Consider the following 115,343-nt stretch of genomic DNA (forward strand, 5'->3'; position numbering starts at 1 on the left):
CACCGGAGACCGCCACCTGCGGCACCGCCGGATGCTGCAGCCCGCCTTCCACCACGACCGGATCGCCGGTTACGCCCGCGTCATGTCCGAACGGTCCCTGGCCCGCTCCGCCGCCTGGGCACCCGGCGCCACCCTCGACCTGGTGCCGGAGATCCACCGCCTGACCCTCGACATCCTGCTGCGTACGCTTTTCGCGGAACCCCAGGACCCCGAGCTGCGTACGGCCGTCCAGGACTGGCTGGCCGTCAAGTACCACTCGATGCGCCTCGCCCTCTCCCCGCTGCACGCCTGGGCGCAGCGCCTCCCGCTGCTGCCGGGGTGGCGCCCGCCGGACGCCGGGCCGCTGCGCAGACTGGTGGCCGTCCAGCAGCGGATCATCGACACGTACCGGGCCGACGGCCGGGACCGCGGCGACCTGCTCTCGATGCTCCTGCTCGCGGGCGGCCCGGGAGGCGGAGGGGGAAACGGCCCGGGAGACGGTGGGGGAGACGGCCGGGGAGGCGCCCTGACCGACACCGAGGTGACCGACGAGCTGATCACCCTCTTCCTGGCCGGCACCGGTACCGTCAGCGCGTCCCTGGCCTGGGCGCTGTACGAGATCTCCCGCCGCCCCGACGTCCAGCGGCGCCTGCACGACGAGCTGGACACCGTTCTCGCGGGCCGGCCGCCCGGCTTCGAGGACGTGCCCGCGCTGGTCTTCACCCGGCAGGTGCTGACCGAGACGCTGCGGCTGCACCCGCCGTCGTGGCTGCTGATGCGCCGCGCCGTACGCCCGGTCACGCTCGGCGGCGTACGGCTCCCGCCGGGCGCCGAGGTGTTCTTCAGCCCGTACGCCCTGCACCACGACCCGCAGTTGTACGAGGACCCGGAACGCTTCGCCCCCGACCGCTGGCCGCCGGACACCGCGGCGAAACCGCCGCGCCACACCTACCTGCCGTTCGGCGCCGGCAGCAGGCTGTGCGTCGGCGAGGACTTCGCCTGGACGGAACTGACCCTGGCGGTCGCCGCGTTCACCGCGCCCCGGCGCCTGGTTCCGGCCCCCTCCGCCCCCGTACGCACCCTGGTCGGCACCGTGCTGCGCCCGGACCGGCTGCCGCTCACGGCACACGCCCGCCCGTCCTGACCCCCAGCTGCCCGGCACTCCGTCCCGCCTCACCCCACCGCCCGGTCGTCGGACCCACCACGAGGAGCCGCACATGTCAGCGCACACCCAGCCGCCCGGCAACGGCATCAGGCACGGCCGGCTGCGGGACCGTACCGCCCTGGTGACCGGCGCCGCCTCCGGAATCGGCGCGGTGTGCGCGGAACGGCTGGCCGCGGAGGGCGCCGTGGTGGTGGCCGCCGATCTCGACGAGGACGGCGCCGCGCGGGTGGCCGGGCGGATCACCGCGGCCGGCGGCACCGCCCTGGCCCGGCGGGTCGACGTCACCGACCTGGAGAGCGTCACCGGCGTCGTCAAGGAGGCCGCCAGCCTGGGCGACGGGCTGCGGATCGCGGTCAACAGCGCCGGGATCAGCGGCCCCCTCACCCCGCTGGCCGAGCTGTCGCCCGCCGACTTCGACAGCGTGCTGAAGGTGAACCTCTACGGCGTCTACCACGCGCTGCGCTGCCAGCTCCCCGCGATGGCCGCGACGGGCGGCGTAATCGTCAACCTCTCCTCGATCGCCGCTCATTCGGCCTTCCGGGGCCACGCCGCCTACGCCGCGGCGAAGCAGGGCGTGCTGGCTCTGACCCGGACCGCGGCCCGCGAGTACGCGCACCACGGCGTCCGGGTCCTGTCGGTGTCACCGGGCGTCATCGACACCCCGATGGTCACCGCACTGCCGCCCGGGGCCGCCGACCACCTCATCGCCTCCGTCCCGTTGCGCCGCACCGCGCAGCCGGAGGAGGTCGCCACCCTCATCGCGTTCCTGGTCTCCGACGACGCGTCGTACGTGACGGGAAGTGATCATGTCGTGGACGGAGGATACCTGGCCAAGTAGCCTCACCTCCGCCGACCGAAAGGACCACCTCGCACCCATGGACCCCGCCGACTTCTACACCGGTCTCGTCGCGGAGCTCTACACCCCGCTGAGATCCTCCGCGCCACCGGACCCCGAGGTCTATGCGGCCTTCATACGGGAGGCGGGCGGCCCGGCGCTGGAACTGGGCTGCGGGGACGGTGATCCGCTGCTCGCCCTGCGCCGCGCCGGCCTGGACGTGGAAGGCGTCGACTCCTCCGCGGACATGCTGGAGCGCTGCCGCCGCCGGGCCGACGAGGCGGGCATCGCCGTCACCGTGCACCACCAGCGGATGGAAGCGCTCTGCCTGCCACGCCGGTTCCGGGCGGTCTTCCTGGCCGGGCCGACCTTCAACCTCCTGCCGGACGACAGCGTCGCCGACGCCGCCCTCCGCGGCATCCGCCGCCACGTGGACGACGGGGGTTCCGCGCTGATTCCGCTGCACGTCCCGGCGCCGACCCCCGCCGACCGGATCGGCCAGGTCAGCACCGCGCGCGCCGACGACGGCGCCGAGCTGCGGTGCACGTTGGTGTCCGAAGAGCGCGACGAGACCGCGCGGACCCGGACCACCGTGCTGCGCTACGAGCGCCACGGCGCCGGCGGACCCACGGTCGTGGAGCGCCCGTGGCTGCTGCACTGGTACACCCGCGCCGGCTTCGAGAAGCTCGCCGCGGCGGCCGGGCTGCGCACGGTGTCGGTGACGGACGCGGACGGCAACGCCGCCGAGGACGACGCCCCGTATCTGGTCTTCCGCCTCCAGGCAGGCTGACGCCCGCGCGCCGGCGCGCCCGCCGTGCCAGGTTCAGCCGAGGCCGGTCATGATGCGGCCGACGAGTTCACGGTTGCCCGGGGGGATCGCGCCGAACCCGGTGTCGGCGGTGTGGACCTTGGCGTCGGTCTTCGCGGGGCGGGCCGGGCCGTCGTCGGCCACGGCGGTGGACGCCGCGGGAACGACGGCGGCCGCGGCGAGAACCGTACCGGCGAGGGCGAGACGTACGCGCATGCGGATCACTCCTGTGGGTCCTGTGTCCCCTGGGAAAGGGGATGTCCGGACCTCCAGCACAACTGTTCTTCCCGGCGCGCGCATTCTCTCGGGGGCACCCGGGTGGCTCGGCGGCGGCGCCCGGGCGGTACCGGGGATTCAGCCGCTCCTGTCACGGCGTGCTGTTGTCGAGACGGATGCGGTGGGCGATGACGTCGCGGGCGACGTCGAGCAGGGCGCGGTCGTGGGAGTACGCGTGGGCACGCAGCCGCAGCAGGGCCTCGTCGAGGGCGATGCGGAGCTGGACGGCCAGGACGCCGGTGGCCTGATGGACCTCGGCGCGGTGCAGGGCGAGTCCGGCGCCGTGCTCGCCGGTGAGCAGCCGGGCGGGGGCGGTGTTCAGCAACAGGGACAGCGCGGCCCGCGCGAAACGGTCGGTCGCCTCCGTCTGCTGCCCGCTCGGAGCCCCCGGGCGGATGCGGTACGCGGTCAGGACGCCGAGGGACACGACGCCCAGGCGCAGCGGTACGGCCATGACGGCGCGGACGGGTGTGCGGGCGGCAGCGGGCAGGAACAGGGGCCAGACGCCGGCCGGGGTGGTCGCCAGGTCCGGTTCGGTGACGGTGCGGCCCGTGCGGATCGCGTCGAGGCTGGGGCCCTCGCCGAGGGTGTACTGCAGGTCGTCCAGGACGGGCCCGAGCCGGTCGGCGGCATCGTCGCACCACAGGAGTTCCAGCTGGCCGCGCGGGGTGGCCAGGCACAGGGTCAGGGCGTCGTGGCCGAGCAGGCGCGCGGCGGTTCCCGGGCTTATCACGCTCAGGCCCTGGCCGGTGCGCGCGGCGTGGCGCAGCCGGCCGAAGAGCGTCTCCAGCTCGGCGCGGGGCATGGTCTACCTTCTGCCGCGGCCGCGGCCGGCGCGGGCGGTGTGCGGTCCGTCCCGCCGGAACTTCATGGCTGGGACAGTTCGGTGGGCACCGAACCCTTGGCGACGTCGGCGGCCAGGTCGGTGAGCTTGCGCTGCCGGGCACGGGCGTGCGCGCGCAGCCGTTCGAAGGCGTCGTCCAGGCTCACGCGGAGGCGCTCGGACAGGACGCCCTTGGCCTGTTCGATCACCAGACGGCTCTCCAGCGCGGTGGACAGCTGCTGGATCAGCACGGCCTGGTCGTGCAGGTCGTGCTGGTGGCCGAAACAGGCGGCGGTGGCGTCGGCCAGGGCCTGGGCGATGCGCAGGTCGTTGGCGGTGGGGATCTCGGACGCCTGGCCGCACATCAGGTTGAGGGCGCCGGCGGTGAAGCCGGGGGTACGCAGCGGGACCGCGGCGACCGCGATGACACCGGCGCGCCGGGCGTGCCGGGCGAACCGGGGCCAGCGCATCGCCGCCGGACCGGTCAGCGAGGCCGGCGGCATGGCGGCGCCGTCGCGGGTGGCCTCCAGGCAGGGCCCTTCGTCCAGCTCGACCTGGACCTCTTCCAGCCGGCGGTAGCGTTCGTCGGAGGCAGTGGCGTACTCCACCCGCCCCAGGTCGTCGAGGACGGTGACGCCGGCTCCGGCCACCGGCAGCAGGGACGTGGTGTGTCCGGTCAGATCGTGCAGCAGTTCCAGCGGATCGAAGTCCGCCGTACGGTGCACCAGGTCACGCACCGCCTCGGCGATGCGCGCCTCACGTTCGGTCGCAGGCATGTAAGGCCGCCGATCGGCATGCTCCCGCCTCCACGACGTGGGCGCGGGGTCCGGGCGCGCGCCCCGGCGGTGGGAAAAGGAAGTCCGGTCTCAGGAACCGCTGCTGCCCGCTGACAGGACTGTCCGCCTCGTTTCTCACCTCGGCCCATCGGGGCCGCCTCGCCGGCCGGTTCCACCCGGCCCTGGACGGCCGCTACGGTGCACCGTCCACCGTAGCGCTCCGGCGAAGGCGCGGACAGGAGAAGCCGGTGTCCGTGCTGTCGGTTTGCGGCACCACGATGCTCATCCGACGTCGGCACCACGCGTGGCTCCCGCTCCGTCAGAACCGCCTCGTGCCCCGGTCAGGGCGGAAGAGCACCCACAGCAGGAAGGGGCCGCCGAGCACGCTGGTGACCACGCCGACCGGGATCTCCACGGGGGCGATCACCCGGCCCAGCGTGTCGGCCCCGGCGATCAGCGCGCCGCCCACCAGGCCGGAGGCCAGCACCGGTACGCGTGACCGGCCGCCGAGCCGGTCGGCGAGCACGGGGGCCGCCAGTGCGACGAAGGCGATCGGGCCGCCGATGCCGGCCGCCACGCCGGAGAGGACCACCGCGAGCGCCAGGGTGAGGGCGCGGACCCGCCGTACGGGTACGCCGAGCCCGGAGGCGGTGTCGTCGTCGAAGCGCAGCAGCTGGAGCCGGTTCCCCGCGGCGAGGGCGAACGGCAGCAGCACGAGCAGGACCAGCAGCAGTGGTGTGCCCACCGACCAGTCGCGTCCGCTGAGGCTGCCGACCGTCCACAGGAAGACGCCGCCGGCGGTGTTGTCGTTCTGACGGGACATCACGAGATCGGTGACGGCCCCGACGACGGTCGAGACGCCGATGCCGACGACCAGGACGCGGTGTCCACGGTGGCCCGCGCCGCCCGCGCACAGCACCACGAGCGCGGCGGCCAGGAACGCGCCGACCGGCCCGAGCCACCACTCGCCGATCATGCCGGTGGACGAGCCGACGACGGAGGCGACGACGGCCGCGGTGGCGCCCTCGTTCACGCCGATGATGTCGGGGGTGGCGAGCCGGTTGCCGGCCAGCGTCTGGGTGAGGCAGCCGGCAACGCCCAGGGCCGCGCCGACCAGCACGCCGACGGCGATCCGCGGCAGCCGGAAGTCCTGGACCAGCATCACCGTCGCGGGATCACCCGTACCGAACAGACCGGCCAGCGTCTCGGAGAAGCTCATGCCGGTGGAGCCGGCGAACGTGCCCAGCGCCACGAGGGCCACGATGAGCACGCCGAGCGCGACGGCCACCAGCGAGCCCCGGCGGGGGAAGAGCCAGGAGAAGGCGCCGGTCCGTAGGACGAGGCTGTCGGGTGGGGAGACGTCGGGTGCGGGGGAGCCGGCCGTGGCGGGGGCCGAGGGGGAGGGGGCCGGGAGAGTCCGGCCGGGCGTCGGTTCCGCGGCCCCGTGCGTCGGTTCCGCCGTCCCGCGTGCCGGCTCCGTCACGCCGCACCCCCCGCCGTCGACATCCGCCGTGAGCGGGCGATCCAGATCAGCAACGGCCCGCCGACGAAGGCGAGGAGCACGCTCACGGGGGTCTCCCAGGGGCGGATGGCGACACGGGCGAAGATGTCGGCCGCGATCATCACATCGGCGGCGATCAGTGCCGACAGGGCGAGCTGCGCGGCGATGCGCGGGCCGGTGACGGCGCGGGCGGCGTGCGGGGCCAGCAGGCCGAGGAAGGCGATGGGGCCGGCGAGCGCCACCGCGGACCCGGCGAGCAGGGTCACCGCGCCGGCGACCACGACCCGGACCAGCCCGGGCCGGTGTCCCAGCGACCGTGCGCTGTCGTCGCCGAGCGCCAGGGCGGCGAGCGGACGGGCGGCCCCGAAGGCGACCAGCAGGCCGGCCACGACGAGGGGGATCAGCGGGTAGGTGTCCGACGTCTTGATGCCCGCGAGGGAGCCGATGGTCCAGTAGCGGAAGGTGTCGAACGTGGACTGGGTGCTGAGCAGTACGTAGGAGGTCATGCCGTGGAAGGTGGCGCCGAGCGCGGAGCCGGCCAGCACCAGCCGCAGCGGCGAGGCCGCGGCCCGGCCCGAGGCGGCCAGCAGCAGGACCACCGCGCTGGCGGACATGCCGCCGGCGAGGGCCCAGCCCAGCAGGGCGTACGAGGAGTCCACTCCGAAGTAGGTGAGGCCGATGACGACGCCGAGCGCGGCGCCCGAATTCACGCCGAGCAGCCCGGTTTCGGCCAGCGGGTTGCGGGTGACGGCCTGGAGGAGGCAGCCGGCGGCGCCGAGGGAGACGCCGACGAGCACGGCGGCGAGCGTCCGCGGCAGCCGTACGTCGAGTACGGCGAGCCGGAGTTGGGCGTCGGCGCGGGCCGCCGGGTCACCCATGAGGAAGTCCCACGCGCGCGCGACGGGGCTGGATCCGGTGCCGATGAGCAGGGACAGCAGCACCAGGGCGGCCAGCAGCACGGTCAGCGCGACCGCGGCGGTCAGGATGCGCGGGCGGTGACCGGGCTTCCGTGACGGAGGGGGCCGGGTGTCGCCCGCGGGGGCCCCGGCCTCTTGCGCAACCAACATAAGGTTAGCCTAACCTAAGCCTCGACCGGGGCTTTCGTGGCCCGGCAGGCCCGGACACCCGGGCTTTCCCGGCGTGCCCCGTACCAGCTGTTCCGTCAAACGCCGCTCCGGCGCCGGACTTCACCCCTCGGAGACTACCGACATGTCCACGCACCCCCTGCCGCGCGTCCGCCTGACCGCGGCGGCCGCCGTCACCACCGCCCTGGCGCTGGCCCTCACCGCCTGCGGAGGGGACGAGTCCGGCTCCGCGAAGGCGAAGACCGGCGGCGCCGGCAAGGTCACCGTCACCGACGCCACCGGTACCGAGGTCGAAGTCCCCGCCAAGCCCGCCAAGGTGGTCGCGCTCAGCGAGCTGGACCTCGACTCCGCGCTGGCCCTCGGGGTCGAGCCGATCGGCCTGACCGCCGGCCGTGGCCAGCAGGGCGCCCCCGGCTACCTCGCCGGACGCGCCCAGGACATACCGGTCGTCGGTGCCGTCACCGGCCCCGACATCGAGAAGGTGCTGCGCGCCAAGCCTGATGTCATCCTCGCCGGGCAGCTCGCCGACCGGAAGGTGCTCCAGCAGCTGAAGGCCGTCGCGCCGACCGTCGTCACCTTCGGCAAGGACAAGGACTGGAAGAAGGCGCTCGACCTCACCGGCCGGGTCCTCGGCAAGCAGAACGAGGCCAAGAGCTTCCTCACCGGTTACGAGTCCAGGGTCGCCGGCCTGAAGAAGAAGCTCGGCCCGAACGCCGGCGCCACCGTCTCGGTCGCCCGCTACTCCGCCAAGGGCACCGCCGTGATGCAGCAGGGCGTGTTCATCAGCGACGTGCTGAAGGACCTCGGCTTCAAGCGGCCCGGCATCCAGAACGACCGCGGCCAGGGCCACTCCACCCCGATCAGCGACGAGGACATCCGGCAGATCGACGCCGACTGGCTGTTCATCGGCACCCTCGCCGCCAAGGGCAAGGACGCCGACCTCTTCACCGAGCTGAAGACCAAGCCCGCCTACCGGCAGCTCGGCGCGGTCCGCGACGGCCACGCCACCGAGATCGACGGTTCCAAGTGGACCAGCCTCGGCGGCGGCCTGGCGGCCCTGTCCGTGCTGGACGACATCGAGAAGGCCATGGCCAAGTGACCGACGGCGCCGGCCCGGACGCAGCCGCCCGGCCCGGCGCCCCCCTACCCGCGAACCCCGGCCGCGGGCCGGCGCCCCGGCCGCCCGGCCCCGGCCACCACCGGCCAGAACCCCAAGGAGAACCCCCTGTCATGGCACTGACCATCGACCACCTGCGCGCGGACGTCGCCGACGTCCTGGGCGAGGACCCGGCCGACATCCCCGTCGACGAGAACCTCGTCGACTACGGCATGGACTCGGTCCGCATCATGGCGCTCCTGGAACGATGGCGACGCGACCACGGCACCCGGGCCGGCTTCGTGGACCTCGCCGAGCAGCCCGCCATCGAGGCATGGGCCCGCATCCTGGGCGCGGCCTCATGACGGCGCTCCTCGACACCGCCGCCGACGGCCTGAGCACCGCCGAGGGGCTGCCGCTGACCGCCGCCCAGACCGGCCTGTGGTACGCCCAGGCCCTCGACCCGGCGAGCCCCGCGCAGAACACCGCGGAGTACCTGGAGATCCACGGGCCGGTGGACCCGGCGCTGTTCTCCGACGCGCTGCACCAAGTGGTCTCCGAGGCCGACGCGCTGCGGGTCCGGATCGTCGAGACCGCCGAAGGGCCCCGCCAGCTCCCCCTGGCCACCGGCCCGGCACCGCTGCCGCTGCACCTGGCCGATCTGCGCGCCGAGGCCGACCCGGACGGCGCGGCGCGCGCCTGGATGCGCGCCGACCTGGCCGAGCCGTTCGACCTGGCCGCCGGGCCGCTGTTCGCGCACGCGCTGTTCCGGGTCGGTGACGCCCGCTGGCTGTGGTACCAGCGCGTCCACCACGTCGTCATGGACGGCTTCGGCTACTCGCTGCTGGCCCGCCGTACCGCCGAGGTCTACACGGCGCTCGCAACCGGCGAACCCGTGGGCCCCGCCACCTTCGGGCGGCTGACCGACCTGGTCGACGACGACGCCGCGTACCGCGCCTCGGACACGTACGAGACCGACCGCCGGCACTGGAACGAGGCGTTCGCGGACCGGCCCGAAGCCGTCAACCTGGCCGGACGTACCGCCCTGCCCGCCCGCACCCACCTGCGCCGCACCGCGTACCTGGGCCCGGAGACCACCGAGCGGCTCAAGGAACTGGCGGCCTCGGTCCGCGCCACCTGGCCCGACGTGCTGATCGCCGCCCAGGCGCTGTACCTGTCCCGCGCCACCGGTGCCGGGGACGTCGTCCTCGGGCTGCCGATGATGGGCCGCATGGGCTCGGCGGCGCTGCGCGTCCCCGGCATGGTCATGAACGTACTGCCGCTGCGGCTGACCGTGGCCCCGACCGCCACCTTCGCCGAACTGACCCGCCAGGTCGTCCTCGGCATCCGCGCGGCCCGCCGCCACCAGCGCTATCGATACGAGGACATCCGGCGCGACCTGGGACTGCTCGGCGCCGACCGGGCGCTGGTCGGGCCACTGGTCAACGTGATGCCGTTCGATTACGGCCTGGACTTCGCGGGCGCCCCGGCCACCGCGCACAACCTCTCCACCGGACCCGTCGACGAGCTGACCGTCAACGTCTACGACCGCGCCGACGGCCGCGGCCTGCGCATCGACTACGACGCCAACCCCGACCTGTACGAGGAGGACGGCCTCGGACACCACCAGGAGCGCTTCCTGGCCCTGCTGTCCCGTCTGGTGCGCGCCGACCCGCACGCCCCCCAGGGTGAGCACGGCATCGCCACGGCGGCCGAACAGGCGCTGGTGCTGGAGAAGTTCAACGCCACCTCCCGTGCCCTGCCGCCCACCACCCTCGTCGGCCCCATCGAGGCACAGGCCGCCCGCACGCCCGGCGCCACCGCGCTGATCTCCGGGGACACCACGTGGACGTACGCCGCACTCGACGCCCGCGCCAACCGGCTGGCCCGCCACCTGGCGACCCTGGGCGTGCGCCCCGGCACACTGGCCGCCGTCGCCGTACCGCGCTCCGCCGATCTGGTCCTCACCCTGCTGGCCGTCCTCAAGGCGGGCGGCGCCTACCTGCCGCTGGACCCGGACTACCCCGCCGACCGCCTCGCGTACATGCTCGACGACGCCCGGCCGGTGTGCGTGATCACTGACCGGGACGGCCGGGTGCCCGGCGACGGGCCGGTGCCGGTCGTCGTCCTGGACGGCCTCGGTCTGGACGCGTACTCCGCCACCGTCCCGCCCCGCCCGCTCACTCCGGACCACCCCGCGTACGTCATCTACACCTCCGGCTCCACCGGCCGCCCCAAGGGCGTCGTGGTCAGTCACCGTGCCATCGACAACCGGCTGCGCTGGATGCAGGGGCAGTACGGTCTGGAGCCGGGTGACCGGGTGCTCCAGAAGACGCCCTCCGGCTTCGACGTGTCCGTGTGGGAGTTCTTCTGGCCGCTGCGCCAGGGCGCCACGCTGGTGGTGGCCGAGGCCGGCGGACACCGGGATCCCGCCTACCTGGCCCGCGTCATCCGTGAACAGGCCGTCACCACCTGCCACTTCGTACCGTCCATGCTCCAGGTCTTCCTCGCCGAGCCCGACGCGGCGAACTGCACTGGTCTGCGCCGGGTGTTCTGCAGCGGCGAGGCGCTGCCGCGCGAGACGGCCCGGGAGTTCACGCGCGCGCTGCCCGGCGTGGAACTGCACAACCTGTACGGCCCCACCGAGGCGGCCGTCGACGTCACGTACCACGCGTGCGCGCCCGGCGACGAAGGTCCGGTGCCCATCGGGGCGCCCGTCTGGAACACCCGCCTGTACGTCCTGGACGCGGCCCTGCGGCCCTGCCCGCCCGGCGTCCCCGGCGAGCTGTACCTCGCCGGAACCCAGCTCGCCGACGGCTACCTGGGGCGGCCCGGCCTGACGGCGACGCGCTTCGTCGCCGATCCGTACGGGCCCGCCGGCAGCCGGATGTACCGCACCGGCGACCTCGCCCGCTGGACCGACCGCGGCGAACTCCACTACCTCGGCCGCACCGACCACCAGGTCAAACTGCGCGGCCAGCGCATCGAACTCGGCGAGATCGAGGAGGCACTGGCCGCCCTGCCCGCCGTCGCCGCCGCCTGCGCGGTGGTCCGCGAGGACCGGCCCGGCGACCAGCGGCTGATCGCTTACGTCACGTACGAGCAGCGCGACCGGACCGCCGCGCCCGACCCGGAGGAGCTGCGCGCGGCACTCGCCCGTACGCTGCCCGAGCACATGGTGCCCAGCACCGTGCTCGCCCTGGACGCGTTCCCGCTCAGCCCCAACGGCAAGCTGGACCGCGGACAGCTCCCCGCTCCCTCCTTCGAGGCCGGACCCGGCCGCGCCCCGCGCACCCACCAGGAGGAGACCCTCACCCGGCTGTTCGCCGAAGTGCTGGGCCTGCCCCGGGTCGGTGTGGAGGACGCGTTCTTCGACCTGGGCGGCACCTCGCTGCTGGCCGCCCGCCTGATGGCACGCGTCCGCGACACGCTCGGCACCCGCCTGGCCATCGGCGCGCTCTTCCAGGACCGCACCCCGGCCGCGCTCGCCGCCCGCCTGGACGGCGACGGGACCGGCGGCGACGCGCTGGACGTCCTGCTGCCGCTGCGCCCGGCCGGCGACCGCGTACCGCTGTTCGTCCTGCATCCGGCGGGCGGCATCAGCTGGTGCTACTCGGGCCTGCTCTCCCGGCTCGACCCCGCACAGCCGGTGTACGGCCTCCAGGCGCGCGGCCTGGCCCACGACGCACCCCTCCCGGCGACGATGGATGAGATGGCCGCCGATTACGTACGGCAGCTGCGCACCGTCCAGCCGCACGGCCCCTACCGGCTGCTCGGCTGGTCCGTGGGCGGTGTCCTCGCGCACACCGTGGCGGTACAGCTCCAAGAGGCGGGGGAGCGGGTCGACTTCCTCGCCCTGCTGGACGCCTACCCTTCCGACCAGTGGCGCGACCAGGCCGTCCCCAAGGAGACCGACGCGCTGACCGCCCTGCTGCGGATGGCGGGTTTCGAGCGCACCGGTGAACTGACCCGCGAGGACGTCCTGGAGACGCTGCGTCGTGAGGGCAGCGCGCTGGCCGGACTGTCCGACCGGACGCTGTCCGCCGTCGTCGACATCGTCGTCAACAACGCCCGGCTCATGCGCGAGCACCAGCACCGGGTGTTCGCCGGCGACGTGCTGTTCTTCACCGCCGCCGCCCCGCGCGCCGAGGACTGGCTCACCCGGGACGCCTGGGCGCCGTACGTGCGGGGCGCGCTGGCCAACCACGACGTGGACTGCCTGCACCCGCAGATGACGCAGCCGCGCTGGATGGACGGGATCGCGGCAGTGGTCGCGGAGCGCCTGGCCGCCCTGGACCGGTCAACGGGCCAGGTGGGGCAGGGGCGTTGAAGGGGAGTCCGGTCGCTTTTCGCCGACCGGCCCCGAGCTGAGTGCAACTTAGGTAAGGCTAAGCTAACCTTTGATCCCGTCGGGTGGAGCTCCCCCGGCCCGCCCCTCTCGCCTGCCCTCCAGGAGGAGTGAAGACCATGCACGCCACCCAGCCCCCGCGGCCCCGTGCCACCGCCCGCCGCCTCGCCCGCACCACCACGGCCCTGACCGCCGCCGCGGCCGGCGTCCTGGCGCTGAGCGGCACCGCCGTCGCGCACGACCGCCCCGCGCCCCAGGCCTCGTACCGCGTGGACACCGCCCAACTGGCCACCGGCCTCTACCAGTCGGCCTACTCCGAGCGCCACCACGTCCTGTGGGCCACCACAGCCGTGGGCCGGCCGCCGGTCACCCAGTCCAGACTGCTGAAGGTCGACCCGAAGACGCTCAAGGTCGAGGCCGCCTACACGCCGCCGGTCACCGACCAGGCGACCGGCGCCGTCGAGGCGGTCTACGGCGTCGCCGTGGACGACGAGCACGACACCGTGTGGACCACCAACACCCGCAACAACTCGGTGGCCGTCTACAACCAGCGCACCGGCAAGCACCTCGCCACCCTGCCCGGCGTCGCCCACGCCCGCGAGATCGTCGTCGACAAGCGCCACGACCTCGCCTGGGCCGGCGGCTTCGGTGACGGCTCGGTCGTCGCCTTCGACACCCGCACCTTCAAGGAGAAGAAGCGGGTCAAGGTCGAGGGCGCGGGCACCGCCGGACTCGCCGTCGACAGCCGTACCGGCACCGCCTACGCCACCGACCTCACCAACGACCGGATCATCGCGGTCAGCCCGTACAAGGCCGAGCCGCGCTTCATCCCCACCGGCGACGCCCCCATCGGCATCGCACTCTCCGCCGACGGCCGCACCGCCTACACCGCCGACCAGGCCGCGGGCACCCTCTCCGTCGTCGACCTGCGCAAGGGTGCCGTCACCCGGACCGTCGCCACCGGCGCCGGCGCCCTCTCCGTCGCCGCCGACCACCGCTCCGGCCGGGTCTTCGTCGCCAACCGCGGCAGCGGCACCACCACGGTCGTGGACCCGAAGCAGGGCACCGTCCTGGCCGACCTGGCCACCGGCCCCAACCCGAACCACGTCACGGTCCGCCGCGGCACCGCCTACGTGGTCGACAAGTCCGCGGCCGGCACCGACCGGATCGACTCGGTGCACCGCATCAGCCTCACGCGCGCTCACTGAGGCGGAGCCGTTCACGACGGCGTCCCTCGGACCCGGGGCCCGGCCGCACTCCAGCGGCCGGGCCCCGGTGCGTCAGCCGGCCCGTCCGAGCAGGTCGCACAGCCCGTCCACCAGCTCCGAACGCCAGCACAGGTAATCGTGGCCGCCGTTGTACTCGCGGTAGACCGCGTCGTCGTACCCCTTGGCCGCCAGGGTGTCGCGCAGCCGGCGGTTCGCGGGCAGCGCGACCCACTCCTGCTCGCCCGCCGACAGACGGAACCGCACCGGGAGCCGCGGCGACGCCGCGATCCGTTCGGTCAGCCACTGCGCGCCCGGACCGTTCGGCCACCAGAAGGAGCCGGACTGCGCCAGGACGGCGCCGAACCGGCCGGGCGCGGACACCGCGGCGTACGCGGCGGTCAGACCGCCCAGACTCTGGCCCGCCACGACGGTACGGGCGGGATCGGCGGTCAGCGGCAGGTCGGCAGCCGCCCAGGGCAGCAGCTCGTCCGCGAGGAAACCGGTGAACCGCGGATCACAGGTCATCTCGGCCCAGCGGACGTCCGCCCCCAGCGACTCCGGCAACAACGCGACCAGTGGCGGGATCCGGCCGTCCGCGACGAGATGGTCCAGCGCGGTCGCCACGCCCAGCCCCGGCTGCCACATCTCCCCGTCCAGCAGGACGAGTACGGGCAGCTCCGCGCCCGGTTCCGCACCGCCGGCCGGCACGTACCGCCAGACCCGGCGCTCGTTGCCGAGCAGCGCGCTGCGGACGGTGTGCTCGGAGACCGTGCCGCGCGGCACACCAGGGCGCTGCTGCCACTCCGCGCCCTCCGGTGCTCCGGACAGCGTGACGCAGGAAGCCGGAGCGCCGCCCCAGCGGCTCGCCAGGGAGCGCGGGTTGAACGGATCGGTACGGCGCTGTGTGCGCAACCACGGCCAGTACGCGGCGTCGTCGGCGGGGCCGTCGCCCTCGTCCACGCACAGGGTGTACGTGGCGTGCCAGTCCCGGCGCATCCGTACCGACCAGTGCCACACATCCGTGCCGGGGACGTGCGCCATGAGGTTGCCCGCCGGATCGCGCGGATCGGCGAGCTTGTTGGGCGACACCAGGACCGCGCGGGTGGCCGGGGAGCCGCGCCACAGGAACGTCACCAGGGCGTGGTCCGCCGCGCCCTGGGGATCCGGTCCGGTCAGCGGCGTACCCTCACGCTCCACCGCCCGCCAGAACTCCGCCCCGGACATCTCGGCCGCCCGCCGGACGACCCGCTCGTCGGTCACCCGCGGCACAGGAGAAGGCCGCGGCACCCGGGGCGGATGCCGGGGGGTGCCGGAGGGCGGGGCGGTGGTGGCGATCGGGGAGGGCATCGGGGCGGACTCCGGGGGGGTGCGGGGGAGGGGAGGAGACGGGTTGGTAAGGTCACCCTTACCTTAGTCGCTCTCCGGTCGGCCCGCCGGGCCTGGTCAGTCCGCGGGGCTCGGCCCGTCCACGGGGCTCGGTCCGTCCGCGGTGCCCGGCCGATGCGCGGATACCGGGTCGGCCGAGGGCGAGTCTTCCGCGTCCCTGCCGCCTGCCCCGCCCGCCCCCGCCGAGACGTCGGCTCGTTTCCCGGCGATTTCCCTGGCCAGCTTTTCCGAGAAGAGGCGCATCTCCGCCTCAGCCCTGAGGTCGAACACGATCTCTCCGTCCTGCCGCTTCCCGTCGGCCGGCAAAGCCCGCTTCACCTGCCGCTATACCTGGTCTTTACCTTCGGGTCGCACGCCACAAACGACGTAGGTACGAACACGGCAGCACCACTCGGCGCACAGCACTCGCAGAGCGCCCCCGGCGTACGCCTCAGACATGGGGCAAGGGAACGCGCTTCAGTTCAGGAGGACGGCGAGGCCGAGCCGCCGTCCGCTTCCTGCGGGCCCGGGCACACGATGAACGCGGTGCCCTTGCTCAGGTCGACGCTGGAACGGGGCGGCGCGCCGTCGCTCTCGTCGTCCCGCCGCAGCAGTTCCACCCGCCGCTGCTCCAGCTCCGCCGTCTTGTTCCCGTTCACGACCGCTGTGAACTCGTCGAAGGCGATGCTCGACAACGACGGTCCGGTACGCCTGCGCAACCACGGGAACAAGCCCAGCCCCGTACACCACCGCCACGCGCTCTCCACCAGGGCGAGCAGGGCCAGCAGGCACGCGAAAGCCGGGAAGGACATGAGCCAGACCGCCACAGTGACCCCTCGTCGCTCGTCTCGCCGATCGCTACAAGATCACTGTCGCGGACCCGCGGCGCGCGGGGATCAGACCAGGGGACGATTCTCCTCCCCCGCGCGGGGGAGGCTTCGGCACGCAGACGCCGCCGGCGGAAACGGTCTCCTCGGGGGTCGTGGTGTCGCAGCGCGGTTCACCGTTCCCGTCCCTCGCCCGCCGCGCGGCGAATGCGCACCGTACCGGCGTCCAGGTCCACCTTGAGGGGCGGGTCTCCTGCCGTACGGACGTTCTTGCGTACGCGTTCCTGTTCCATGGCCCGCTTCACGGCCTGGGCTCCAGGGGAGCCCTCCTGGACGAGATCGGCACCGATGGAGGACAGGCGCTTGGTCCTGCGCCAGTAGATCCAGCCTCGGGACTCCATCATCAGCAGGACCCGGTCCGCCAGAAACGCCGCGAGCCCCAGGGCGACCACCGCTCCTGCGACCCAGAATGCCGTAACCATCGGTCACCGACCGGGTGAACACAACTGGGCGGATGAACCGCCGGAACGTAAGCAATGATTCATGGCACCGATCATGCCACGACCGGAATTGACACAAGGCGTCACTGACCCTGGGCCGTGGCACGGCTCGTCAGCTCTCCCGCGCCCACGGCCGCAGCTTCTCCGGGTTGCGGACCACCCAGATCCGGATGACGCGCCCGTCGCGGATGTCGAACGCCGCCACGGTCAGGACGACGCCCGCACGCCGGGCCACCAGGCCCGGCACACCGTTGACCGACCGCACCAGGAGTTCGAGCCCCGGAGCCTTGCCGGCGACGGCGGCCATGTACTGGGCGATGCGCGCACCGCCCTCGACCGGGTGCAGGACGGCGCCGGCCAGGCCGCCGCCGTCGGCGGTCAGCACGGCGGCCGGGTCGAGGAGGCCGACGAGAGCCGCGATGTCCTTCACCTCCCAGGCTTCCTTGACCCGCCTGACCACATCGGCCTGCCCGGTCGCCGTCGCCGGAGCGCGTGCCGCGCCCGCCCGACGCCGGGCGGAGGCCGCCAGTTGCTTGCAGGCCGCGGGGGTCCGCCCGAGGACACCGGCGATCTCGGCGAACGGGTACCGGAAGACGTCGTGCAGGACGAACGCCACCCGCTCGGCAGGCGTCATCGACTCCAGGACGACGAGGAAGGCCATGGTCACCGACTCGTCCAGCACGATCTGGTCGGCAGGGTCCGCGGCGCCGGCGGGGCCGGTGCCGCGTGCCTGGTCCCACTCGGCGCGGTCGGGCAGCGGCTCGGGCAGCCACGCGCCGACATAGCGTTCACGGCGGGCCCGTGCCGAGCCGAGCAGGTCCAGGCAGATGCGGCTGGTCACCGTCGTCAGCCAGGCGCCGGGGGACAGAATCTCCGCCCGCCGGCTGCGCGGCAGTCCGTACCAGCGTGCGTAGGCATCCTGTACGGCGTCCTCGGCCTCGGTGACCGAACCGAGCAACCGGTAAGCGATGTTGACAAGCCGGCGCCGCTCGCCCGCTGTCCCGTCTGTGCCGGTCTCCGCAGTCTCCATGTCTCCGGCCGCCCCCGCCTTACCTTTCGCAGGCCCGCGTCGTCGGGCTGGTGAGACCTTATCGACCTGCTGCCCGGCGGCGGAAAGAGGTACCTGACATGGCCACTGAGACGACGGCGACGACGACAGGCGCGAGCGCGACGGCGAACGCACACCGCAGGTTCACCTTGCTCCGGATCACGATCGCCCTCCAGACCCTGACCATCTTCCTCCAGGCGGTCTCCGCAGGCCTGTTGCTGACCTCGTCCTACGGAGCGACGCTGCACAGCGTCGGAGCCCGTGTGATGTACGGGGCGTCGATGCTGTACCTGCTCGCGGCCGTACTGGCATGGAAGCCGGGCGGCGGCTCGCCCCGGCCTGTCCGGCACGCGTCAGGCTTCCTCGCACTTGCCTCGGCCCAGGTCGTGCTCGGCATCGCGCACGTCCCGTCGGTCCATCTCCCCCTGGGGGTCCTGATGTTCGGCCTGAGCGTGCTGGCGCTGGCCCGGCGCTGAGGACGGCGCCCCGTCCCGCGTCGCATGGGGCGTGAATCTTTCTTACGGCGTGCCGCAGGGCCACCGATGCTGGTGGGGCAGCGGAGGGCGTCGGGAGGCAGGGTGAGTGGTTCCGGGGGCGGAAACGGGGACGGCGGCGGGGAACAGGGCGAAGGGCAGGAGGAAGGCGCGGAGCGCCGGGCGCGGGGGCGCCGTGCGTGGCGCTGGCTGCGTGACCACAGTACGCACGCGCTCCTGGTGGCGGTCGCGGCGGCCGTGGTGGGCGGAGTGGTGCCGGTCCTGGTGACGGGGGCGTTGCAGGACTGGCTCTCGCCACCGCCGCCCGCTCCGGCCACCTGCCCGGGGGCCGGGTGCGACGGGAAGGACTCGCAGGAGGAAGGGTGTTCCGCCGACGCGGTCACCTGGCTCCCGCCGCAGCACAACCCGGTGTCCCTGCACGTGCGGTACAGCAAGCGCTGCGGGGCCGTGTGGGGGCGGATCACTGCTGCGGAGGTGGGGGACGTGGTGACCGTACGGGTGGAGGACGGCTCGGCCCGGAGTGCCGTCGTCGAGTACGGAACGGACCAGTACACGTCGATGGCGTCGGTCGGCAGCACGTTCCGGGCCACGGCCTGCGCGGAGCCGACCACTTCGGCGTCGCGTACCCGGCGCTGGCACAAGTACTGCATCGTGGTGACGGACACCACGGCCTGGAAGTAGGCACGGCCGGCCCGCGCACTGCCGCGCCCGAAGGCCGGACACACGGCGGACCACGAAGGGAATCGCCTGGCCCGATCCGGCTCCCGCCAGGGTGGTGAAGAGTAGCCTTCAGGTGTGGAGAGCGGCCGTGTTCCGGCTGCGGTCCGCCCTCCGACGCGGAAGGCTCAACGATGGAGCGTCGGGTGTCAGTGCGGCAACTGCTCGCCGGTCTGGCGCGGGCCGTCGACGCGGAGGAGCACCGCGTGTGGGCGTTGCAGTGCGCACACGCGCTGGGGCTGGAAGGCGTCGCGGTCTCCTTGCGGTGGGGCGCTGAACTGGTGTGGTTCAGCGACGACACCAGCGCACGGCTGGAGGACGCGCAGTTCACCCTCGGGCAGGGCCCCTTCAGTGCGCCGCCCTACCAGGTGGTGGATCTGAGCGCGGGCGAGACCGAACGGTGGCCGCAGTTCGCCGCGGAGGCCCAGGCCCTCGGCGTGCGGGCGATGTTCGTCTGGCCGGTACGCGCCGGAGGGGTACGCTTCGGTTCGCTGACCGGGTACCGCCTGACCCCAGGGCCGCTGACCGCACCGCAGGCGGCGGACGGACTGCGGGTCGCCGACGCGCTGGCCGGACGGCTGCTGACCTGGCGGCCGGACACCGGGGAGTCCGCCGCCCACGACGGGCCGGGCGCCGCGGGCGCGGTCGACCTGCACTGGGTCGAGGTGCACCAGGCCACCGGCGTACTCAGCTGCCGGCTCGGCGTGCCGCTGGAGGAAGCGCTGGTCCGGCTCCGGGCCCGGGCGTTCGCCTCCGGCCGGCACCTCACCGAGACCGCCCGCGCCATTCTCGAAGAACTGCCGCCGTGAAGCCGCCGCCGCGCAACTGCCGCCGTGAGGCCCGCATCCGTGGCCCCGCCGCCGCGCAACCGTCGTCGCGAAGCCCCCCTCGCGGCGCTGTCTCCGTTCCACCACCGCAGCCGAGCCGCAACCGTGGCACCGCCGCCCGGCACGGGCCTGCCACGGTCCGGGGCCGGGCCCGGACCCGCGTACCGAGGAGCAGGGACATGAGCAGGGAAGACAAGATCGCCCAGACCTTCGTCGAACTCGCCGACACCCTCGTCGCCGACTTCGACGTCATCGACTTCCTGCAGCAGCTGACCGTCCGCTGCTGCGACATCTTCGCCGTCACCGACGCCGCGGTCGTGCTGGCCTACCCGGGCCCGCAGATGTACAGCCCCGCGCCCTGCGACCCCAGCCCGGCGCTGTCCCAAGTGCTGGACCTGGCCCTGCGGGAAGGCCCCGCCCTGGACGCCTACCGCACCGCCGAACCCGTGGCCCCCGGTGACCTCTCCCAGGCCCCTGCCGCCTGGCGCGACTTCACGGTCCAGGCCCGGGCCGCCGGTTACACGTACGCCTGCGCCGTCCCGCTGCGGCTGCGCCGTGAAACCCTCGGCAGTCTGCTGCTCCTGCGCGCCACCGACAGTCCGGTGCCGCTGGACGATCTCGCCATGGCCCAGGCCTTCGCCGACGCGGCCACCATCGGCCTGGTGCACGCCCGCGCCCTCCGGCACACCGACACCGACGTCGTCGACGAACAGGTGCACGTCGCGCTGCACAGCCGCATCCTCATCGAACAGGCGAAGGGCTACCTCGCCGCCTGCCGCGACATCTCCCTCCGGGACGCCTTCGACCTGATGCGCGACCACGCCCGCCGCCACCACGTCCTGCTGTCCACCGTCGCCCAGAGCACCATCGACGCCGGAGGCCTGCCCGCGGCCGGCGGACGGTGAGGTCCGGAGCGTCAGGGCCGGTCATGGCGTCCGCCCGCGGTAGCGGTGCGATGTTCGGTGACCGCGAAATCGGTGCAGGTCATGACCATGTCGCACATATGATCCTCTCACTCTGTATTTCTGTTCGTGGGGGGACTCCGCCCTGTGGGCGCGTCTCTGCGCGCCCTGGGAGCCGTCCTGGGCCGCCGGCAGAACACTTCCGATCGGACCACTGGAACCCATGCACGGAATCCTTCCCTTGATCGTCCTCACCGTCACCGTCTGCACCTGGCTGTGGAAGCGGAGACGGACGACGAAGCTCGCCGCGGCGGCCGGTGCGGACCTGCTGCCGCCGGCACGCCAGGACACCGGCCGGCACTGCCCGGATCCCGAGGCGGACGCCGTGACCGCCGCCCTCGCCCGGGGCGAGTGGCAGACCGCCGCCAAGGCGATCGGCGCCGCGGGTACGGACTGGGAACGCCGCTCCCGTCTCGTCGGCGTCGCCGCCGACCGGGCGGCCGAGGACGACACCTGGCTGCGGGCCTGGGAGGCGGAGCGTCCCGACGACCCGGACGCGGCCGTGGTCCGCGCGGCCGCGCAGGTGGCGCTGGCCTGGGAGATCCGGGGCGCGTATCGCGCCGAGCACACCACCGCCGAGCAGTTCGCCGGGTTCCACCGGGTCCTGGGGGGCGCCAGGGAGGCGTTCGCGCGGGCGGAGGCTCTGGCGCTGCCCGGTGACCCCACCCCGTACGTCAAAAAGATCCCGCTGTACATGGGCCTGGGCGCCCCGCACGAGGCGATGCTCGACCTGTGGGAGGACGTCGTCTCCCGCGCCCCGTACCACTTCGAAGCGCACAAGAGCGCCCTGCAGTACTGGTGCGCGAAGTGGCGTGGCTCCGCCGAGACCGCCCGTGACTTCGCCGGGCAGGCAGCGGCCGGTGCCCCGCGTGGCAGCCTGCTGACGGTCCTGCGGCTCATCGCCTGGTACGAGCACCACGACGACGAGGCGCCGGCCGAGGCGTACGGCTGGCCCGAGGTGATGGGAATGACCGATGACGTGCTGCGGGACGTCGGCGCGGCACGGCCGGACGACCCGAGAGTGGCGACGGTCCGGCACCTGCTGGCCTACTTCCTGACGCGGCAAGGCCGGTACGAGGCGGCCCTGGAACAGTTCCGCGAGGTGGACGGCTACGTGGACGCGCTGCCGTGGCACTACCACCCCGAACCGGCCAAGACCTACTGCCACTTCCGCACCAAGGCGCTGCGGGGCGCCGTGAGGGAGAAGTGAGCGGAGCCGTTGGCGAGGAGTGAGATGAGCCGTTGACGATGTGACTGATAATGTCAGCAGCTTGTCTGTTTCGACCCCATTCGAGGACCATACGTGACCGTACCCACCCCGCCTGACGGTGAGCAGCCCGCCGCCCCGACACCGGACGAGCGCGACCCGTGGCGCCCGCCGGCCGCCGAATCCGAGCCGACAGCCGGGGCCGGGCCGGCCTCCGCGACCGGACCGGCCCCTGGATCTGGGCCGGCCTCCGCACACTGGGGTCCGCATCCGATGGGCCCGTACCCGGCGGGTCCGTATCCGACGGGCCCGTTCCCGGTGCCGCAGCCCAGCAACGCCATGGCCGTCACGGCGCTGGTCCTCGGCGTCCTCGGTGTCGTCCTCGGCCTGGTCGTCTTCCTGTTCTGGATGTCCTGGCTCCCGGCGCTGCTGGCCGTCGTGTTCGGCTTCGTCGGGTTGAGCCAGGTGCGCAAGGGCCGGGCGCGGGGCAGGGGCATGGCGCTGGCCGGTGTGATCCTGGGCGGGATCGGGCTGCTGATCGCGACCGTGGCCGGCGTGCTCGTCTTCACCGCGGCCCAGAAGACGGCCGACGACAGGGCGCGCGCCCGCGCCGACAGGGAGAAGGCCAAGTCCTCCGCCGAGGCGGAGGAAAAGGCGCGGCATCTGTCGTTCGGCGGTACCTATACGTTCGGGAACGGCCTGAAGGTGACGGTCGAGAAGCCGAAGCCCTTCGTCCCGGACGATTACGTCCTGGGGCACGCGAAGGGCAACAAGGCCGTCCAGGTGACGATCAAGGTGGTCAACACCGGTACCGAGCGGGTCGAGATCGAGACCGGGCTGCCCTCCGTCAACGACGCCGACGGCGCCTCGACGGAGCTGGTGATCGACGGCAGCGGGCGGCAGAAGGTCCTCACGGGCTACGCCTTGCCCGGAAGGGAACTCGTCGGCAAGTACGCCTTCTCGCTGCCGCCGGACGCCGCCGACCGCATGGAGGTCGAGTTCACTCCGGACGCGAAGCGCTGGGAGCGGTCCTACTGGAGCGGCCCGACCAACCTGACGGAGAAGTGACGCGGCGAACTGCGCTGAACCCACAGGTGCCTGACTCGTGATGAACGGTCAGGCACCTGTTTCGTACCGGGCGCGCGGGCCTGAGGCGCCACCTGATGCGTACCGGGCGGGCGGGGACCTGAGCCGCCGCCTTCCCGCCGCGCGTTCCCGTCACGCGCCGCGCCAGATGTTGTCGAAGGCCGCCTGCTCGACGGTACGCCGCTGCCGTACGGCCTCCAGTTCCACCACCGCCTCGTTGACGGCGGCGAGTACGGTCATGACCGCGTCGTCGGTCCCGCTCAGGGCATCGTCGGCCGGCGCGTCGCGGATGCCGGCGGCGGCTGCGAGGGCGGCGAGGACGGGCTCACCCGAAGCCCAGCGGCCGGCCGCGTGACCGCGGGCGGCGGATGAGCCGGCCGGCGCTGTCCGGCCGGCGCGGAGCCGAAGCCGGAGACGGCGTTTTCGGAGGCTGAGGCCTTCTTCCTTCAGGGCGGCCCGGTAGACCGCGGACAGGCCGCGACCCCGGCGCCACAGCCAGTCCTCGACCGACTCGTACGGTGCCTGCCGCACGAGCGAGGCCGCTGCCGCGTCCAGGAGGCGATCGGCCGGCGTCGTGCGGTCCTGGCCCTGGCTCGGGTCCTGGCCCTGGCCCCGTTCCCGGCCCCGCTCGCCGGGAACGATGCGGTCACCGTCCAGCGTGACGGCCTCGGCGTGCAGGAGGTCGATCAGCTCGGCTCCCGCCAGGGCAAGGGAAAGGTCACCCGCATCCACGGGACGGGGGGACTCCCCGCCCGCGGCGACGATCATGGCGACGATCTGGAGATCCCGCGGTGTGGTCATGGAGCGGCTCCCTGTCGGAGGGGCTGGGGCAGAGGCCGGGGCGTGGCGTGGCGTAGGTGGTGGTGGTGCGGCGGTGATGCGGCCCGCCGGTAACCGCCCTCACTCCGTGCCGAGTTGACTGTAGCCCGGCTCGCGCCGGAGGAGGCGTCGACCGGCCTGCGGCTGCGCCGTGTGCTCCACGTACACCCGGTGCGCCCGGGACGCGGGCCTTCCGGGCCGGATGCCTGGATGACCGGATATCCAGATACCCCTCCGGGTACCCGTCGCAGGGGGAGCGCTTCCGGACGGAGGCGTTCCAGGCCTCACGGGACGCCTGGATGATCAGGCGCCTCGGAAGCCCCGGAATACCCCCCGGGGTATCGCTGTTATCGTGGACAACAGATACCCCCTGGGGTACACACCGTTCTCATGAAGGAGGCGCAGTCGTGTTCTTCGTCGACACCCTGGCGTTCGAGGGCCTGGGCAACCGCAGCTACCTGGCCGGTGGCGGCGGTGCCGCGGTCGTGATCGACCCGCCGCGCGACATCGACCAGGTGATCGCCGCGGCGGCGCGGCGCGGGGTGCGGATCGCGTACGTGGCGGAGACGCACATCCACAACGATTACGTCACCGGCGGCCTGGAGCTGGCCCGCGTCACCGGCGCCGCCTACCTGGTCCCGGCCGCGGCGAAGGTGTCGTTCGCCCGCACGCCCGTCGCCGACGGCGACACGGTCACGGTCGACGACGGCCTGGTCCTGCGCGCCATCGCCACCCCGGGCCACACGCCGCACCACACCTCGTACGCGCTGGAGGACGACGGCCGGGCGGTGGCCGCCTTCACCGGCGGATCGCTGCTGATCGGTACGGTCGGCCGTCCCGACCTGGTCGAGCCGCGGCTGACCGAGCAGCTCGCCCGCGCCCAGCACGCCTCCGCCCACCGCCTCGCCGACGAACTCGACGACGAGGTGCCTGTACTGCCCACCCACGGCTTCGGCAGCTTCTGTTCCTCCACCCAGGCCGAGGGGGACGCCACCACGATCGGCAAGGAGCGTACGGCCAACGACGCGCTCACCCTCGACGTGGACACCTTCGTCGCCCGCACCCTGGCCGGCCTGGAGGACGTACCCGCCTATTACGCGCACATGGGCCCCGCCAACGCCGCGGGCCCGGCACCCGTCGACCTCACCCCGCCCGAGCCCGCCGACGCACGGCAGATCGCCGAGCGGCTGGCCGCGGGGGAGTGGGTGGTGGACCTGCGCAACCGGGTCGCCTTCGCCGCGGGGCACGTGGCCGGATCGTTCAACTTCGAAGGCGACGGCAAGCTCGCGACGTACCTGGCCTGGCTGATCCCCTGGGGCAAGCCGGTCACCCTGCTCGCCGCCACGCCGCGGCAGCTCGCCGACGCCCAGCGGGAACTGACCCGGGTCGGCATCGACCGCCCGGCCGCTGCCGCCACCGGCGACCCGGCCGGCTGGATCCGCGAGGGCGAGGAACTCGCCTCGTTCCCGCGCGCCACCTTCGCCGACCTCGCCGCGGCCCGCGAACGCGGCGAGGAGGCCGTGGTGCTCGACGTGCGCCGTGCCTCGGAACGCGCCGACGGTCACGTCGAGGGTTCGGTGCACATCCCGGTCCACGAGCTGCACGGCCGTACCGACGAAGTGCCGCAGGGCGTCGTGTGGGTGCACTGCGCCGGCGGGATGCGCGCGGCGATCGCCGCCTCCCTCCTGGACGCGGTGGGGCGGCAGGTCGTCGCCGTCGACGACGGCTTCGAGGCCGCGGCCGACGCGGGCCTGACCGTCACCGCCTCGCCCTCGTGAGGTCTGCCGTGCGTACCTGCGCCTGTACCCGTCCTCGTGCCTGTACCTGTATACGGACCTGTACCTGTATACGTATCTGCGCCTGTATACGTACCTGCGTTCGCGCCGGTGACCGGGGTGGCTCGGCAGCGTGAGTGCACTGATCCTGGCCCTGGTCGCGGGCGGTGCGGTCGGTCTGGCGCTCGGCGCGCTCGGCGGGGGCGGCAGCGTCCTGGCCGTACCGGCGCTGATCTACCTGCTCGGCTTCACGCCCGCCGCGGCCACCACCGCGAGCCTGCTCATCGTCACCGCCACCTCCCTGACCGTGCTGTACGCACACGCGCGGGCCGGGCATGTGCGGTGGAAGGCGGGAGCGGCGTTCGCCGCCGCCGGGGTCCTGCCCGCGGCTCTCGCCGGGGCCGCGGCCGCCCGTCTGCCCCAGGCCGCCCTCACCCTCGCCTTCGCGGGCGTCGCCGCGCTCGCCGCGGTCATGATGCTGCGCCCGGCCGCGGCGAGGGCCGGGGACCGAGGGGTACGGCCGGGGCGGGCCGCGGGTGCCGGAGCGGGGCTCGGTGCCCTGACCGGGCTGCTCGGTGTGGGCGGCGGCTTCCTCGCCGTACCGGCCCTGGTCACCGTACTGGCCTTCGAGATGCAGGCCGCCGTCGGCACCAGCCTGCTGGTCATCAGCGTCAACTCGCTGGCCTCACTGGCCACCCGTTCCGGGGCGGCCGGCTCCCTGGACTGGACGGTCGTCGGCCCGTTCACGGCGGCTGCCGTACTGGGGGCCTGGGACGGTAAACGCCTCGCCGCGAAAGTCTCCGGGCCCCGGCTCCAGCGCCTGTTCGCCTTCGCCCTGCTGGCCGTGGCGGCCTTCATGATCGTCGAGGCCGCGACGTGACGCGGGGTGCGGGAAGGCGTGGCGCGGGGGCGCGTGCCGCCGGCGCGTGTGCGGCGGAGCGGCGAAGGGGCCGGGCTGCCGGTAACCGCCGTCAGGCCAGCGAAAGGAACAGCTTCTCCAGCCTCGCCCGCATCTGCTCCCGGTCCCCGCCGGTCTGCTCCCGGTCGGCCATGCAGTGCTGCAGGCCCGTCGCGATGATCGCGAACCCGGCCCGGTCCAGCGCGCGGGAGACCGCCGCGAGCTGTGTGATGACGTCCTCGCAGTCCCGGCCGTCCTCGATCATCTTGATGATGCCGGCGATCTGGCCCTGGGCCCGCCGCAGCCGGTTGAGCACGCTCTTCAGCTCATCGGCCGCCATCTCCAGCTCCACACTTCCTCCTCCGTGGCCGGCCCGCGTCCTGGGAACGGCCCGGCACACCTCAGCCCGTCCGGGCGTGGCTTCGGGGACATCGGATACCCCGCCGGGTACCCTAGTCCGTTCAGGATCCATCCCCGGGTGACGAAACGAACAGGAACCCCACGCACATGATCACCCACGCTGCCGTCCACCCCGGCCAGGCCGTCGACCGCCTGAGCGCCTACACCGTCGTCGACGTACGCACCCCCGGCGAATACGCCGCGGGCCACCTGCCCGGCGCCCACAACATCCCCCTCGACCACCTCGCGACCGCCCTGCCCGCCCTGAAGGCGGCAGCCGCCCGCGGTGAACTGCTGATGGTCTGCGCCTCCGGCAACCGCTCCGCCACCGCCTGCGAACAGCTCGCCGCCGCGGACGTCCCCGCCACCACCCTCACCGGCGGCACCGCCGCCTGGACCGCGCAGGGGTACCCGGTCGAACGCGCGGCGAACAGCGGTGCTCGGACCGTCTGGCCCATGGAACGCCAGGTCCGCCTCGCCGCCGGCTCCCTCGTGGTGGCCGGTCTCGCGCTCGGCGCCCGATACCGGCAGGCCCGCTGGCTGTCCGCCGCGATCGGCGGCGGCCTGGTCTTCTCCGCCGTCACCGACACCTGCGGCATGGCGTCCGTGCTCGCCAGGTTCCCCCACAACCGGCCCCGCGCCGCCGACTTCGACGCCACGCTCGCATCCCTCGGCGGCCGGCGGTAGCCAACGGCCCCCGTACGCGCGCGCCTTGCCGAGCTGGGCGGTACGCACACGCCGCCCAGCTCGTGTCACCGCCGAGGCGCCTGCCGGAAAACAACAGCAGACCCACCACCCCCACAAGCCCCACCAGCGCACCACATACACTCGCCGTGGCGCCGGACCGTCGTGGCGCGGGTACGACCGTAAGGAGCAGGGGTGTTGGAGCAGGGCTACCCGGTGGGCCGGATCGATACCGGTACGGCTCACTCGGCGCGCGTGTACGACTACATCCTCGGCGGGAAGGACCATTACGCCGTGGACCGCGAGGCCGGTGACGTGATGTGCCAGGAGTGGCCGGCGCTGCCCGTCCACATGCGGGCCAACCGGAAGTTCATGCACCGCGCGGCCCGCTACCTGGCCCGCGAGGAAGGCATCGGACAGTTCCTCGACATCGGCACCGGCCTGCCCACCTCCCCGAACCTGCACGAAGTGGTCCAGCAGGTACGGCCCGACGCCCGGGCGGTGTACGTCGACAACGACCCGATCGTGCTGACCCACGCGCGGGCGCTGCTGACCGGCTCCGCCGAGGGCCGGACCGCGTACATCGACGCCGACATGCGCGACCCGGAGGCCATCATCGGATCCGAGAAGTTCCAGGAGCTGCTGGACCTGCGGCAGCCGGTCGGCCTGATGATCATCGGCATCCTCCACTTCATCCTGCCGCCCGACGACCACAGCCTGGTACGCCGCCTCCTGGAGCCGCTGCCCGCGGGCAGCTTCCTGGCCATGACCATCGGTACCGCGGACTTCGCGCCGCGCGAGGTCAACCGGGTCGCGGACGAGTACGCGCGCCGGGGCATGCCCATGCGGCTGCGCACCAGGGCCGAGGCCGAGGCGCTCTTCGAGGGGCTGGACCTGGTCGCCCCCGGGCTGACCCAGGTCCACCACTGGCGCCCCGACGCGGACCAGGAACAGGTCGACGACCGCGACATCGCGATGTACGGGGCGGTCGCCCGTAAGAACGCCTGACACGACCCGGCCAGTTCCGCTCCACTCCGACGTCGGCTCCGAACCATATGTGACGAGCCGACGGACCGAGTGCAAGGGGGAGCCGCATGCTGCTGACGCTGACCGGAGGATCGGGTGCGGGCAAGACCACGCTGGCACACGCGCTGACTGCCACCGCACCCCAACTCTCCACCCAACTCCTGCACGGCGACGCGTACTACTTCGAGACCCCGGAGCGCGGCGGCGTCTGGATGCGCGACGACGCCGGCGTACCGCACCTGGACTACGGGATGCCCCAGTCGGTGGACCTGCGCCGGCTCACCCACGACACCGAGGTGGCGCTGGCCAAGGCCGCCGTCGTCATCGTCGAGGGCCTGTTCGCCCACCACGTCGCGCCCGCACCCCACTGGCCGCGCCTCGGCATCTTCCTCGACCTGCCGGCCGACCTCCGGCTGGTACGCAAGATCCAACGCAAATGCCTGCACCACGGTTTCCCCCTGGAAACCCTCCTGTGCAACTACCTCCACCACCGGCGTGCCGCCCACGAACGCCACGTAGAACCGGCCCGTGCACACAGCGACCTGATCCTCGACGGAACCCTGCCCACCGACACTCTGGCTCGCCAGGTCTGGTCGAGGGCAGGCTTGCTGCGCGTGGACGACGCCTGGAAGTCGGCGTGAAGTCATCACTTTGCTGATTGTTGACTGTGTCTTGGCCGTTCTTTGCCGGTAGCGTCCAGTCTTGATCGGCGAGCCCCGGACATCTTTCCGTGAGCCGCCCGTAGCCGCCGTAGTTGCTGGATGTCACGTCACCGGAGGATGTATGACCTCTCGTATCGCCGCCGTCATGACCACGTGCGCGCTCGGTCTCGGGGCGCTCGCCTCGGGAGCGGGTGTTGCCGCAGCGGCCCCGTCGGCCGCCTCCGCCGCCGTCGACGCGCGCGCCGCGGCCGTCGACCGGTGCAGCTATCAGGTGGTCCGCTCCGACGATTCCCGTTACGTCTACTCCGTGAGCGGAGTCGTCGGCGGCAGCACTCGCGAACTTCCGACACAGAAGGAGGACTTCGTGAGGATCGCCGGCGAGTGGCTGAAGGTCGCCCAGGTCGACGCGTGCGCGGACGGGCAGACTCAGGCCCCTGCCACGCTCCGCGTCACGGGCAAGCTGGAGCACCCGGAGCACTACGAACCGTCCGTACCGAGGACCATCCGCAGCGACGCCCTCAAGCCCGCCTCCTCCTCGGTGATCCCGAAGGCTCCGCGCCTGACGTCCGTCGACCGCATCGACGCGGCCACCGTCCGCGTCAACTGGGAGCCCGTACAAGGGAACCCGGATCAGGTGATCGTGCTGGAGCGCAAGCCCTTCTACAGCAGCGAGATCGGCGTGTGGCACCCCTACACGTTCCAGTGGGACGCGCCGAGCGGCGCTGCTTCGATGGAACGGAAGCTGCAACGTGACCCCGACGTCCCGTCCGAGGTGCGGTCGCACTCCTACTGGATGCGCGTGACGAAGAACGGATTCGTCAGTGATCTGCGCGCGGAGCGGCCGACGACCGTCGAGCCGTGACGGGCGGGTGACGCGGGGGCGCGGCCACCGCCTGCGAAGGCGCACGGCAGTTGAGCGCGCCGAGCCGCCCATGCGGCGGCCGTGCTCCGGCGTCACCGCGGCCGGGCCCGCGCCCGTAACCTGGCCCCCATGACCAACTCACTTACGGACCTTGACGATGCCGGGGTAGCGGCAGTGGCGGCGCGCGCCGGTGCGGACGTGGTACGCGACATGTACGGCCAGGAGCTCGCCCGCATCGACAAGGGGGCCGGGGACTTCGCCACCGCGGCCGATGTGGCGGCCGAGAAGACGATTCTCGACGTCATCCGGGTCGCCCGGCCGGACGACGCCGTGCTCGGCGAGGAGGGCGGGCAGCAAGGCGCCGCGGACACCACCCGGCAGTGGCTGGTGGACCCTTTGTGCGGCACGCTGAACTACGCCGTCGGGACCATGCTGGTCGCCGTCAACGTGGCGCTGCGCGGCGGTGCGGCAGCGGTGGCCGACCCGTTCGGTGACGAGCTCTTCTGCACGGACGGTGAGACCGCGTGGACGGGGAACGAAAGCTCCGGCAGCCGGCTGGCCCCCACGTCCGCCTCCCGGCTCGTGGACGTCAACCTCGACCCGCCGTTCCCCGGCGCGCCCGGCTTCCGGGCGGTCGAGCTGCTGGCCCACGCTTCCTTCGCGGAGCACTTCCGGCCGCGCGTGGCGTCCACGTCGCTCGCGTTGGCCTGGGTCGCGGCCGGCAAGCGCGCCGCGTACGTCACGGACGGCGCCGGCCTGTCCGGCAGCGTGCACTTCGCCGCCGGCATCGCTCTGTGCCGGGCCGCCGGCTGCGTCGTCACCGGGATCGACGGCGCGCCGGTCGGCCCGGGCGGGAACGGACTGGTCGCGGCCGCCGACCGGGAGACCCACGGGCTGCTGATGTCGATGATCCACAGCCGGCGGTAGCGCTGCCGCATACGGACGGACGGCCGCCCCCGGAGCGGCCGTCCGTCGCGTCCGGGGCGCTCGTTCGCCGCCCCGGACGGGAGGGCAGGGGTCACAGCCGGGACTGGGCCCCGAGGGTCGGAGTGGCGCCGTTCTTGTAGAGGGCGATGAGCTTGCTGAAGTCGAACGGCCGCTGGTCCACGCAGGTGCAGCGGTAGGTGTCGCACTGGTCGCAGCCGACGGTGCACGGCGGCTGGACGTCGGGGTTGCCCTGGTTGTGGTCGCGGGTGGCGTCCCAGCCGGACAGGGCGCCGAGCTGGTGCTCGTGGGCGAACTCGACCAGGCTGCGCTGGTTGTCGAGGGTGAAGACCCGCTTGTTGATGTTGCAGCCGAACATCGGGGTGGCGCCCGTACGGTTCCAGACCTTCGTCGCGTTCCACGTGGGCCACAGCGAACCGATCTGGCCGTGCATGGCCTTCAGGCCGATGACGCAGCACTCGTACATGTCGGGCGGCGCGCTCTGGCCGAACTCCATCAGCATGCCGTTGACCAGGCCGGGTTCGATGCCGGCGGCGGCGACCTTGGCCAGGAACTTCACGCCGACCGGGCTGAAGCCCGCCGACCCCTCACCGGGCTGCGCGTCGGCGGGGAGGGTGTAGGACACCTTGAGGCCGGGGTGCTTGGCGAGGACCTGGGAGACGGCCGCCGTGTGCCGCAGGTGGGCCGCCTCGTCGGACAGGAAGTCGCCCTCGAAGTCGAAGTCCAGGCGCGCCACCGTGTAGTTGCGCAGGAACGCCTCGTACTGCTCGACGATCTTCGGGACGCTCGTCTCGACGGCTTCGAGAGGCCGCCCGGAGGCACCGCCGCAGGAGAAGGCGACCTTGCCGCCGGTGACGGCCAGCTGCTCGATGTCCTTCTTGCCGTACGAGCTCTGGTCGACCTCCCAGTCGGCGCCGTCCTGCCCCGCCCACGCCAGCTTCTTGCTGCTGTTGGCGACGATGAAGCCCAGCATGAAGCCGTCGACACCGGATTCCTGCGCGTACTGGGGGAGGCTGGGGTTCGGCCAGGCCATGTAGTCCACGTACGGCGCGCGCGGCATGTCCCAGGGGCCGCCGTCGGGGAGCTTGTCGGACGTGGTGAACTCCAGCGGCTGCGACTGGTCGGAACGGTTGCCGGCCAGGTCCAGGGCGGTGACGCGGACGGTGTACTTGGTCGTCGGGGAGAGCCCCGAGAGCACCGCCGTCTCGTCCTTCACGCGCAGCGGCTGGGGACCGCCGTAGACCACTTCGTACCCCAGCACGCCGATGTTGTCGGTGGAGGGGTTCCACGAGAGCGTGGCCTGCGTCGGGCCGAGGGTGTCCACCCGTACGTTGCCGGGCACGCTCGGCGGAGTCGTGTCGTCCGGTACGTCCGCGGGCCGGCCATTGATCTTGAATTCGGTCGGCAGCGGGCCGGGGCCCGGCATGGACCGGGCGAAGCCGAGCCTGAACTCCTGGTTGCCGCGCTGCGGCTGGACGGTCTGGCGCTCGGGCACCAGGCGCCCGGTGATCACATTGCCCGACCGCTGCCAGACGAGCCCGTAGACGTCGGTGACGTTCTGGTCCGACTGCACGCGGAAAGAGATCTCCGGGTTGACGAGTGGTTCGCTTTCGAAATTCCAGACCGTGGCCTTCATGGTGCCGTACCACTCACCAGGAGATTCCCATTCCGGCGTGACGTACTGCTTTGCCATGTCCATACCCCTTGCTTCCGGCGTCCGTTCCCGGACGGCCCTGCCTCCGTTGCGACAGGGAACCTAGGTACGGCGAATACCCTCGTCAATCACGGAATTCGGCCAGCGGCGGACCGGCCGGAAGAACGCGTGCCGGGCGGTGGGAACGCGCCGCCGACGGAACGGCGCGGAATCGAGGGAGTGAGGGCGGGGGCCGGTGCGAAGGGATTGAGCGTATGTGATGCGGAGTGGTGAGAGGTGCGCGTCGGATGAGAAAAGGGATCTGCGCGGTGCGGCGTCCGCACGGAGACGGACGCGCTGTTCGCGACGGCTCGACTACGCTGTCCCGCATGACGGAGCCGCCGTTGCACCCCAACGTCGAAATGGCCATTCATTATCACGAGGCGGTTGCCCGTGGTGCGGTCGGCGAGGAACTGGCCTGCTTTTTCGCCGAGGAGGTGGAGCAGCAGGAGTTTCCCAACGCCCTGTTTCCCGAGGGCGTCCGGCGGGACCTGGCCGACGTGCTGCGGAGTGCGGAGCGGGGCCGTGGAATCATCAACCGTCAACGGTTCGAGACGCACAACGCGATCGCGGTCGGCGACCAGGTGGCCATGGAAGTGACATGGACCGGGACGCTCGCCGCACCGGCGGGGGGCCTGCCCGAAGGACACGTGCTGCGCGCCCATATCGCGGTCTTCCTCGAATTCCGTGCCGGCAAGATCGTCGCCCAGCGCAACTACGACTGCTACGAACGCCTGGAGCAGGACCAGAGCCCGGCACGTCAGGGGCGCGCGGACAGCTGACGCCGGCGGGCCGGGTTGTCCGTACGGCCAACGCGTGCCCCGCCGGTTCGTCGTATCGGACCAAGAAGGCGGCGGCTCACCGTACGTACGCTGCGGCTGAGTTCATCCGGGCCGCCCGGAGGCGCGCCTGAAGTCCGGTACGGAACCACAGGGCAAGCCTCCCCGCGGCGCCGGCTGCCCCCGTTCCCCGCCCGCGAAAGGCACCGCCGTGACCCTGGACCTGCACCACCGCGCCGTCGTCGCCGATGCCCACAACGACCTCCTCATGGCCGTGGCCGCCCGCACCCCGGAACGCTGGGGCAGCTTCTTCCGCGACCGGTGGCTGCCGCAGCTGCGCGAGGGCGGCATCGACATCCAGGTCCTGCCGGTGTTCATCGACACGCAGTACCGCCCCGAGGGGGCGCTCCGGCAGACCCTCCGCATGATCGAGTGCGCCCATGTCCTCGCCGAGGCCAACGCGGAACAGGTCGCGCTGTGCCGCAACGGTGCGGAGATCGACGCGGCCCTGGCCGAGCACCGGATCGCCCTCGTTCTCGCGCTGGAGAGCGCGCCGGGCGTCGATGCCTCCGTCGAACTGTTCGCCACCCTGTTCCGGCTGGGCGTACGGATGGCCTCGATCGCCCACTGGGGACGTACGCCGCTCGCGGACGGCAGCCGGGAGGACGCCACCGGCAGCCGGCTCACCGCCGACGGCGTGCGGGCGCTGCACGAGATGGAGCGCCTGGGCATCCTGTTCGACATCTCCCACCTGGGCGCGAGCGGCGTCAGCCACGTCCTGGAGCTCGCCACCCGCCCGCTGATCGCCACGCACTCCTGCGCCCGCGCCCTGCGGGACCACCACCGCAACCTCACCGACGACCAGCTCCGCGGCGTGGCCGGCACCGGCGGCGTGGTGTGCGTGAACTTCGTCCCGGACTTCCTCACCGACGACGAGTCGAAGGTGAGCGTCGACCGGGTCGTCGACCACATCGAGCACGTCGTCTCGGTGGCCGGCATCGACCACGTCGGCCTCGGGTCGGACTTCGTCCGCGAGATCATCGCGGACCTCACACCGCCCTGCTGCGAGAACGCCGACGGCGACGACCCCGTGTTCGCCTTTCCCGACCTCGAAGGCCCGGCCGGTATGCCCCTGGTCACCGAGGCGATGGTCCGCCGGGGCCTGCCGGAGGAAGCCGTCCTGAAGATCCTCGGCGGAAACCTGCGGCGGCTCATGAGCACGTCCATGGGCTGACACGTCCATGGGCTGAACCGGCGGCCGCTAGGCCGCGAGCCGGAAGCCGAAAGCCACAAGGCCGAGAGCCGAGTACCGAAAGCCGAGCGCCGCCCAAGCCAAGCCGCATCGGCTACCTCAGCCACCTCACTCCCCGGGCCCGGCCGCCCGACACCTCACGAAGGACTCACCCGTGCCGCACGACTCCCCGCACCTGCCCGCGCCGGCGGACCACGCACCGCCCCTGGACGCCATGCTCGCCGACCTCGAAGAACTCGTGACCTGCGAGTCCTACTCGGCCGATCACGCAGCCGTGGCCCGCAGCGGCCGGGTGGTGGCCGCGCAGGGCACCCGCCTGCTCGGCGCCCCGCCCCGGACGCTCACCGTCGAAGGCATCACCCACGTGCAGTGGACCTTCGGAACGCCGCGCGTCCTGCTCCTGGGCCATCACGACACCGTCTGGCCGACCGGCTCCCTCAAAACCCACCCCTGGTCGGTCGAGCAGGGCATCGTCCGCGGCCCCGGGGTCTTCGACATGAAGGCCGGCCTGGTCCAGATGTTCCACGCGCTCGCCTCGCTGCCCTCCCTCGACGGTCTCTGCGTCCTCGTCACCGGTGACGAGGAGACCGGTTCGGACACCTCCCGCCGGATCATCGAGGACGTCGCGCGCCGGTGTTCGGCCACCCTCGTCCTGGAGCCGTCGGCGCCCGGCGGAGCCCTGAAGACCAGCCGCAAGGGCGTGTCCCTCTACGACATCACCGTCCGCGGCCGCGCCGCACACTCCGGCCTGGAACCGGAGAAGGGCATCAACGCGGCCACCGAACTCGCCCACCAGATCCTCGCGCTGGCCGGCATCGCCGACACCGTCACCGCCGCCACCGGGCCCGGTACGAGCGTCACTCCCACCGTGCTGGCAGCCGGCACGGCGAGCAACACCGTGCCCGCGCAGGCTGAACTGAGCGTGGACGTCCGGGTGCCGCACGCCGCGGCGCAGGAAGCGGTCGACCGGCTCATCAGGGGGCTGGAGCCGCAGGTCCCCGGCGCCCGCGTACGGATCAGCGGCGGTCCCGACCGGCCGCCCCTGGACCCCGCAGCCTCCCAGGACCTGTTCGCCCTGGCCACCGAGCAGGCCGCGCGGCTCGGCCTCGGCCCGCTGCGCCAGGCGGCCGTCGGCGGGGCCTCCGACGGCAACTACACCGCCGGGGTCGGCTGCCCCACCCTCGACGGCCTCGGCGCGGTGGGCGACGGCGCGCACGCCGACCACGAACACGTCGTCGCCGCCGCCCTGCCGGCCCGCGCCCGGCTCCTGGCCCACCTGGTCGGAGCACTGCGATGACGGCACCCACCATCCGGGAGCTCAGCCGCTTGGCGGACCTCGACGCCGTCAGTCTGCTCTACGCCGGCATCTGGGGCACCGAGCCCGGCAGTTCCCCTCTCTCCGCCGAGGTGATGCGGGCCCTCTCGCACGCCGGCAACTATGTGGCGGGAGCGTACGAGGGCGGCCGGCTGGTGGGGGCGTCCGTCGCCTTCTTCGGCGAACCCGTGGGCGCCAGCCTGCACTCGCACATCACCGGTGCCGTCATGGGACGCGGCGTGGGCCTGGCGCTCAAGCTGCACCAGCGGCGCTGGGCGATGGCCCGTCAGCTGCGGCGCATCACCTGGACCTACGATCCGCTGATCCGCCGTAACGCCTACTTCAACCTGGTCAAACTCGGCGCCCGGCCGCAGGAGTACCTCACCTCCTTCTACGGCGCGATGGACGACGTGATCAACGGCGGCGACGAGTCCGACCGGGTGCTGGCCGCCTGGGACCTGGCCGCGCCCTGCCCGCCCGGGACGACCGAGCTGCCCGCCGGTGCCGTCCACGGCCTCCGGGACCACGGCGGCCGCCCCGAGCCCGGCACCACCGACGCCGAGACCGTACTGATCGACCTGCCCGACGACATCGAGGCCCTGCGCCGCACGGACCCCGGCGCCGCCCGCGCCTGGCGGTTCGCCGTACGGGAGACCCTGGGCGGCCTGCTCGCCGAAGGCGCCCACGTCGTCGGCTTCCACGACCGCCGCCGCTACGTGGTCCAGCGCCCCACCGCGCCCGCCGCAGCCTGACACGCGCGTGGGGCACCCATGCCTGACACCCGCGCGCGACATCCGTGCGTGACACCCCTGTCCGAACACCCACGCCTGCTTCCCGCCCCCACCACTGCCCCCGCCCCCGCACTGCCCTCCCCGCAAAGGAGCCACCCCCCGTGAAGACCAAGATCTCCGGCGTCGAGCTGCGCCGGATCGCGATGCCGCTCGTCGCCCCGTTCCGTACCTCCTTCGGTGTGGAGACCAGCCGCGACGTGCTGCTGGTCCGCGTCGTCACCTCGGAGGGCGAGGGGTGGGCCGAGTGCGCGGTGATGTCCGAGCCCCGCTACTGCTCCGAGTACGTCGACGGGGCCCAGGACGTCCTGCGCAGGTTCCTCGTGCCCGCCCTGCCGAAGGACGGCGTGGACGCGCACACGGTGGCACGGGTCCTGGAGCCGTTCACCGGCCACCGGATGGCGAAGGCCGCGCTGGAGACGGCGGTGCTGGACGCCCAGCTCCGCAGCGCCGGCGAGTCCTTCGGCTCCTACCTGGGGGCGGCCCGGGACCGGGTGCCCTGCGGCGTCTCGGTCGGGATCATGGACTCCGTACCCGAACTCCTGGACGCCGTGGACGGATATCTCGCCGAGGGTTACGTACGGATCAAGCTGAAGATCGAGCCGGGCTGGGACGTCGAGCCGGTACGCGCCGTACGCGAGCGCTTCGGCGACGCTCTGCTGTTGCAGGTCGACGCCAACGCCGCCTACACGCCGGCGGACGCCCGGCAGCTGGCCGAACTGGACGCCTTCGACCTCCTGCTGATCGAACAGCCGCTGGCCAACGACGACCTGGTGCGCCACGCCGAACTGGCCAAGCTGCTGCGCACCCCGGTCTGCCTGGACGAATCCATCGAGTCCGCCGCCCACGCCGCGGCGGCCGTCTCCCTCGGCGCCTGCTCCGTCATCAACATCAAGCCGGCCCGCGTCGGTGGTTACCTCGAAGCCCGCCGCATCCACGACGTCGCGCGCGCCCACGGCGTCCCGGTCTGGTGCGGCGGCATGCTGGAGACCGGCATCGGCCGCGCCGCCAACGTCGCCCTGGCCGCCTTGCCCGGCTTCACCCTGCCCGGCGACACCTCCGGCTCCAGCCGCTACTTCGCCACCGACATCACCGAGCCGTTCGTCCTGTCCGACGGCCACCTCGACGTTCCCGGCGGTCCCGGTCTCGGCGTCGAGCCGCTGCCCGACGTTCTCGAAGAAGTCACCACCGCCAGCGAGTGGATAGCGCTGTGAGCGCGCCGGCGGCCGGGCCGCTCCCTGCCGAGGGTTCGTACGGTGAGGGCAGTGAAGGCGGACGGCCTTAGGTTGTACGGACGGACAGCGAGACCGATGAGGAGCACCCTATGGACGCCCGTACCGTCGGCGACCTGGTCGATGTCGTCGGCAGCCCGCCCCTGCGGCTGCACACGGCACCCGCCGGCCCGGCCGTCCCGGTCACCGAGGTGCTGCTGTACGACGCGCACGCCCCGCTGCCCGACGCGCCCGGTGCCCTGCTGCTCGCGGTCGGCGTGCGGGCGGCCGCGGCCGGGCCGCTGGTGCGGGCCGCGGCCGGGGCCGGGATGGCCGGGATCGTGGTGCGCGGTACGGACGGGCCGGCCGGCGAGGCGGAGGCGTACGGCACGGCGCTGCTCACCATCGACGAGGACGCGGCCTGGCACCACGTCCACCTGATGCTGGCCTCGGCGATCGGCACCCGGTCCGCCCACGGCACCGGGCTGGGGGACCTGTTCGCGCTGGCCGACGCGATCGCGGCGGCGACCGGCGGGGCGACGGCCGTGGAGGACCCGCGCCAGCGGATCCTGGCCTACTCCACCGTGCCCGGCCAGCCGGTCGACGAGGACCGCCGGCAAGGCATCCTGGGGCTTCAGGTTCCGGGCAGCGTGGACAACTCGGCCCAGGTCCGGTCGGTGTTCGCCGCGGACGGCCCGGTGCGGCTGCCCGCGCTCACCGCGGGCGACCTGCCGCGACTCGCCGTCGCGGTGCGGGCCGGCGGCGAGACGCTCGGCTCGGTCTGGGTGATCGACAGCGGTACGCTCGCCCCGGACGCCGAGCAGACCCTGGCCCGGGGCGCGTCCACGGCGGCGCTGCTCCTGCTGCGTGCCCGCGCTGCCCAGGAACTGGCCCGCCACCAGAACACCGACCTGGTGCGCCGCCTGCTGAACGGCTCGGCGGACGCCTCGGCCGCGGCACACCGGCTGGGCTGGGACGCGGTCCGCGTGGCCGCGTTCGTGCCGGCCTCCGCGGCGAGCGTGCCGGACGCCGAACGGACCTCGCTGCGGCTGCTGGACGTCGTACGCCTGCAGTGCGAGGTGCGGTACGGGCGGCACGCGTGCGCGCTCCTGGACGGAGTGGTGTACGCGCTGCTGCCCGCACCCGGCGAGCACGGCGGGCCGCCCGCGCCGCAGCACCGCAGGACGGCCCATCAGCGGCACCGGCAGCTCGCCGAGGACATCGTGCGCCGGGCCGAACGGTCGCTGCGCGTACCGGTACGGGCGGCGCTCGGCGAGACCGCGGACCTCGGCGGCGTGGCGGACTCGCGTGCGGACGCGGACATGGTCCTGCGCCTGCTGCACGACGCCCTGCCGGTGGCCGCCGTCGACGAGGTACGCCCGCAGGTGACCCTGCTGCGGCTCGCCGAGGTGATGAGCGAGCGGCGGGAGCTGCGTACGGGCGCCTGGCACCGGGTCCTGGCGGCGGACGCCGAGCACGGCACCGACCACGCCCGCACCCTGGTGTCCTGGTTCGACGCCGGCTGCGACGTGGCCGGCGCGGCTCGGCTGCTCTCCGTCCACCCCAACACCTGCCGCTACCGCCTGAAGCAGGTCGGCCGGCAGCTCGGCATCGACCTCGGTGACCCCGACGAACGGCTGGTCCTCTGGCTCCAGTTGCGGACCCTGGCGGGGCTCGGCGGTAACGCGGGAGCCGCGGAAGCCGGCCCCGCCCAGGGTCCAGGCACCCCCGTCAGCGGAGTTCGCGGATGAGATCGCCGATGATGGCGTCCACCTTGTCCGAGTCGAACGATTCCGAGCCGATCAGCAGCGTCACGGCCCGCTGTCCGTCATCGGTGACCGCGTTCCGGAATGTGTGGCCGCTCTCCATATGGCCGCTGTGCCCCCAGGTGACGAATCCCGGAACGCGCTCGTAGCGCTCGACTCCGAGGCCGTAGTGCTCGCCCGGGAAGCTGTCCGGCACGGTCTTCTTCATCTCGGCGAGCTGCGCCGGAGCCAGCAGTTTCCCGGACATCAGCGCGGTCCAGAACGCGGTCGCGTCGGCGCCGGTGGAAATCAGCGCACCCGACGCGTCGGCACCGGAGGTGTTCCATTCCGTCCGGTCCAGCAGCGTTCCGTCCCGGTCCACATAGCCGCGCAGGTCCGGCTCGGGCAGTGTGGTCCGGTCGCCGGGCCAGTAGGTCTCGCGCAGTCCGAGGGGCTTGATGATGCGCCGCTCGATCTCGGTGCCGATGCTACGGCCGGTGACTTTCGTGACGATCAAGCCGGCCAGGTTGTAATTGGTGTTGGAATAGGCGAATCCGGAAGGGGTCCGGTCATCGGGCGGGGGCAGTCGCAGCGCCTGTTCGACCGTTTCCCGAGGCTCCATGTGCTCCCAGCGGTGCGCCTCCAGGTCGTCCCACGCGTCCAGGTAGTCGGGCAGGCCGCTGGTGTGCTGCAACAGCTGCCGGACCGTGATCCGGCGCCCGTCGTAGTGCCGGGTACGGACGAGACCGGGCAGGTACGCGTCCACGGTGTCGGAGAGAGCGATCCTGCCTTCGCCGACCAGCTGGAGCACGACGGTCGCCGTCCAGGCCTTGGTGTTGCTGGCAATGCGGCTGTGCTCGTTGCCGGCGGCCTTTCGGCCCGTCCTGAGGTCGGCACGGCCGACACCGCTGTTCCGGACACCGCAGCGCGGACTCTGCACCGTCACGCTGATTCCGGAAGCGCCGACTTCCTCCAGGGCCCGCAGGGCTTTCCGTACGGGTGCGGTGTCACACCGCGGTGTCGCGGCCGACGCGGAAGGCGCGGTGAGCAGAGAAGAGGTGATGGCCAAGGCCACGACGGCACTCGTCCGGTATCGCATGGATGTCTCCTTCTCCGAAGGACTGATGGGGATGGCGTGCGGTCGGTTCCGTCTCGGGCCGCGGAATGCGGGCGCAGCCACCGCGGCGGGGCCCCAAGGCAGGCGCGGCCGCCGGAATGCGTATGCGGACAGCGTTGCCTTCGGCCCGGCCGCGCGCATGCGGCGCCTGTCCAGAGATTCGATGCCTCATTTGTGCGTCCGGCCAAAGAGGCGGCGCGTTATCGGGGCAGGGCGGGCCCGGACGCGGTGAGCCAGGGAAGTGACTCCGGAGCCTGCCGGTCATCGCCCGCGCAGGACCGGGTACAGGTCTGGCGTCCGTACGATCTGTCCGTCCGCACGAAAGCGCACCTCGATGGAAGACCTCCTCTCCGCGGCCGTACCGCCGCCCGCGGTCCTGCGGGACTACGCGTTCCTGGGTGACGGCGAGCGCGGCGCGGTGGTCGGGCCGCAGGGAGAGGTGGTGTGGCTGTGCGCGCCCCGCTGGCACGACGACGCGGTCTTCGCCGCACTGGTCGGCGGGCCGGGACACTACACCGTGCGGCCGCAGAACGCCTGGCGGGTGCGCGGGGGACACTACGAGGACGGCACGCTGATCCACGTCAGCCGCTGGGTCACCGACGAAGCCGTCATCGAGTGCCGGGAGGCGCTGGCGCTGCCCGGGGCGCGGGACGCGCTGGTACTGCTGCGCCGGGTGCGGGCGGTACGGGGAGACGCGCGGGTCCACCTCGTACTGGACCCGCGGCCCGGATTCGGCGCTGAGGTCATGACGGAGGAGCGCGGGACGGCGGACAGCCGTACCGCCGAGGGCGGCGGCCTGCACCTGTGGTTCGGCGGGGCGGCCGTCCGGCGGGGCCCGGGAGGCGGCTGGCAGGGCGCCTTCACCGTTCCGGAGGGGGAGGAGCGCGACCTCGTCCTGCGCATCGGCAGGCGGCCGCCGGACACCGCGCCGGAGCCGCGGCGGCTGTGGCGGCAGACGGCGGAGGCGTGGCGCGCGGCCGTACCCGGCTGCCTCGACACCGCCGCGCCCCGCGACGCCCGCCACGCCTTCGCCGTACTGCACGGGCTGACCAGCAGCTCCGGCGGCATGGTCGCGGCCGCCACCACCTCCCTGCCCGAGCGCGCCGAGGCCGGGCGCAACTACGACTACCGCTACACCTGGATCCGCGACCAGTGCTACGCCGGGCTCGCGGTGGCCGCCCACGGCCCGCACCCGCTGCTGGACCGGGCCGTGCGGTTCGTGAGCGCGCGGCTGCTGGAGGACGGCGACCGGCTCCGGCCCGCTTACACGGTGGACGGCGCACCGGTCGCCGACGAGCGCCCGCTGCCGCTGGTCGGGTACCCGGGCGGCAGCGACTTCGTCGGCAACCGCGCGGGCCGGCAGTACCAGCTCGACACGTACGGGGAGGCCCTGCAACTGCTCGCCGCGGCGGCCCGGCACGGCGGGCTGGACCGGGACGGCCGGCGGGCGGTGGAGGTCGCGGTGCGGAGCGTCGAACGGCGCTGGCAGCGGCCCGACGCCGGGGTCTGGGAGCTGGAGGACCGCTGGTGGACGCATTCACGGCTGAGCGTCGTGGCCGGGCTGCGGGCCGTGGCACGCGACGTTCCGGGACCGGCGGCGCACAGCCGGAACGAGCTGGCCGACGCCGTGGAGGCGGAGACGCGGCGGCGCTGTCTGCGGTCCGACGGCGTGTGGCTGCGCGCGCAGGACGACGCGGGGGCCGAAGGCGCCTTGCTGCTGCCGATGGCCCGCGGCTGCCTGCGTCCGGGAGACCCCAGTACGTACCGCACCCGGCGCTTCATCGAGGAGCAGCTGGTGCAGGACGGGTACCTCTACCGGTTCCGCCATGGTGACCGGCCGTTGGGTGAAGCCGAGGGAGCGTTCCTGCTCTGCGGCTTCATGATGGCGCTCGCCGCACACGCCGGAGGCGACCGGATCACGGCCTTCCGCTGGTTCGAACGGACCCGCAGCGCCTGCGGTACGCCCGGGCTGTTCGCCGAGGAGTACGACGTGGAACAGCGCCAGCTGCGGGGCAACCTCCCGCAGGCGTTCGTGCACGCCCTGCTCCTCGAAGCGGGCGCCCGGCTGACCGGGCCTGACCCCGCCTGACCGGACGCCGGACCCCGGCCGGCCGGACGGTCACCGCCATCTCGCGGAGCGCCCGCGGACGTTGATGCTTCCGCCGATTGTCGTTCCCGATCAAGAACCTGTCGGCCGTGCCCACCGTCTCCTGGACGAGAGATCAGTCAGGAAGGCACCGGTTGACGCACCGCACCGCACCGCACCGCACCGCGCCGACGCACCGCGCCGTGCGCGGCGGTCGCCCGCCGGTCCCTTCCCCTCCCCGCCCGGCGCCCGCCGCGGAGGAGGGCACAGGCCCGACCCCCTATGAACGAGAACGTGAGAAAGCCGCTGGCCATGGTGACTCGGAGGACGGTTCCGGTGCAGCTCGTGGCCCGAAACGCAGAGCGGTGTGAGTTCGACCGGTCAGTGACCTCGACGGCCGCCGGGCGCGGCGGGGCGGTCGTGGTGACAGGGGAGGCGGGGATCGGCAAGTCGGCGCTCATCGACGCCGTGGTGGGGGACCTGGACGAGTTCGAGGTGCTGCGGGCCGCCGGTACGGAGTTCGAACGCGACCTTCTCTACGCGACGCCGCACCAGCTGTGCGCTCCCCTCCTCGAACGCCGGCGCAGACTCCCCGTGGTCCAACAGCGAGCCCTGGAGGCGGCGTTAGGCCTCGGCGCGCAGATCTCGCCCGACCCGTCTGCTGCGTGGTGGACGACGCCCAGTGGATCGACGACGCTTCGCGGCGCGTGTTGGTGTTCGTGGCCCGGCGGGTGGCCGCCGAGCGCATCGCGACGGTGTTCGCCGCCCGCGACGCAGGCCTGCCGTCCGGCCTCGCCGAGCTGCCGCGCATCCCCCTCACGGGACTGGCCGACGAGGACGCCAGGGCCCTGCTGTGCGCGTCGACGCTCGCCGGGCCGGATGCCGAGGTCATCGACCGCATCCTCGCCGAGGCGCACGGGAACCCGCTGGCGCTGCTGGAGTTCGCCCACCACGCGGAACCGTTCGGCGTCCCCGGCCCCCGCCGGTTCCGGGCCGGCGTGGTCGACGCACTGGAGGAACAGTTCGTCCAGCGCTTCGAACGGCTGCCGGAGGCCGTACGGTCGCTGGTGGTGCTCGCCGCCACGGAACCGGTCGGCGACCTCGGCCTGCTGCGCCGCGCGGCCCGACTGCTCGGGCTGGACGCCGCGGAGCTCACGCTCGCGGAGAACGCCGGACTGCTGACCCTCGGGCCGCTGCTGCGCTTCCGCCACCCGCTGGTGCGCTCCGCCGTGTACGCGTCGGCCACCCCGGAGAAGCGCCGCGCCATGCACGGCGCCCTCGCGGCGGCGACCGACCCGGAGACCGACCTCGACCGCCGGGCGTGGCACCGGGCCCACGCGGTCATCCACCCCGACGAGGACATCGCGGCAGAGCTGGAACGGTCCGCCGACCGGGCCCGCCTGCGCGGCGGGTTCGCCGCGGCCGCCGCGTTCATGGAGCGGGCGGGGCAGCTGACCCCCGCTCCCGGCCGCCAGGCCGGACGGCTGCTCGGCGCGGCCCGACTGCGGTTGCAGGCCGGGGCGCCCGACGCGGCCCGCGCCCTGGTCACCCGGGCGGAGCGGCGCCCGATGGACGCCGAGGGCCGCGCCAGGGCGCGCCTGCTGCGGGCCCGGATCGACTATCAGCGGTCCCACAGCCCGGAAGCCACCGCCCGGCTCGTCGACGTCGTCACGGAACTGGCCCCCGAACAGGCCAGGGAGACCTATCTGGAAGCGTTCGCGTCGTTGATGTACAACGACAACCACCCGGGCCGGCTCAAGGAACTCGGCACCCGGATCCGCAGCCGGGCGCCGCAGCGGGAGACCGCCCGGCCGGCCGACCTGCTGCTGGACGCGCTGCTCGACCAGACCATGCGGCCCCCGGAGGAGGCGGTGCCCGCGATGCGTGACGCGGTCGCGGCGTACCGTAAGGCTGCCCGCTCGTCCGGCCCGTGGCGGATGAACCTGCTCTGCCAGGCCGTCATCGACCTGCGGGACGACGAGGCGATGGAGGAGACCGCGGACTGCCAGGCGGAAGTGGCGCGCCGTCAGGGCTCCCTCGCCTCGTTGCCGCAGGTCCTGCGCTACCAGGCGGTCGCCCGGGTGTCGGTCGGCCGGTTCGACGAGGCGCGCGCGCCGGCCGGGGTGCGGACGCCGCCGCGGCGATGACACACCTGGGGGCGCTGGCCCGTGCCTACCCCGCCCCCTGGGCCGTCGCCGAGTGGCTGCAAACCCGGGCCCTCCTCGAACGGGGCGAGGACTGCGAGGCGCTGTACCGGCAGGCCATCGGCCAGTTCGCCCGGACCCGGGTACGGGTGCTCCACGCGCGCGCCCGGCTCACATACGGGGAGTGGCTGCGCCGCGAGAACCGGCGGGCCGAGGCCCGTGACGAGCTGCGCGCGGCGCACGACATGCTGTCGCGCATCGGTGCCCGCGCCTTCGCCGAGCGCGCGGCCCGGGAACTGCGCGCCACCGGTGAACAGCCGCGCCGGCCCGGTGAGGACCCGCTGGGCCGGCTCACCGCGCAGGAACGGCTCATCGCCGGGAAGGCCGCCGCCGGGGCGACGTCCAAGGAAGTGGGCGTGATGCTGTTCCTCAGCCCCCGCACCATCGACACGCACTTGCGCAACGTGTACCGCAAACTGGGCATCTCCTCGCGCCGCCAGCTCCGCGAGATGTCGCTGTGAGGGCGCGGCCGGGCGGCAGGCCGGCCCGCCGGACCGCCGCCGTTCAGGACCGGTCCGCACCGGACCGGCCGAACAGCTCGATCTCCGCGATGGCGGCCGGCATGCGACTCCGGTCGTTCGTACATGCGTCTTCCCGCCTCTGCGTACGCGTCTCCCTGCCCGCGCTGCGGCGGACGCCACCCCCTGTCTAGAGCCCGCGCCCGCGCGTGAGAAGAGCCGGGAGGGCAATCCGGGCGGCCTCCCGGGCAGCGAAGCGGCGCCGCCGTGTTTCCCGTGCGGAACGTTTCCCCGGCTCCGGCCGGGTGATCCCGTGGCGTATTGCGGCAGCCGCTCGTTGCTTGCCTGCCGTTGCACCGGAAAAGCGGAAAGGCGCCTGACGGGAGCCGCGGCCCGTGTCAGGCGCCTTCCCTCACACGCCGTACGAAGAAGGCCGTACGAAGAAAGCCGACGTCACTACTTGAACAGGCGATCCCCGCTGTTGGCCATGCGGTGGGTACCGCTGTGGCGGTTCACCCAGTCGCGGATGGCGTTGATGGCGTTGGCGCACTGCCAGCTGTCGTTGTACTCGTGCTCTCCGGTGAAGTTGGCGTAGCCCGCGATGATGCCGTCCACCCGCGCCTCGCCCAGCAGTTTGTCGACGTACCACGGGTCGTTGTAGGTGGTCGTCCAGGAGAGGGTGGCGGCGAGCTGGCCGGCGGCGCGGTCCGCGGCGCCCTTCTTCAGCTCCGCGCACGTGTTGTAGGTGGCTTCCGTGCAGTTGCCGAAGCCCTTGGAGATGTTGTTGTCGCCGTAGTCCATCACCCGGCGGCCGTTCGGGAAGCCGGCACCGGACCGGTTGAAGGCGTTGCGGACCTGGTCGCGGGTGCCGGTCGTGGTGATGCCCTCCAGCTTGCCGAGCTTGCCCTCAAGGCTCTTCCAGCCCCTGCCCCCGACGTCCGGGGTGTTGCCGCCGTGGTACTCGAAGAACCCGTAGAGCACCTGGATCCCGGCCGCCGTCAGCCGCTGTGCCTTGTCGCGCAGCCCGGCGACGCTGCACGCACGGTTCGGCTCTTCACCGCAGTAGTTCGGGTCCTTGATGTCCAGCCAGACCAGCGACAGCCGGCGCCCCGCGGCGGCGTTGGAGAGGATGCGGTCGATCATGCTGTCGAAGCTGGGGCCGTACCGGTTGTCACCGGCCGAGGAGCAGTCGTGCCAAGCGCGCCATTCGTTCGGGTTCCACCAGGCACAGACGTCGATCTCGATGGCGTTGGCGCCGTGCTTGAGCGCGGCGTCCACGCCGTCCAGGGTGTCGACCCGGTGCGCGATGGCATAGATCGCGTGCCGCTGGTCGGCCGCTGCCGCCGGAGTCGTACCGAGCGCGGTGGTGCCGATGATCGCGCACAGCGCCGCCAGCAGCGCCAGTAAGGCCCGAGGGCCGGTGCCACGTCGGAGGTGAGTGGTCAAGAGAGGTACTCCTCGAAGTCGGTGTCCTGGAGCGCTGCGGAGCGGACAGCTGCGTGAAGTACGGCGGCGAGGGGGCGGTCGGGCGTGCCGACGCTGCCGTCGCGGGCGGGCGCGGCGCCGTCTCCGTGCGCTCGCCGAGCGGCGCGCCGCACGCCGGTGCCGTCGCCGCCGGCCCCGCGGCGCTCCGTTTCGTAAAAGGTGACGGCAACATTCCGTCTACCGGCGCGAAGTTATCGCGCCGGGCGCGGTGTCCGTGACCTGTTCTCGGTCTGTTTGCAGCACCAAATGGCCATTTTGCGGCCCGAGTCGGGCCCGGCCGTGTCCAGGGCGGGCCTTGCCGGACGACTCCGCCCTAGCCGCTGACCAACGCGGATACCAGGCTCGCCACGGTGACGGTGTTGAAGACGAAGCGGTGGCCGTGTTCGCCGCCACCGTTCGCCGCATGTCCCGTGAGGTCACCCTGACGTCGGTGGTGCCGAACCTCGTCATCGCCGCCAGGGCGAAGCAGACGTAATCGGCCCAGGCCGGGGGTTCCTCGCCGGGGGGTCAGGGCAGCGGCGCCCCGCGCGCGGCGACCCACAGCTCGTACCACTCCTCGTGTGTCAGGTCCGGCTCGCGGCGCACCGCGTCCGCGCAGGCGCCGATGCGTTCGGGCCGGGTGGTGCCGACGACGGGGGTGATACCCGCCGGGTGACGTCGGAGCCACCACAGGAGGATGGTTTCGGGGGTGGTGTCCTTGCGGTGGGCGAGGTCCGTGACGAGGCGGCCCACCGGCGTGTCCGCCTGGCTCAGGCGGCCCTGGGCGAGCGCGCCCCAGGCCTGCAGCCGGATGCCGTTGGCCGTGCAGTGTTCCAGCGTGCCGGGGGTGAAGCCGTTCCGCGTGGCGGCCGGGGTGTTGACCAGCACGCCTGCCTCCACCCAGTCGCGCCGGGCCAGGCTCATCTCCAGCTGGTCGACGACCAGGGGGACGTCCAGGTGGGCTTGGAGAGCGGCGATCTGCGGGCCGTTCATGTTGGACACGCCGAACTGCCGGACCAGGCCCTGGGCGTGGAGGGAGGTCAGTGCCCCGGCGATGTCCCGCGGGTCGGCGAGGGGGTCGGGACGGTGCAGGAGGAGGACGTCGAGGACGTCCGTGCGCAGCCGGCCGAGACTTTCCTCGACCCGGCGCAGGATGCTCGCTCCCCGCAGGTCGTAGTGCCCGGGCCGGTCGCCGTCGGGCAGCCGGATGCCGCACTTGGTCTGCAGGACGATGCGCTCCCGCAGCCCGGGCGTCCGGGCGAGCACCTCGCCGAAGACGGCCTCCGCCTTGCCGTGCCGGTAGATGTCGGCGTGGTCGAACGAAGTGATGCCGGCCGTCAGGGCTGCCTCGATCGCGGCCTCGGCGTGCTGGATGTCCTGTGGAGTGTACGGGCGGGTGTCCCAGTCGCCGCCGAGCCCCATGCACCCGTGTACGAGTTTGTGGGTGCGGATGTCGGTAGGTGTGGTTGAGGTATCAGCGGCCAAGTCGGTCTCCGTGGTGTGTGCGGGGAGTGGTGCGTGGAGAAAATACAGAAAGTGGTTGTGCGGAGAGCCGTCCGTGCGGTCGGCGGTGTCGTCGGTGTGCGTGCGACGCATGATGCGGCCGCTCTGTCCACTTCCCACTTCCCCGTACCCCGGGCCCGCACCATCAGGAGGGCCGACGCGTCCCGGCGATTCAGGCGACCGGAGGCGCGGCCGCGGCGAACTCCGGAGCCAGCAGGTGCGCTCCCGCGTGCACCCCTCGTACGGTGATCCCGCCCAGGCCGGGCAGCGTCGGCAGCAGTCCGCTGGTGAGGCAGGCGTTGACCGGGCGGGAGGCGTAGCGTGTGCGGGCCCGCGGTACCGGCGTCACCAGACCGGCGGGGGCGCCCAGCGCCCCGGCGATGACGGTGGCCCACTCGGCACGCGTGACGCGGTCGGGCCCGCCCAGATGCAGCACCGGCGGCAGCGGATGCCGGGCGTGCAGCAGCGCGGCGGTCACCTCCGCCACGTCGTCCAGGAGCACCGGTGTCGTCCAGTGGTCGTCGGGGGCTTCGACCGGCTCGCCCCGCCGGAGCCGGTGGGCGCAGGCCGCGAAGAAGTTCAGCCACTTGCCCGCGTCGGCGGGCTCGTGGCCGTAGACGAGGCTGACCCGCAGGATCACGGACCGGGGCGCCTTGTCCAGCAGCACCCGTTCGGCTTCCAGCTTGGCCCGGCCGTAGGCGTTCGCCGGTGACACGGGGGTGCTTTCGGTGTGGTGTGCCGAGGTGCCGTCGAAGACGTTGTCCGTGGAGATCATGACGATCCGTGCGTCCGGCGCCAGGCCGGCGAAGGTGTCCGCCACGGCGACGTGCGCGGCCAGCGCCTCGTCCGGGTGGGCCTCGCACCAGGTGACGTCGGACGGACCGTGCACCAGGACGACGCGTCCAGGGCGCAGCCGGTCGAGCAGCCGGCGGGAGGCGCGGGTGTCGGTGGCGTCCAGGGCGGCCCAGCGGGCCCCGTACCGGTGGGGCGGCAGCGCGGGCGGGCGGCGCGAGACGAGTGTCACGGCTTCGCCCGCCCACGCCAGACGCAGGGCGATTCCGGTGCCCACGAGGCCGCTGCCCACGACGAGGGTGCTCTCACCGGTCATGACGCCCCCTGGGAGGAGGGCACCGGCGTCCGCCCGGCCAGCAGGCGGCCCACACCGATCAGCCCGTGGTCGTCGTCGGCGACCCCGAGCGACACCATGGCGTCGATCTGCTCCGGACCGAGGCCGAAGCAGCCCAGCCGCCGCAACTCGGCCACCAGCATGCGCCGGTACGGTTCGCCCACCGCCAGGGCGAAGCCGCCCATCAGGATGTAGCGGCACACCCCGATCGACGCGAACACCCCGGTGATCGCCTGGGCCAGCGGCGCCAGGGTGCCGCGCAGCACCTCTGTGGTGAAGGGGTCACCTGCACGCACCGCCCGGGCGACGGCCCGGTTGTCGATGTGCTCCACCCGGCCGTCGCACAGCGCGGCGAGCCGGGAGCTGCGGAAGGCGGACCCGTCCTCGCGCGCGGCCCGGCGCGTCGCCGCCAGCACGCCGCGGCCGGAGGCGACGGCGCCCAGGTGGCCGCGGCCCCCGCAGTCGCACAGCGGCGCGTCGGGGGAGCGGTCGCAGACCCAGTGGCCCAGTTCACCGCCGTGGCCGTCGGCGTCGACCAGGACCTCACCGCCGCGGAACACCTTGTTGCCGATGCCGGAGCTGACGGTCAGCAGGCAGAAGTCCCCGGGTTCGGTGGCGGCGTACCGCCAGGCCGCCGCCGTCAGGTCGTTGACCACGACGGCCGGCGCGCCGGTCCGCGCGGTCAGCAGTTCGCCGAGCGGCAGCGGGTCACCGCGCCGCCCCCAGACGGTGGGAGCGGCGAGGATGAGCCCCGCGGCCGAGATGGGTCCGGCGAACGCCACGCCCAGGGCGCGCGGCGGCCGCCCGCCCGTGTGCGCGGCGACCTCGCGCACGATCTGCTCCATCAGCCGCTGTTGCAGCACCGGCACCGGTGCCCCCGGGGTGCGGTGCATGCCGTCGACCGGCATCCGGCGCACCCCCGACAGGGTGCCCGTACGCGGGTCGTAGCCGCCGACCCGCAAGGTCGTGCCGCCCACGTCGAGCACGGTGAACGTCTCGTCAGCCGGCACGGTGCTCACCCGCCCCCTCCACCCATGCCTCCTCGAAGACGAGCAGCCGCAGGTCCTGCTCGGAGTCGTTGCGCAGGCCGTGTTCCCCATAGGGGGCGTTGACGACGATGTCGCCGGGGCCCACGCGGAACTCCGTACCGTCCCGGTACATCAGCCCGCTGCCGTCGAGCACGATGTAGGTCTCGCGGTCGGCGCCGTGCCGGTGCCGGCCGATCGAGGTCCCCGGCGGCAGGACGGCCAGGTCGATGAATTCCGTGCCCGGGGTGCCGGGCCGGCGGGTGAAGGCGCGGTGCGCGAAGATCGTGCCGGAACCGCCGTGGTCGCGTTCCTTGCCCCGCATCAGGTCCCGCAGGTTGGTCACGGGTTCAGGCATCGTGCCGCGCCCCGTCCGCCGCCAGTGCCCGCAGCGCGTCCTCCAGGACGTACCCCGGTATGTCCGCCAGTTCCTCCACGAAGGCCGCTTTGCCGACGGCCGTCGGTACGACGAGGTGCAGCTTGCGGCCCCGGCGCTGCCAGGAGGCGCGCAGCGCCTGTGTCATCAGCTCCGGCGTGCAGGTACTGGGGTCGAACACCGGCAGCCCGATCCGCCGCAGCAGCCGGACGACGCGGTCACAGGTCTCCTCGTCCGCCAGGCCGAGCAGGCGCGCCAGATGCGCGGACAGTGCCATGTCGACGGCGACCGCCTCGCCGTGCTCCAGCCGGTGTCCGCCGGCCGTCTCGATGAGCGGGCTGAAGGTGTGGCCGAAGTCGACGAGCCGGGCCAGGTCGTGCTCGTGGAGGTTGGGGCAGAGTTCCTCCATCATCAGGCGCATCGACGTCCGCAGGATGTAGGTCTCCAGCTCTCCGTACGAGCGGTCCGTGGGGCCGGCGGTGGGCCGGCGGAACGCGTCCGGGTGGCGCTCCAGCGTCCGGAAGAGGTCCTCGTCCAGGATCACGGCCATCTTCACGATCTCGGCGAGCCCGCAGCGGATCTCCCGGTCCGGCAGTGTCGTCAGGAAGGCCGGGTCGTTGAGGGAGGCGTGCGCCGGGTGGTACGCGCCGAACATGTTCTTCGTCTGCAGGGCGTTGACGCCCGTCTTGACGCCCACGCCGACGTCCACCTGGCCGACGAGCGTGGTGTTGACCTTGATGTACCGGATGCCCCGCGCGTAGATGGACGCGGCGAAGCCGACCACGTCGGCGACGATGCCGCCGCCGAAGGCGAGCAGCAGGCCGTGCCGGTCCAGCCCGTCCGCCTTGGCCAGGGCGCAGACCCGCTCCGCCGCCGCGAGCGTCTTGTGGCGCTCGCCGGTGGCCATGACGTGCAGCGTCCACTGGCCCGGCCGGGTGTGGGCGTCCAGATAGGCGCGGAGCCGGTCGCCGTACAGCCGGTTCACGGTCGGGCTGACGAAGGCCACGACGCGTCGGCCTTCCAGGTGGCCGGCGAGCAGGGTGCTGCCCGGATCGAGCACCCCGGAGGCGAGGTCGACCCGGTACCGGATGCCGTCCGGTGCTTCCAGGGTGAAACCGCCGGGGTCCTCACGGACCCCCGCCGGCGCGCTCCGTACGGCATCGGCGGGGCCCTCGCAGCCCCGCGCCGGCGGGTGGCCGGCGCGGTCAAGAATCTGGCCTGACATCTTTCTCCTTACGGGTTCTCGCGTGGGGGCGGAGGTCCGCGAACACCCTGGCGAGGGTGGCCACGAGGGGCTGTCCGGGAAGGTCCTCCAGCGGTACGGGACGGCCCCGGGCATCGCTGACGGGCAGCCGCCAGTTGGGGTGCACCGTGGACGTACCGGGAAGGTTCTGGGGCCTGCGGTCGCCGGTCGCGTCCGGCAGCCAGACGCCGAGCAGGCGGGCCGGGGTGCGGCACAGGAAGCGGTGCAGCGCCACCAGGTCGCCGTCCGGGTCGGGCAGCAGCCCGAGCCGTTCCAGCTCGGCCAGCCATCCGTCGCGTTCGGCTGCGGCCTCGGCCTTCTCCTCCGTTTCCGGGCGGGTGAGCAGGCCGAGCCGGGCCCGCAGGTCGACGTGTTCGCCGCTGAGCCAGGCGGCGGTCGACGGCAGGTCGTGCGTGGTGAGCGTGGCCAGGCAGTCGCGCCGCCACCGGTCGGGCGGCAGCGGGCCGTGCCGCCCTTCCGAACCGCCGAGGTACTCGAACCGCTGGACGGAGGTGCCGAGGATGCCGCGTTCGCCGAGCGCCGTACGGACGCCGGCCTCGACGGTGCCGAGATCCTCACCGATCACACCGGCGCCGGCGCGGTGCGCCTCCAGCACGAGCACGCCCAGCATCGCCTCGGCGTCGTAGCGGACGTACGTCCCCTCGGACGGCGGCCGCCCCTCGGGCACCCACCACAGCCGGAACAGGCCCATCACATGGTCGATGCGCAGGGCGCCCGCGTGCCGCAGCCCAGCCCGCAGCAGTCCGGCCAGCGGCCGGTACCCGGCCGCCGCGAGCCCGTCGGGCCGCCACGGCGGCTGGCCCCAGTCCTGGCCGTGCGGGGTGAAGTCGTCCGGCGGCGCGCCGACGCTCATGCCCGCGGCCAGGCAGTCCTGGAAGGCCCAGCTGTCGGCACCCTCCGGGGCGACACCGACCGCCAGGTCGTGGATCAGGCCGATCTCCATCCCGGCGTCCACGGCTGCCGCCTGAGCGGCGGCCAGTTGCCCGTCGGTGACCCAGGCCAGCCAGCGGTGGTAATCGACCTCGGCGGCCAGCTCCCGGCGGGCCCGGGCCACGGCGGGGGAGCGCGGGTCGCGCAGCGGGGCCGGCCAGGACCGCCAGGCCCTGCCGTGCACACCGGCCAGCGCGCACCAGGTGGCGAAGTCCGTCAGGTCCTGGCCCTCGCGGGCGGCGAAGTGGGCGAAGGCGGCGGCGCGCCCCGGGGACAGCGGCACCTGGTGGACCGCCCGCAGCGCCTCGTGCTTGAGCGAGCGGACCGTCTCCCGGTCGATGAGCAGGTCGCCGCGGAGCATGCCCTCGTTCAGCACCCCGGCCTGGGCGACGCACCGGTCGGCGGTGCGCCGCCCTTCGCCCCTGAGGTACGCGTACTCCGGGACGGCCTCCACGCGCACATGGAGGGGATCGAGGTAGCGGCGGGAGCTGGGCCGGTACGGTGACGGATCCGGCAGCGGCCCGGGTTCGAGGGCGTGCAGCGGACCGAGCTGGACGAAGTCCGCCCCGAGCGCGCGTCCCGACCAGGACGCCAGCTCCGCCAGGTCACCGAGGTCGCCCATGCCCCAGGACCGGCGCGAGAGGACGGAGTACAGCTGGACGAGGAACCCCCAGTGCCGCCCGGCCGGCACGGGCAGCCGTGCGGGCACGGCGAGCAGCGGTGCGGAATCGCTTCTTCCGGGCGCGTCGGCGTGCAGGGTGTGCCGGCCGGCCGGGAGAGAGCCGGACAGCGCGGCCGTACCGCCTTCCTCCAGCTCCACCTCCACCGTCGCATCACCGGGCAGGCCGAGCCGCGGCACGGCGCCTCCCCGTACGACGACACACTCGGGCAGCAGCCGGGCCGCCGTGCGCTCGCGGTGGGCGCGCAGCGCGGCCCGGGCCGACGCGTCGGTGGCGGCGTCCACTCCGCATGCGGCGAGAACGGCCACGAGGGTGTCCGGGGACACCGTCATCCGCCGCCCCCGGTCGGTGGTGTAGGTGGTGGACACGCCGTGGGCGCGGGCCAGTTCACTCAGCGCCCCGGTCATGACACTCGCCCCGGGCTGCCGAAGAGGCGTTCCAGTACGGTGGCCACGCCGTCGTCGTCGTTGGCGGGCGCGATCTCGTCGGCCATCGCCCGCAGCGCCGGGTGGGCGTTGCCCACGGCCACCCCGTGCCCGGCCCAGGCCAGGAGCGGGATGTCGTTCGGCATGTCACCGAACGCGACGGTCCGGGCCGCGTCGTACCCGAGGAGCCGCGCCGCCCGCTCCACCCCGGCCGCCTTGGTGGTCCCGGCCGGCAGCACCTCCACCATCCCCCGCACCGAATGCACCACGGTGACCTCGGCACCGCACAAGCGCTGCGCGACCGCCGCGACGTCGTCCTCCGGCAGGCTCGTGTGGTGCAGGACCAGCTTGTCGATGGGGTGCGACCACAGCAGCCCGCGGTCGGCCGTGACGTCCCAGCCGTGCCGGACGCGTTCGCCGAAGCGGGGCGTGACCTTGAAGCGGCTCTCCGGCGGCGCCGTCACGACCCCCAGCTCCAGAGGCCCCAGCACGGCTTCGACGCGTTCGACCACGCTGCGGGCGAGACCGAGGTCGAGCGAGGCCGAGCTGAGCAGCCGGTCGGCGCCGGCGTCGTAGAGCTGGGCGCCCTGTCCGCACACGGCGAGCCCGCGGTAGCCCAGGGCGGCCAGGTACTGCCGGCAGGCCGCGGCGGGCCGCCCGGTGACCACGAGGTGGGCGGCGCCGGCCTCGGCCGCCCTGGCGAGGGCGCGCAGGGTGCGCCCGGAAACGGTCTGGTCGCTGCGCAGGAGCGTGCCGTCGAGGTCGGTCGCCACGAGCCGGAACGGCGGCGGGCCGCCCGCGGACCGGTACGGGACGGCCGGCGGCTCGCGGCGAGCCGCCGACGGCTCGAAGGGAACGGTGTCCCAGGTGACGCGCCCCGAGGCCAGGGTCAGCATGACGAGCAGCTGGCCGCCGACGGGCGGACCGGTCAGCACGCCCTCGAAGACGCCCTCCTGCACCGGCTCCAAGGGCAGCAGAACGACACCGCTGCCCGCGGGCACCGCTTCGTCCGAGGCAAGGGCCTCGGCGGGGGACTCCAGGCCCGAGGAGGACCGGCCGGTACCGGGCACGGCCACTTCCACGTGCCGCGCCTCCGGGTGCCGGTACGTCACGTGCCGACGGCCCGCGGAACCTAGACGTATCCCGTACCGCCCGCGCACCCGCGCCGCCCAGTCCTCCCGGCCGGCCGCCCGCGCGGTACGGGCGCAGGCGGCGAAGTCGGCGCGGGCGTACGCGGCCTCGAAGAGACGCTCGTACGCCGCCTCGTCGAGCGGCGCGCAGCGCCCGTACGCCGCCGCGTCACCCAGGGCCGCGGCGGACCGTGCGATGAGCTGCCGGTGCTGGTCCCAGGCAGCGGCGGGCAGGGCGTCGAACCAGCCGTACCGGACCGCGTCCTCGGCCGGGAAGGGCCGGGGCCGGCCGCGCAGCAGGTCCTCGAAGGCCGCCAGACGCCGGTCGGCGCTGCGGGCCCAGGTGAACCGGCGGGCCGTGGCCCGCGCGGTGGCCGACAGCCGGGCGTATCCGCCGGGGTCCGTCCGCCGCAGCTCCGCGGCCTGCTGGAGGCGCTCGACGAGCGCGCGGGTGAGCGCCGGGTCGTCGTCACGGAACGAGCCGGGCAGCGACAATCCGGTGGCCCGGGGATCGTCCGCGGGCAGGGCGTGCCCGAAGTGCGCCGTGACACTCTGCGCGGTGGCGATCGGCACCGCGCCGCACGCCATCGCCTCGGCCTGGGCGATCAGGAACCCGTCCAGCTCGAACTTCGAGGGGAAGACACAGAAGTCGGCACAGGCCGCCTGCTCGAACAGGGTGTCCTCGTCGGCCAGCCGCCAGTCCAGGTGGATCCGGCCGGGGTAGCGGTCGGCGACGCTCTGGAAGTACACATTGCCGACGGGGGCCGGCTGCCCGCCGCCCCCGCTGGTCGCGAAGCGCAGCACGAAGGCCGCGTCGGTGCCGCTCGCCAGCACCTCCTCCACAGCGCGGACCAGCTCCAGCTGGCCCTTGTGATGCACCGCGTACCGGGCGGCGTGGTAGAAGACCGGCAGGGAGGCATCGATGCCCAGGGAGCGCAGGACCGCCTCGCGGTCGACGGCCCCGGGATCCCGCGCCAGCCAGCTGTCGGATATCCCGCAGCCGCCCGTGAACAGTTTGTGGGCCTGCGCGCGCACCATCCGGGAGACCGGCAAGGTGTGGAACAGGCTCTCGAACGGGGTGTCGCGGAAGGTGCTGCAGTAATCCCGCTGGCCGGGCGAGACGAAGTCCAGAAGATCGGCGTGGGCCAGCACCAGCGGCAGGACGGCGACATGGTCCGGCCCGTACTCCACGTGCATACGGGTGCCTGCCAGCACCCGCGCCATCGCCGCGCCCGGGCTGTCCTCGGCGGGCAGCTCCTCCTCCAGCGCGTCGAGGCCGGCGCCTACGCCGAACATGCCGAGCAGCCGTTCCACCTGCGGGCGGTACACCTTCTGCGTGACGGGCGCGTTGGCCGCGACCGTGCTCACGGTCCGCAGGGACGGATCGCCGGCGAACAGGGCCGGCAGGAGGTAGTGGTAGTACGGCTCGAAGCCGTGGACCACCGCCTCCTGCCCGCCCAGGTACCGCTGGATGAAGTGGGCGCCCGCGACCTGGAAGACCAGGGGCTTGAAGTACGCCAGGTCGGTGCCCTCGGTGCCGGGCGGCGGGTACAGCCGGTCGGGCAGCAGGTCGAGGCAGGAGTCGGAGAGGAAGTACACGTCCACGCCGTCGGTCCGCAGCCGGTACGCCCGGGTGGTCAGCTCCAGGGTGACCTCGGACGGGTGGTCCGGCCACGTCTTCGGGTCCAGTACCAGCGGGACCTGGTGCTCATGGACGTACGGCAGTTCCTCGACGGGGTGCGTGCGCCGCAGCGTGCCGATGAGCCCGTGCGCCGGGGTGACCAGGGACACCCGGTGGCCGCGCGCGGCGTACTCCCGCGAGAGGTTCCACACCAGCGGGGACAGCCCGCCGCGCATCAGACGGTTGTCGAACCCGCCGCACTCGAAGGCGAAGTGGATCAGATGCATGCGTCGGCACCCGACCAGCTCGCCGCCGCGCGGTCACGGGCCGCGCGCAGCCCCGGCAGGTCGATGAACTCGGTGTGGGTGCCGGCGCTGCCGCACACGAACGCCCCGGCCACCGACCCGGCCAGCACACACTCCGCCAAGGGACGCTCCGCGAAGTACGCGTGCAGGAAGGCGGTCACGAACGCGTCACCGGCACCGTTGCTGTCCACCACCGGCCGCTCCGGGCGGACGGCGGGGAAGTGCCGGACGTGCTCGGCACCGCGCTCCAGCAGGTAGCAGCCATCGGCCCCGTCGGTCGCCACCACGAACCGGGCCCGGCCCTCGTCGAGGATCCCCCGCAGCACGGCCTCCAGCCGGTCGTGGATCGACGCCGCGCTCAGGAAGACGTAGTCGGAGCGCAGGGCGTAGTGGCGGTGGTGGGGGTTGCGCCCGTCCCAGTCGTGCAGATCGGTCGAACTGGTCACGCCCAGACGGTGGATGTCCTCGTACATGTCCTGGTTGTGGCCGATGATCGACAGGTGGACGTGGTCCGACCGCTCCAGGTAGGGCAGGTAGAAGTCGCGGGGGAGCCGGAGAGCGGCGGGGTGCCGGCCGTCGTAGAAGGAGAACCGGCGGCCCTGCCGGTCCACCAGGTTCACCGCCCGCGGCGTGCCGTGCGGCGAGACGAGGTGGGCGAAGTCCAGGCCCTGGCGGGCGTAGTGCTCCAGCACCATGCGGCCCTGCGGATCGTCGCCGAGGAAGTCGATGAACTTCGTCCGCAGGCCGAGTGCGTGCCAGCCGAGCGCCACCCCGTTGCCGGTGTGACCGACGTAGTCCCGCAGCGGCTCGACGAACACCGAATCGCCCGGCGGCACCCGCAGTTCGTCCACGCGCACGATGGTGTCCACACCGCTCCCGCCGGCCACCAGGACGTCGTAGCCGCCCGGCCGCCGTGCGCTGCTGTGGTCTTCGTACGAGGTCATGCGCTCACTCCTTCGGCAATGTGCTGAATGCGTCCGTCCTCCAGGACGACCGCCCCGTCGATGTCGGCGTCCGCCGGTATCACCGCGCCGGGCAGCACCACGCTGCGCCGCACCCGGGCTCCCGCGCCGATCCGGACCCCGGGGAAGAGCACGCTGTCCGTCACGAGCCCGGCGTTGACGAGGTCCGCGGGGACCACCGAGGCGCGTACTCCGGGCGCGTCGGCGATCCAGCGCCGGCCGACCCGCGGCCGTACCGTCCGCGGCATCCGCCCGACGGGCAGCGGTGCCCGCGGGCCGGCCGCGAGGGCCAGGTGCGCCCGGTGGTAGCGCTCGACGGTGCCGATGTCCTCCCAGTGGCCGCGCACCTCGTGCCCGCGGATGTGCTCCCCGGCCGCGAGCATCGCGGGAATCACGTCGCGGCTGATGTCGTGCTGCCAGTCACCGCCGTCCAGCGCGGTCAGGTACCGGCGCAGTACGGCGGCGTCGAAGACGCAGAAGGCCGCGAACACCAGGTCGGACGTGGGGTGTTCGGGCTTCTCCGTGAACTCGGTGAGCCGGCCGCCGCCGTCGAACCTGACCATGCCGAACAGGTGCACCCAGCGCCTGTCGATCCGCTGGTAGGAGAGGGTCAGCGCGGCCCCCGAAGCCCGGTGCGCCGCGACGAGGGGACCGTAGTCGTACCGGTAGACATGGTCGGCGTGCAGGACCAGGACGTCCTCGACGCCCTCGGTGAAGACGTACTCGGCCTTGCGGATCAGGGCGTCGGCGGTGCCGCGCTCCAGCGGCCAGGTGCGCCGCGGCAGCTCGGCGGGCAGCCCCCGGCCGCGGTAGGCGGCGTCGTACGGGCCGAAGCGCACCCGGAATCCCGGCTCCGTGTTCCACACGCGGTGCAGGTCGTCCATCAGCAGCCGCTCCTCGTACTGGGACAGCAGCAGCACCTCCGGGAGACCCGAGCCCCGGGCGTTGGCGAGGCTGAAGTCGATGAGCCGGCAGGTGCCGCCGTAGGGGACCAGCGGCTTGAGGCGTCCCGCTCCGAGCGGGCCCATCCGCTGTCCCTCGCCGCCCGCGAGCAGCACCGCGCGTACGGCACGCAGGTCAGTCATGGCGCACCTCGTCCCAGGCCACCCGGCCGGAGGACAGGGTGAGCAGCAGTCGGCCGTCGGCGTCCGGCGCCTCGCCCACGAAGATTCCCGGGCCGGTGCGTTCCAGCATGCGTACCGTCGGAAGTGCGCGGGCCGGGCCTCGCTGTGGTGTGACGACTTGCACCCGTTCGGCGTGCGGGAGGCGGTACTCCAGACGCCCGTCGGCCAGGATGCGGGCGCGGGTGCGCAGCTGGTCGGCCTCCTCCGCGGGCACCGCCCGGGGGAACCGGCCGAGGGTCCGTGCACAGGCGGCGAAGTCGGCCCGCAGCCACGCGGCGCGGAAGAGGCGCGCGGCCGCGTCCGCGTCGAACGGCGCGCAGCGCTCGTACGCCTCGATGTCACCGTGCTCGACCGCGGCCTCCGTCGTGATCTGGTCGTCGGCGAGCAGGCCGAACCACCCGTGCCGCAGGGCCAGTTCGGTGGACAGTTCGGCGGGCCGGCCCTCCCACAGCCGGGTGAACGCCGCCAGGTGCAGGTCGGCGCAGTGGTCCCAGGTGAAGGCGCGGGCGACGGCCGAGGCCCGCCCGGACAGTTCCCGGTAGCGGCCGGGGTCGTCCGACCACAGGGCCGCCGCCTGCCGGATGCGGGCCGCGAGCGCGTCGATGAGCAGGGCGTCGTCCTCCGCGAAGGAGCGGTTGACCGCGAACCCGGTGGCCGTGTCGGGGCCGTCGGCGTGCCGGAAGTGCGCCATGCCGCGCTGGTCGGTGGCGATGGGCACCGCGCCCACGGCCATCGCCTCGCCCTGGGCGATGAGAAAGGTGTCCATCTCGAACTTCGAGGGGAACAGGGCGAAGTCCGACGCGGCCGCGCAGGCGAAGACGCGGGCCTCCTCGACACGCTCCCACTCGAAGTGCAGCCGGCCGGGGTGGCGGGCGGCGACCTCGTGGAAGAGCGGGTCGTCGATGCCGTTGCCGGAGATGCAGCGGATCACGAAGTTGGCCTTCAGGCCCTCGCCCAGCACGCGGTCCACGGCCCGTATCAGCTCCACCTGGCCCTTGTGGTGGACGGCGTAGCGGGCGTTGTGGAAGAACGTGGGCAGCGCGGGGTCGAGGCCGAGGCCGCCGAGCACCCGGTCCCGGTCCACCTCGGCGGGATCCCACGTCAGCCACCGGTCGGAGATGGCGCAGCCGCCGACGAACATCTTGTGGGCGTTGCGGCGCACCACGTCGGCGATGGGCAGCTGCCGGAAGAGCGGCTCGAACGGCGTGTCCCGGAAGCCCGCGCAGAAGTCCAGCTGGCCGGGCGACAGGAAGTCGATCAGGTCGGCGTGCTCGGCGGTCAGCTCGTAGACCGCCACATGGTCCGGCGGGTAGGTGTAGTGCAGGTGGGTGAGCTGCTGGTACTGGACGAGCGCCGCGGGTGCCTCGGGCTCGGGCTCGGGGCCGGGCAGCTCGACGTCCACGCCGAGCAGGTCGAAGAGGCGCGCCACCTCGGGCCGGTACACCTTCTTCGCGATCGGCATGTTGCTCTGTACGTTGCTGACGACCAGCTTCGCCGGGTCCGCGCGCAGGGCGGCCGGCAGCAGGTAGTGGTAGTACGGCTCGTGCGCGTGGACGACGGCCTTCTCGTCGCCGAACCAGCCGCGCAGGAAGCGCACACAGTCCACCTGGAAGACCAGCGGCTTGAAGAACACCAGGTCCCGGCCCTTCGCGGAGTACGGGGGGTAGAAGGTGTCCGGCAGCTGGTTCAGGTGGTCGTTGGCGAGGAAGTACAGGTCCACGCCCTCCAGGCGGATGCGGTGCGCGGTGGTGCGCAGCGCCAGGCCGACCTGTGCGGGAAAGCCCTGCCAGACGCGGGTGTCGAGGACCACGGGGAGTTCGTAGGTGTCCTCGTAGGCCAGGTCCTCCACCTCGTAGCGCTGCCGCAGGTCGTCGAGCCTGCCGTGGGCGGGGGTGACGATGGAGACCCGGTGGCCGCGGGCGGCGAAGGTCTTCGACAGGTTCCACAGGTATACGGACGTGCCGCCCTGCAGGAAGGTGTGGTCGAAGCCGCAGCACTCGAAGTACGTCTCGATGATGTGCATCCGGGGCGCGTTCACGGCGGTCACGTCCTTGCGTGGGTCGACGGGGTGGGGGAGGCCGGCGCGAGCGCGTGGCGCAGGTCGATCGCGGCGTGGTAGGGGCGGGCGTGGGCGTGGTTGTAGCTCAGCTCGTGCAGGAGGCGGCGCAGGTACAGCAGCCGCCGCAGGGGGCTGTCGGGCGTGGGCCCGAGCAGCAGGTGCAGCACCCGCTCGCGCCAGGTGTCCGCGGTGCGGAAGACGGTGTTCAGCACGTCCCGCCGGGCGTCCGGCAGTCCGGGTGCGCCGTCCAGGGAGCCGAACATGGTGGCGGTCGCGTCCATGTCGAGCCGGCGGGCGCTCTCGAAGGCTGCCTCGTCGGCCGCGAAGTACTCCAGCGCGCGCTGGACGGCCACGAGGTCCTGGAGGGGTGACTGCGCGGCGTACCCGGGACCGTCCTCGGGAAGGGCGGGCGTGGACAGGTCGATGACGCTCATCCGCCAGGTGCTGCCGGGCCCTTCGGCACACAGCAGATGCGACAGGTGCAGGTCACCGTGGCAGGGACCGGCCCCGGGAGCCGTCGCCCGGCCGCCCAGCTCGGCGTACAGCCGGTCCAGCCCGGCCCGTAACGCGGCGAAGGCCGCGCTCCGGGCGGCAGGCGGCACGGGAAGGTCCACCACGGCCAGCCGGTGCAGCTGCGCCGCGGTCCGGGGCAGGGCGTCGGCCACGGGGTACCCGGAGGCCGGCCCGCCCAGGCGTGCCGACAGGTCGTGGTGGAAGGCGCTCAGGAAGCGTCCGGCCGCCCGCAGCCTCGGTTCGAGCGGTCGCAGATGGTCGCGTACGAGCTGCTCCGGGGGGATGCCGTCGGTGAGCCGCGGCCACAGGGAACGCAGGTTCGCCCGCAGCGGCGCGTCGATGCCCTGCCCGGGCGCGTGGCGGTACAGCACACCCACCGGATGCCGGGTTCCCCGGACGGGATCGGTGTACGTGTAGTCCCCGGCCCACTCGGGCGTACGCCCGGTGCCGCTCATCAGCCGCAGGACGTCGGGCTCGTGGATCACCTCGTCCAGGCGCCGGTAGGTCTTGTGGACACAGGGCACGCCGCCGATCTCCACCAGCGAGAGCGCGTTGGAGGACCAGCCCTGGTCGAACGGCAGCCACCGCGCCTCGCCGGCCGGCGCCGAGGGCGCGCGGCGGAATTCCACGTGACCGCCGCGCGCGGTGCGCAGCCGCGCGCCCGTCAGCACCCGGCGTACGGCCGCGAGCCCCGACGGCCCGTCGGCGCGCGCCTCGGCCCAGGCGCCCGACGGCTCCCGGTGTACGGGCACGAAGATCCGCTCACCGGAGGCGGGGCCCCCGGCCGCCCGCACGATCAGCAGCAGCTCGTCCGGCGCCGGCTCGGCGTGGTCGGTGACGTCGTAGCGGTGGGCGGCGCGCAGGTCGCGCGGCATCCAGGGCGCGGCGCGCAGCAGGGGGACGAGGTGTTCGTCGCGGATCATGGGTGGGATCAGCTCCCGGTCATTTCATAGGCGTTGACGCCGCGCCGCCAGACGGTCAGCGCCACGGCCAGGGCACCGGCCGTCACCACGGGCAGCCACACCACCAGCCCCACGGAGCCCGTCAGCAGGTAGACGCACGGCACGTACGAGGTGAAGGCGAACGGCAGCACCCAGGTCAGCAGGGCGCGCAGCGAGGAGTGGTAGATGTCCAGCGGGTAGACGGCGAACTCGGACACCTGGTTCGCCGCGTACATCGACGGCAGGCTGGTCACGGTCCAGAAGGACAGCGAGGCGAACAGCAGCTTCACCGAGGCGTGGATCAGCGCGCCGCACAGCACCAGCAAGGGGGCGACGGCCCATTGCAGCGGGGTGAGGTCCAGGCCGACGGCGCTGCCGGACCAGCACACCAGGAAGGCCCCCATGGCCAGTTCGCCGAGCGCGTCGGGATGGAAGAACCGTTCCGAGAGCAGGGCGAACAGCGGATCGACGGGACGGATCAGATAGCGGTAGAACTCACCGCGCTGGACCAGCTTGCGCCCCAGCTCCCACAGCTGGTCGGTGAAGAGGTGGTCCAGGCCGCGCGGTAACAGCGAGAAGCCCATCAGGAACAGCACCTCGTGGTAGCTCCAGCCGCCCAGGGCGGGAATCTGCCGGAAGACCAGGCCCACCACCGCCGTCTGCAGGCCCACGCGGATCAGGAAGGCCCCCGCCCCGAGCACGAAGTCCATGCGGTACGCGCTCAGCCGGTGCAGCCCGACCCCGCCGAGGAAGAAGGCCAGCCGCACGTGGCGCCACACCGTACGGGTCATCCGCCGAGCACCTCCAGACGGCTCAGCGCGGCGCGCCAGAGGACGGCGCCGAGCAGCGCCAGACCGGCCACCCAGCCGCCTTGCAGAGCGAGTACGCCGACGGCGCCGGCCGCCCCGTCGTAGCGGCCGAGCAGCAGGGTGAGCGGCGAGTCGACCATGCCCTGGAAGGGCAGTACGGACGCCAGCGCTCCGAGCGGCCCCGGCATCAGCGCGAGGGGTACCAACTGCCCGGCGAAGAAGGCGACCACGCTCTGCTTCACCATCCGCACGCCCCAGGTGTTGGTGGTGAGGAACCCCGTCATGCCGGTCAGCAGGTTGACGAGGAAGGCCAGCAGGACGGACAGCACGGTGGAGACGAGGAACAGCAGGGCGTCGACGGGCCGGGGCACCGTGAGCGGGACGAGCAGCGCGAACAGGCCCAGTACGGGCACACCGACCAGGACGGCGTTGGCCACCACGACCGGCAGGCACGCGAAGAACCGGACGACCGGGTAGCTGACGGGCCGGACCAGCATGACGGCCACGTCACCGCGGTACACCTCGGCCGCCACCTCGTCGTCCACCCGGTTGGCGTGCAGGACCTGGAGCACCTGGGCCATCAGCAGGTAGGTGGTGACGGTCCCGGTGGTGAAGCCGCCCGGGCCGCCGCCGGGTGGCGAGCCCGCGTACACGGCCCGCCACAGGAAGACGGAGACCGCCGCGCCGGCTGCCGCGGTGATGCCGGTGGTCACGAAAGACGACCGGTACTGCAACAGGGACTGGAGCCCGCCGGTGGCGAAGGGCAGGTAGTGCCCGGCGCGCGCGGCCAGGCGGACGGGCGCGCCGCTCGCCGCCTTCCGTACGGGGGAGCCGCTCATGCCCCACCTGCCGCGGGCCCGCACGGGACCTCGGCCGGGACCGGTCCGGGGTGCCCGCCGCCGTAGATCCGCCGCAGTACGTCCTCCAGGTCCGGTTCCGGCGCGTAGCAGTCCACCAGGTCGAAGCGTTCGAGCAGGAAGGCCAGCACCTGCCGCGAGGTGAACCGGTCCACCGGATACTCGACCTTGATCCGGCCGTCCTCGGCCGCTGAGGCGCTCACCCCGGGCAGCCCCCGCTCGATGTCCGCGCAGGCGCGCCCGGGAGCCGTCGCGTCCCGGTGGTCGAAGAGGACGGACCGCCGGTCGGCGGTCCGCAGCAGGTCCCGGATGCTGCCCTGGTGCACCACCCGCCCCCGGTCCACGACCAGGGCACTGTCGCAGATCGCGGCGATGTCGGTGATGTCGTGGCTGGTCAGGACGACGGTCGTGCCCAGTTCCCGGTGCACGCGGTTGACCAGCTGCCGTACCGCGTCCTTGAGCACCATGTCGAGGCCGATGGTCGGCTCGTCCCAGAAGACGACGGGCGGGTCGTGCAGCAGACTGGCCGCGATCTCGGCCCGCATCCGCTGGCCCAGACTCAGATGGCGCACGGGTGTGGTGCCCAGCGCGTCGATGTCCAGCAGCTCCCGGTACAGCGCGAGGTTGCGGCGGTAGACCGGGCCGGGGATCTCGTAGATGCGGCGCAGGATGCGGAAGGAGTCCGGCACGGACAGGTCCCACCACAGCTGACTGCGCTGGCCGAAGACGACCCCGATGCCGCGGGCGTTGGCCTTCCGGTGCCGGTACGGCTCGATGCCGCGGACCAGGCAGCGCCCGCTGGTGGGCGTCATGATGCCGGTGAGCATCTTGATCGTGGTGGACTTGCCCGCTCCGTTGGCGCCGATGTACGCCGTCTTGGCGCCGGCCGGGATCGTGAAGGACACGTCGTCCACCGCGCGGACGGTCCGGTGCTGCCGGGTGAAGAGGGTGGCCAGACTGCCGGCCAGGCCCGGCTTGCGCTCGGCGAGCCGGAACTCCTTGACGAGATGCTCCGCGACGATCACGACAGCACCTGCTCAAGGGCCTGTTCGAGGAGGCTGACGCCCTCGTCGAGGAGCGGTTCGTCGAGGGTGAACGGGGGCGCCAGGCGCAGGATGTGGCCGCCGAGGGCCACTCGGAGGCCCAGGTCGAGGGCGCGGGCGTACACGGCCCTGGCGAGGTGCGGCGCGGGGGTGCGGCTCTGCCGGTCCGTGACGAACTCCAGCCCGTACAGCAGGCCCAGGCCGCGGACGTCGCCGAGGTTCTCGAAGCGGGCCGGGAGCGGGGCGAGCCGTTCGTGCAGCAGTTCGCCCAGGACGCGGACGCGCTCGACCAGGCGGTCGCGTTCGACGACCTCCAGGGTCGCCCGCGCCGCGGCGATCCCGAGCGGATTGCCGCCGTACGTCGCCGAGTGGGCGCCGGTCACCGAGGCCACCGGGTGGCGCAGCAGGCCGGCGCGCCCGGCCAGCACCGCGAACGGGAATCCGCTGGCCATGCCCTTCGACAGGGTGACCAGGTCCGGCTCGATGCCGAACTGCTCGCTCGCCAGGAACGTGCCGGTCCGGCCGCCGCCGGTCAGCACCTCGTCGGCGACGAGCAGCACCCCGTTGGCCCGGCACGCCTCGGTGATCTGCTCCCAGTACCCCGGGGGTGGTACGACGACGCCGGCGGCGCCGAGGACGGGCTCGAAGACCAGCGCCGAGACGTTCGGCTTGTCGGCGATGTGCTTGCGTACGAGGGAGGCACAGCGCAGCCCGCACGAGGGGCGGCTCAGTTCCAGCGGGCAGCGGTAGCAGTAGGGCGAGTATCCGAGGACGGAGTTGCCGGCGAACGCCTGGTGGCCGACGTCCCAGTGCACGAGCATCCGCGCACCCATGGTCTTGCCGTGGAACCCGCCGCGCAGCGCGCCGATCCGGTTGCGGCCGGGCTCGGCGGTCGCCTGCACCACCCGTAACGCGGCCTCGACCACTTCCGCCCCGGTGGAGAACAGGGCGTAGGTGTTCAGGTGTTCGGGCAGCAGTCTGGCCAGCAGTTCCAGGAGTGCGGCGCGGCCGGGCGTCGCCGAGTCGTGCACGTTCCACAGCAGCCGGGCCTGCGCGGTCAGCGCTTCCACGACGTCGGGGTGTCCGTGCCCCAGGGACTGGGTCAGCGTGCCCGCCGCGAAGTCCAGGTACTGGTTGCCGTCGAGGTCCGTGAGGACGGGGCCGTGCCCTTCGGCGAACACCCGGCGCCCGACGGCCGCCTCGTCCGAGGCGCCCGGGGCCAGATGTCCGGCCTCCCGTTCCAGCGTTTCGCGCTGGTGCCGACCTGTCACTGCTGCTCCCACCCTTCTGGGCGAACCGCTGTGCCGTGCAACGCCGTTGGGCGGTGCCGGGAGTGAGTCAAACATCAATCACCGGAGCCTGCAAGAAATTTCTGCAACTTTCCGAGCAGTCTTGCGGTTCCCGGGCGGCTTCTGCTTGAGTCAGGAGCCGCCCGCACCGGTGACACCGCGACCTTCGTTCGAGGAGAGATCCGTGAGACGACAGACCCCGCCCCTTCCACGACACCGGTGGCAGACGTGAAAGCCCTGGTCCTGGCCGGGGGCACCGGCAGCCGGTTACGTCCGTTCACGTACACCCGCGCCAAACAGCTCCTCCCCCTCGCCAACCGGCCGGTACTGCACTACGCCTTGCAAGCGATAGCCGAGGCCGGCATCGCACACGTGGGAGTGGTGATCGGCGACCACGGCGACGCCGTCCGCCACGCGGTGGGGGACGGAACCGCCTTCGGGCTGCACGTCACCTACCTCCGCCAGCCCGCCTCCCTCGGCCTGGCCCACGCCGTGGCGATCGCGCGGGACTTCCTGGCGGACGACGACTTCCTGCTGTACCTCGGGGACAACTACCTGGAGGACGGCGTGGCGGGCTTCGTCCGGCGCGCCGCCGCCGGCCGGGACGCCGCCCGGCTGCTGCTCACTCCGGTGCCCGACCCCACCGCCTTCGGCGTCGCCGAGACCGACGGTGCGGGGCGCGTGCACCGCCTGGAGGAGAAACCGGAGCACCCCCGCAGCGACCTCGCCATGGTCGGTGTCTACGCCTTCACCCCCGCGGTGCACGACGCGGTACGGGCCATCCGGCCGTCCGGACGCGGCGAGCTGGAGATCACCCACGCGGTGCAGTGGATGATCGACCAGGGCCTCACCGTACGGGCGGAGACGACCACCCGGCCGTGGCGCGACACCGGCAGCGTGGACGATCTGCTGGAGGCCAACCGGCACGTCCTGGACCGGATGACGGGCGGCGTCGACGGCAAGGTCGACGCGGACAGCGTCCTGGTGGGCCGGGTCCGGATCGCCGAAGGGGCCGTGGTCACCGGGTCGCGGATCGTCGGGCCCGTGGTGATCGGCGCGGGCGCGGTGATCAGCAACTCCACCGTCGGCCCGTACACCTCGGTCGCCGAGGACTGCCGGATCGAGGACAGCGCGGTCGACTTCTCCGTCCTGCTGCGCGGCGCCTGTCTGGAAGGCGCCCCCCGTATCGAGCGGTCGCTGATCGGCAGTGCGGCGGTCGTGGCCGCGGCACGGCGCCCGCACCGGGCCCACCGGCTCGTCGTCGGCGATCACAGTAAGGTGCGGCTGGCCTCATGACGTCACGCATTCTCGTCACCGGCGGTGCCGGTTTCATCGGATCCGCCTACGTCCGCGCGCTTCTGGGCCCGTCGGGGCCGCCCGGCGCCGCGGTCACCGTGCTGGACAAACTCACCTACGCGGGCAGCCTCGCCCGGCTCGCACCGGTACGCGGCCACCCGGGGCTGACCTTCGTACAGGGGGACGTCTGCGACGCCGCGACCGTGCGGCGCCTGACGGCCGGGCAGGACGAGATCGTCCACTTCGCCGCGGAGTCGCACGTGGACCGCTCCATCGAGGACGGTACGGACTTCACCCGCACCAATGTGCTGGGCACCCAGACCCTGCTGGACGCGGCACTGCGCAACGGCGTGCGCACCTTCGTGCACATCTCCACCGACGAGGTCTACGGCTCCGTGCCGGAAGGCGCCGCGCGCGAGGAGGACCAGCTCAGGCCCAGCTCGCCCTACGCGGCGTCCAAGGCCGCCGCGGACCTCGTCGCACTGGCCCAGCACCGTACGTACGGCCTGGACGTCCGGGTGACCCGCTGCTCCAACAACTTCGGCCCGTACCAGCACCCGGAAAAGGCCGTCCCGCGCTTCGTGGCCACCCTGCTGACCGGCGGCAGCCTGCCGGTGTACGGGGACGGGCGGCAGGTCCGCGACTGGCTGCACGTGGACGACCACGTCCGGGCGGTCGAGCTGGTGCGCACGGGCGGACGGCCCGGAGAGACGTACAACGTCGGCGGTGGCACCTCCTTGAGCAACCTCGAACTCGCCGGCCGCCTGCTGCGGCAGTGCGGCGCGGATCCCGGCCGCATCACCCACGTCACGGACCGCAAGGGACACGACCGCCGGTACGCCGTGGACCACAGCAAGATCACCGCGGAACTCGGCTACCGGCCGCGCGCCGGCTTCGAGCGGACGCTGGCCGCCACGGTGGACTGGTACCGCACCCACCGGTCGTGGTGGGAGCCCCTGTTCGCGGCCGTCTGAGGGGGCGGCACGGCAGGGGAGGGGAGCGTCGGGCACTCCGGCCCGGACGGCCGGGCGCGTTGGGGACACCGCTGCTGCGGACCCCACGGCCGCGGGCCGGAGTTCGTTGAAGGTAACACCGCTGAAACACTTGCGAAAGAGTTTGCACAAGCGGAGTTCGCCTCCAGCCTCGATGAACTGGCCTTACGCCATGAGGGGTTGACCTGCGGTGAACGGCGCCGTACGGTCTCGACCGCAAAATCTTGCTGCAAAAACCAGATCCGCCTTGTCCGGCATGGCGCGTTGCCCACCGAGGCTCCCCCACATCCCCTCAGACTGGAGCACACCATGGCCAGAAAGACCGTGGCCGCTGCACTTGCCCTCGTGGCAGGAGCCGCTGTGGCCGTCACGGCACCGACGCCGGCGCAAGCCGGTGCGCCCGGTGGCAAGGACGTCACGGCGGTGATGTTCGAGAGAAGCTTCTCCTCCGTGGCGAAGGCCTGCACGGAGGAGCTGGGCCCCGCCGGGTACGGGTACGTCCAGATCTCCCCGCCCAACGAGCACCTCGCGGGAAACCCCTGGTACACGGCGTACCAGCCCGTCAGCTACAAGATCGGCACCAAGCTGGGCGACCGCTCGGACCTCAAGAGCATGATCGACACCTGTCACGCGGCAGGCGTCAAGGTCGTCGCCGACACGGTGATCAACCACATGGCGAACGCCTCCGGCACGGGCTCCGCGGGCTCGCCCTTCAGCAAGTACGACTACCCCGGCACCTACTCCGGCGCCGACCTGGACACCTGCCGGAAGAAGATCGTCAATTACCGGGACCGCTGGGAATCCCAGAACTGCGAGATGGGCGACCTGCCCGACCTGGACACCGGCGAGGAACACGTCCGCAAGACGATCGCGGACTACCTGAACGACCTGCTCTCCCTCGGCGTCGACGGCTTCCGCGTCGACGCCGCCAAGCACATCCCGGAGGGCGACCTCGTCAACATCAAGTCCCGGCTCACCGACCCCGGTGTCTACTGGAAGCAGGAGACCATCGGGGCGCCGGGTGAGGACGTCCAGCCGGCCGAGTACTACGGCACCGGAGACGTCCAGGAGTTCCACTACGCCTACGACCTGAAGCGGGTCTTCACCAAGGAAAAGCTCGCGGCGCTGAAGAACTTCGGGGAGGGCTGGAACTACCTCCGCAGCGACAAGGCGTCCGTGTTCGTCACCAACCACGACACCGAACGCAACGGCGGCTCCCTCAGCTACAAGGACGGTGCCGCTTACACCCTCGCCCACGTCTTCATGCTGGCCTGGCCGTACGGTTCCCCCGACGTGCACTCCGGCTACGAGTTCACCGACCACGACGCCGGCGGCCCGAACAACGGCAAGGCCGACACGTGTGACAAGGGCGGCTGGAAGTGCCAGCACGCCTGGCGTGAGATCGCGAGCATGGTCAAGCTCCGCAACACGGCCGCCGGCACACCGGTGACCCACTGGTGGGACAACGGCGGCAACCAGATCGCCTTCGGGCGCGGCGACAAGGCGTACGTCGCCGTCAACCACGAGGGCTCCCCGCTCACCCGCACCTTCCAGACCTCCCTGCCCGCCGGCCGGTACTGCGACGTGCAGACCGGCAAGGCCGTCACGGTCGACTCCTCCGGGCAGTTCACCGCGACCCTGGGCGCCGACACCGCCCTCGCCCTGCACGTGGGGGCGAAGAAGTGCGGCAGCACCACCCCGACCGAGCCCCCGGAAACCGCCGGAGCCTCCTTCCACGTCAAGGCCACCACGCAGTGGGGGCAGAACATCTACGTCGTCGGCGACCACCCCGCCCTCGGCGGCTGGAACACCTCCAAGGCCCGCAAGCTGGACCCGGCGAGCTACCCCACCTGGAAGCTCGACGTGGACCTGCCCGCGGGCACGTCGATCGCGTACAAGTACCTCCGCAAGGACGCGGCGGGCCACGTCACCTGGGAGAGCGGGGCCGACCGCAGGGCCACCGTCCCCACCGGCGCCGGGATCAGGCTGAACGACACCTGGCGTAACTGACCACCGCCCCGCGCGAAGCGCACCGACCGCCGACCACCGCCGGCGGTCACCGAGAACGGCCGCCCGGCCCACCTCCCCGGTGCCGGGCGGCCCCGCGCCTCGCGGCAGGGCGACGGCCCGTCCGCGTCCGTCACCATGACACCGAGAAGAGGCGTCACATGACCGGACCCGGACACCACCTGACCGCCCTGGCGCTCGCGCTGTTCGCCACCGCCCTGCCGCCGACAGCATCCCCGGCGGCGGCAGGCGGGCCGCCCCCACCGCCGTCGGACGCCCGCCTCGCCCGGGAACCGGACCGGCCCGCCGTCAGCAGGGAACAGTTCTACCTGCTCCTGCCCGACCGGTTCGCCGACGGCACCCCGTCCAACAACAGGGGAGGCCTGACCGGCGACCGTACGGCCACCGGGTACGACCCCACCGACAAGGACTTCTTCCAGGGCGGCGACCTGCGGGGCGTCATCGACCGCCTCGACTACGTCAAGGGGCTGGGCACCACCGCCCTCTGGCTCGCCCCCGTGTTCAAGAACAAGCCCGTCACGGTCCGCGACGGCCGGGCGAGCGCCAATTACCACGGCTACGCCGTCACCGACTTCACCCGGGTCGACCCCCACTTCGGCACCGAGGCCGACCTGTCGGAACTCATCCACACGGCCCACGCCAAGGGCATGAAGGTCTTCTTCGACGTCATCACCAACCACACCGCGGACACCATCGACTACGCCGAGAAGCGCTACGGGTACCGCAGCAAGGGCGCCTACCCCTACCTGGACCCGCACGGCCGCCCCTACGACGACAGCACCGGTGTCCACGGCACGGACGCGGCCGGCTCGCCCTACACCCCGCGGCCCGCCACCGGCCCGCAGGACCGCAAGGTGCCCGCGTGGCTCAACGACCCGGCCATGTACCACAACCGCGGCAACTCCACCTTCGCCGGGGAGAGCGCCCTGTACGGCGACTTCAAGGGCATGGACGACCTGTGGACCGAGCGCCCCGAGGTCGTACGCGGCATGGCGGAGATCTACCAGAAGTGGATCCACGACTTCGGCGTGGACGGCTTCCGGGTCGACACGGCCAAGAACGTCGACATGGCCTTCTGGACGCAGTGGGCCACCGCACTCGACCGCTACGCCGCGCGGCACGGACGCCGGGACTTCTTCCTCTTCGCCGAAGCGTTCTCGGCGGACGCCTCGGTCACCGCCCCGTACGTCACCCAGGGCCGCCTCCACGCGACGCTCGACTTCCCCTTCCAGGCCGCCGCCCGCAACTTCGCCTCCCGGGGCGGCCCCGCCGCCGACCTCGCCCGCGTCTTCGCGCAGGACTACCGGTACAGCACCGACCGGACCAACGCCTACAGCCAGGTCACCTTCCTCGGCAGCCACGACATGGGCCGCATCGGCTCCTTCGTCGCCCAGGACCACCCCGGCGCCGACGACGCCGAACTGCTGCGGCGGGACCGCCTGGCCCACGAGCTGATGTTCCTCTCGCGGGGCAACCCGGTCGTCTACTCCGGCGACGAACAGGGCTTCACCGGCTCCGGCGGCGACGTGGACGCCCGCCAGCCGCTGTTCGCCTCGAAGGTGCCCGACTACCTGGACGACGACCAGATCGGCACCGGCCGTACGGCCGCCTCCGACGCGTACGACACCACCCACCCCCTCTACCGGGCCGTCGCCGCCCTCTCCCGGCTGACCCGGCAGCACCCCGCCCTGCGCGACGGCGTACAGACCGAGCGCCTGTCCCAGGACTCCGTGTACGCCTTCTCCCGTACCGACGTACGCCGGGGCCGCGACTACCTGGTCGCGGTCAACAACGCGACCGGACCCCGGACCGTCACCCTGCCGACCGGCTCGCCGCACACGCCTTACCAGGCGCTCTACGGCACCACCGGCTCGGTACGCAGCGACGCCGACGGGAAGACCACCGTGACCGTCCCGGCCCTGTCGTCGGTCGTCTACAAGGCGGCGCGGCCGCCGGCCCGGCCCGCGGCCGGCCCCTCCCTCAGGCTCCACGCCCCGGCCGCCGGTGCCACCGGGACGGCGGAGATCTCCGCCGACGTCAGTGGCGGCGGCCACCCCCGGGTCGTCTTCGCCGCCCAGATCGGCAACGGCCCCTGGAAGACGCTCGGCACCGCCGACCACGCCCTCTACCGGATCACCCAGAACCTCACCGCGGACCTCCCGGCCGGAACCCCGCTCCGCTACAAGGCGGTCGCCGTCGACAGCGCCGGCCGGACCGCGGGCGACCGCGCCACGACGACCGCGGGCCGGCCACCGGTGCCGGAGAAACCGACGGCGGCGCGCCACTGGGCCGTCATCCACTACCGGCGGGCCGACGGGAACCACGCAGGGCTGCGGCTGCGGACCGCCGACGGCCGGACCGCCGACTTCACCGGCCGGGACGCGTACGGAGCCTTCGCCTGGCTCACCCCCGCCGAAGGCGCCCACGCGATCTCCTTCACCGTGGAGAAGGACGGCATCCCCGACGGCCCCGCCCGCACCCTGGACTTCACCGCCGCGCCCGAAGCGTGGACCGAACAGGGGAGCACCGTGGTGACCTCGGCCCGGCCCCCCGGCGCGTACCCGGAGCAGGATCCGACGAAGGCGGTCATCCACTACCACCGGGCCGACGGCGCCTACGACGGCTGGGGCCTGCACCCCTGGACGGGAGCGGCGCACCCGCCGGAGTGGAACGACCCCGTACAGCCGGTGCGCCGGGACTCCTTCGGCCTGGTCTTCGAGGTCCCGCTGACCGGCCACGCGGACTCGCTCAGCTACCTCCTGCACCAGAAGGAGGAGAAGGACGTCCCGGTCGACGAGACGCTCGACTTCTCCCTGTACGGACACGAGGTCTGGCGTGTGGCCGGGGATCCCGCGTACCTCACGCCGACCCTCGGCGGAGCGTTCGGCCTGGACCTCGGCACGTCGGCCGCGACGTGGCTGGACGACACCACCGTCGTATGGCGGGGAACCGGCGCCGGAGTCGCCAGCCGGCAGCTCGTCTACGCACCGCACGGCGGCATCACCCTCGACCACGGAACCCTGTCGGACGAGGGCCGCTGGCTGCGCCTGGCCCCCACCCGGCTGACCGACGCCCAACGGACGGCCCACCCCGAATACGCCGACCACCAGGCCTTCACGATCGACCCACGGGACCAAGCCCGTATCCCCGAGGCCCGATCGAGCCGCCAGATACTCGCCACCCAACGCGGCCAGGACGGCGCGCTGCTCGGCGCGACCACGGTGCGCCTGTTGCCAATGGCGACGGGTGGCTGACCGGTGAGGGCCCGTACACCTCTTACCGGAACGCCCCGACGTCAGACGGGCAGGACGCAGCCGAGCGAGGACGTGGGGAAGGGCGGTCCGGAGGGGGACAGTGCGCCGGTGTTCCGGTTCACGGTGAAGATGCCGACCGTTCTGCCGTACTGGTTGGCCGCGAACAGCAGCGCACCTCCAGGCGCCAGGCTGATGTGCCGGGGCCATGAGCCGCCGCTCGGCACCGTGTCCACCAGGCGCAGGCCGGATCCGCCGCCGGTGACGGCGAACCGGGCGATGCTCTCGTGTCCCCGGTTGGAGAGGTAGAGGAACCGGCCGTCGTCCGAGATCGCCACCTCCGCGGGGTAGTTGCGGACGGCCTTCCCGGAACCGCCGGGGACGGTGGGCCGGCTCTCGCCGCGGGTCAGCGCGCCGGTCGCCGGATCGTGGCCGTAGACCGTGACCGTGCTGTTCAGTTCGTTGGCGACGTAGGCGTACGGGGCCGTCGGATGGAAGACCATGTGGCGGGGGCCGGCGCCCGGCACCGAGCGCACCTCGGAAACCGGCCGCAGTGCGCCGCTCGCGGTGTCGAGCCGGTACGTGTACACCTTGTCGGTGCCCAGGTCGACGGCGAAGACGTAGCGGCCCTGGGGGTCGGTGACGACCTGGTGCGCGTGCGGGCCCTCCTGGCGTTCGGGGTCGGGTCCGGAGCCGGTGTGCTGGACGAGTGCGGTACGCGCGCCCACGCTGCCGTCGGCGTCGATCCGGTGCGCCGCGACGCTGCCCGCGCCGTAATTGGCGCTGAGCAGGTAGCGGCCGGCGGGGTGCACCGACAGGTGCGTGACGTTGGCGCCGCCCGTGGACCGCGCCGGGCCCAGGGGGGTGAGCGCGCCGCCGGTGCCGATGGCGAAGGCCCGTACCGCGCCCTGCCGACCGCCGTTGTCGAGGCAGTGGAGCACCCTGCCGTCGGGGGAGACCGCGAGGAAGGACGGGTCGGTGACCGCCGGGAAGCCGCCCCGCCGGGTCAGGGCGCCGGTCGTGGTGTCGTACGTGCAGGAGACGATGCCGTTGCCGTACGTACCCAGGAACGCCGGGCGCACGGCGGCCGCGTGATCCGGCCGGGCGGGCGACGGCAAGGCCCGCGCGGCGGGCGCGGAGAGCCCGGACGCGGCACCGAGCGCACCGGCCCCCAGGACCCCGAGGAGCGAACGACGGGCGGGTCCGGAGGGTGCGGTGGCTCGGCTCGGGGGCGCCGCGGGATGCGGGGGCCGAGGCGGCTGTGGGGGCATGGCGGGGCCTTTCCTTACGGAGTTGGTTGGCGTGTGCTTGTCAACAGCATGGCGACTTGACGGACTTCAGGTCCAGACCAATGCGGTCATGAGTGGCGCCCCGCCCGCGCGCGTGCAAGGCGCCGCCCGACGGCGGACAGCACCGGCTCCGCCGACCCGTCACGGGGCGCGGAGCAGCCTTTCCGGTGCCGGCGGCAACCGCTGTGCCACAGGTTTCCTGACCTCCGGGCCGGCAGAGCGGACACATGACTTCAGACAACGGCAGAACACCTCGGCCACCGCACCGGCGGCGCGCGGCGACCCTGCGCGTGGGCGTGCCGGACATGGCCGACGGACTGATCGACAGCCGCAAGGACACCACGTATCTGACGGTGTCCTGGAACCGGCTGGAGCACCACGACAAGGCGTTCGGGACCGGCTGGACCAGGAACGTCAAGGCCGATGTCACCGTGCACCACAGCTGGTTCCGGGAGACCGCGTCGACGGACGACACGGCGTACGCTCGACGCCGCCGCGGACGTACCGTCCCTCGTCCGCTCCGGCGCCGGGCCGCGTGCGTCGCTGCCCGTCAGGACGGCGGCGGCTGCCACCACACTCACCGTCGCCAAGGACGGCCGGGGCCGGTTCCGCACGGTGCAGGCGGCCGCGGACGCGGTGCCGCCCGGCAACCGGTCCAGGATCGTCATCGCCGTCGCGCCGGGTACGTACCGCGAGGCGGTGCGCATTCCGGCGGACGAGCCGCACATCACCCTCCAGGGCACCGGCAAGCACGCGGCGGACGCGCGGATCGTCGAGGGCCGCTCGGCGGGCACCGTCAAGCCGGGCGGCGGCACGTACGGCACCCCCGGTAGCGCCACGCTCGCCGTGGAGGCGGACGACGTGCGGGTCCGGGGCTGCCGACGCCGGCCCAGGAGTGGGCGCGGCCACCCCGGGGCGGCCGCACCTGACACCGCAGCAGGCGTCGGGCTGCGAGGCCGCCGGGTGGCTCGGGGACTGGAGGCCTTCGGTGTCGTAGACGTTGCGGCGCGGCGGGGCGGGGATGTTCTCCGTGCGGTGGGCCGTGTTCCGGGCGGGGAAGCGGAAAAGGGCGCCGGCTCCTCATGACCGTTCACCCGGAGCGCCAGAAGTGGCCTCTCGTTACGGAAGTGGTGGGACAGGCCGACTGGTGCCCCATTGGCCGGGTGTCCCCCCTTCCGTATTCCTGCTGGGCGGGAACAATGGTCCGAAGTATCCGAGCGGGACGAAAGCTGCACTCGGGCGCGTGAGCCGTCACCGGCCTGAGAACCGGCGCCCGGACCGGCATGTGCGTGCCGGTCCGCGGGCCGTGCGCGCCGACCGACAGACCTTCCCAGGGTTTCCTGAAGGAGTGGTACATGGTCGCCCACCGTGACTACCCCGTCATCGACGCGGACAGCCACATCGTGCTCCCCGACTCCGACGACTGGTGGCGGGGGAGACTGCCCGAGAAGTACGCCGCCTGGATGCCCTCCTACCAGGACGACCGGCTGACGGCCGAGGGCCGGGTCATCGAACGGCCCTCGTCCACCTTCCACGGCCGGCCCACACAGGCCGCCTGGTTCGGCACCGCCCAGGGCGCCACCTACACCCCGGGGAGCTGGAAGTCGGACGATCCGGCCGCCGTGGACGTGCTCGGCGCCCTCCAGCGCGGCGGCCTCGACCCCAAGGACCGGCTCACCGCCATGGAACGGGAGGGCATCGACCGCGCCTACATCTTCCCGTCCAAGGTGCTCGGGCTGCTCCCGGCCCTGCGCAGCTCCGCCTTCGCGCACGAGGTCGCCAAGGCGTACAACGACTGGGCCCTGGCCTACTGCGCCGCGGACCGGGAGCGGCTCTTCCCGGTCGCGGCACTGCCGCAGCACGACCTCGTGCTGGCCGTGGACGAGGCGCGCCGGGCCCTGGAGCAGGGCGTACGCACCGTCATCCTGCGGCCCAACACGGTGGCCGGCACCAACATCGACGACCCGGTCTACGACCTCCTGTGGGAGTTCTGCCAGGAACACGACATAGCCGTCTGCTTCCACGAGGGGTTCGGGGTCGCACGCATCCCCCGCATCGGGACCGAACGCACCCACGACACCATGCAGGGGCACCTCGTCAGCCACCCCTTCGAGCACATGACGGCGGTCATGCTGCTCATCACCGGCGGAGTCCTGGAGCGCTTTCCTGGAGTGCGGTTCGCCTTCATGGAGAGCGGCGCGGGCTGGGCCCCGTTCTGGCTGAACCGGATGGACGACCACGCCGAGCAGTTCGCCAAGGACCGGCCGCCGCTCCCCGAGCGGCCCAGCACCTACTTCAAGCGCCAGTGCTACCTGGGCGTGGAGCCGGAGGACCCGCTGCTGCCCATGCTGATCGAGCAGGGGCTGGCGGAGAATCTGCTGTTCGCCAGTGACTTCCCGCACTTCGACGCCAAGTTCCCCGGCGCGGTCACCGCCCTGACCGACCGGAAGGACATCGACGAGACGGCCAAGCGGCGCCTGCTGTACGACAACGCCCGCCGCTTCTTCGGGATCGCCTGATGGGGCGGGCCCTGCCGGAACCGGACAGCCGGTTCACCACCGTCCTGGCCAGGCTGGAGGAACGCTCCCTCAAGGAGCAGCGGGAGCTGGAGGCACTGCGCGCGCAAGGCGGTACCGCTCTGCGCGAGCGCGCCGGCTCCTTCATGCTCGACGTCGGCCCGGACGTCGGCCAGTTGCTGAACTCGCTGGTCCGGGCGATGGCCGCGCGGACGGTCGTGGAGGTCGGTGGATCGGTCGGCTATTCGACGCTCTGGCTCGCCGAGGCGGTACGCGCCACCGGCGGACGCTTGTACTCCATCGAGGTCGACCCCGGAAAGCAGGCCGAGCAGCGGGACAACGTGACGGAGGCGGGACTCGCCGACGTCGTCGAACTGACCGCGCTGGAAGCGCCCGCCCTGGTCCCCACCCTGACCGGCCCGGTCGACCTCGTCCTCCTGGACCACTGGAAGGAGCTGTACGTCCGGGACTTCGACGCCTGCTGGCCGGCGCTGCGGCCGGGCGGCCTCGTGGTGGCCGACAACATCCTGGTCCCGAAGAAGAACGCCGAGGTCATCGCCGCGTACCGGCAGCATCTCGGCGGCGTGCCGGACGCGCAGAGCCAGATACTGGAGATCGGGGACGGGGTGGGGTTCACCGTAAAGCGTGAAGCGCGGCCAGGCGTTCGTCGGGGACCTGGTTCCGGGCCCTAGCGTGGCCACGCCACCGACGCCCCTTTTCGACGGAAAGCTTGGAACATGAAGATCGGCATCGAGTCAGAACTGCCCGTCGTCGACCGCCGGGGGGCCGCGGCCGGCCGCTCGGCGGTGCAAGCCGTCTTCGAACGGCTCGCGCTCCGACCCGAGTTCACCCCCTACCGCGACGCCACCACCGGCGCGCTGGTGGGCGCCCGGTCGGTGCGCGACCACGGAACCCTCGACGTGGGCAATGACTACGGCTTCTGCACGGTCGAGGCCGCCCTGCCGCCGGAAGAGGGGTTCGCCGCCGCCAAGGCCGCCTGGCACCGCACGCTCGACGACGTGGTGTTCCCGGCCTTGGCGGCCGAGGGCCTGTCCGCCCTCGCGCACGGCTGCCAGCCGCTCACCGAGACCCTCGGCGGCCCGTACCTGGCCGACAAGGCGCACTACGGCCTGTGGCTGGCGCAGGCCGAGCGGTGTCCGGGGCACTACGCCAGCGACGCCTGGCCCGGCTTCGCCGCCGTCCAGTTCAACGTCGACGTCCCGCTGCCGCGGGTGATCGACGCCTGCAACACGCTCATCAAGATGACGCCGCTGATCTTCGCGTGGGGCGCCAACTCCGCGGTGTTCGGCGGCCGGGTGCAGCCCTGGTACTCCCTGCGGCTGCGTGGCTACACGGAACTGTCCGACAGCAACCCGTTCTTCGCCCACCGCCTGCACTACCCCCGCCGCCTGTACGGCAGCCTGGCGGACTACATGCGGGAGGCGTGGGCGCTGCCGATCTTCGAGGTCACGCGGAACGGCATCCTCCACACCCCGCTGCTGCCCGAGCTGACGACCTGGCAGTTCGCCGAGGCGGGCCACGCCGAGTTCGTCGACCCGGACGGCACCAAGCGCACCCTGCACTGCACCACCGCCGACCTGGCGTCCGGCCTGGTCTTCTGCTGGCCGGCGGTACGGGTCCGGATGCGGCTGGACGAGGCGTGCAGCGTCGCCGAGGCGCTGGAGGCGGTGACGGCCGGCCGGGGCGAGGCGGTGCTCCGGGAAAGTGGCCGCGGCACCTTCGTCGAGATCCGGCACCTGCCCACGATGAACCGGGCGGAGACCTTCGCGTGGCTGGCCATGCTGCTGGGCTGGCTGGGCGACACCGAAGGCTGCCGCGACCTGTTCGGCGGCTGGTCGCTCCAGGACGCCCGTACGGCCGCCGCCGAGGTCCAGACCCGCGGCTGGGCGGCCGAGGTCACCGGGGTGCCGCTGACGGAGTGGGGCCGGCGCGCCCTGGACCTGGCGACGGCGTCGCTGCGCCGGGATCCGGTGGCGCCCGTCGAGGAGCTGGAACCGCTGGCCAGGCGGCTGCGGGACCGGACGAGCCCGGCGACCGACGCGGTCGCGCGGGTCCGCGCCGAGGGAGTGGAGGCGTTCGTGGAGGAGCTGCGGATGTGCTGAGGCGGCGGGCGCCGATGGCCGTACGGCTGCGGGCGAGGGCGTTCGGCACGGGAGCGGGGCTCCGTACGGACGCCGCGCCGTGCACCGGGCGGGTGGGTCGACGTACGGGCGATCGGGAGGAGACGCCGGAATGACCGGGCGGCAAGGGGCGGAACAGGGCATACCCGGCGCGCCGGAGTCCCGGAGCGCGTACAACTTCTCCGCGGGGCCCGCGACGCTGCCCCGGCCGGTGGCCCGGCGGGTGCGCGAGGAGTTCGCGGCCCATGCGGACGACGGCGCGTCGATCATCGAGATCAGTCACAAGAACCCCCGGTTCACCGGCGTGCTCGACTCCGCCGTGGCGCTGTACCGGGAGGTGACCGGGCTTCCGGAGGATCATCACGTGCTGTTCGTGCACGGCGGCGCCCGGATGCAGTGCGCCGCCGTGCCGCTCAACCTCATGGGCCGGTCACCGACCCGTACCGCCGGATACGTGGTGACCGGCCTGTTCGCCCAGCAGGCGCAGCGCGAAGGCGCCCGCTACGGCACCGCCGTGACGGTCGCCGGGAGCGAGGCCACCGGCTTCGACCGCATACCGGAGGTGACCGCGCGGCACTGCCCGCCGGACGCCGCCTTCCTCCACCTCACCAGCAACAACACCGTCTACGGCACCCGCTGGAGCGACTTCCCGCGCGACTGTCCCGCCCCGCTGGTGGCCGACGCCACCAGCGACATCCTCTCGCGGCGGCTGGACCACGGCCGGTTCGGCATCATCTACGCCGGCTTCCAGAAGAACCTGGGCCCCTCCAGCGTCGCCCTGGTGACCGTCCGCGACGACCTGCTCGGCCACGCGCTGCCCGAGACGCCCCGGCTGCTGGACTACTCCGTCCACGCGGCCTCCAAGTCGCTGGACAACACCCCGAACACCTTCGCCGTCTTCGTCCTCTCCCTGACCCTGGAATGGATACGCGACCAGGGCGGCCTGGCGGTGGCCGAACGGACGAACAAGGCCAAGGCGGCACTGCTGTACGAGGAACTGGACCGCACGGCGTTCTACCGACCCACCGCCCACCCGGACCACCGCTCCGTCACCAACATCGTCTTCCGGCTCGCCGACGAGTCGCTGACCGGGGAATTCCTCGCCCGCGCGCAGGAGGAAGGATTCCTCGGCCTGGCCGGGCACCGCCTGGTGGGCGGCGTACGGGCGTCCGTCTACAACGGGATGCCCCTGGAGGGCGTACGGGCGCTGGCGGACTTCCTCCGGGAGTTCGCGCGCGTACGAGGGTGAGGCGGAGGCCGTGCCCCTACGTCGACCGGCCGCCCGCGAAGGCAGCGGGCCGGGGCCCCTGGTGCGCCCCGGCCCGCTCCCTCCGGACCGGCTCCCGACTCAGTCGCCGGGCTTGACCACGGTGAACGCGTACCGGCCGAGGCTGAAGAAGTACCGCCCCGCCGCGTCCAGCTCGCGCAGCTCCCGGCTCCAGGCCCCGGTCACCTCCGGATCCCCGCCGGGATGGCCGGCGAGGAACGCCTCGATGAAGCCGACCTGCCAGTAACTGTAGGTGTCGCGATCACACCGCCGGTTGAGGAACGTCAGCGTGGTCAGGCTCTCCTCGGCGAACCCGGCCTCCCGGAGCAGCGGACCGAGCCGCCGGGGCAGCCGGGGGTCGGCGACGTGGTCCTCCCACAGGTCGAGGATCCGCCGCATACGGAGCCGGTCGGCGGAGTGCCACACCAGCGAGTCCCAGTCGGTGTCGAGCACCACCGCGCGGCCTCCTGGACGCAGCACCCGGTACAGCTCGGCCAGCGCGCGTTCGATGTCGCCGACGTACTCGTAGACCTGTGAGGAGACGGCGGCGTCGAACGACGCGTCCGGGAAGGGGATCTCTTCACAGCGTCCCGTCACCAGGTTCACCCGCGCGCCGGCCGGCGCGCACCGCGCCCGCGCCAGCTCCAGCATCGACGCGCTGATGTCGATGCCGCACACCTCGCCGTCCGGGCCGACCGGATCCACCAGTTCCGAGATCAGGTAGCCGGGGCCGCAGCCGATGTCCAGGATCCGGTCGCCGCGCTGCACGGCGAGCTGCCGGATCAGGTGCTGCCGCTGCCCGCGCATCTCGGGGGTGTGCGCCTCGATGTCGGCTTCGCCGGCCCGCTCACCGTCGAAACGCAGCAGAGCGGTCATGAGGGCACCCCCTCCTCCGCGCGGGCCGGCGGTGGCGGGACCGGCGCGCCGGGCTGGGCCGGCCGGAGCCGGGCGTGCGCCACCGCCCGGTCGGTCAGGGCGCCGGCCTCGCCCACGTAGCGGGCCGGGTCGAGCAGGTCGTCCAGCGCGGTGGAGGAGAGCCGGGAGGTGATCTCCGCGCACTCGCGTACGCAGGTACGCAGCGGACGGCCGTCGCTCTGCGCCCGCTGGCTCACCTCGTAGACCAGGGTGTGCGCGCTCTGCTTGCCGATGCGTTCGCCGAGGGCCAGCATCAGTGCCTCGGTACACAGGAACTCCGCCACCGACGCCGCGTTCTCCGCCATCCGCTCATCGTGCACCTGGAGCCCGGCGAGGACCTCGTTGAGGATGGCCAGCGCCGCCAGCGTGTAGTGCGACACGTCGGCGACCGTCACCCATTCCATCCGCAGGCCCCGTGCGTCGCGCTCGTGCTCCTGCACCATGCCCTCGACGCCGAGCGCGGCGGCGGACCGGGCGAGCCGGGCGAGCAGGACGACTTGTTCGGAACGTTCGGGATTGCGCTTGTGCGGCATGGTGCTGCTGCCGACCCGCCCGTACTCCCAGCCCTCGGACAGCTCGCCGACCTCGGCGCGCGAGAGCACCCGTACCTCCTCGGCGATCCGGCCGAGCGTCGCCGTGAGCATGGCCAGCGTGGTACCGAACTCGGCCACCCGGTCCCGCGCGACGTGCCAGCCGACGACCGGGACGCCGAGCCCCAGGCGGGCGGCGAAGTCGGCGAGCAGTTCCTGCCCGCGCCCCTGGAAGCCGGCCATGGTGCCGACGCCGCCGTGCAGCTGGGCCACCAGGGCCCGCTCGCGGAGCTGGGCCAGCCGCTCACCGTGCCGCACCAGTTCGTCGAGCCAGCTCGCCACCTTGAGGCCGAAGGTGATCGGCAGCGCGGGCTGTCCGTGGGTGCGGCCCACCATCAGGGTGTCGCGGTGTGTTCCCGCCAGCGTGATCAGGCGTGTCGTCATGGCGGCCAGTTCCCGGTCCGCCTCGTCCAGCACGTCCCGCATCTCCAGGGACTGCGCGGTGTCCTGGATGTCCTGGGTGGTGGCTCCCAGGTGCACCATTTCCCCCGAGCCCGCCTCGCACGCCGCCGCCAGGCCGCGCAGCAGCGGCACGAGGGAGTGGCCCGTACGGCGGAACTCCGAAGCCAGGGAGGCGAGGTCGATCCGGCCCGGCTCGCAGGCCCGCGCCACCCGTGCCGCCGTCCCGGGCGGGACCATGCCGAGCTGTTCCTGACTGCCCGCCAGCACGGCCTCCACGTCGAGCCATCGGCGCAGCCGACATCGGTCACAGAAGATCCGGTGGCTGGCGGCTGTGGCGTACCCCTGCCCGTGAAAGAGCGAATCCAGTACGTGCCCCCGCTCGTGGCCGCACTCCGCCGTCGTCCGCCCGTCGTCATCCCCTGACGTCCCCGACGCCGACGCCGACGGGTACGCGGATCCGCTGGGGCTGTGGGGGTGGTCGTGCCCGTTCGGGGCGGGTGTCTGCTGGTGCCTGCGAGAAGTGTCCATGAATCCTCGCGTTCCATGGGTTGCTTCTAAGGTCACTTCGGTCAACTCGGCAGAACTCGCCTCATAGCAGCACACGGGGGAGCCGAGGCCAACCCTGCGCGCGGGAGTTGCTCCGGAACGGTCGAGGGGACGTGCCGGGAGCGGTACGGAAAGGGGAGCGCCCTCCAGCACTCCCCCCGGCGGCAACAGCTAGCAGGAGAAATAGCAGCGCACCGTGGTGCCCTGCTCACTGGTGTGCATCCGTACGAGGTCGGAGACCAGGTGGACGAGCAGCAGCCCACGCCCGCCGAGCTGCCCCGCAGGCACCGGGCTCCGTCCGGCCAGCGGGTCGGTCAGCCGCCCGCGGTCACACACCTCCCACACCACCTGACGTCCCTCGCTCCAGACCCGCAAGGTGCCCGTGCCCCCACCGTGCAGCACGCTGTTGGTGGTCAGTTCGGCCACCGCCAGCTCCATGTCCTGCAACCGGGCGCCGGTCAGCCCCAGCTCGCGCGCCTGACCGGTGGCCCATTGCCGTACCGCGGCCAGTTCCGGTGCGCCGAAGTCGGCCGTCTTCGCGGTGGGCGGGGGAGTCAGCGGCTGGTTGTAGCGGGCGACGACGGCCTCGGGGTCGTAGGCGGGGCTGGTACGCCGGCCGCCCGGATCGATGATCAACGGGTGCGTGGCGTGCGCGTCGGCAAGCACCGTGGCGTCCAGGCCGGCCGCGTCGTAGGGGCAGAGGATCGATACGGCACGGCCGCGGAACGCCGCGTTGATCAGCGCCTCGTGCTGGGCACAGGCCGGGTACTCGACATCGGTGCGCTGCGGCCAGATCGGCTCGCCGATGATCCAGACACGTCCGGACGGCTGGGCGTCGGCAAAGGCCCGCAGCACCCCCGGGATGATCCGGCCCGGGTTGCGCCCGGCCTGCGTCATGTCGATGAAGCGCACCGCATCGGCGAACCGGCCCAACTGCTGCTTCAGCAATGCGTGCCGGTCGGCGGGAACGGCGACGGCCACCGGTTCCCCCGCCTCCACACCGTCGAGGATGAACGGAACCGTTCCCTCCACATATTGCTGATCGTCCCAGTAGAACAGCGCCGGGTGATCGAAGAGCTCGTCGGCCGGGGGAGCGTGCATCACAGCGTCACCTCCATCGCCGCCAGATCTGGCCAGAAAAGCTCCAGCAGACGCCGCAGCGTACCCGGCGGCCGGCTGACCACGACGCGCCGCCCCTCGCCCAGGCCGTGTGCGGTGCGGGCCAACGCGGACGCGCCGGCCACATCGATGAAGGTCACACCCGACATCTCCATATGAAAGACGTCATCCTCACACCGAGCAAGACGCTCCAGCGCCCCCTCCCAGATCGGGCGTGTGCTCAAGCTGATCTCCCCTGCCGCCTCCAGCCCCGGCCTGTCCGGCAACGGGCACACCGTCAACACAGCCTCGCCGGGCAACCGCCCGCCAGACCCCTGCGAGAGCTCCACCCAGCCGTCCTCCATCGCTTTCCCGCCAGTATCCCGCCACCGGCCGTCACCCGGATACTCGCAACCGAAAGCTGCGCGGTGCGGTGGCCACCCCGTGAACAGTACTTCGTCCCCTCGGCTCCCGTCCGAGAGGCACGGTGTCAGGAATCGCCCGGCACCGGAGGCCGCTGGTCACGGGGAGGGGGCGGGGCGGTGTGATCGAGCAGCAGGTCGGTGTACTGGCGCAGGCGGGACAGGTGCTCGGCCAGGGCCGCGGCGGTGGCGAGTGCGCCGGCCGGGAGGGCGTGGGCGGGCAGTTGAGCGTACAGGTCCTGGGCGGCGTCCTCGGCATCGCGCAGCCGGGAGTCGATCTCGACGAGCAGCGGGCTCACGGCCGGCGTGGTGGCCGGCCGGCCGGCGCGGTGCTGGTGCTCGGCTTTCAGCAAGGCGGTCTGCTCGTGCAGGCGGCGGTTGATGTCGTACAGCGCGACGAAGACCGTGACCTTGGCGCGCAGGACCCAGGGATCGAAGGGTTTGACCAGGTAATCGACGGCGCCGACCGCATAACCGCGGAAGGTGTGGTGGGCGCTGTGGCCGGCCGCGGTCAGGAAGATGATCGGTACGTGGCGGGTGCGGGCGCGGCGTTTGATGTGCACCGCGGTCTCGAAGCCGTCCATGCCCGGCATCTGCACATCGAGCAGTATCAGCGCGAACTCCTCGGACAGCAGCGCCTTGAGGGCGGCCTCGCCGGAGGTGGCGCGCACCAGCCGGTGGTGCAGCGGGGCCAGGACGGCCTCCAGGGCCAGGAGGTTCTCGGTCCGGTCGTCGACGAGCAGGATCTTTATCGCCTGCGTACCGGGAGGTGCGGCAGCCTCGGCGCCGGCGGTGGGTCGCGCGGCGGGCGCGGGAATGCCTGGCCCGCCGCCGGACGGCGGGTGGGGTGCTGCGGAGGGCCTGTCGCCGGGGGAGGGGGCGCCGGGTTGCAGCGCCCGCGTGCCGTTGGGCATGGCCATCTACGCCTTTCGCCGAGCCAGCGGACAGCGCGCTGGTTGACGCGCGGCTCCCGCGCGTCAGCCGCGCCGCCGTCCGGCCGGCCATCCGCGCCTGCCCCCATCGTTCCCCCGCCCACCCCGGCCCGACACCCCCGCGCCACAGTTTCCGCCCCGGGCCCGGTGTACGCCCCGGGCGCGTCGGGGGAAACCACTCCGGTGGACGGACACGCATACTCTGGCGCCGACATGGCAGCGCCGTTTCGGGGCACTCCGGCTGCATGGTGGCAGAGGCACGGTGGAGCATCATCCGGACACGTGCATACGGTGTGTGCGAGCTGGCCGATGAGCTGCAACGCACAGCGCGTGAATTGATCGCGGCCCATCAACGGCTGCTCGCCGAAGCCCAGCGGCTCAACCGGCACCGGCGCCACACGACCGCTGGCCGAAAGCGGTGTGGCGAAGTGAGACGAGAAGAAGGCGCCTGACGGGCAAAAGCCCAGGGCAGGCACCTCCTCCTGTGCTTCCGGAAGAGCCCAGCTTCTTCGGTGGGTACGACACCGGCAAGTTCTTCGTCTGTTGGTCCGTGCATGGTCCCTTGGTCTCTGTCGCTGAGAGCTGCGCGTGGGAGGTGGGTGCGGTTCGGGAGGGCGACCGTCGCGCCCGATGAGTGCGTATGTGGGACGAACGGCGGGTGCCCGCGGAACCGAACGCGCGGGTACGGTCGGTGGGTTTCGCCGACAGCCGGTCGAGCGTTCGCTGCCGCCGGCAGGCCGATGACCTGGCAGCCGGGTTTCTGATACAGGGTCTCTTCGCCTCGCAGCGCGGCACACTTTCGCACCACCGCCTGGACAGCCCCGGCCCGCCCCGCTGCAACGGTGCGACCAGGTCCGTGACCGTCAGGCCTCTCCCGCCGCAGCACGCCGAACGGCGCGTCGGCGCCCGCCGTTGCCTGCAATGCACCGCCGCTCCTGGCATGCGACGCTCCCGGCGCGTCGACACCGGATGCGCGGTCCGGAGCACCCGACACCGCCGGGGCGATGTCACCCGCCGACGACCTGGCGACCGTGCCGGAGTCGCGAAAGGGGAGCGGTTGAACGTACCGGTCGCGGACGATCGATCACCACACGGCCCGCTTCACGCTCCTCCGTCCTCCACCCCCGGCAGCCGCAGGCGGAAGCACGCGCCGTTCGGCTGCGGCTCGTACCACGCGTCGCCTCCGTTGGTGCGGGCCAGGTTGCGGACGATCCACAGCCCCAGGCCGGCCCCGTCGGTGCCCTGCTCGTGGGTGGGGTCGCGGCTGAACCGTTCGAACAGGCGAGGGACGAAGTCGGAGGCCACCCCCGGTCCGTGATCGCGCACCGTGATGTCCACCCAGCGACCGCCGCTCTCCTCGGTCTTCCCTTCGGCCCGCACCTCGACCGGCGGGCGGCCGTAGGACAGGGCGTTCTCCAGGTAGTTCGTGAGCATTTCCGAGAAGGCGATCCGGTCGACGTACGCGTGCAGTCCGCGCCCGCTGGACAGGCGGACGGATTGCGCCCGTTCACCGAGGTCGGCCAGCCGCTCGATGAGGAAGCCCGGTACGGGGATGCGCTCGGGGGTGCCGCTCGCCTCGTGGGCGTCGATCCGCGAGGCGGTGAGGAGTTTGCGGACGAGCCCTTGGAGGTGGGTGACGCGCTCGGCGATCCGGGCGAGGATCTCGGTGCGCCGCTGCGGGTCGGCCGCCGCGTAGCGGTCGCGCAGCACGTCGATGAGGAGGCCGATGGCGGCCAGCGGGTTGTGCAGTTGGTGGGCCGCGACGGCGACGACGACGTTCCGGCGCTCCAGTGCTTCCTCCAGTTCGCGTTCCGCCTGTCGCCGCCGGGTGATGTCCCGCAGCGCGATGACGTGCAGCCGCTCGCCTTCGAAGACCGTGGTGGTGACCCGCATGTCCACGACGCGGCTGCCGCCTGCGGGCAGCACCAGGTCGATGGTGGTCTCGCCGACGGCGAGCGGGGAGCCGAGGTCGCTGCCGGTCAGGTCGTCGGCCGGGCGGCCGAACAGTTCGGTCGCGGCCGGGTTGCAGTAGCGGATGACGCCCTGCTCATCGATCGCCACGATGCCGTCCGCCGACGCCGCCAGGACCGCCCGCACGATGTCCTCGTGGTCCGGCCCGCCGGGCTCCCGCTCCCCGGGTGACGGGGAGCGGGAGCCCGGGCTGACGGCGTCATTCATGCGGCTCCGGCTGCGATGTGCCCTCGGCCGGCCCGGCGGGCCACGGCCTGGCGTCCAGCAGCGGGCTCCCATACCCGGCCAGGATGTTGGACACACCCCTCAAGGGAGCACCCACGTGCAGACCGCTGTGGTCGATCGTGACCGCGCGGACGCGGTGGTCGTGGGCCGAGCCGCGGGTCTGGAGCACGGTGATGGCGCGCCCGACGTGACCCGGCGACTCGATGTAGCGCAGCAGGATGGCGACGTCCGTCAGGCTCGCGATCTGTCCGGCGATCGACGGACCGCCCGGTCCCGCGTACGACTGGCCGGGCAGCGCGGTCAGGAGGGTGGTGACGCCCCGGGGTCGCAGCACCGCGCCCAGGGCGATGACGAAGTCGAGCAGCGCCCGTGGGGTGGCGATGCGCTCCAGCGCGGACAGCGTGTCGATGACCAGCCGCTGCGGCCGCAGTTCCTGGACCGACCGGCGGATGCGGATGAAGTGGTCCTCCAGGGATGAGGTCTCCGGATACTCGGACACCAGGGTCAACAGACCCGTGGCGTCCAGTTGGGCCAGGTCCACGCCCCAGCCGGCGATGGTGCGCCGCAGTTGCTCCTCGGTCTCGTCGAAGGTGTAGAGCAGGCAGCGTTCGCCCGCGTCGACGCCCGCGACCATGAAGCTGAGCGCGGTCAGCGTCTTGCCGACGCCGGTGGGTCCGGAGAGCAGGATCACCGCGTCCCGGAAGAACCCCCCGTCGCACATGTCGTCCAGGGCCGGTATGCCGGAGGAGACCCGGTCGCGCCGGACCGTCCCTTTGTCGAGGGGCAGGAAGGCGAGGGGGATGACGACGATGCCGTCCTGCGGGTCGATGGTGAACAGCCACTCCCCGGTGCGGTGCGGCGCCCCCCGGAGCTTGACGATCTCCACGGTCCGGCGGCGGCGTTCCCGGTACAGCCCATTGCGCAGGACGATGACGTTGTTCAGCACGAACTCCTCGACGTCGTAGCGCGAGATGCTGCCGTACTCGTCCGTCCGCTCGGCGGTCAGGACGGAGGTGACACCAAGGTCCTCCAACGTGGTGGCGATCCGGAACAGTTCGTGCCGCACGATGGCCTTGTCCGGGAACCGGGTGAAGATCGCGCCCAGGGAGTCCAGGGACACCCGGGTGGCCCCGGTCCTGCGCACCGCGTGGCGGATCCGCGCCACCAGCGCGCCGAAGTCGTACGTGCCGACCGTCGGCCCCTCCTCGGCGATGTCGGCGGACGCGTCCACGAACGCCCAGGCGCCCTCGGCTTCCCAGGCCGCGATGTCGAAGCCCAGCGAGGCGGCGTTGCGCCGGATGTCGGCAGGCGACTCCTCGAAGGTGACGAACACTCCCGGATCACCGGACCGCTGCCGGCCCAGGGCCAGGAACTCCACGGCGAACAGCGTCTTCCCGCTGCCCGCCGTACCCGTCACCAAGGTGCAGCGGCCCTTGGGCAGGCCGCCCAGCGCCACCCGGTCGAAGCCGTTGATGCTGGTGGGCACTCGCGGGAGCGTGTCGTCACCGGCGGCCATGGTCACGCGCCTCCAAACTCGTCCAGATGGGGCAGGCCCAGAGCGAGGGCGGCGCGGTGTTGGTCCGACAGGTCTCCGACCACCCTCCGCTGGGGCACGGGACGCAACCGGACCACGGTGGGCGTGGCGAGAATGCGCCACCGCTCCGCCAGCTCGGGCCGCTCGACGGCATCGACGACGGACAGTTCGTAGTACCCCCGCAGACGGGCCTCGCACAGCGACCGCAGGTTCTCCAGCGCCTCGTGGGAACGCTGGGTCTGCCCCGCGACGTAGAGAACGAAGGAGTACGTGGTCACTTGAGGGCACACCTCCCCGCGCGATCCCCGTACGTCGCCCGCCCTGCTCTCCACTGTCCTCCGCCCGGCAACCGGTCGCCAGAGCGGTGGCCGGGTTCGTCCGGACAGGAGCGCCAAAGCGGTGGCCGGGCCTAGGCTCGGAGACGTCCGTTCCCGATACGGCGCGGAACAGCGCAGACACGGCAGGGGTCGACGATGACCAGGGTGCTCGTGGTCGAGGACCAGCGGACGCTGGCCGACGCGCTGGAGCTGGCCATCGGCGCCCAGCCCGATCTGGAGTGCGTGGGCACCGTGGACACGGTCGAGCAGGCACTACCCCTGGCCCGGACGGGCACCGACGTCGTCCTGATGGACGTCCACCTGCCCGGCACCGACGGCATCTCGGGCACCTCACTGCTCAAGACGGCCGCCCCCGCCCTGCGCGTGCTGATCCTGACCGGAGACCCCCGCCCCCGGCTGCTCGCCGCCGCGGCCGCGGCCGGCGCTGCGGGGTTCCTGACCAAGGACAGCGCGCTCCCGGACATCCTCGCCGCGATCCGTGCCCCGGCCACCGGACCCTTGCTGGTCGCGGGCGCCACGCTCGCGGCACTGGCCGCGGTGCCCGGCGACGAACCGCTCCCGTCCGGTACCGAGCGGCCGGCGCGGCCGGCCTCCCGACAGCAGGGTCGGGGCCGCTGCACCGCGCGGGAACTGGAGGTGCTGCGGCTGCTCGGGCAGGGGCTGGGCCCCAAGGCCATCGCCGAACGCCTGGTCATCAGCCCGCACACGGCCCGCGGCCACGTCAAGAGCGTCATGCACAAGCTGAACGCGCACAGCCAGCTCGAAACGGTCGTCACGGCCATCCGGGAGGGGCTGCTGGACCCCGCCCCGGGAGGCCGTCCGGACACCTGAGACCCGCGCGGCCCCGGTCTCGGCCCACCTGAGGGGTGTGAACGGCCCATACGCGGGATCACCACCCCGCCTTACCGCTCCTACCGTAGGCATCAGTACACCGCGTGTAGTGCGAGGAAAGGGGCGTCCGGCCGATGGCCGACAAGGATGTGCTGTTCGCGGAAACCACCCGGTTCGCCACCACGCTGGCCGGGCTCCCCCCGGTCGGCCAGGTGCTGCACGAACTGGCCCGGTGCGGAGCGAGCAGCCTGGGAATGCGCAGTGCGGGCGTGTCCCTGTGCGTGGACGACCGCCCACGGCTCGCCGAAGCCCTGGACGAGGCATCCACCGCGCTCGGCGAAGCCCAGGAGCGCCTGACCGGCAGCCCGTGCGCCGACGCGCTGCGGACCGCGCGTCCGGTGGTGGTGGTGGACCTGACCCGGGCCCCCGGGCGCTGGCCCGCGTACGAGGAGGTGGCACGCCGGTTCGGCGTGGTGGCCCTCGCCAGCGTCCCGCTGTACGGTGACGGCCGGGTTCTGGGGACTGTCGACCTTTATGACACGGCCGCCCGGCCCTGGCCGTCCCACGACCTGTCGGCGGTCCGGTTGCTGAACGACATAGCCACCGCCTACTTGGCGCACTCCACCGCCCTCGAAGAACTGAAGCGCCTGACCCATCAGTTACGGCAGGCGTTGGCCAGCCGAGTGGTCATCGAACAGGCGAAGGGAGTGATCTCCGCGGTACGGCAGGTCTCCGTCGACGAGGCATTCCACCACCTGCGTCGGCACGCACGCTATCGGCGGGCAAAGCTCCACGACATGGCGCGAGAGGTCGTGCGCACCCGTCACAGCCCCTGACCCACCCCGCCAGGCGCCCCCGCCCGGATTGTCGCGATCCCCTCCCGCCCCGGCGGGGGCGCCTTCATGCCCTACCGGCTCAACCGCGCACGCCGGCGCCCGGTTCGCGATCGTCTGCAACTGCTCGGCGCGCCACGGTCGACGCTGCGCTCCGACCCTCCTGCCCACCCGGAGCAACACGCCTGAACCGGGCTGTGACGTTGTAAGACGGGCGGCTTGACTGAGTGGGACGCGGCCCGGGGAGACCAGGATCTGTTGCGATGGTGGGAGGGGCTCTCACGCAAGACAAAGCCCCTGGCGGTGGTACTGGATGGGCGCTAAGGGGCGACAGCGCCCGGCCCGCAGGCCGCACCGCGCACGTCCGCGCCCCGCCGGCTGCCGGCCCGGGGGAGAGAGAGAACGCCGTCGGCCGTGTGCCACCGCTTCGGGAGGTGGACGGCGAAGGCGGAACGGCCGTACTCAGACGTGACCGCGCCGGGGAGAACCGGGAGCGAGAGTGTGCGGGGGCGCCCACGCGTCCGGCCACCGCCTCCTGCCGGCGGCGACACTCCTGACCGGTGGCGCACCATGCGCGTCACCCAGCACTTCGGGCTTCAAGGGCCGCACGCATGTCGTCGCGCTAACGCACAGCCCACGCGCCATGGCGCCTTCGGTCATGGACGATGGTCTGTCGGCTGATCCAGCCCCGCACGGCCGGCTGCTGCGCCGATACGTCCCGCTGGTGGCACAAGTAACGTCGGCAGGCCGTCCTTCGAGGCGCCGATGCCCTCGCTGGGCGGTGCCGTTGCACAGGGACGGTCGCCGGGCGTCGGGGTCCGGGACGCCGGGCGACCTGACCGGCCGCGGGGGTACGGCAGCCGGCTCCCTTCAGCGTAGGGTCCGGGCGCGAAACGAACGGTGGCTCGCTGGGCGCGCTCCGGTTCGGTTTCCTGGTACCCGAACCGTGGTGCCGTCGTGAGTGCTCGGAGGTAGTGGTGGGGTCGGCAGGTGAGGGAGCGCGGTCACTGGTGGGCAGCGATCCGCAACTGATCGACCGGGCCCGGGACGGTCACGGTCACGGTGGGGGACGCCAGCCGCGTTCCACCGCGATGCATGGTCGGCCGATCCGGCGCAGTCGGGTTGCCCTACGGTGGAGGGCGGGCATCGGCCCCTGTCCCAGCCCGCGGTCGTATGAGAGGGCCAGGGACGTTGTCGCGCTGCGGGGACTTGGGCGGCGGGTTTCCGCCGGCCGCGGCGGGCGAACTGCCTCCTGAAGACAGGAATTTCATTCAGCTCCCCGGGCCCTGGAGCGATCATGTCGCCACCGCCGTCCCCTCCGGCAGTGGTATGGGCGCAGTGGACCGTGCGTCCGCCCGTCCTGCGCCTGAGCGGCGCCATCGGGCCGCGCACACACCCGGCCCTGGAACGGTACCTGGGGGAGCTTGCGCGGCGTCTTCCCGGCCGCGGCGTCCGCTTGGACCTGACGGCGGTGACCGCGCTGGATCTGGCCGGAGCGCGCTGGTGGTGGCCAACGAGACCTGAACTACCCGGGGCCGGCTGCGGCACCGCGGGTCCGGCGACCGCCCAGCCGTCCATCGCCGAGGTGTCGAAGGGAGGCGACCTGCAACTGCGAACGGCTCCTGGTCTGCTGCCGTCCGCGCACGGGCGGTCGGGCGCGGCCCGCAGCGTGCCGCCGGTGCCGCGGGTGGGCTGAGCAGGTCCGCCGCGCCGCCTGGGGCGTTCGCCGGAGGCGGCCGGGGTCAGGGGGCGGTGTCCTCCTGCTCAAGGTGGAGGCGGTGGGTGAGGATGTCGTGGGCGACGTCGAGCAGGGCGCGGTCGTGGGCGTAGGCGTGGGCACGCAGTCGTAGCAGGGCCTGGTCGAGGGGGAGGGCGAGCTGGACGGCCAGGGCTCCGGCGGCCTGGTGGACTTCGGCACGGTAGAGGGTGATGCCCAGGGCGTGGTCGCCGGTGAGCAGCCGGGCGGGGGAGGTCTGCAGGAGCAGGAGCAGGGCGGCGCGGGCGAAGCGGATGATGCTGTCGCGCTGGTGGGCGGTGGGTGCGCCGGGGGCGGTGCCGTAGGCGGTCAGGGCCCCGGCGGGTACGACGCCCAGGCGCAGGGGGGTGGCGATGAGGGTGCGGGCGCGGGTGCGGGAGGCGGCGGGCAGGAACTGCGGCCAGCGGCCGGTGGGGGTGGCGGCCAGGTCGGGTTCGGTGATGGTGCGGCCGGTGCGGGCGGCGTCCAGAGTGGGGCCTTCGCCGAGGGTGTACTGCAGGTCGTCCAGTGCCGGGCCGAGCCGGCCGGCGGCATCGTCGCACCACAGGAGTTCCAGGTGTCCGCGGGGGGGGGCCAGGCACAAGGTCAGGGCGTCGTAACCGAGATGGCGCGCGGCGAAGCTCGGCGAGAGAGCGCCCAGTCCCTGGCCGGCGCGGGTGACGGCGCGCAGCCGGTCCCACAGCTGGTCCGGGTTGATACGGGGCATGGGTTACCTTCCGTCGCAGGCACGGCAGGCACGGCAGGCACGGCAGGCACGGCAGGCACGGCAGGCACGGCAGGCACGGCAGGCACGGCAGGCACGGCAGGCTACCGTACGGTGCGCTCCGGCCGGCTGGCCGGGCTCAGCTGGAGGCCAGTTCGTTGGGGATGGTGCCTTGGGCGACCTCGGTGGCCAGGCCAGGGCGGTGAGTTTCTGCTGCCGGGCCCGGGCGTGCTGGCGCAGGCGCTGGAACGCCTCGTCCACCGAGACTTTGAGGCGTTCCGACAGCACCCCCTTGGCCTGTTCGATCACCAGGCGGCTGTCGAGCGCGATGGTCAGCTGCTCGATCACGGAGGCCTGGTCGCGGGCCTCCTGCTGGTGTCCGAAGCAGGTGGCGGCGGCGTCGGCCAGGGCCTGGGCGATGCGTATCTGCGGGCCGTTGGGCGCCGTGTCGCTGTCCTGGTCGCTCATCAGGTTCAGTGCTCCGATGGTGACGGCCGGGGAGCGCAGCGGGACGGCGGCCACCGCGGTGATGCCCACGCGCCGGGCGTTGCGGGCGAAGCGGGGCCAGCGCAGGGCCGGCGGGCCGGTCAGCGGGCTGACCGCCAGCGCGAGCCCGGTACGGGTGGCCTCCAGGCACGGCCCTTCGTCCAGGTCGACCTGGACCTGCTCCAGGTGCCGGCAGCGTTCATCGGAGGCGGTGGCGTACTCCACGCGTCCCAGCTCGTCCAGGACGGTGACGCCGGCCCCGGCCACCGGCAGCAGCTCTGCCACGTGAGCGGTCAGGTCGTGCAGCAGTTCCAGGGGGTCGAAGTCGGTGGTGCGGTGCACCAGGTCGCGCATCGCTTCGGCGACGCGCGCTTGCGATTCGGTGATGTCCACGTCGGGGCCGCCGATCGGCAGGCTCCCGCCTCCGCGACGGGAGCGGGGGCTGGGCGCGCGTTCGGCGGTGGGAGAAGGAGTCCGGCCACAGGGGGCCGCGATACGCCCGCTGACAGGAACTGCTGCTCGCCTCGACTCCACCTGGCCCGTCCGGGGCCGCCCGCTCGGCCGGTTCCACACGGCCCTGGGCGGTCCCACGGTGCACTACTCACCGTAGCGCGCCGTGACCGGCCCGCACAGCGATTCCCTGCTCCGGCACCGCGCACTTCCATCTTCCGCGGGCTGGGGCGGGGAAGGCGCGTAGTGTCGGCCGCCTCGGCGCAGGACACCATCGACGAGTGCTCCACAGCTTCGGCATGCGCCACTGCCGCTACCGTGAACAGCAGAACGCCGCCTGCAACGCGTGTCGACGACGGCTGGGTCGACATCGACGCCTCGGCGGCCAACACGGTCACCGACCGCCTTCCAGCCCTTTCCGGACCAACACGCGATGCTTGCCTCGAAGCGCCGGCTGCCACCGTCAGTCGACCCCACCCCGCAAGGCCGCCGGCGGAGTCGGACGTATGGCGCCGTCGTCCAGGAGGGCGACCAGTGCGTGCCGGCTGGCGGTCGCGTCACTGTGGTGGGAGGCCGGGTGCGGGAGGGCCGGAAAGGCCGGGCAGGGTCAGGCGTTCGTGGACCACGGCGTGGGCGAGGGTGGACAGGTCCGTCCCCTGGGTGTGGGCGTGGGCGCGCAGCAGGGCCAAGGCCTGGCTGATACTCACGGCGTGCCGGTAGCTGATCATGCCAGTGGCCTGGTGGACGACCGCGTCGGCCGGCAGGAGCCAGGCGTGGGCGAGGTCTTCCGCATTCGGCGTGGGCGTGGCCAGGAGCAGCAGGTCGGCGGCGTCCGCGTGGTCCTGGGCGAGGTGCAGGTCAGCCTCGGGAATCGGGCCGGGCCGGTCGCGGTAGAGGCACAGGACGAGCCCGGGCTGCTGCGCCGGGTCGGGGCCGCCCAGGACGGGTAGGGCGAAGATGGCGCGGATGCCGTGGGCTCGGGCCTGTTCGGCGTAGGTGGGCCACTGCCGGACGGCGTCCGCGTCGTCGACGTCGTCGGCGAGTACCGGCGCCATCTGGTTCAGTGCTTGGACGCATGGGCCTTCGCCGAGGCTGACCTGCAGGGTCTCCCCGTGGGTGGCGAGGGTGCCGGCCGCGCACAGGGACACCCGCTGCGCGAGGGCGGCGTCCGCGGCCAGCGTCAGCCCCACCGCATACGCTCCGTTCAGGGCGGCCCGGCATGCCTCGCCGAGGTGCTGGGCCGGCTGGTCGTGGCCCACGAAGCGGGCGGCCAGGACGACCACTGTGAGCCGTGGGGGCTTCACGGGGAACTCATTGGGGTGGCGAGCGGGGTGGGGATCTGGTTGTGTGCGGACATCTTGCGTGTCCGTTCTCCGGCATTCACCGCCGATGCTGCCCTGATCGGAAGCCAATGTCAGGGTGGAGGACGAGCAGTGTGGCTCCGGGCAGCTGTCGCTCTCACCCTACGCCCCGCTGTGGGGGCAAAGGAGGGTTACGAGCCGGTGGCGGAGCCCCGTGCTGTGAGGTGAGCGGGACCGGCCGGGCGGCGCCGGTCACGAACAGGTTGCCTGCCCGTGGCGCAGACACACCGGCCGACGCCATCGGCACAGCGGCCCCGGATACCACCCCCGGCACCTTGCCCGAGTCGAACCGACCGTCGGCGGCGTCCCGGGCGCGCACGGCCGCGAAGCCGACGGTGCGCCACCACCGCGCGGTATGCCGACCGCAGGGTGAGTCGCCGCAGGCTTCCGTGCGGACTTCCGTGCGGACCCACGATCAGTGCGATCAGCGCTGGTCCTGGCCGTCGGCCGAGGCGATCACCGGTCCGAGCGGCACCCCGCAAGCGGGGGACCAGGCAGGCGGGTGACCAGACAGGCGGGGGCCTTCAGCGCCGCCCACTGGCCGCCAGGGCCGGGGCCGGACGTGCGCGGGCGCCCTGGTCCGCCGGCCGCCGAGGAATCTCTGGCACGGAAGGTGTCCGGAGTATGTTGTGTCCTGAGGGGACTTCACCCGCGGGCGACGGTGGTCGTGCCGGGAGGAGGTGAGAAGCGGTGGGAGCCGGCTGTGACTTGGCTGCCGTGCTGAGGAGCCTGCAGCCCGCCGCCGGAGACCGGGGACTGATCGGTGCCGACCCCGAGCTGTGCGCCCAGCTCCTTGGTGTGGATGGCATCGCCGCGTGCGCGACAACGGCCGACAGCCAGAGCGAACTGCTGTGGTGCACCGAGGGGACCAGCACATGGCTGGAAGACCTGCAGTTCACGCTGGGCCAGGGGCCGGGGCCCGAGGTGATGGTGACCTGCGCGCCGGTTCTGGTACCGGACCTGTCGCGGGTCGCGGCAGGCCGGTGGCCCGTACTGCTGCCGGAGGCCGCGGCGCTGGGCATCGGTGCCGTCTTCTGCCTGCCGTTGCACGTCGGTTCCGCGTGCCTGGGCACCTTGACCTTGCAGCGCGCGGTACCCGGCCCGCTCCCGGACGAGACGCTGACCGACGCCTGGCTGGTGGCCAACGCCCTGACCGCCGTACTTCTGCACGGCGGCCCGCAACGGGACGCGTTCGCCAGAGCCGACAGCGGCTCGGAGCTGTACCGGGCCGTCGCCCACCAGGCCACCGGGATGATCAGCGTGCAGGCCGGAGTGCCGCTCGCCCGGGCGCTCCTACTCCTGCGGGGCTACGCCTACGGGCACGGGCAGAGCCTGGTGGAGGCCGCCGAGGACGTGGTGGCCAGGCGGTTGAGCTTCCGCAATGATGAAAACGGGCCGGAGACTTCCGGCGAAGGGACTGAAAGGCCATGAGGCGTGAAGAACGACTGCTGGCGGCCATGGTCGATGCCGTGGACACGCTGGTCGACGACTTCGACCTGATCGACTTCCTGCATCGGCTGTGCGACCGGTGCAACGACCTGCTGGACGTGTCGGCGGTCGGCGTCATGCTCGCCGATCCGGGCGGCAGCCTCCAGCTGATCGCTGCCTCCGACGAGCACACCCGGCTGCTGGAACTGTTCGCCCTGCAGGCCGACCAGGGGCCGTGCGTGGAGTGCCACCGCAGCGGCACCGCCCGGCTGAACATCGCCCTCACCTCTCCCGTACACACCGTCGGGTTCGCGCGCTTCGCCGAGCGCGCCCGCCAGGCCGGCTTCGCCACCACCCACGCCCTGCCCTTGCGGCTGCGCCAGCAGATCGTGGGCGCGCTGAACCTCTTCGACACCCGTGAACAGGACCTCAGCACCTCCGACGCAGGCGTGGCGCAGGCGTTGGCGGACGTGGCGACCATCGCGATCCTGCAGCACCGCACCATCGCCCACGGCAATGTGGAGCGGGCCCAGCTGCGGGCCGCCCTGTCCAGCCGCATCTGCATCGAGCAGGCCAAAGGCATCCTGGCCGAACGCTGGAACACCACCCTCGACGACGCCTTCGACGCCCTGCGCCGGCACGCCCGCGCGCACCGGCAGTCCCTGACCACGCTGTCCCGGCACCTGATCGACGGCTCGCTCGACACCTCCACCATCCAGCGCCCCTGACCCCAAGCCGTACCCGCGGCTCCAGCCGGCACCCGCCCCAGCCCCCGGCGGAAACCCTGTCCCACCCGTCCAGTGCCCGGGGCATTCCCAATGGAAGGGACAGTCCTATGACCCCTGAGCATCATGACGCGGCGTGGCAGCGCATCGCCGCCGTGGGCGCCACCGACGCCATCACGCTCCACACCGCCTGCCGGGCCTGCGTCGAGGACCTGGACGCCGACTTCGGCGGCGCCACCGTGGTCACCACCGGCGAACTGCGCATACTGGGCTGCGCCACCGACGAGCGCGCCCGGGCCGTGGAGGACGCCCAGCTGGTCACCGGCGAGGGACCGTGCACCGACGCCTACGTCCACCGCCGCCCCGTCGAAGCGGACCTGCACCAGGCGGGCGGGCGGTGGCCCGCCTTCACACCGACCGCCTGCGAGACCGGAGCCCGCCGCGTCCTGGCCCTGCCCCTGGCCATCGGCAACCTCCTCATCGGCGCCATGGACCTCTACCGCTGCGCCCCCGTCCCCTTCACCGCGGTCCACACGGACCGGGCCGCCGCCTACGCCCGCATCCTCGCCCTGCTCGCCCTCGACGAGCACCCCCACCTGATCGCCCCTCACGCCCGCCCCGTCCAGCGCGGACCGCAGGGCTACCCGCCCATCGTCCACATGGCCGCCGGCATCCTCGCCGCCAAGGACGACCTCACCCCCGACGACGCCCTGGCCCGGCTGCGCGCCCACTCCTTCCGCCACAACCAGCCCCTGCTACGTACCGCCGCACATGTCCTCGACCATCACCGCCTCGATTAGGTGTATTGACCCGTAGCGTTGTTCGCACGGCTGATGGGTGGCTGGCCTTGGAGTGCGGTGTGGCAGCGGTGGTGGTTGTAGGTGTGCAGGAAGTCTGCCAGGGCCGTGGTGCGCTCGTCGTTACTGGCATAGGGACGCAGGTAGGCCCATTCGTCCAGGAGGGTGCGGTCGAAGCGTTCGGCCTTGCCGTTGGTCTGCGGCCGGTAGGGGCGGATGCGCTGGTGGGCGATGCCGGCCGCGTTCAGGGTTTGGGTGAACAGCTTGGCCTTGTAGCAGGAGCCGTTGTCGGTCAGGATCCGCTGGACGGTGATGCCGTGGGCCGCGAAGAAGGCGTGGGCCCGTTGCCAGTATGCGGCGGCGGTCTCCTTGCGCTCGTCAGGCAGGACTTCGCTGTAGGCCAGGCGGGAGTGGTCGTCGACGGCGGAGTGGATGTGGCTGTAGCCGATCACTGGTTTGCAGCTGTGGCGGGCCGTGGTGGTGGCCTGCCGGTTGCGGTCGCCAGCCACGCGGTCCAGGACACGCCGGCCGCCGCCGTCGGGGATGTTGCCGAGCTTCTTGATGTCGACGTGCGCCAGTTCGCCCGGCCGGTCGCGTTCGTAGCGGCGGACAGGCCGGCCGGTGGGCCGGTCCAGCCAGGCCAGACGAGGCAGGCCGTGGCGGGTCAGGATGCGGTGCACGGTCGAGGCGGGCAGGCCGGGGACCGGAGCGATGCGGGCCGGCCCCAGCTTGCGCTCGCTCCGCAGCCGGCACACCGACGCTTCGAGACCCGGCGGCGTGCGGTGCGGGATCGTGTGCGGTCGGCTGGGGCGGTCGCACAAGCCCGTCTCCCCTTCCGTCCGCCAGCGGCGTATCCACGTGTGGGCCGTCAGCCGCGAGATGCCCATCTCCGCGGCGACGTGGGCCACGGGCCGACCGGAGCGGACCCGGTCGTCCAGCAGCCGCCTGCCGTAGACGGTCAGCCGGGCATTACGGTGGGACACGAAGACCTCCGTTGTGCGGTGCAGCTGAGACACCTCCACCACACTGGAGGTCTTCGCCATGATCAAACCGAGTGAGCTGTCAACAACGCTCGTGATCAATACAGCGGTGTCGAGCAGGGACAGAGGCTTCTGTCCCTGCTCGACCGCGAGGTGCAGCTCGGTGGTCAGTCCGCCGCGCGAGCGTCCGAGGCCGTGGTCGTCGGGCTCGGTGTCGACGCCGCCAGGAGGCTCTTCGGCAGATCCCCCTTTTGCGGGCCCCGGCGGTGTGCTGGTGCGCGCGGGCGATCGTGGAGTCCACACTGACATCTCACGTGATCAGGCCCTTCGCCTCGGGCTCGGCCTGCAGGTGCTCGAAGATCCGCTTCCACGTGCCATCGCGCTGCCACCGCTGGAAGAGGTCGTAGGCCCGATCCCGCGGCCCGTACCGCTCGGGGAGATCTCGCCACGGCGCACCAGTCCTGGTCCGCCATCGTATGCCGTCGATCAGCTGCCGACGGGTCCACGTCGGCGACCGTCCTGGCTTCTTGCCCGTCGGCGACGACCGCTCAAGTCAGGTTCACTGGCTGCGCGTCAGGTCGCCACGCCCCACGGCAAGTGATCATTTCACGACCTTGGTCCACTTTCGCAACAGACCCTAATACGTCGCCCGGCCGATATCGCCGCCGCAGCAGCGCGCGTGCTGGAGACTTCGCGCGGCGTCAATAGTGCTCCGACTTGAGTTGGAAGGAAGTCCTCCGCCGGAAGTCGCGTTGTGTATCCGGCGGCAGCACAGGCCGCCACTCATTAAGTCACCTCATGCAAGGAGGATGATTGCCCGTGCCTCATGCGGAGTTGACCGTCGGCGATCTCATTGACCTGTTGTCCGCCTGCAAACGGAGCGCTTCGGTGCGGCAGGCGATGAACCCGTTCTTTCCGCTGGCGCACCGCGTGGAGCGGATCGTCCAGGCCACCGACGAGACCGGCCTGCCTGTTGTCCACCTCGCCGAGGGCCGGGACGCGGACACGCAGCTCGGGCACCTGCCGCCCGAGGTCGCCGTCGAGCTGGCCTGGCAATCTCCGGTCCAGGCACCCCCGCGTCGGCCGCGCCGCAGTGCCGGCGGCAAGGAGAACCGCACCGAGCCTTTGGAAGCGCCCCTGCATCCCGAGTTCCCGCCCGACCCGCCCCACCTGCATGGAGCCCGTCCGCGTACTGGGTCGGCCCCCGCATCTGGCCGGTGATGTGACGGACGGCTTTACGACACCGTCGCCGACACGCTCGCCGGCCTGGCCTGGCCTGGCCTGGGCTGGGCTGGGCTGGACGAGCCTGACGACCAATGCGCACGCCGCCAGGGGCAGAGCATCCAAGTGCTCTTCCGCCACTACGCTAAGTTCCTGGACGGCGTCCGGAAGCAGGCCAACCGGCTCATCGAGCAGTCCATGCCGGAGTGGAATCGCGTCAGCGGAAGAGGCGCTCATGCGTGGTGAATCAGGGTTTTGGTCCGTGACTGGTCCGGAAGAGCTGGTCAGAAGGGGGGTAGCAGTGGGAGAAACTGGGAGGGGCCACGTAAAACGAATCTCGCCCGAGTGAGATGAGAAGAAGGCGCCTGACGGGCGAAAGCCCAGGTCAGGCGCCTTTTTCTGTGCGCTCAGAAGAGCCCCAGCTTCTTCGGCGAATACGACACCAGCAGGTTTTTCGTCTGCTGATAGTGATCCAGCATCATCTTGTGTGTCTCGCGGCCGATGCCTGACTGTTTGTAGCCGCCGAAGGCGGCGTGGGCCGGGTAGGCGTGGTAGCAGTTGGTCCAGACGCGGCCGGCCTGGATGGTGCGGCCGACGCGGTAGGCGGTGTTGGTGTCGCGGGTCCAGACGCCGGCGCCGAGGCCGTAGAGGGTGTCGTTGGCGAGGGTCATCGCGTGGTCGAAGTCGGTGAAGGGGGTGACGGCGACGACCGGGCCGAAGATTTCTTCCTGGAAGACGCGCATGTCGTTGGTGCCTTCGAGGATGGTGGGGCGGACGTAGTAGCCGCCTTCGAGTTCGCCGCCGAGTTCGGCGCGGGTGCCGCCGGTGAGGATGCGGGCGCCTTCCTTCTGGCCGATGTCGAGGTAGGCGAGGATCTTTTCGAGCTGGTCGTTGGAGGCCTGGGCGCCGATCATCGTGTCGGTGTCCAGGGGGTGGCCTTGGACGATCTGTTCGGTGCGGGCGACGCCGGCGGCCAGGAAGTCCTGGTAGTGGCCCTGCTCGATGAGGGCGCGGGAGGGGCAGGTGCAGACTTCGCCCTGGTTGAGGGCGAACATCGTGAAGCCTTCGAGGGCCTTGTCGTAGAAGTCGTCGTCGGCGGCGGAGACGTCGTCGAAGAAGAGGTTGGGGCTCTTGCCGCCGAGTTCGAGGGTGACTGGCTTCAGGTTCTCGGAGGCGTACTGCATGATCAGGCGGCCGGTCGTGGTCTCGCCGGTGAAGGAGATCTTCGCGACGCGCGGGCTGGAGGCGAGGGGCTTGCCGGCTTCCGCGCCGAAGCCGTTGACGATGTTGACGACGCCGGGCGGCAGCAGGTCGGCGACCAGGCTCATCCAGTAGTGGATGGAGGCGGGGGTCTGTTCGGCGGGTTTGAGGACGGCGGTGTTGCCGGCGGCGAGGGCGGGGGCCAGTTTCCACGCGGCCATGACGAGGGGGAAGTTCCACGGGATGATCTGCGCGACCACGCCGAGCGGTTCGTGGAAGTGGTACGCGACGGTGTCGTCGTCGAGCTGGGAGAGGGTGCCCTCCTGGGCGCGGACGGCGCCGGCGAAGTAGCGGAAGTGGTCGATCGCGAGGGGGAGGTCGGCGGCCAGGCACTCGCGGACGGGCTTGCCGTTCTCCCACGTCTCGGCGACCGCGAGGGACTGGAGGTTGTCCTCCATGCGGTCGGCGATCCGGTGGAGGACCAGGGCGCGTTCGGCGGGGGAGGTGCGACCCCAGGCGGGCGCGGCGGCGTGCGCGGCGTCGAGGGCGCGCTCCACGTCCTCGGCCGTGCCGCGGGCGATCTCGGTGAACGGCTGCCCGGTGACCGGGGTCGGGTTCTCGAAGTACCGGCCCTTCGCGGGCGGTACGTACTCGCCGCCGATCCAGTGGTCGTAGCGAGGCCGGTAGGACATCACGGCGTCGGCGGCGCCTGGGCTGGCGTAACGGGCCATGGGGAGCCTCCCAATCGTGCGCGGTTCGCGTCGCGCCTCCGCTCCCGCGGCGGGGCGCCGGTGCGCAGGCTAGAGGGGAGGACGTTGCGGGGAGGTTGCGTAGGCGGTGGGAAGCCGGGGCGCGGTGGGGAGCGGGGATGCGGTGGGAGGCGGGGATGCGGTGTGATGCTGGGGTGCGGTGGGAAGCGGGGGCGCGGTGGGGAGCGGGGATGCGGTGCGATGCCGGGATGCGGTGGGAAGTGGGGATGCGGTGCGATGCTGGGGTGCGGTGGGAAGCGGGGGCGCGGTGGAGGTCGCTTTCGTGTTCTGGGGGCGGGTGGCGGCGTCCAGGGCTTCCCGTACCTGCACGTCGTGTTCGCCCCAGGGGGTGTCGGCCCACAGGCGCAGCGTTTCCGGGTCGTGGCGGGTGAGGACGGACCGTCGTAGCCGGTCTTCGAGGAGGGCGCGCAGGCGGCGTACGCCGGGAGCTTCGGAGAGGGGCAGGAGGGGGCCGCGGTAGCCGCGGAGGGCGGCGGCCAGGTCGCCGGCCGCCAGGTCCGTCTCGACCGCGGCAGCGTCTGTTTCGACGGTCCTGGTCAGGCGGTACGGGCGGGAGGCGAGCAGCGGGCCCACGACATGCCGTAACCGGGACAGCTCGGCGCGGAGGGTCACCGGCCGGACGTCGCGTTCGCCGTACAGGAGCGTGGCCAGTTGGTCGCCCGTCAGGCCTTCCGGGTGCCGGGCCAGCAGCAGGACGATCTCGCTGTGCCGGCGGCCGAGCCGCAGCGTACGGCCGTCCGTGACCAGGAGAGCCTCGTCCCGGGCGAGGACGGACAGGTGTGCGGCGGGCGCCGGGTGGTTCGCGTACGCGGCCAGATGGGCTTCGGCGGCGCGGGCGGTGGCCTGGACGAGGGCCAGGCTGTGCGGGCCGGCGAGGTGGTCGCCGCCGGTGATGTCCACGGCTCCCAGCAGCCGGCCCGTCCGCAGGTCGTGCAGGGGCGCCGCCGCGCAGGTCCACTGCTGTACGCGCTTGTTGTAGTGCTCGGTCGCGAAGATCTGTACGGCGTGGTCGGCGGCCAGCGCGGTGCCGGGTGCGTTCGTACCGGCGTGCCGTTCGTCCCAGCGGGCGCCGGGTACGAAGTTCATGCGCTCGGCGTGGCGGCGGACGCCCGGGTGGCCCTCGACCCACAGCATCCGGCCCTGCGGATCGCAGACGGCCAGGACGTGGGCGCCGTCCTGGGCGATGCTGCCCAGCAGGTCCCGGAAGACCGGCATGGCGCGGGCCAGCGGGTGCCCGTCCCGGTAGGCGCGCAGGTCGGACTCGTCGAGGTCGATCGGTGCCGGTCCGTCGAGCGTCGCCCGCGCGGACGCCGACCGGCGCCAGGAGTCGGCCACCACCCGGCGCACGGGGTGCGCGACCGGCCCGCCCGCCAGGAACGCCTCGTGGGCGCGCCGCACGGTGCGGGTGCGCTCCTCGGGGTCGGTGCCTGTCTCCATCGCCAGCCAGGGGTTGACCACGCGTCACTCTCCGATGCGGCTCGGGGCTCGGCTGCGGCCCCATCCCGTTTCCGTCCGGTCCGTTGCCGTCCGGTCCGGTTCCGTCACGTCCCGTACGCCGATGGTGCTCGTACGGGGCGGGGCAGTAAACCCCGGGGCGGTAGGGCCGGGGCGGGACGTGGGCGGGAGGTGTTCGTGCGCGTACGGTCAGGTGTGGGTCGGCTGCTGCTCCTGGGGGAGGTCCGTGGTGGCCCGCCAGTGCCCTTTCGGGAGGCCCACCAGCCCGTACAGCCGGCGGACGGGGGAGCGGCGCGGCAGGAGGACCATCCCTGCCACGGGGGCGAACGCCGCGAGGCCGGTGGGGTAGCCGAGGAAGCGGACCAGCGTGCTCGCCAGGACGGCACCGGCCAGCGGCAGCCCGTACAGGCCCGCTCCGGCGATGGCCACGGCGAGGAGGCGTGGGACCTTCCGGTCCTGTGCGCCGCCGGGCAGGAGCCAGCCTTCGGCCAGCCAGCCGATCTCGGCCAGCAGCATCGTGCCGAGGACGGCGGCGCCGAGGACCAGGAGGGTGAGGCAGGTGCCGGAGGTCAGGAAGCGCAGGACGTTGTTGACGACGCTGTCGGCGGGCCAGGCGCGCAGGGCGGCGCCGTCCGTGGTGAGGAAGCGGCGGTAGCCCTGGCCGTCCCAGCCGTGCACGAGGGTGGCGAAGAGCAGGAAATGACCGCCGACGCAGTTCAGGTACGCCCAGTAGCCCGCGCCGACCAGGCACAGGGCCTGCGCGAGCAGGAAGCCGAGGAGGGTGGCGGTCACGACGCCGCCCGCGTACAGGAGGGGGAAGCCTGCCCAGACGCCGCGGTGGCCGTCGGCGATGTGCAGGGTGGACCAGGAGGGGTTCTGCCACATCAGGAACAGTCCGGTCGGCACCAGCAGCACCGCGGCGTACAGGAGTGTCAGGCACAGGTACGGGTTCGCGGCGCGGCTGACGAGGCGCGGGGTGAGCAGCTTGGGCAGTCCGCTGCGGTCGGCGGCGCGGCGTTCGAGGAAGTGCAGCTGCCGGGCGGCGGAGAGGGCGAACGTCGAGCCGATGGCGTAGGCCCAGAACAGCGCGGCCGGCAGCCCGATCATGTCGTTCCCGTTCCCGTTCCCGTCCCCGTTCCGGTCTTCGTCTGTCCTCCCGCCATCGCTGCGGCGTCCAGCGTCAGTCCGTCCGCGACGATCAGGTCGGAGGTGACCAGGGCCTGTTCGGCGTCCACGTCGGTCATGAAGACGAACGGTGGTACGACGGGCGGCACCGGGAGGGTGTCGGGGGTGAAGGTCAGGCAGATCAGCCCTTCCAGGCAGCCGCTGAACCTGGTGAGGTAGAGGGTCACGTTGCCGCTCAGGTCCAGGTTGCGCGCGCCCAGTCGCAGCTGCGGGCCGCCGGTGTCACGGGTGGTGAGCCGGTAGTCCGTCAGCGAGGCGGCCTTCATACGGAGGACCATCGCCTTGACCGGCCCGTTGACGGTCTGCACCTCGGTGACGCCGGCCAGGGTGAAGCCCTTCGGCGCGAACATGGTGGTGGTCACGGACGGAGGAGTGGGCGGCGCCGGGATCCCGGCCGCGTGTGCGGGCTCGGCGGGCGTGCCGATGACCGTGATCAGGACGAGCGGCAGCGCTACGGCGAGCGCCTTGCTCCGGCCGCCGTTGCCGCTGTCGGCGCCGCCGTCTGACGTATCTTCCCTGGATCCGGCTTCGGCAGGCGTCCCCGGGCCCTCGTCGTCCTCGTGCTCCTCGTCGCCCTCGTCCCGTACCGGCGTCCACCCGAACCCCATCGCGCTGCCCGCGATCCCGAGCCCCATCCCCACCAGGAACCCGCCCAGGTTGGTCGCCGCGAAGGACAGCACGGACAGGATCAGCGCGTGCAGGCTGACGTAGTGGTGCGCGGCCGGGCGCAGCCACAGGAACAGCCCGGCGACGATCAGCGCCAGCCCGATGCCGATCGCGGCCAGCCCGCCCAGGCCGAGGCTGATCAGTACGGTCAGCGGTGACAGCGGTACGAGCAGCAGTTCCGCGCCGCCCAGGACCAGCAGCAGCCCGGCCCAGAACGGCCGGGTCCGCCGCCAGCCGCGGAACGCCGCCCGCCGCTCGGGCCAGGGAAGCCCGGCGGCCGGGCGCCGGCTGGTCAGAAGCACTTCTTGCCGTCCAGGCTCACGTCCAGCCGCAGCCCTCTGAGGCGGAAGTTTCCGCCGGTGGCGGACCAGGCGTGCGACCTCACCCCGGCGACCTCGATGTCCCCGGCCTGGAGCCCGAACTTGCCCTTCTCACCCTGGACGCCGGGCACCTGGTCGAGGGTGGAGGCGTCCCGCCCGATCTGCGCCGTACCGAACCGCGCGTCGCCCACCAGGTCCTCGCCGTCGATGACGAGGTTGTCGGCGGTGACCTGGCCGGCGTCGCCGCCCGCGGTCAGCTTGAACACCACGGTGCCCAGCGGCGTCTTGACCTCGGCCGCCTGGCAGATGTCGCTCAGTACGGCCTTGCCGAGGCCGAGCAGTGCGACGGGGTGGCCCTTGCCGCTCACGTCGCGGTCGGTGTGCACGTACGAGGCCAGCCCCTGGCTGGTCAGCTTGCCCGACGCGACCTGGAAGTTGGTGCCCGACACGGCGAACGACGCCGCGAGCGCGCCCTCGGCCATCACCGAGGCCATCGCGCCGACCGCGAGCACCGCGGGGATCGCCGTCACCGCGGTCTTCTTCCAGGAGGTGCGTCCCTGCGGCAACGGCCGCTTCTGCTTGCTCACTGCTTCCTCCCCGGGGCAGCGATGGACCGGCTGCCGGCGCAGCCGTGGACACGTGCGAGCGCGCGAGGGAAGTGCCTGATGGAGCTGCCACGGGACGAAGCCGCAGGTGGCGTACCTCTGCCATACTGCGGAAAACCCGCGGCAGTTGGAGACTAGGGCTCAATTTGAATAATAGTCAACAGCGCGGACCCGAAGCCCCACGGGCCGCCCGCGCCACCGAGCGTTCGCAGGCACGCCGTGCCGAACTGATCGCCACCGGAAGGAGACTGTTCGCCGACACCTCCTACGACGCCCTGTCCATGGACGACATCGCCCGCCAGGCCGGTGTCGCCAAAGGCCTGATCTACTACTACTTCAAGAACAAGCGCGGCTACTACCTCGCGATCATCGAGGACGCCGTCGCCGAACTGGTCCGGCGCGCCGCGAGCACCCACGACCTGCCGCCCATGGAGCGGGTCCAGCACACGATCGACGGGTACCTGCGCTACGCCCAGCACCACCAGGCGGCCTACCGCGCCATCGTCACGGGCGGCGTCGGGTTCGACGCGCAGGTGCTCGCGATCCGGGCGGAGGTCCGCGAGCGGCTGCTCGGCACCATCGCGCACGCCGCCTGGGACCGCGCGGAGATACCCGCGCTCGCCCGTACGGCACTGGTCGGCTGGCTCTCCAGCGTCGAGGGCGTCACCCTCGAATGGATCGCGCGCCAGGAACTGGACCGGGAGACGGTCGTCTCGCTGCTCGTCCGGGGGCTGGGCGCCACCCTGCGGCTCATCGAGGAGTTCGAACCGGCCTGCCCCGCGCCCGTCCGGCCACCCGGTCCGTGAGCGGCGTTCGCCGACGCGTGACCCGAAACCGATCCGCGCAAAAGCTCGGCCCGGGCGCGCAAGTCCGAACCCGCGCGCAAGTCCGGGCCTCGCGCGCAAGTCCGGGCCCGCGCGCACGTCCGAACGCGGTCGGCGGGACCGGCGGCGTCGGCAAGACCGGCTTGGTGGTGCATGTCGCGCACGCGGACCGCCCGTTCTTCCCGGGCGGGCAGCTCTGATTCGTTGTTCAGGGCCTTTCAGAACAGCGGACCGCGTCCGGTCGAGCCGGAGACCGTCCTGGGCGCCTTCCTGCGGGCCCTGGGGGTGCCGGACTGCACCGTCCCCGCGGGGGGGCGACGCGCGCGCCACGCTCTACCGGTCCGTACTCGCCGGCCGCCGCGTCCTGGTGCTGCTGGACAACGCCCGCGACGCCGCCCGGATCCGCCCCCTGCTGCCGGGCACGGACGGCTGCGCCACCCTGGTCACCAGCCGCAGCCGGCTGGCCCACCTGACGGGGACACATGGGGTGGGCCTGGACGCCCTGCGGCCCAAGGAAGCCCTCGCCCTGTTCCTGCGCATCACCGGCGAAGGCGGCAAGGACGCCCGGGACGTGGTGGCGGCGTGCGGCTGTCCGCCCCTGGCCGTCCGGATCGCCGCCGCCCGCTTGGTGGCCCGCCGCTCCTGGACCGCCGGCCCGGAGACCCCCTGCTGGACCACCTTGAGCCCACCCGACGCCCAGGCCTGGCCTTCGAGGAGCGGGAAAGCGCGCTGGAATGGCTGTACGCCGAGGCCGGGAACCTCCTGGCGTGCGCCCGCGCCGCGGCCGGCGGGCCCCTGCTGCGCCGTGCGGCGGATCTCCTGCTGGTGACCAGGGACCTGGCCGGTTCGGGGACCGGCGCCCGGCAGTACGAGCAGACGGTGGGCTGCCTGCTGACGGCCGCGCCGGCAGCGCGGGACACCCAGGCCGGGGGGGGGCGGCTGCGCCTGCCCCTTGCGGCAACTCGAACAAGCCGCAGCCACCTACCAGGACAGCAGGCAGTGCCTGTGGGAGGCGATGACGTACTGGCGGATGGCGAACGCCTGCCTCGCCGCGGGACGGCCGGCGCAGGCCGCCCGGACGGGCCGAAGAGGCCCTCGCCTGCTGCACGGCCCCAACGGCCAATGGGCCCGCGCCAACGCCCTCACCGTCCTCGGCCGCGCCCTGCGCCGGACCGGGCACGCGGACCGGGCCCGGGTCTGCCGGCAGCAAGCCCTGGAGACGTACGAGGCACTGGGCTCCCCGGAGGCACCCGCCGTACGCCAGCTGCTGCCCACCGGAACCGGCGGACTCCCTGCCTCCTGAGCCCGCCCCCTGCGCCCTTGTGCGTGCTCTTCCGCGCTCGGTTACGGGAACTTTATTCGATTGACTCTGGTTTCCGTACAACCGTGGCGAGGCTCACCTGTAAGGGCCAGTTAAATGTCCACTTCGTTGCCATTTGAGTGTCTTGCTGGGTAGAGCGTGAAGTCGTATTCCCCTACGGTCGTTCGGGCGGGCTTCGCAATTTCCGGACCGAGTCGGCGCGTCACGCGGAAGCCCCTTATTCGACGCCGCTCGGTGGATACATGAGCAGGGAAATCAAAAACATGACGAACCTCGGTGACCCGAGGATGCGCAAGCGTGCCCGTTGGTGTGCTCTGGGCGCAGCTACGGCCATTGCGTGGACGACGCTGGGGGCTTCGGCGACGGCGGCCCCGAACCGGGACAACGTCGAGCTGGCGTGCGGCGGTTCGAAATACAAGTTCAGGTTCCACTGGAGCTCCAGCCTCAACGGTTCATGGCGGAACCTCGGATATTCGGAGTGGAACCTGGGGTCGGTCCCGCAGGGCGGGACGATCAATGCCTCCGGGCCGCTGACCTTCTGCCCCCGCACGGGCCGCGGCTCCGGGCAGAGCATCATGAACAACGCGACGGCGGCCGAGAACAGCCATTCCAAGTACCGCGGCTGGGTCTACTACAACAGTGGTTACAAGGGGGCGGTCGACAAGGTCCCCACGTTTTCTTCCATGCGGCTGAAGAACACGTTCAACAACAACGCCTCGTTCCAGTGGAAGAGCTGAACGACAGTCACCGGCTCCGGCAGGCACAGCGTCGGCAGCGTCATTCCCGAAGTGGCCGCGGATGCGGCTTTGGTGGCGGTCGCCGGTAGCGCTGCGCAGCAGCGGGTGATCACCGGCCGTCCCGGCCTCCGCCGTACGGAGCGGGGCCGGGACGGCTCACTGAGGTGGCGGACAGAAGTAGAGATGGAGTGTGGCGTGCGAGGGGTACCGCGGGTGCGGTCCAGAGGTAGAGCGGCGCTGGCGGCCGCGCTGGTGCTGGGGGTGGCGACAGGCTGTTCCTCGGCCGGGCACGAAGACGGCGCGTCGCCGCAGGCGTCGGCGCGGAGCTTCGACGCGTCGGATCCCGCGACATGGACGTTGCCCATCGAGGCGTACCTCCCTTCCGACGGGCAGGACGAACAGGCCTCGAAGGCGAAGGACATGCTGATCGCGGACTGCATGAAAACCCTCGGTGTGCCATGGCACCCGGCGCCGGACCTGCCGGACGTGGGGCCCAAGACGCTGACCGACTGGCGCTACGGCATTCATGACGCCGCCCTGGCGAAAAAACGCGGGTACAAGCCCGATGCCGCGGAACAGGCGGCCTATGACAAGGCCATGGAAGCGGGGGCTCTCGACGAAGGCGCCGCGAACGACGGCGTGACCGAGGCGGCACTGCGCGGCAGTGAACCGGAGATCAACGGCAAGGCCGTACCGAAGGGCGGCTGCGCGGGGCAGGCCGGCAACAGACTCGGCACCGACGGGACCGAGTTCTCCGAGGCCGCTCAGCGGATCGGCAATGACGCCTTCATCCGGTCGAAACAGACGCCGAAGGTCGTCGCGGTGTTCCAAAAGTGGTCGTCGTGCATGAAGGGCCAGGGGTATTCCTACAAGGAGCCGCTGGACGCCAGCGACGACCCCCGGTTCTCCTCGCCTGCCGTCAGCAAACTGGAGATCTCCACCGCGCTGGCCGACCTCGAATGCCGTCAGCGGTACGACGTCGCCAGAACCTGGTTCGAGAGTGAGAGCGCACTGCAGCAGCAGGCCATCGAGAAGAACGCCGAGAACCTGGACCAGATCAAGAAGAGCCGCGATGCCATGGTGAAGAAGGCGTCCGCCATCCTCGCCGGCACCGCATAAGGAACACGGCAGATGAGGAAGAAAAGCACGCCGCCCGCTGCCGGGGAGCGTGCGCAGGCACGCCGCACCGGACTGGTCGGCCGCCGACGAGCGCTGATCATCGTGGTCACCGGCTCCCTTGCGCTCGGCGCGCTGGGACTGGGGGCCGCCGCGCTGATCAAGTCTCCCGCGCAGGTGGCAGCGGACACCGCCCCGCCACCCCGGGACACGCTCACCGCGCCGGTCGAACGCCAGGTCCTGTCCCGTACGCTCGTGACCCGTGGCAGCGTCGTCGCGGCACAGACCGTCGACGTCGCTGCCGGTGACCCGGCCGGCAAGGACACCGGACGCGCGGTGGTCACCAAGATGAAGGTGAAGGCCGGCGATTCCGTGACCGCGGGCCGGGTCATGGTGGAGGTTTCGGGACGACCGGTCTTCGCGCTGCCGGGGGCGTTGCCCGCGTACCGGGACCTGAAGGCAGGCGCGCGGGGCGAGGACGTGGCCCAGCTGCAACGGGCGCTGACCGCGGTCGGCCACCCCACGGGCACCGACCGGGCGGGGACCTTCGGCGAGGGCACTCGACGCGCCGTCACGGCCCTGTACGCGGCAGCGGGCTACGAGCCGGTGACCGATGTGACCGACGGCGCCGGTGGCCGGCCTTCTGGCCGTTCCTCCGACCGTTCCTCCGGCCGCCCCTCGCCGGACGACAAGGTCGGCCTCGTGGTGCCGATGTCCGAGGTGGTCTATGTCAAGGGGCAGCCGGCCAGGGTGGATTCGGTCAGGGCCGAAGTCGGAGCCGCAGCGGACGAGAAACTCCTGACCCTCTCCGCGGGCGCGCTCCAGGTGACCGGCGAGGTGGCCCCGCAGGAGAGAGAGCTGGTCAGGCCGGGCCACAAGGTCCAAATCCTCGCGGAATCCACCGGGCAGCAGGCCGTCGGGGAGGTCACCTCCGTGGCGGCGACGCCGACCGTCCGTAAGGGCAAGTCGGGCCCAGGGGGCGGCGAGGACGAGCAACGGGGCGGTGAGACTTACACCGTAAGGATCACGCCGGACCGTCCCCTGCCTGCGGACCTGGCGAACCAGGACGTACGGCTGACGATCGCTGCCGCGACCTCCGGCGGCAAGGTGCTGTCCGTCCCCTCGTCAGCCGTCTCCGCCGGTGCCGACGGGCGCACCACCGTAACGGTGCAGGAGAAGGCGGGCACTCACCGTCGCGTGGAGGTCCGGGTGGGCATGTCCGGTGACGGGGTGGTCGAGGTCACCCCGGCGGGCGGGGCCTCGCTGACCGAAGGGGAGCAGGTCGTGGTGGGCGTGGGCGCTCGGCGTGACGCCGGCGAGGGCGGACGATGACCGGCGGCCGTGGGCCACATCCCGTGGTGGAGTTCCGCGGTGTCGGGCTGACCTATCCCGGGCCACCCCCTGTGGAAGCACTCAAGGCGTGCGACCTGGAGATCCGTCGAGGTGAGTATGTGACCGTCGTCGGCCCGTCCGGCTCGGGGAAGTCCACCTTCTTGAACATCGTGGGTCTGCTGGACCTGCCGACGACGGGACGTCACCGGCTCGACGGCATCGACGTCGGCGCGGTCAAGGACGCGGAACGCACCGGTCTGCGCGGATCGCGCATCGGCTTCGTCTTCCAGGCATTTCACCTGTTGCCGCACCGCAGCGCCCGGGAGAACGTGGAACTGGCCATGCTCTACCGGCGCACCCCGCGCCGCGAGCGCCGTGAGCGCGCCGCTCACGCCCTCGAACGCGTCGGGCTGGGACACCGTATGGAGGCGCTGCCCACCCGGCTCTCCGGTGGCGAGCGGCAACGCGTCGCCATCGCCCGGGCGTTGGCGTCCGGACCGTCCCTGCTGCTGTGCGACGAACCCACCGGCAACCTCGATTCCGCGACGGCGTCCGCCATCCTCGATCTCCTGGACGCCGTGCACCAGGACGGCATGACCCTCGTGGTGATCACGCATGACGCGCAGGTCGCCGCCCGTGGACAGCGCACCGTCACCATTCGCGACGGCCTCCTCACCGAGGAACGCCACCTCACCGAGGAACGCCACCTCACCGAGGAACGCCACCTCACCACCGCCACCGGAAGCCACCCGCACACCACCCGCGACGCCGGCACCCCCACCGACGCCCGCCGCACCGGACCCACTTCATGACCACGACGGAACCCGACCCCACCCCGCGCCCCGCACCCGACCCCGATCCCACCCCGCGCCCCGCACCCGACCCCGCCTCGCGCCCCGCACCCGACTCCACCCCGCGCCCCTCGCCGGGCCGTACCCGCCGCTCGTCCCTGTCCCCGCGCGACCTGGTCCTCGAGGCGCTGGCCGGAGTGCTGCAACGCCCGGCCCGCTCGGCCCTCACGGCGCTGGGCACCGTCCTGGGCGTGGGCTCGTTCATCGCGGTGCTCGGGCTGACGGGCACCGCCGCCTCCCAGATCGACGGCCGGTTCAACGAACTCACCGCCACCGAAGTCACCGTCCAGGACACCGGAGGCACCGACAGCGGCCACGTTCCCCTGGCCTTCCCCACCGACGCCGACACCCGCGTGGAACGGCTGAACGGCGTCACCGCGGCGGGCGTCTACTGGAAGGTCCGGCTCGCCGCCGGCCGGTCCGTACGCTCCAGCCCGGACCGCAGCACCGGCGCCACTGCCCAGCCCCAGCTGATCGCGGCTTCCCCGGGCATGCTGCGAGCAGCGGGCCCCTCCCTGGCGCAGGGCCGCACCTTCGACA

General features: G+C 72.5%; 96 protein-coding genes and 6 pseudogenes (2 of these 102 running past the window's edge). 53 read left to right on the forward strand and 49 right to left on the reverse strand.

The annotated features are described in order from the left end of the window. From AB0L45_RS27080 to AB0L45_RS27090, 3 genes are all read left to right on the forward strand, one after another. Positions 1–1,123, forward strand: the 3' portion of a protein-coding gene (locus AB0L45_RS27080; protein WP_365844311.1) for a cytochrome P450. Its footprint begins 305 nt before the window's first position; 1,123 of the gene's 1,428 nt are visible here — the last part of the coding sequence; its start codon lies off the left edge, out of view; it ends in the stop codon at positions 1,121–1,123. 142 nt (positions 1,124–1,265) lie between these two features. After that, the gene (locus tag AB0L45_RS27085) at positions 1,266–1,982 is read left to right on the forward strand and encodes an SDR family NAD(P)-dependent oxidoreductase (protein WP_365844507.1); all 717 of its coding nucleotides are present in this window, start codon (positions 1,266–1,268) and stop codon (positions 1,980–1,982) included. 37 nt (positions 1,983–2,019) lie between these two features. Next, positions 2,020–2,769, forward strand: coding sequence for a class I SAM-dependent methyltransferase (locus AB0L45_RS27090; protein ID WP_365844313.1), 750 nt, complete (start codon positions 2,020–2,022; stop codon positions 2,767–2,769). A 33-nt stretch (positions 2,770–2,802) separates the two neighbouring features. Here the strand turns inward: AB0L45_RS27090 and AB0L45_RS27095 are convergent, their stop codons facing one another. The 5 genes from AB0L45_RS27095 to AB0L45_RS27115 form a co-directional block, all read right to left on the reverse strand. Continuing rightward, positions 2,803–3,003, reverse strand: coding sequence for a hypothetical protein (locus AB0L45_RS27095; RefSeq protein ID WP_365844315.1), 201 nt, complete (start codon positions 3,001–3,003; stop codon positions 2,803–2,805). Positions 3,004–3,154: 151 nt separating this feature from the next. Further along, complete coding sequence (locus AB0L45_RS27100; protein ID WP_365844317.1) at positions 3,155–3,868, reverse strand: GAF and ANTAR domain-containing protein; 714 nt, start codon at positions 3,866–3,868, stop codon at positions 3,155–3,157. Positions 3,869–3,930: 62 nt separating this feature from the next. After that, positions 3,931–4,662 carry an ANTAR domain-containing protein gene (locus tag AB0L45_RS27105; RefSeq protein WP_365844319.1) on the reverse strand — a complete coding sequence of 244 codons (732 nt, stop codon included), beginning with the start codon at positions 4,660–4,662 and terminating at the stop codon, positions 3,931–3,933. Between the two features lie 319 nt (positions 4,663–4,981). Further along, positions 4,982–6,145: an iron ABC transporter permease gene (locus AB0L45_RS27110; protein WP_365844322.1), complete on the reverse strand. Its 1,164-nt coding sequence runs from the start codon at positions 6,143–6,145 to the stop codon at positions 4,982–4,984. Continuing rightward, positions 6,142–7,230 (reverse strand): iron ABC transporter permease, encoded by a 1,089-nt coding sequence (locus AB0L45_RS27115; RefSeq protein ID WP_365844324.1) that lies wholly within the window; start codon positions 7,228–7,230, stop codon positions 6,142–6,144. Before AB0L45_RS27115 ends, AB0L45_RS27110 begins: the two co-directional genes overlap by 4 nt. Positions 7,231–7,372: 142 nt before the next feature. Between AB0L45_RS27115 and AB0L45_RS27120 the strand changes: the two genes are divergently transcribed. The 4 genes from AB0L45_RS27120 to AB0L45_RS27135 all read left to right on the forward strand — a co-directional run bounded on the left by AB0L45_RS27120 (position 7,373) and on the right by AB0L45_RS27135 (position 13,900). After that, entirely contained in the window at positions 7,373–8,347 is a 975-nt protein-coding gene (locus AB0L45_RS27120) for an iron-siderophore ABC transporter substrate-binding protein (protein WP_365844326.1), read from the forward strand. Between the two features lie 131 nt (positions 8,348–8,478). Then, the gene (locus tag AB0L45_RS27125; protein ID WP_031005798.1) at positions 8,479–8,709 is read left to right on the forward strand and encodes a phosphopantetheine-binding protein; all 231 of its coding nucleotides are present in this window, start codon (positions 8,479–8,481) and stop codon (positions 8,707–8,709) included. After that, positions 8,706–12,674, forward strand: coding sequence for an amino acid adenylation domain-containing protein (locus tag AB0L45_RS27130; RefSeq protein ID WP_365844329.1), 3,969 nt, complete (start codon positions 8,706–8,708; stop codon positions 12,672–12,674). The genes AB0L45_RS27125 and AB0L45_RS27130 overlap by 4 nt, the downstream gene beginning before the upstream one ends. Before the next feature lie 137 nt (positions 12,675–12,811). Continuing rightward, positions 12,812–13,900: a YncE family protein gene (locus AB0L45_RS27135; RefSeq protein WP_365844331.1), complete on the forward strand. Its 1,089-nt coding sequence runs from the start codon at positions 12,812–12,814 to the stop codon at positions 13,898–13,900. Positions 13,901–13,972: 72 nt separating this feature from the next. Here the strand turns inward: AB0L45_RS27135 and fes are convergent, their stop codons facing one another. The 4 genes from fes to sigJ all read right to left on the reverse strand — a co-directional run bounded on the left by fes (position 13,973) and on the right by sigJ (position 17,622). Then, the gene (gene fes / locus AB0L45_RS27140) at positions 13,973–15,247 is read right to left on the reverse strand and encodes an enterochelin esterase (protein ID WP_365844333.1); all 1,275 of its coding nucleotides are present in this window, start codon (positions 15,245–15,247) and stop codon (positions 13,973–13,975) included. 500 nt (positions 15,248–15,747) lie between these two features. After that, on the reverse strand, positions 15,748–16,092 hold the full coding sequence (locus tag AB0L45_RS27145; protein ID WP_365844335.1) for a DUF6191 domain-containing protein: 345 nt from the start codon (positions 16,090–16,092) through the stop codon (positions 15,748–15,750). Between the two features lie 173 nt (positions 16,093–16,265). Further along, positions 16,266–16,574 (reverse strand): hypothetical protein, encoded by a 309-nt coding sequence (locus AB0L45_RS27150; protein ID WP_365844337.1) that lies wholly within the window; start codon positions 16,572–16,574, stop codon positions 16,266–16,268. Between the two features lie 130 nt (positions 16,575–16,704). Continuing rightward, positions 16,705–17,622 carry an RNA polymerase sigma factor SigJ gene (gene sigJ / locus AB0L45_RS27155; RefSeq protein ID WP_365844339.1) on the reverse strand — a complete coding sequence of 306 codons (918 nt, stop codon included), beginning with the start codon at positions 17,620–17,622 and terminating at the stop codon, positions 16,705–16,707. Between the two features lie 98 nt (positions 17,623–17,720). Between sigJ and AB0L45_RS27160 the strand changes: the two genes are divergently transcribed. The 6 genes from AB0L45_RS27160 to AB0L45_RS27185 all read left to right on the forward strand — a co-directional run bounded on the left by AB0L45_RS27160 (position 17,721) and on the right by AB0L45_RS27185 (position 22,915). Next, complete coding sequence (locus AB0L45_RS27160; protein ID WP_365844341.1) at positions 17,721–18,116, forward strand: hypothetical protein; 396 nt, start codon at positions 17,721–17,723, stop codon at positions 18,114–18,116. A 102-nt stretch (positions 18,117–18,218) separates the two neighbouring features. After that, complete coding sequence (locus tag AB0L45_RS27165; protein WP_365844343.1) at positions 18,219–18,815, forward strand: DUF2690 domain-containing protein; 597 nt, start codon at positions 18,219–18,221, stop codon at positions 18,813–18,815. Between the two features lie 182 nt (positions 18,816–18,997). Continuing rightward, positions 18,998–19,660, forward strand: a complete 663-nt coding sequence (locus AB0L45_RS27170) for an ANTAR domain-containing protein (protein ID WP_365844345.1) — start codon at positions 18,998–19,000, stop codon at positions 19,658–19,660. 197 nt (positions 19,661–19,857) lie between these two features. Then, complete coding sequence (locus AB0L45_RS27175) at positions 19,858–20,583, forward strand: ANTAR domain-containing protein (RefSeq protein WP_365844347.1); 726 nt, start codon at positions 19,858–19,860, stop codon at positions 20,581–20,583. A gap of 220 nt (positions 20,584–20,803) precedes the next feature. Continuing rightward, entirely contained in the window at positions 20,804–21,850 is a 1,047-nt protein-coding gene (locus tag AB0L45_RS27180) for a hypothetical protein (RefSeq protein WP_365844349.1), read from the forward strand. A gap of 315 nt (positions 21,851–22,165) precedes the next feature. Continuing rightward, complete coding sequence (locus AB0L45_RS27185) at positions 22,166–22,915, forward strand: DUF4190 domain-containing protein (protein ID WP_365844352.1); 750 nt, start codon at positions 22,166–22,168, stop codon at positions 22,913–22,915. 150 nt (positions 22,916–23,065) lie between these two features. Here AB0L45_RS27185 and AB0L45_RS27190 read toward each other — a convergent pair whose 3' ends face one another. Continuing rightward, positions 23,066–23,734, reverse strand: a complete 669-nt coding sequence (locus AB0L45_RS27190) for a GPP34 family phosphoprotein (protein ID WP_365844354.1) — start codon at positions 23,732–23,734, stop codon at positions 23,066–23,068. A gap of 425 nt (positions 23,735–24,159) precedes the next feature. Between AB0L45_RS27190 and AB0L45_RS27195 the strand changes: the two genes are divergently transcribed. Together AB0L45_RS27195 and AB0L45_RS27200 are read left to right on the forward strand one after the other, a co-directional pair. Next, positions 24,160–25,530, forward strand: a complete 1,371-nt coding sequence (locus tag AB0L45_RS27195; protein WP_365844356.1) for an MBL fold metallo-hydrolase — start codon at positions 24,160–24,162, stop codon at positions 25,528–25,530. Between the two features lie 130 nt (positions 25,531–25,660). Continuing rightward, positions 25,661–26,407 (forward strand): sulfite exporter TauE/SafE family protein, encoded by a 747-nt coding sequence (locus tag AB0L45_RS27200; RefSeq protein WP_365844358.1) that lies wholly within the window; start codon positions 25,661–25,663, stop codon positions 26,405–26,407. A gap of 91 nt (positions 26,408–26,498) precedes the next feature. Here the strand turns inward: AB0L45_RS27200 and AB0L45_RS27205 are convergent, their stop codons facing one another. Continuing rightward, positions 26,499–26,777, reverse strand: a complete 279-nt coding sequence (locus AB0L45_RS27205; protein ID WP_365844360.1) for a metal-sensitive transcriptional regulator — start codon at positions 26,775–26,777, stop codon at positions 26,499–26,501. Between the two features lie 155 nt (positions 26,778–26,932). On the opposite strand from AB0L45_RS27205, the gene AB0L45_RS27210 reads away from it, so the two are divergent. The 5 genes from AB0L45_RS27210 (at position 26,933) to AB0L45_RS27230 (ending at position 30,985) form a co-directional block, all read left to right on the forward strand. Further along, on the forward strand, positions 26,933–27,511 hold the full coding sequence (locus tag AB0L45_RS27210; RefSeq protein ID WP_365844362.1) for a rhodanese-like domain-containing protein: 579 nt from the start codon (positions 26,933–26,935) through the stop codon (positions 27,509–27,511). 195 nt (positions 27,512–27,706) lie between these two features. Continuing rightward, entirely contained in the window at positions 27,707–28,516 is an 810-nt protein-coding gene (locus AB0L45_RS27215; protein WP_365844509.1) for an SAM-dependent methyltransferase, read from the forward strand. Positions 28,517–28,602: 86 nt separating this feature from the next. Next, entirely contained in the window at positions 28,603–29,175 is a 573-nt protein-coding gene (locus AB0L45_RS27220; protein ID WP_365844364.1) for a hypothetical protein, read from the forward strand. A gap of 142 nt (positions 29,176–29,317) precedes the next feature. Continuing rightward, the gene (locus AB0L45_RS27225) at positions 29,318–30,058 is read left to right on the forward strand and encodes a hypothetical protein (RefSeq protein ID WP_365844366.1); all 741 of its coding nucleotides are present in this window, start codon (positions 29,318–29,320) and stop codon (positions 30,056–30,058) included. Between the two features lie 129 nt (positions 30,059–30,187). Further along, positions 30,188–30,985 carry an inositol monophosphatase family protein gene (locus AB0L45_RS27230; protein ID WP_365844368.1) on the forward strand — a complete coding sequence of 266 codons (798 nt, stop codon included), beginning with the start codon at positions 30,188–30,190 and terminating at the stop codon, positions 30,983–30,985. A 91-nt stretch (positions 30,986–31,076) separates the two neighbouring features. Here the strand turns inward: AB0L45_RS27230 and AB0L45_RS27235 are convergent, their stop codons facing one another. Continuing rightward, a complete protein-coding gene (locus AB0L45_RS27235) occupies positions 31,077–32,696 on the reverse strand; it encodes a fibronectin type III domain-containing protein (protein ID WP_365844370.1) in 1,620 nt (539 codons plus the stop codon). Positions 32,697–33,025: 329 nt separating this feature from the next. Between AB0L45_RS27235 and AB0L45_RS27240 the strand changes: the two genes are divergently transcribed. The 6 genes from AB0L45_RS27240 to AB0L45_RS27265 all read left to right on the forward strand — a co-directional run bounded on the left by AB0L45_RS27240 (position 33,026) and on the right by AB0L45_RS27265 (position 39,792). Further along, on the forward strand, positions 33,026–33,478 hold the full coding sequence (locus AB0L45_RS27240) for a nuclear transport factor 2 family protein (protein WP_365844372.1): 453 nt from the start codon (positions 33,026–33,028) through the stop codon (positions 33,476–33,478). A gap of 208 nt (positions 33,479–33,686) precedes the next feature. Beyond that, positions 33,687–34,709, forward strand: coding sequence for a membrane dipeptidase (locus tag AB0L45_RS27245; protein WP_365844374.1), 1,023 nt, complete (start codon positions 33,687–33,689; stop codon positions 34,707–34,709). Positions 34,710–34,941: 232 nt separating this feature from the next. Continuing rightward, the gene (locus AB0L45_RS27250; RefSeq protein ID WP_365844511.1) at positions 34,942–36,024 is read left to right on the forward strand and encodes a M20 family metallopeptidase; all 1,083 of its coding nucleotides are present in this window, start codon (positions 34,942–34,944) and stop codon (positions 36,022–36,024) included. Further along, positions 36,021–36,794: a GNAT family N-acetyltransferase gene (locus tag AB0L45_RS27255; RefSeq protein ID WP_365844376.1), complete on the forward strand. Its 774-nt coding sequence runs from the start codon at positions 36,021–36,023 to the stop codon at positions 36,792–36,794. The genes AB0L45_RS27250 and AB0L45_RS27255 overlap by 4 nt, the downstream gene beginning before the upstream one ends. Before the next feature lie 140 nt (positions 36,795–36,934). Beyond that, positions 36,935–38,044 carry an o-succinylbenzoate synthase gene (menC, locus tag AB0L45_RS27260; RefSeq protein ID WP_365844378.1) on the forward strand — a complete coding sequence of 370 codons (1,110 nt, stop codon included), beginning with the start codon at positions 36,935–36,937 and terminating at the stop codon, positions 38,042–38,044. Between the two features lie 110 nt (positions 38,045–38,154). Beyond that, positions 38,155–39,792: a helix-turn-helix domain-containing protein gene (locus AB0L45_RS27265; protein WP_365844379.1), complete on the forward strand. Its 1,638-nt coding sequence runs from the start codon at positions 38,155–38,157 to the stop codon at positions 39,790–39,792. Here the strand turns inward: AB0L45_RS27265 and AB0L45_RS27270 are convergent. Next, the gene (locus tag AB0L45_RS27270) at positions 39,773–40,885 is read right to left on the reverse strand and encodes a serine hydrolase domain-containing protein (RefSeq protein WP_365844381.1); all 1,113 of its coding nucleotides are present in this window, start codon (positions 40,883–40,885) and stop codon (positions 39,773–39,775) included. The two genes, AB0L45_RS27265 and AB0L45_RS27270, sit on opposite strands and share 20 nt — an antisense overlap. Positions 40,886–41,237: 352 nt before the next feature. Here AB0L45_RS27270 and AB0L45_RS27275 point away from each other — a divergent pair, with 352 nt between their 5' ends. The 4 genes and pseudogenes from AB0L45_RS27275 (at position 41,238) to AB0L45_RS27290 (ending at position 45,654) form a co-directional block, all read left to right on the forward strand. Beyond that, complete coding sequence (locus AB0L45_RS27275) at positions 41,238–42,992, forward strand: glycoside hydrolase family 15 protein (RefSeq protein ID WP_365844383.1); 1,755 nt, start codon at positions 41,238–41,240, stop codon at positions 42,990–42,992. Between the two features lie 309 nt (positions 42,993–43,301). Then, positions 43,302–43,556: pseudogene (locus tag AB0L45_RS27280) on the forward strand (AAA family ATPase); the annotation flags it as partial. A 98-nt stretch (positions 43,557–43,654) separates the two neighbouring features. Next, positions 43,655–45,136 (forward strand): hypothetical protein, encoded by a 1,482-nt coding sequence (locus AB0L45_RS27285; RefSeq protein ID WP_365844519.1) that lies wholly within the window; start codon positions 43,655–43,657, stop codon positions 45,134–45,136. Beyond that, entirely contained in the window at positions 45,133–45,654 is a 522-nt protein-coding gene (locus tag AB0L45_RS27290; protein ID WP_365844385.1) for a LuxR C-terminal-related transcriptional regulator, read from the forward strand. Before AB0L45_RS27285 ends, AB0L45_RS27290 begins: the two co-directional genes overlap by 4 nt. Positions 45,655–46,107: 453 nt before the next feature. Here AB0L45_RS27290 and AB0L45_RS27295 read toward each other — a convergent pair whose 3' ends face one another. The 17 genes and pseudogenes from AB0L45_RS27295 to AB0L45_RS27375 all read right to left on the reverse strand — a co-directional run bounded on the left by AB0L45_RS27295 (position 46,108) and on the right by AB0L45_RS27375 (position 67,079). Continuing rightward, positions 46,108–47,097 carry a phospholipase gene (locus AB0L45_RS27295; protein WP_365844387.1) on the reverse strand — a complete coding sequence of 330 codons (990 nt, stop codon included), beginning with the start codon at positions 47,095–47,097 and terminating at the stop codon, positions 46,108–46,110. 352 nt (positions 47,098–47,449) lie between these two features. Next, positions 47,450–47,622, reverse strand: a pseudogene (locus tag AB0L45_RS27300) (DUF1345 domain-containing protein); the annotation flags it as partial. A gap of 21 nt (positions 47,623–47,643) precedes the next feature. After that, positions 47,644–48,600, reverse strand: a complete 957-nt coding sequence (locus tag AB0L45_RS27305; RefSeq protein WP_365844389.1) for an aldo/keto reductase — start codon at positions 48,598–48,600, stop codon at positions 47,644–47,646. A gap of 190 nt (positions 48,601–48,790) precedes the next feature. Continuing rightward, positions 48,791–49,726, reverse strand: coding sequence for a sugar nucleotide-binding protein (locus AB0L45_RS27310; protein WP_365844391.1), 936 nt, complete (start codon positions 49,724–49,726; stop codon positions 48,791–48,793). Next, complete coding sequence (locus AB0L45_RS27315; RefSeq protein ID WP_365844393.1) at positions 49,723–50,763, reverse strand: ROK family protein; 1,041 nt, start codon at positions 50,761–50,763, stop codon at positions 49,723–49,725. The genes AB0L45_RS27310 and AB0L45_RS27315 overlap by 4 nt, the downstream gene beginning before the upstream one ends. Next, positions 50,744–51,127 carry a cupin domain-containing protein gene (locus tag AB0L45_RS27320; RefSeq protein WP_365844395.1) on the reverse strand — a complete coding sequence of 128 codons (384 nt, stop codon included), beginning with the start codon at positions 51,125–51,127 and terminating at the stop codon, positions 50,744–50,746. Before AB0L45_RS27320 ends, AB0L45_RS27315 begins: the two co-directional genes overlap by 20 nt. Continuing rightward, entirely contained in the window at positions 51,120–52,370 is a 1,251-nt protein-coding gene (locus AB0L45_RS27325; RefSeq protein WP_365844398.1) for a sedoheptulose 7-phosphate cyclase, read from the reverse strand. The genes AB0L45_RS27320 and AB0L45_RS27325 overlap by 8 nt, the downstream gene beginning before the upstream one ends. Further along, positions 52,351–54,426: a 4-alpha-glucanotransferase gene (malQ, locus tag AB0L45_RS27330; RefSeq protein ID WP_365844400.1), complete on the reverse strand. Its 2,076-nt coding sequence runs from the start codon at positions 54,424–54,426 to the stop codon at positions 52,351–52,353. Before malQ ends, AB0L45_RS27325 begins: the two co-directional genes overlap by 20 nt. Next, positions 54,423–57,482 carry an HAD hydrolase family protein gene (locus AB0L45_RS27335; protein ID WP_365844402.1) on the reverse strand — a complete coding sequence of 1,020 codons (3,060 nt, stop codon included), beginning with the start codon at positions 57,480–57,482 and terminating at the stop codon, positions 54,423–54,425. Before AB0L45_RS27335 ends, malQ begins: the two co-directional genes overlap by 4 nt. Continuing rightward, a complete protein-coding gene (locus AB0L45_RS27340; protein ID WP_365844404.1) occupies positions 57,473–58,444 on the reverse strand; it encodes a carbohydrate kinase family protein in 972 nt (323 codons plus the stop codon). Before AB0L45_RS27340 ends, AB0L45_RS27335 begins: the two co-directional genes overlap by 10 nt. Next, positions 58,441–59,547: a sugar phosphate nucleotidyltransferase gene (locus AB0L45_RS27345; RefSeq protein ID WP_365844406.1), complete on the reverse strand. Its 1,107-nt coding sequence runs from the start codon at positions 59,545–59,547 to the stop codon at positions 58,441–58,443. The genes AB0L45_RS27340 and AB0L45_RS27345 overlap by 4 nt, the downstream gene beginning before the upstream one ends. Beyond that, positions 59,540–61,624: a glycogen/starch synthase gene (locus AB0L45_RS27350; protein ID WP_365844408.1), complete on the reverse strand. Its 2,085-nt coding sequence runs from the start codon at positions 61,622–61,624 to the stop codon at positions 59,540–59,542. Before AB0L45_RS27350 ends, AB0L45_RS27345 begins: the two co-directional genes overlap by 8 nt. 5 nt (positions 61,625–61,629) lie before the next feature. After that, entirely contained in the window at positions 61,630–63,081 is a 1,452-nt protein-coding gene (locus tag AB0L45_RS27355; protein ID WP_365844410.1) for a hypothetical protein, read from the reverse strand. An 8-nt stretch (positions 63,082–63,089) separates the two neighbouring features. Then, complete coding sequence (locus AB0L45_RS27360) at positions 63,090–63,890, reverse strand: ABC-2 family transporter protein (RefSeq protein ID WP_365844412.1); 801 nt, start codon at positions 63,888–63,890, stop codon at positions 63,090–63,092. Next, positions 63,887–64,747, reverse strand: coding sequence for an ABC-2 family transporter protein (locus AB0L45_RS27365; protein WP_365844414.1), 861 nt, complete (start codon positions 64,745–64,747; stop codon positions 63,887–63,889). The genes AB0L45_RS27360 and AB0L45_RS27365 overlap by 4 nt, the downstream gene beginning before the upstream one ends. Then, complete coding sequence (locus AB0L45_RS27370) at positions 64,744–65,790, reverse strand: ATP-binding cassette domain-containing protein (protein ID WP_365844416.1); 1,047 nt, start codon at positions 65,788–65,790, stop codon at positions 64,744–64,746. Before AB0L45_RS27370 ends, AB0L45_RS27365 begins: the two co-directional genes overlap by 4 nt. Continuing rightward, a complete protein-coding gene (locus AB0L45_RS27375; RefSeq protein ID WP_365844418.1) occupies positions 65,787–67,079 on the reverse strand; it encodes an aminotransferase class III-fold pyridoxal phosphate-dependent enzyme in 1,293 nt (430 codons plus the stop codon). The genes AB0L45_RS27370 and AB0L45_RS27375 overlap by 4 nt, the downstream gene beginning before the upstream one ends. Positions 67,080–67,325: 246 nt before the next feature. On the opposite strand from AB0L45_RS27375, the gene AB0L45_RS27380 reads away from it, so the two are divergent. The 4 genes and pseudogenes from AB0L45_RS27380 to AB0L45_RS27395 form a co-directional block, all read left to right on the forward strand. Continuing rightward, positions 67,326–68,393, forward strand: a complete 1,068-nt coding sequence (locus AB0L45_RS27380; RefSeq protein ID WP_365844513.1) for a glucose-1-phosphate thymidylyltransferase — start codon at positions 67,326–67,328, stop codon at positions 68,391–68,393. Continuing rightward, complete coding sequence (rfbB, locus tag AB0L45_RS27385; RefSeq protein WP_365844420.1) at positions 68,390–69,367, forward strand: dTDP-glucose 4,6-dehydratase; 978 nt, start codon at positions 68,390–68,392, stop codon at positions 69,365–69,367. Before AB0L45_RS27380 ends, rfbB begins: the two co-directional genes overlap by 4 nt. Positions 69,368–69,694: 327 nt before the next feature. After that, entirely contained in the window at positions 69,695–71,395 is a 1,701-nt protein-coding gene (locus tag AB0L45_RS27390; RefSeq protein WP_365844422.1) for a carbohydrate-binding module family 20 domain-containing protein, read from the forward strand. Positions 71,396–71,553: 158 nt separating this feature from the next. Further along, positions 71,554–74,640 (forward strand): annotated as a pseudogene (locus AB0L45_RS27395) (alpha-amylase family glycosyl hydrolase); the annotation flags it as partial. Positions 74,641–74,708: 68 nt separating this feature from the next. On the opposite strand, the gene AB0L45_RS27400 reads toward AB0L45_RS27395, so the two are convergent. Beyond that, a complete protein-coding gene (locus tag AB0L45_RS27400) occupies positions 74,709–75,935 on the reverse strand; it encodes a lactonase family protein (protein ID WP_365844424.1) in 1,227 nt (408 codons plus the stop codon). A gap of 323 nt (positions 75,936–76,258) precedes the next feature. On the opposite strand from AB0L45_RS27400, the pseudogene AB0L45_RS27405 reads away from it, so the two are divergent. The 5 genes and pseudogenes from AB0L45_RS27405 to serC all read left to right on the forward strand — a co-directional run. Beyond that, positions 76,259–76,826: pseudogene (locus AB0L45_RS27405) on the forward strand (pectinesterase family protein); the annotation flags it as partial. A gap of 482 nt (positions 76,827–77,308) precedes the next feature. Further along, entirely contained in the window at positions 77,309–78,472 is a 1,164-nt protein-coding gene (locus AB0L45_RS27410; RefSeq protein ID WP_365844426.1) for an amidohydrolase family protein, read from the forward strand. Further along, on the forward strand, positions 78,472–79,161 hold the full coding sequence (locus AB0L45_RS27415; RefSeq protein WP_365844428.1) for a class I SAM-dependent methyltransferase: 690 nt from the start codon (positions 78,472–78,474) through the stop codon (positions 79,159–79,161). Before AB0L45_RS27410 ends, AB0L45_RS27415 begins: the two co-directional genes overlap by 1 nt. Positions 79,162–79,206: 45 nt before the next feature. Continuing rightward, entirely contained in the window at positions 79,207–80,592 is a 1,386-nt protein-coding gene (locus AB0L45_RS27420) for a glutamate-cysteine ligase family protein (RefSeq protein ID WP_365844430.1), read from the forward strand. A 130-nt stretch (positions 80,593–80,722) separates the two neighbouring features. Further along, complete coding sequence (serC, locus tag AB0L45_RS27425; RefSeq protein WP_365844432.1) at positions 80,723–81,859, forward strand: 3-phosphoserine/phosphohydroxythreonine transaminase; 1,137 nt, start codon at positions 80,723–80,725, stop codon at positions 81,857–81,859. 99 nt (positions 81,860–81,958) lie between these two features. On the opposite strand, the gene AB0L45_RS27430 is transcribed toward serC, so the two are convergent. From AB0L45_RS27430 to AB0L45_RS27465, 8 genes are all read right to left on the reverse strand, one after another. Beyond that, positions 81,959–82,753, reverse strand: coding sequence for a methyltransferase domain-containing protein (locus AB0L45_RS27430; RefSeq protein ID WP_365844434.1), 795 nt, complete (start codon positions 82,751–82,753; stop codon positions 81,959–81,961). Next, a complete protein-coding gene (locus AB0L45_RS27435; protein ID WP_365844515.1) occupies positions 82,750–84,150 on the reverse strand; it encodes an adenylosuccinate lyase family protein in 1,401 nt (466 codons plus the stop codon). Before AB0L45_RS27435 ends, AB0L45_RS27430 begins: the two co-directional genes overlap by 4 nt. A gap of 351 nt (positions 84,151–84,501) precedes the next feature. Continuing rightward, entirely contained in the window at positions 84,502–85,431 is a 930-nt protein-coding gene (locus AB0L45_RS27440; protein ID WP_365844436.1) for a sensor histidine kinase, read from the reverse strand. Then, the gene (locus AB0L45_RS27445) at positions 85,431–85,778 is read right to left on the reverse strand and encodes an STAS domain-containing protein (protein ID WP_365844438.1); all 348 of its coding nucleotides are present in this window, start codon (positions 85,776–85,778) and stop codon (positions 85,431–85,433) included. Before AB0L45_RS27445 ends, AB0L45_RS27440 begins: the two co-directional genes overlap by 1 nt. Positions 85,779–85,918: 140 nt before the next feature. After that, a complete protein-coding gene (locus AB0L45_RS27450; protein ID WP_365844440.1) occupies positions 85,919–86,764 on the reverse strand; it encodes a response regulator in 846 nt (281 codons plus the stop codon). A gap of 1,119 nt (positions 86,765–87,883) precedes the next feature. Then, positions 87,884–88,960 carry an ATP-binding protein gene (locus tag AB0L45_RS27455; RefSeq protein WP_365844442.1) on the reverse strand — a complete coding sequence of 359 codons (1,077 nt, stop codon included), beginning with the start codon at positions 88,958–88,960 and terminating at the stop codon, positions 87,884–87,886. Then, positions 88,953–90,464 carry a circadian clock protein KaiC gene (gene kaiC, locus AB0L45_RS27460; protein ID WP_365844444.1) on the reverse strand — a complete coding sequence of 504 codons (1,512 nt, stop codon included), beginning with the start codon at positions 90,462–90,464 and terminating at the stop codon, positions 88,953–88,955. Before kaiC ends, AB0L45_RS27455 begins: the two co-directional genes overlap by 8 nt. A gap of 32 nt (positions 90,465–90,496) precedes the next feature. Then, positions 90,497–90,790 carry a circadian clock KaiB family protein gene (locus AB0L45_RS27465; RefSeq protein WP_365844446.1) on the reverse strand — a complete coding sequence of 98 codons (294 nt, stop codon included), beginning with the start codon at positions 90,788–90,790 and terminating at the stop codon, positions 90,497–90,499. A 195-nt stretch (positions 90,791–90,985) separates the two neighbouring features. On the opposite strand from AB0L45_RS27465, the gene AB0L45_RS27470 reads away from it, so the two are divergent. Both AB0L45_RS27470 and AB0L45_RS27475 read left to right on the forward strand, forming a co-directional pair. After that, complete coding sequence (locus tag AB0L45_RS27470) at positions 90,986–91,681, forward strand: response regulator transcription factor (protein ID WP_365844448.1); 696 nt, start codon at positions 90,986–90,988, stop codon at positions 91,679–91,681. Between the two features lie 134 nt (positions 91,682–91,815). Next, a complete protein-coding gene (locus AB0L45_RS27475; protein WP_365844450.1) occupies positions 91,816–92,517 on the forward strand; it encodes a GAF and ANTAR domain-containing protein in 702 nt (233 codons plus the stop codon). A 1,739-nt stretch (positions 92,518–94,256) separates the two neighbouring features. On the opposite strand, the gene AB0L45_RS27480 is transcribed toward AB0L45_RS27475, so the two are convergent. The 3 genes from AB0L45_RS27480 to AB0L45_RS27490 form a co-directional block, all read right to left on the reverse strand. Continuing rightward, a complete protein-coding gene (locus AB0L45_RS27480; RefSeq protein ID WP_365844452.1) occupies positions 94,257–94,976 on the reverse strand; it encodes an ANTAR domain-containing protein in 720 nt (239 codons plus the stop codon). 3 nt (positions 94,977–94,979) lie between these two features. Beyond that, the gene (locus AB0L45_RS27485; RefSeq protein WP_365844454.1) at positions 94,980–95,852 is read right to left on the reverse strand and encodes a GAF and ANTAR domain-containing protein; all 873 of its coding nucleotides are present in this window, start codon (positions 95,850–95,852) and stop codon (positions 94,980–94,982) included. A 614-nt stretch (positions 95,853–96,466) separates the two neighbouring features. After that, entirely contained in the window at positions 96,467–97,213 is a 747-nt protein-coding gene (locus tag AB0L45_RS27490) for an ANTAR domain-containing protein (RefSeq protein ID WP_365844456.1), read from the reverse strand. Between the two features lie 774 nt (positions 97,214–97,987). On the opposite strand from AB0L45_RS27490, the gene AB0L45_RS27495 reads away from it, so the two are divergent. The 3 genes from AB0L45_RS27495 to AB0L45_RS27505 all read left to right on the forward strand — a co-directional run bounded on the left by AB0L45_RS27495 (position 97,988) and on the right by AB0L45_RS27505 (position 100,223). Further along, the gene (locus AB0L45_RS27495) at positions 97,988–98,701 is read left to right on the forward strand and encodes a GAF domain-containing protein (protein WP_365844458.1); all 714 of its coding nucleotides are present in this window, start codon (positions 97,988–97,990) and stop codon (positions 98,699–98,701) included. Further along, entirely contained in the window at positions 98,698–99,426 is a 729-nt protein-coding gene (locus tag AB0L45_RS27500; protein WP_365844460.1) for a GAF and ANTAR domain-containing protein, read from the forward strand. Before AB0L45_RS27495 ends, AB0L45_RS27500 begins: the two co-directional genes overlap by 4 nt. Positions 99,427–99,533: 107 nt before the next feature. Then, positions 99,534–100,223, forward strand: a complete 690-nt coding sequence (locus AB0L45_RS27505; RefSeq protein WP_365844462.1) for a GAF and ANTAR domain-containing protein — start codon at positions 99,534–99,536, stop codon at positions 100,221–100,223. Here AB0L45_RS27505 and AB0L45_RS27510 read toward each other — a convergent pair. Together AB0L45_RS27510 and AB0L45_RS27515 are read right to left on the reverse strand one after the other, a co-directional pair. Further along, entirely contained in the window at positions 100,220–101,203 is a 984-nt protein-coding gene (locus tag AB0L45_RS27510) for an IS481 family transposase (RefSeq protein WP_365844465.1), read from the reverse strand. The genes AB0L45_RS27505 and AB0L45_RS27510 overlap by 4 nt on opposite strands. A gap of 307 nt (positions 101,204–101,510) precedes the next feature. After that, complete coding sequence (locus tag AB0L45_RS27515; protein ID WP_365844517.1) at positions 101,511–101,690, reverse strand: transposase; 180 nt, start codon at positions 101,688–101,690, stop codon at positions 101,511–101,513. Positions 101,691–102,019: 329 nt separating this feature from the next. Here AB0L45_RS27515 and AB0L45_RS27520 point away from each other — a divergent pair. After that, a pseudogene (locus AB0L45_RS27520) lies at positions 102,020–102,304 on the forward strand (hypothetical protein); the annotation flags it as partial. A gap of 524 nt (positions 102,305–102,828) precedes the next feature. Here AB0L45_RS27520 and AB0L45_RS27525 read toward each other — a convergent pair. The 5 genes from AB0L45_RS27525 to AB0L45_RS27545 all read right to left on the reverse strand — a co-directional run bounded on the left by AB0L45_RS27525 (position 102,829) and on the right by AB0L45_RS27545 (position 108,604). Next, entirely contained in the window at positions 102,829–104,352 is a 1,524-nt protein-coding gene (locus tag AB0L45_RS27525) for an aldehyde dehydrogenase family protein (RefSeq protein WP_365844467.1), read from the reverse strand. A 69-nt stretch (positions 104,353–104,421) separates the two neighbouring features. Continuing rightward, positions 104,422–105,849: a GAF domain-containing protein gene (locus tag AB0L45_RS27530; protein ID WP_365844469.1), complete on the reverse strand. Its 1,428-nt coding sequence runs from the start codon at positions 105,847–105,849 to the stop codon at positions 104,422–104,424. Between the two features lie 186 nt (positions 105,850–106,035). Beyond that, entirely contained in the window at positions 106,036–106,953 is a 918-nt protein-coding gene (locus AB0L45_RS27535) for a hypothetical protein (RefSeq protein WP_365844471.1), read from the reverse strand. Then, positions 106,950–107,999: a DUF6114 domain-containing protein gene (locus AB0L45_RS27540; protein ID WP_365844473.1), complete on the reverse strand. Its 1,050-nt coding sequence runs from the start codon at positions 107,997–107,999 to the stop codon at positions 106,950–106,952. The genes AB0L45_RS27535 and AB0L45_RS27540 overlap by 4 nt, the downstream gene beginning before the upstream one ends. Continuing rightward, positions 107,990–108,604 (reverse strand): DUF6230 family protein, encoded by a 615-nt coding sequence (locus AB0L45_RS27545; RefSeq protein ID WP_365844475.1) that lies wholly within the window; start codon positions 108,602–108,604, stop codon positions 107,990–107,992. Before AB0L45_RS27545 ends, AB0L45_RS27540 begins: the two co-directional genes overlap by 10 nt. A gap of 164 nt (positions 108,605–108,768) precedes the next feature. Between AB0L45_RS27545 and AB0L45_RS27550 the strand changes: the two genes are divergently transcribed. From AB0L45_RS27550 to AB0L45_RS27585, 8 genes and pseudogenes are all read left to right on the forward strand, one after another. Further along, positions 108,769–109,428, forward strand: coding sequence for a TetR/AcrR family transcriptional regulator (locus tag AB0L45_RS27550; RefSeq protein WP_365844477.1), 660 nt, complete (start codon positions 108,769–108,771; stop codon positions 109,426–109,428). A 385-nt stretch (positions 109,429–109,813) separates the two neighbouring features. Further along, on the forward strand, positions 109,814–110,275 hold the full coding sequence (locus AB0L45_RS27555; RefSeq protein ID WP_365844479.1) for a hypothetical protein: 462 nt from the start codon (positions 109,814–109,816) through the stop codon (positions 110,273–110,275). Positions 110,276–110,398: 123 nt separating this feature from the next. Continuing rightward, positions 110,399–110,749 (forward strand): hypothetical protein, encoded by a 351-nt coding sequence (locus tag AB0L45_RS27560; RefSeq protein ID WP_365844481.1) that lies wholly within the window; start codon positions 110,399–110,401, stop codon positions 110,747–110,749. 260 nt (positions 110,750–111,009) lie between these two features. Next, on the forward strand, positions 111,010–111,504 hold the full coding sequence (locus AB0L45_RS27565) for a hypothetical protein (RefSeq protein ID WP_365844483.1): 495 nt from the start codon (positions 111,010–111,012) through the stop codon (positions 111,502–111,504). Positions 111,505–111,699: 195 nt separating this feature from the next. Continuing rightward, the gene (locus tag AB0L45_RS27570) at positions 111,700–112,623 is read left to right on the forward strand and encodes a hypothetical protein (protein WP_365844485.1); all 924 of its coding nucleotides are present in this window, start codon (positions 111,700–111,702) and stop codon (positions 112,621–112,623) included. A 12-nt stretch (positions 112,624–112,635) separates the two neighbouring features. Then, a complete protein-coding gene (locus tag AB0L45_RS27575; protein ID WP_365844487.1) occupies positions 112,636–113,952 on the forward strand; it encodes a hypothetical protein in 1,317 nt (438 codons plus the stop codon). Then, a pseudogene (locus tag AB0L45_RS27580) lies at positions 113,949–114,632 on the forward strand (ABC transporter ATP-binding protein); the annotation flags it as partial. The gene AB0L45_RS27575 and the pseudogene AB0L45_RS27580, both read left to right, overlap by 4 nt. Before the next feature lie 128 nt (positions 114,633–114,760). Beyond that, a protein-coding gene (locus AB0L45_RS27585; protein WP_365844489.1) for an ABC transporter permease crosses the window boundary here: on the forward strand, positions 114,761–115,343 show its beginning. The gene runs 755 nt beyond the window's last position; 583 of the gene's 1,338 nt are visible here — the first part of the coding sequence; the start codon lies at positions 114,761–114,763; its stop codon lies beyond the right edge, outside the window.

Source organism: Streptomyces sp. NPDC052496 (assembly GCF_040679095.1).
GTDB lineage: Bacteria > Actinomycetota > Actinomycetes > Streptomycetales > Streptomycetaceae > Streptomyces.

What these genes read in the sequence shown, in the direction of transcription:
- AB0L45_RS27420 (WP_365844430.1), top strand. Translation starts at nt 79,207, where the DNA reads ATGAAGATCGGCATCGAGTCAGAACTGCCCGTCGTCGACCGCCGGGGG.
- AB0L45_RS27265 (WP_365844379.1), top strand. Translation starts at nt 38,155, where the DNA reads ATGGACGCCCGTACCGTCGGCGACCTGGTCGATGTCGTCGGCAGCCCG.
- AB0L45_RS27250 (WP_365844511.1), top strand. Translation starts at nt 34,942, where the DNA reads ATGCTCGCCGACCTCGAAGAACTCGTGACCTGCGAGTCCTACTCGGCC.
- serC (WP_365844432.1), top strand. Translation starts at nt 80,723, where the DNA reads ATGACCGGGCGGCAAGGGGCGGAACAGGGCATACCCGGCGCGCCGGAG.
- AB0L45_RS27365 (WP_365844414.1), bottom strand. Translation starts at nt 64,747, where the DNA reads ATGAGCGGCTCCCCCGTACGGAAGGCGGCGAGCGGCGCGCCCGTCCGC.
- AB0L45_RS27130 (WP_365844329.1), top strand. Translation starts at nt 8,706, where the DNA reads ATGACGGCGCTCCTCGACACCGCCGCCGACGGCCTGAGCACCGCCGAG.
- AB0L45_RS27400 (WP_365844424.1), bottom strand. Translation starts at nt 75,935, where the DNA reads ATGCCCCCACAGCCGCCTCGGCCCCCGCATCCCGCGGCGCCCCCGAGC.
- AB0L45_RS27325 (WP_365844398.1), bottom strand. Translation starts at nt 52,370, where the DNA reads ATGTCAGGCCAGATTCTTGACCGCGCCGGCCACCCGCCGGCGCGGGGC.
- AB0L45_RS27255 (WP_365844376.1), top strand. Translation starts at nt 36,021, where the DNA reads ATGACGGCACCCACCATCCGGGAGCTCAGCCGCTTGGCGGACCTCGAC.
- fes (WP_365844333.1), bottom strand. Translation starts at nt 15,247, where the DNA reads ATGCCCTCCCCGATCGCCACCACCGCCCCGCCCTCCGGCACCCCCCGG.
- sigJ (WP_365844339.1), bottom strand. Translation starts at nt 17,622, where the DNA reads ATGGAGACTGCGGAGACCGGCACAGACGGGACAGCGGGCGAGCGGCGC.
- AB0L45_RS27175 (WP_365844347.1), top strand. Translation starts at nt 19,858, where the DNA reads ATGAGCAGGGAAGACAAGATCGCCCAGACCTTCGTCGAACTCGCCGAC.
- AB0L45_RS27220 (WP_365844364.1), top strand. Translation starts at nt 28,603, where the DNA reads ATGCTGCTGACGCTGACCGGAGGATCGGGTGCGGGCAAGACCACGCTG.
- AB0L45_RS27480 (WP_365844452.1), bottom strand. Translation starts at nt 94,976, where the DNA reads ATGCCCCGTATCAACCCGGACCAGCTGTGGGACCGGCTGCGCGCCGTC.
- AB0L45_RS27135 (WP_365844331.1), top strand. Translation starts at nt 12,812, where the DNA reads ATGCACGCCACCCAGCCCCCGCGGCCCCGTGCCACCGCCCGCCGCCTC.
- AB0L45_RS27500 (WP_365844460.1), top strand. Translation starts at nt 98,698, where the DNA reads ATGAGGCGTGAAGAACGACTGCTGGCGGCCATGGTCGATGCCGTGGAC.
- AB0L45_RS27505 (WP_365844462.1), top strand. Translation starts at nt 99,534, where the DNA reads ATGACCCCTGAGCATCATGACGCGGCGTGGCAGCGCATCGCCGCCGTG.
- AB0L45_RS27440 (WP_365844436.1), bottom strand. Translation starts at nt 85,431, where the DNA reads ATGCACGCTCCCCCGGCCGACGAGCTCTTCGATCACCCGGCGCTGTTC.
- AB0L45_RS27230 (WP_365844368.1), top strand. Translation starts at nt 30,188, where the DNA reads ATGACCAACTCACTTACGGACCTTGACGATGCCGGGGTAGCGGCAGTG.
- AB0L45_RS27430 (WP_365844434.1), bottom strand. Translation starts at nt 82,753, where the DNA reads ATGACCGCTCTGCTGCGTTTCGACGGTGAGCGGGCCGGCGAAGCCGAC.
- AB0L45_RS27105 (WP_365844319.1), bottom strand. Translation starts at nt 4,662, where the DNA reads ATGCCTGCGACCGAACGTGAGGCGCGCATCGCCGAGGCGGTGCGTGAC.
- AB0L45_RS27345 (WP_365844406.1), bottom strand. Translation starts at nt 59,547, where the DNA reads ATGACTGACCTGCGTGCCGTACGCGCGGTGCTGCTCGCGGGCGGCGAG.
- AB0L45_RS27120 (WP_365844326.1), top strand. Translation starts at nt 7,373, where the DNA reads ATGTCCACGCACCCCCTGCCGCGCGTCCGCCTGACCGCGGCGGCCGCC.
- AB0L45_RS27535 (WP_365844471.1), bottom strand. Translation starts at nt 106,953, where the DNA reads ATGATCGGGCTGCCGGCCGCGCTGTTCTGGGCCTACGCCATCGGCTCG.
- AB0L45_RS27320 (WP_365844395.1), bottom strand. Translation starts at nt 51,127, where the DNA reads ATGCCTGAACCCGTGACCAACCTGCGGGACCTGATGCGGGGCAAGGAA.
- AB0L45_RS27225 (WP_365844366.1), top strand. Translation starts at nt 29,318, where the DNA reads ATGACCTCTCGTATCGCCGCCGTCATGACCACGTGCGCGCTCGGTCTC.
- AB0L45_RS27355 (WP_365844410.1), bottom strand. Translation starts at nt 63,081, where the DNA reads ATGATCCGCGACGAACACCTCGTCCCCCTGCTGCGCGCCGCGCCCTGG.
- AB0L45_RS27340 (WP_365844404.1), bottom strand. Translation starts at nt 58,444, where the DNA reads ATGACCTCGTACGAAGACCACAGCAGCGCACGGCGGCCGGGCGGCTAC.
- AB0L45_RS27270 (WP_365844381.1), bottom strand. Translation starts at nt 40,885, where the DNA reads ATGCGATACCGGACGAGTGCCGTCGTGGCCTTGGCCATCACCTCTTCT.
- AB0L45_RS27335 (WP_365844402.1), bottom strand. Translation starts at nt 57,482, where the DNA reads ATGCATCTGATCCACTTCGCCTTCGAGTGCGGCGGGTTCGACAACCGT.
- AB0L45_RS27190 (WP_365844354.1), bottom strand. Translation starts at nt 23,734, where the DNA reads ATGACCACACCGCGGGATCTCCAGATCGTCGCCATGATCGTCGCCGCG.
- AB0L45_RS27475 (WP_365844450.1), top strand. Translation starts at nt 91,816, where the DNA reads ATGGCCGACAAGGATGTGCTGTTCGCGGAAACCACCCGGTTCGCCACC.
- AB0L45_RS27095 (WP_365844315.1), bottom strand. Translation starts at nt 3,003, where the DNA reads ATGCGCGTACGTCTCGCCCTCGCCGGTACGGTTCTCGCCGCGGCCGCC.
- AB0L45_RS27410 (WP_365844426.1), top strand. Translation starts at nt 77,309, where the DNA reads ATGGTCGCCCACCGTGACTACCCCGTCATCGACGCGGACAGCCACATC.
- AB0L45_RS27310 (WP_365844391.1), bottom strand. Translation starts at nt 49,726, where the DNA reads ATGACCGGTGAGAGCACCCTCGTCGTGGGCAGCGGCCTCGTGGGCACC.
- AB0L45_RS27240 (WP_365844372.1), top strand. Translation starts at nt 33,026, where the DNA reads ATGACGGAGCCGCCGTTGCACCCCAACGTCGAAATGGCCATTCATTAT.
- rfbB (WP_365844420.1), top strand. Translation starts at nt 68,390, where the DNA reads ATGACGTCACGCATTCTCGTCACCGGCGGTGCCGGTTTCATCGGATCC.
- AB0L45_RS27160 (WP_365844341.1), top strand. Translation starts at nt 17,721, where the DNA reads ATGGCCACTGAGACGACGGCGACGACGACAGGCGCGAGCGCGACGGCG.
- AB0L45_RS27210 (WP_365844362.1), top strand. Translation starts at nt 26,933, where the DNA reads ATGATCACCCACGCTGCCGTCCACCCCGGCCAGGCCGTCGACCGCCTG.
- AB0L45_RS27470 (WP_365844448.1), top strand. Translation starts at nt 90,986, where the DNA reads ATGACCAGGGTGCTCGTGGTCGAGGACCAGCGGACGCTGGCCGACGCG.
- AB0L45_RS27090 (WP_365844313.1), top strand. Translation starts at nt 2,020, where the DNA reads ATGGACCCCGCCGACTTCTACACCGGTCTCGTCGCGGAGCTCTACACC.
- AB0L45_RS27125 (WP_031005798.1), top strand. Translation starts at nt 8,479, where the DNA reads ATGGCACTGACCATCGACCACCTGCGCGCGGACGTCGCCGACGTCCTG.
- AB0L45_RS27180 (WP_365844349.1), top strand. Translation starts at nt 20,804, where the DNA reads ATGCACGGAATCCTTCCCTTGATCGTCCTCACCGTCACCGTCTGCACC.
- AB0L45_RS27150 (WP_365844337.1), bottom strand. Translation starts at nt 16,574, where the DNA reads ATGGTTACGGCATTCTGGGTCGCAGGAGCGGTGGTCGCCCTGGGGCTC.
- AB0L45_RS27235 (WP_365844370.1), bottom strand. Translation starts at nt 32,696, where the DNA reads ATGGCAAAGCAGTACGTCACGCCGGAATGGGAATCTCCTGGTGAGTGG.
- AB0L45_RS27525 (WP_365844467.1), bottom strand. Translation starts at nt 104,352, where the DNA reads ATGGCCCGTTACGCCAGCCCAGGCGCCGCCGACGCCGTGATGTCCTAC.
- AB0L45_RS27360 (WP_365844412.1), bottom strand. Translation starts at nt 63,890, where the DNA reads ATGACCCGTACGGTGTGGCGCCACGTGCGGCTGGCCTTCTTCCTCGGC.
- AB0L45_RS27565 (WP_365844483.1), top strand. Translation starts at nt 111,010, where the DNA reads ATGAGCAGGGAAATCAAAAACATGACGAACCTCGGTGACCCGAGGATG.
- AB0L45_RS27115 (WP_365844324.1), bottom strand. Translation starts at nt 7,230, where the DNA reads ATGTTGGTTGCGCAAGAGGCCGGGGCCCCCGCGGGCGACACCCGGCCC.
- AB0L45_RS27390 (WP_365844422.1), top strand. Translation starts at nt 69,695, where the DNA reads ATGGCCAGAAAGACCGTGGCCGCTGCACTTGCCCTCGTGGCAGGAGCC.
- AB0L45_RS27275 (WP_365844383.1), top strand. Translation starts at nt 41,238, where the DNA reads ATGGAAGACCTCCTCTCCGCGGCCGTACCGCCGCCCGCGGTCCTGCGG.
- AB0L45_RS27455 (WP_365844442.1), bottom strand. Translation starts at nt 88,960, where the DNA reads ATGAATGACGCCGTCAGCCCGGGCTCCCGCTCCCCGTCACCCGGGGAG.
- AB0L45_RS27450 (WP_365844440.1), bottom strand. Translation starts at nt 86,764, where the DNA reads ATGCCCAACGGCACGCGGGCGCTGCAACCCGGCGCCCCCTCCCCCGGC.
- AB0L45_RS27290 (WP_365844385.1), top strand. Translation starts at nt 45,133, where the DNA reads ATGACACACCTGGGGGCGCTGGCCCGTGCCTACCCCGCCCCCTGGGCC.
- AB0L45_RS27100 (WP_365844317.1), bottom strand. Translation starts at nt 3,868, where the DNA reads ATGCCCCGCGCCGAGCTGGAGACGCTCTTCGGCCGGCTGCGCCACGCC.
- AB0L45_RS27415 (WP_365844428.1), top strand. Translation starts at nt 78,472, where the DNA reads ATGGGGCGGGCCCTGCCGGAACCGGACAGCCGGTTCACCACCGTCCTG.
- AB0L45_RS27575 (WP_365844487.1), top strand. Translation starts at nt 112,636, where the DNA reads ATGAGGAAGAAAAGCACGCCGCCCGCTGCCGGGGAGCGTGCGCAGGCA.
- malQ (WP_365844400.1), bottom strand. Translation starts at nt 54,426, where the DNA reads ATGACCGGGGCGCTGAGTGAACTGGCCCGCGCCCACGGCGTGTCCACC.